Here is a 115,343-nt window from a genome sequence, read left to right on the forward strand (position 1 = left end):
CCCGGCTTCCACGGGATGCGCTGGTGGATGCGCTGCGCTTATCCACCCTACAACCGCGAGAGACGGCGAGCGTGGATCGAAGCCGAAGGCTGCTGTGCGCGTAGGGTAGATAAGCGAAGCGCATCTACCGGCGTTTGGGTTCTCGAAGGGCGTTTCGCTTCGGGCCGATGGCTGGGCTGGCTACGGTGAGCTCTCGCTCGGCGTCCCGCTTCCACGGGACGTACTACGGTCTGGTCATCCGCCCGCGCCCGCGTGTCGACATCGACGCCGTCCCCGCTGCTTCCGCCAGAAACAGCGCATCAGACGAGCGCCGCATCTTCGGGGGCTGATTCTTGAGCCCCTCTCCCCTCGTGGGAGAGGGGAGCAGGCACGCGCGCTGGCTGGGGTGCGGAGCCGTGACAGCGAGGGCGGTCGTCGAGCGAGTGATGCGCCTCAGCGCGCAGCCACCGCCGCATCTGACACGTACGGATTGCCCATGCGCTCGCGGCCCAGCGTCGACACCGGGCCGTGGCCGGGGACGAACTGCACGGAATCGCCCAGCGCGAACAGACGTTCGCGGATCGAACGGATCAGGTCGGCGTGGTTGCCGCGCGGGAAGTCGGTGCGGCCGATGCTGCCGGCGAAGATCACGTCGCCGACGAAGGCCAAGCCCACCTCGCGCAGGAAGAACACCACGTGACCGGGCGTGTGGCCGGGGCAGTGCAGCACTTCGAGTTCGAGCGCGCCGACGCTGACGCGTTCGCCGTGGGCGAGCCAGCGATCCGGGGTGAACACTTGCGCCGGCGGGAAGCCATATTCGGCCGCGCGGGTCGGCAGCTGCTGGATCCAGAAATCGTCGTCCGGGTGCGGGCCTTCGACCGGCACGCCGAGTCGCTGCTGCAGTTCGGCCACGCCCGAGCAGTGGTCGAGATGACCGTGCGTGACCAGAACTTTCTCCAGCGTCGCACCGTGACGCGCCACCGCGGCGAGCAGGCGCTCGACTTCGCCGCCGGGGTCGACCAGGGCGGCCTTCTTGGTGCGCTGGCAGACGATCAGCGAGCAATTCTGCTGGAACGGGGTGACCGGCAGCACTTCGACTGCGACCGGTGGGTTCGCGTGCGTGTTCATCTCAATCCTCCGGCGCCGAGGCGTCGTCTTCGCTGTCGGCAGGCAGCTGCAGCAGGTCGGGGGTGCCTTCCAGGGTTTCCACGCTGCGCAGCTTGCGTTCGATCGCGCGGGTGCGCACACCGGCCGCGCCGATGCTCTTGCTGACGGTGTCGATCTGCTTCTGGGTGCGCTCCAGCACTTCGCCGAACTTGCCGAACTCGTTCTTGACCGCGCCCAGGATCTGCCAGACCTCGCTGCTGCGCTGTTCGATCGCCAGCGTGCGGAAACCCATCTGCAGGCTGTTGAGCAGGGCCGCCAGCGTGGTCGGGCCGGCTAGGGTGATGCGGTAGTCGCGCTGCAGGGCCTCGAACAGGCCGGGCCGGCGGATCAGCTCGGCGTACAAGCCTTCAGTGGGCAGGAACAGCAGGGCGAAGTCGGTGGTGTGCGGCGGGCCGATGTACTTCTCGCGGATGCGCCTGGCCTCGTCGCGGATGCGCCGCTCGAGCGCGAGCGCGGCCACGCCTGCGGCCTCGGCATCGGCGCGGTCCTGCGCGTCGAGCAGGCGCTCGTAGTCCTCGCGCGGGAACTTGGCGTCGATCGGCAACCACACCGGTGCGCCCGGCGTGCTGCCCGGCAGGCGGATGGCGTACTCGACGCGCTCGCTGCTGCCCGGCAGGGTGGCGACATTGCTGGCGTACTGCTCGGCGCTCAGGATCTGCTCCAGCAGGGCGCCGAGCTGCACTTCGCCGAAGGTGCCGCGCGTTTTGACATTGCCGAGCACGCGCTTCAGATCGCCCACGCCCTGCGCCAGCGTCTGCATTTCGCCCAAGCCCCGATGCACCTGTTCGAGGCGCTCGGAGACCAGCTTGAAGCTCTCGCCGAGCCGCGTCTCCAGCGTGGTCTTGAGCTTCTCGTCGACGGTCTCGCGCATGCGTTCGAGCTGGGCGGCGTTGTCGGTCTGCAGCTCCTTGAGCTTGGCTTCAAGCGTGCCGCGCACTTCGTTCATGCGCTCAGCGTTGTGCTGGGTCAGCGTCAGCAGGCGCGCGTCCAGCGCTTCGCCAAAGCCCTTGAGCGCGGCCACCGATTCCTCGCGGCTCTTGCGGGCGTCATCCGACAGCGTCTGTCGCAGGGTCTCGATGCGCTGGTCCGAGCGCAGGGCGGCGGCGTCGAGGCCGCGGCCGAAGGCATCCAGCCGCTCGGCCTGGGCGCGGCTGCCCTCGCCCAGCGCCGCGCGCAGCTGGGCCTCGAAGCGCGCCTGCTGTTCGGCGGCCTCGCTGCGGGCCTCGCGCAGCTCCTCGCGCAGGGCGCGCTCGGTGCGTTCGGCGGTGGCGGCCAGTGCGGCCAAGCGTTCGAGCAGCGCGGGGTCGGTCCGCGTGCGCTTCGTTCTGTAGAGCAGGATGGCCAGCAGCATCAGCACGATCAGCAAGACGACGCAAAGCGCGATCAGCGGCCAGAACAGCACCGACAGGGCATCGGCAGTCCCCTGCGTGGCGGCGACGGGCGCGGCGAGGGTGGAAACAAGAGCGTGCAGCATGGCGAGCGGGCATCCAGGGCGAACGCGACAGTCTAGTGCGGACCGCCGATGCGCTGGTCATGAGCGTGCATCAAGCCTGCGGAGATCTCTGCGCGAGCTGCTAGAGTTCGGCGATGAGCACACTCCTGAACGAGATTCCCGTCGAGGACTTCGCCGCGCTGATTGGCGAGGCCCTGCCCACCGAGGCCGCCGGCCAGCAGTTCGCGCTGCGCGTCGAAGCCGTCGAGCCCAGCCCGCACCCCACCGGCCGCGGCCTGCCCGGCTTTTCGCTGCAGCTGCGCGGGCCTGCCGAGCTGAACCTCGGCCAGGGGGTGTATGCGATCACCCATCCGCGCCACGGCTGCCTGCAGCTGTTCATCACGCCGATCCGCCGCGATCCCGAGGGCCTGCTCTACGAGGCCGTCTTCAACTGATGTGCCGCGGCTGCAGCGCGTCGATCAGCGCTGCGCCTCACGGCGCATGAAGTGATAGACGCCGCGGACTTCGAGCGTGTCGAAGCCCAGCCGCCGATACCAGGCATGGGCAGGGTTGAAGGGTTCGACGTGCAGGGTGATGGGCAGGCTGCGCTCGGCGCTCCAGTCGATCATCTGCTGCATCAGCTGTCGGGCGACGCCGCGCCCGCGCCACTCGGGCAGCAGGGTGATTTCCATCAGGCGCAGCTCCTCGCGGCCCCAGTGCAGGTAGAGCCGGCCGATGCCCGCGCCGGCGTGTTCGATCACCAGAAAGGCGGCGCCCGGATAGTGCTGGCGGTAGTGGCTGCGCTGGGCGCTGAACTGCTGGTCGACGAAGGCCTGCTGCTGGGTGTCGTCCCAGCCGCTGCGCGCCAGCTCTTCGCTGCGCGTGCTGGCGTAGAGCCCACGCAGCAGGGGCAGGTCGGCTTCGCTTTCCGGGCGCAGGTGCAGGTCCGCCGGCCGCTGCGGCCAGTCGGACGCGAACAGCTCAAGCAGGGCGCTGGCGCGCTCGGCGGGCTGCAGCACGAGGCTCGACCTCAGGCCCGCATTCAGACGCTGGCCTGATCCTGCGCCAGGCAGGCGAGGTCGGCGCGCAGGCAGAGGTCGGCGGACTCGGTTTCCGCGCGCACCTGCAGCAGGAAGCCGTCGATGCCGGCCGGTGGCGCGCAGCGCTGGTCCGGCCCGCACGCCAGTGGCGCGGACGGGATCGCGTCGAGGCGGATCAGATAGTCGCCTTCCGGCCAGCCTGCCGCATCCAGCCGCAGGTAGCGGGACGAAGCCGCACCGTCGTCCAGCCGGAACTCGAAGGCGAGGCCCTGGGCGGGCAGGCTGAGGCTGCAGTCGCCGCTGTTGCCCGCGGTCTGGCTCTGATCGAAGCGCCAGGCCCGATGCCGGGCCCCGGCGGCGGCGTCGGTGTCGTACAGCAGGTCCAGCTGCAGCGAGCGCAGGGGCGAGCCCTCGGCCAGCCGTGGGCCGAGCAGCCGCAGACGCTGTGGCGCCGTGCCGCTGGCCGCCTGCGCCTGTTCGCTGTAGGGACGCCACAGCCCGGACTCGGCATCCAGCCGCAGCACGCGCGCGGATGGATCCGCCGAGAGGCCGCGCGCAGGCCCCGACAGCGCAGCCGCGCCGATGCCGCAGGCGCTGCCAACCAGAAAAGCTCGACGATCCATGATGGGTCCTGTTGTGTCTTCCGCGGCCTGCTGACGGGCCGCTGGTGGGGCTGGGATGAAGTGTGCCGGGTGTCGCGCCTGCGAACCGCGCCGCCGCGTTCTGGCAGCATGTCGAAATACGCCCCTCCTGGGAGCTTTCGACTCGGCGGTCCGGCGCAGGTCCGTACCGCCTGCCGACAACCCAATCGCTCACGCGCTTGCAGTGTCGACTCGGCCTTCCTTGGCCGAGCAAACAGGCCGATTTTCAACTGCCGGCTAGGAGCGCGGCGGAAACACGCCCTGCAGGGCGATACAGAAGTAGAACGTCAGATAGGGCTGCATGTTGTTGTGCGGCTGGTCGCCGCCGACCGCAGTCAGGCTCTGCGGCGCGAGCTGGGTCAGGCCGGTGGGCGCCGCGTACTGGCCGATGCCGATGCCGGTGGCTGGCAGTTCGGCCGCGGGCTGGCGGCTCAGGCCGTCGGACTGCGAGGCGCGCACCGTGTGCGCGTGGCTCGGGATCTCGGATTCCAGCAGGCTGACCGTCTCCGAGCCGCCCACCTCGCCGAGGTCGTGCAGGCTCAGGCCCGGGCCCTGGCCGGGATGCATCGGCGCGCGGCCCTGCAGGTCCGGCAGGGCGAAGTTGCTCTTGCCATTGCCGCCATAGGTGGTGCCCAGCAGCGAGAACAGGGCGGTGTTCTGCGACAGCGGCAGCAGCTGGCCATCGCACCAGGCCCAGCCGCGCGGCGCGAAGTTGAAGGGGAAGATGCGGATTTCGGCAACAAAGGGATCGGCCACGGGGTGCTCCTTCAGGACGGCTGCGGGAAGATGCCGAACAGCGAGATGATGAAGTCCACGCACAGGTAGGGCTGCATGTTGGTGTGCGGCTGGCTGCCGCCCACCGCCCCGATGCTGGCTGGCGCGAGGTTGGTCAGCGGTGCGTCCGAGCCATATGGCGAGACCGTGGCGCCGGTGCTGGCAGCCATGACCTGCTGGCTGGCGGTCTGGGTGGTGGCCGTGTTGTTGGTCGCCAGCAGGGCATGCGTATGCGCCGGGATCTGGTTGACCGTCAGCGTGATCTCCTCGGCGCCTCCGGTCTCGGCAAGGATGAAGCCATTGCCCTGGTGGATGGGGATGCGGCCGCGCAGGTCGGGCAGGGCGAAGGTGCTTTGCCCGTCGCCGCCGTAGGTGGTGCCGATCAGCTGGAACAGGGTCTCGTTCTCGGAGATCGGCAGCAGCTGGCCTTCGCAGAACATCCAGCCGGCGGGCGCGAAGTTGCCCGCGAACATGCGGATCTCGCCTACATAGGGTTGTGCCATGGGTGGTCTCCGTCTGGGCCTAGGTCGGCGAGGGGAAGATGCCCTGCAGTGCAATGCAGAAGCTGATGGTCAGGAAGGGCTGCATGTTCAGATGCGCCTGCGAGCCGCCGACATTGGTCACCGCGCTGGGGGCCATGGCCACCAGGTTCGCCGGCGGTGCCCACAGGTTGGAGGCGCTGGAGTTCGACAGGGCCAGCGCATTGGTCGGCGTGTTGGTGCTGGCGGTCTGATTGCTGGCCTGCATCACGTGGGTGTGCGTCGGCATCTCGGCGATCGACAGCGTATGCGCCTGCTCGCCACCGCGTTCACCCAGGGTATGGCCGCTGCCGACGTGGATCGGCGTGCGCCCGCGCAGGTCGGGCAGGGCGAAGTTGACCCGGCCATCGCCACCGAAGGTGGTGCCCAGCAGGGAGAACAGGGCCTGGTTCTGGTTGATCGGCAGCAGCTGGCCGTTGCACAGCGCCCAGCCCTTGGGGGCGAACACGAAGCTCATCATGCGGATTTCAGAGAGAAAAGGTTCTGCCATGGCGGTCTCCAGTGCTCGGGGCACGCCGCGAAGTGCGGCCTGCGGGATGAGAGGGCGGAAGCGCCAGTCAGCGCTGCGCTGTCGTCCTCCCGGGGTTCTGCGATGAACGCGGTCGGTGCCCCTTCGAGCACCGACCGCGAAGCGCTTACGGAATCGTGCAGTTGCTGAAACCGCTGGTGCCCGAGATCAGCAGCGTGCCGCCGCCTGCCGGGTTCAGTCCGTTGACATAGGTCTCCACGCCCGGCGATGCGGTGGCAGCCATGCCGACCACGCCGAAGGTGAACTGGCCGGCGACGTTGCCCTGCTTGCGCAGGCCGATGCCAAGCGCCGCTGGGAAGCCGGCGGTGGGCGCGCTGCTGTTGCCGGAGATGTCCAGACACACGGTGTCGTTCTCGCCGGTTCCACCGTTGCCGGAATCGATGCGGATGCCCTGACGGGCGCCGCTCAAGGGTGCCGCCACCGTGTTGTTCTGCACGCGCGCCCGGAGGGTGCCGTTGGTGTCGCGGGAGACCAGCAGGATGCCGTTGCCATCGGTCTGGCTGATGGTGTTGTTGCGCACCGTCACCGTCATCTGCGGTGCGTCGCTCACCCCGAAGGTGTTGCCGAGGCCGCCGCCGATGCCCTGCGAAGCCAGAGTGTTGTTGGCCACGATCACGTTGTTCTCGATCAGCGAGGTCACGTTGGCCTGGCCGAAGGCGGAGTTGCTGATGCCGGTGCCGGTGACGTTGGTGATCGGGTTGGCCACGGTGCCGTTGTTGGAGATGTTGAAGTTGCCCTGGCCGCGGCCGTTCACCAGGGCGACGATGCCCTCGGCGCCGATGCGGTTGGCGGCACTGGCGCCAGCGATGCGGTTGCCGGTGATGTTGATGATGTTGGTGGCATGGCCCGCCGTGCCCATCGTGCCCACCGGCCCGGCCGCATTGGCGTTGCCGCCCTGCACCTGGATGCCGCCACCGCCCGGGAAGTTGGTGATCACGTTGTTGGTGATGCTGGCGGCGGTGACGTTGGCGACCGTCGAACCCGAACCGAAGCCGATCAGGCCGATGCCCCAACCCTGCGAGGTGGCCGACGAGGTGCTGCTGGTCAGGGTATTGCCGCTGATGGTCACCGAGCTCAGGGTGCCGTTGAAGTTGAACAGCTCGATGCCGTGGTGGCGGGAGTTCGTGAGGCTGCTGTTGGTGATCGACACGGCACCGTAGATGTTGCGCTCGTTGCCATTGGTGGTCGTGTTGAAGGCGATGTTGGCCGAGTTGTTGGCAATCGACGCACCGGTGCCGTCGATGCTGCCGTTGGCGAAGGTGAAGCCGTTGACCTCGGTGCCATTGACGCCGTTGCCGCCGGTGTTCTGGATGCGCATGCGGGTGATCGAGGGCGCGACCGTGTTGGTCAGCTGGACGCCGTGGCTGCTGGTGTTGGCGATGAAGCCACCGGTGCAGCTCGCGCTGTCGCTGCAGGTGCCGCCGTTGCCGGTGACCGTCAGCGCGCCGCTGCTGCCGGTGTTGTTCAGCAGGATGCCGTGGGCGCCGCCCAGCGACTGCACCGACACCGCGTTGATGCCGGCCGCGCCGATGGTGGTGTTCTGTACTTCGACCGCGATGCCCCCGTTGTTCACCAGGGCTCCCGCCGCGACGTTGCCGAGGGTCAGGGTGCCGGCACTGCTGGCCCGCAGCGCGGCGGTGTTCGCGCTGGTGATCCGGGTGACGTTGCTGAAGGCGTAGGTGCCGGTGTTGTTGGCCAGGTTGATGCCGCCGCCGCTCTCGCCCGCGTCGTCATGATCGATGATCAGCTGCTGGCCGAAGCTGAGCCCGGCCGGGCTGGCGCTGTTCTGGATGTCGATGGCCGGAGTGCCCGCACCGAGCGCGCCCTCGGAGTTGATCGTGCCGGTCATGCTGCCGGACAGGGTCATGCCGCTGACCTGCAGGCTTCGCGCTGCAGCGGTGAAGATCGAGACTCCGCCATTGAGGATCAGAGTGCCGCCACCGCTGGCAGCGACTGCCGTTCCGGCCAGGCGATTCGCGTTCGTCCCGAGCTCGGCGTTCACGGTAATCGCAATGGTCGCGCCGGGGTTGTTCAGCAGCTGCACCGCCGGGTTGGTGCCAGTGCCGGTGAAGACCTTGCTGGCGCCGCTGAAGGTGATCGTGCCGCCGGTGCGGCCACTGACGCGCAGACCCTGGTTGCCGGCGCCGCTGCCGCACAGTGCGGAGCAGTTGAGGTTGCCGGACAGGGTCAGGTTGGCGCTGGCTGCGCCCTCGATGTCAATGAGGCGCCCTGCGCTGGCTTTCTCGATGGAACCCGCATAGTTCACCGTGGCCGTTCCCGTGCTGACCTGGAAGGCAGTGCCGGTGGCGCCGCTCAGCGCACCCGTGCCGAGGTTCAGGGTGCCGGCGATCGCCGACAGACGCACGTTCTGCGCGCCGCTGCTGGAGCTGACCTCGGTGAAGGCATTGCCGCCCACTTCGGTGACCGTGCCGTTGGCCAGATCCAACGCCTGGCCGCTGCCGACGATGCGGTTCTCGCCGAGGACCAGCGCACCGACGTTGGCCCCCAGCAGGGCGGCACCGGTGGTGTTGCCGATCTCGATGCCGCGCACCGTATTGCCGGAGCCCAGGGTGATGGCATGGGTGGCGGCGACGCTGGTGGTGAGCACCGGGCGCGCGCCGGCCAAGGCGGGACGCGCGACGGCAGTCGCCGGCGGACTGATGCCGAACACCGTGTCGAAGGCACCGGCAACGCCCTGGCCGATCAGCTGCTGGCCATTCTTCAGGGTGACGCCGCCGATGTAGGCGCCGCTGAACTTGAAGATCTTGGTGTTCGGGCTGGCCGCGGTCACCGCTGCTGCCAGCGTCTGGAACGGACGCGCGAGCGTGCCGTCGCCGCCGGCCGGGGCGTCGTCATCGACGAACCAGATCGCTTCGCCGCTGAGCGCCACCGTCGCGGTGGCGGTGGTGCAGGCCGGCGGCGCCGGCACGCCGGAGTCGCAGACCTGGAAGCTGAAGCTGTCGGCGGTGCTCGTCTCGCTGGCCGGCGGCGCATAGCTCCAGCTGCCGTCGGCGGCGGTGCTGACGCGGCCGCCCTGGGCGGTCGGGGCATTGGACTGCACGGTCACGCTGAAGGGCGCGCCGCCGGCGCCGTCGATGTCGCTGACATTGGCCAGCAGGCTGGCAGCGTTGGCGCTGCCGATGCTGATGCCGATATGGCGGTGCACGGCCACATTGGTGGGCGGCGTCACCGTCGGCGGGTCATTGACCGCATTCACCGTGATGCTGAAGTTGACCGTGGCCGAGGTGTCGACGCCGCCGTTGGCGGTGCCGCCGTTGTCCTGCAGCACGACGCTCAGGTTGGCCACGCCGTTGGCGTTCGCCGCCGGCAGGAAGCTCAGGTTGCCGGTGCTGGCATTGATGCCCGGCGAAGCCGCGAACAGGGTCGGGTTGTCATTGCTCAGCACGATGAAGTTCAGCACCTGGGTGATGCCCGGGTCGCCATCGTCGATCGCCGTCGCCCACGGGCTGTTGTAGGCGCCACTGTCCTCGTTGACGGTGACGTTGCCGCCGCTGACGAAGGTCGGCGCGTTGTTTACGAACAGCACTTCCAGGGTGAAGGTCTGAGCGGCGCTGGCGCTGACGCCGCCGTTGGCGGTGCCGCCGTTGTCGTTCAGCACCACGCTGATCGTGGCGACGCCGAAGCTGTCGGCGGCCGCCGCATAGGTCAGGGTTCCGGTGCTGGCATCGATCGCCGGCGGGGTGGTGAAGCTCAGGTTGCCGGTGCTGCCGGTGACGTTGACGCTGAAGTTCAGGGTCTGCGCGGCTTCATCGATCGGCCCCGCGCTGATCGCGGTGGCGAAACCCGGCACCGTCTGGGCGCCGGCGTTCTCGAACACGCTTGGTGCGGTGGCCGGGATGGTGAAGCTGGGCGCATCGTTGACCGCGGTGACTTCGATCACCAGAGGCACGGCAGCGCTGGCGTCGACGCCGCCATTGCCGGTGCCGCCGTTGTCGCGCAGGACCACGCTGAAGCTCGCGCTGCCGTTGGTGTTGGCGGCCGGCGTGAAGCTGAGCACGCCGGTCGGGCTGATGCTGGGCGCGGTGGTGAAGGCCAAAGTGCCGGTGGTGGCGCCGGCGGTGAGCTCGAAGTTCACGACCTGCGTGCCGCCGTCGTTGTCGTTGATGTCGGTGGCCCAGACCGCGCTGTAGGCGCCGCTGTCTTCGAGCACGGCCAGCGGGCTCGCGCCCGGGGTGAAGCTGGGCGCGTCATTGACATTGATCACTTCGAGGGTGAAGACCTGGGCGGCGCTGGTGTCGACGCCGCCGTTGGCGGTGCCGCCGTTGTCGCTCAGCACTACGCTGACGGTGGCCACGCCGGCGGTGCCGTTCTGGGCGGCGAAGCTCAGGTTGCCGGTGGCGGGGTCGATGGACGGGGCGGCCGCGAAGGCCAGGTTGCCGGTGCTGCCGGTGACGTTCACCGCGAAGGACAGGGTCTGGCCCGCCTCGTTGGCAGGGCCGGCGCTGATCGCCGTGGCGAAGCCGGCCTGCACGGTCGGACCATCGTCCTGGAAGACCGGGGCCGCCGCGGCCGGGATCACGAAGCTCGGCACATCGTTCACCGCGGTGACGTTCAGCACCAGCTCGACCGGCGCGCTCTGGTCGACGCCACCGTTGGCGGTGCCGCCGTCGTCGCGCAGGGCCACGCTGAGGGTGGCGCTGCCGTTGGCGTCCGGGGCCGGGGTGAAGCTCAGCACGCCGGTGGCGCTGAGCGCAGGCGCCGCCTGGAACAGGCCGGGGTTGGAGTTGGACAGGACGACGAAGCTCAGGGTCTGGATGCCGCCGTCGTTGTCGTTGAGGTTGGTGGCCCAGGCGGCGCTGTAGGCGCCGCTGTCCTCCAGCACGGCGATCGGGCTCGGGCCCGGCGTGAAGCTGGGGGCGTCGTTGACGTTGTTGACCTGGATGGTGAAGGTCTGGGCGGCGCTGGTGTCGACGCCGCCGTTGGCGGTGCCGCCGTTGTCGCTGAGCACCACGCTGACGGTGGCGGTGCCGCTGGTGCCGGCCTGGGGCGCGTAGGTCAGGGTGCCGTTCGGGGCGAGCGCCGGTGCTGCGGCGAAGGCCAGGTTGCCGGTGCTGCCGGTGACGTTGGCGGCGAAGCTCAGGGTCTGGCCGGCCTCATCGGCGGGGCCGGCGCTGATCGCGGTGGCGAAGGCGGCGACGGTCTGCGCACCGGCTCCCTCAAGCACCGGCGGCGCGGTGGCCGGGATCACGAAGCTCGGCACATCGTTCACCGCGGTGACGTTCAGCACCAGCTCGACCGGCGCGCTCTGGTCGACGCCACCGTTGGCGGTGCCGCCGTCGTCGCGCAGGGCCACGCTGAGGGTGGCGCTGCCGTTGGCGTCCGGGGCCGGGGTGAAGCTCAGCACGCCGGTGGCGCTGAGCGCAGGCGCCGCCTGGAACAGGCCGGGGTTGGAGTTGGACAGGACGACGAAGCTCAGGGTCTGGATGCCGCCGTCGTTGTCGTTGAGGTTGGTGGCCCAGGCGGCGCTGTAGGCGCCGCTGTCCTCCAGCACGGCGATCGGGCTCGGGCCCGGCGTGAAGCTGGGGGCGTCGTTGACGTTGTTGACCTGGATGGTGAAGGTCTGGGCGGCGCTGGTGTCGACGCCGCCGTTGGCGGTGCCGCCGTTGTCGCTGAGCACCACGCTGACGGTGGCGGTGCCGCTGGTGCCGGCCTGGGGCGCGTAGGTCAGGGTGCCGTTCGGGGCGAGCGCCGGTGCTGCGGCGAAGGCCAGGTTGCCGGTGCTGCCGGTGACGTTGGCGGCGAAGCTCAGGGTCTGGCCGGCCTCATCGGCGGGGCCGGCGCTGATCGCGGTGGCGAAGGCGGCGACGGTCTGCGCACCGGCTCCCTCAAGCACCGGCGGCGCGGTGGCCGGGATCACGAAGCTCGGCACATCGTTCACCGGCGTCACGGTGATCGTGAAGTTCGCCGGCGGCGATACGTCGACGCCACCGTTGGCGGTACCGCCGTTGTCGCGCAGGCGCACGCTCAGGTTGGCGCTGCCGTTGGCGTCGGCGGCGAGGGTGAAGCTGAGCACGCCGGTGGCGCTGATGGCCGGGGCCACCGCGAACAGACCGGGGTTGGAGTTGGCGGTGAACTCGAAGGTGAGTGTCTGCGTACCGCTGTCGCCGTCGCTGATCGCCGTGGCCCAGCTCTGCGAGTACGGCGCGCTGTCCTCCAGCACGGTGACCGGGCTGGGGCCGGGGGTGAAGCTCGGCGCATCGTTGACGTCATTGACCGTGATGGTCATGGTCGCCGTCGCATTCAGCGAGGGCGCGCCGCCGTCGCTGACCTGGACCTGCAGGGTGTAGGGCGAGGCGGCGATGCTCAGGGCGGCCGCGTTGGCGACGGTGATCTGGCCGCTGCCGGCATTGATCGCGAACACGGTCTGGCCGCTGCCGCCGACGATGCTGTAGCTCAGCTGGCCGTTGGCGCCGGCATCGGCGTCAGTTGCGACCACGCTGCCGACCACGTCGCCGTTGGCGGCGCTTTCGAACACCGAGAACGCCTGTGCCGCGATCTGCGGGGCCTCATTGAGGTCCTGCACCGTGACCGTGACCTGGCGGTTGAGGCTGAAGCCGGGCGCGCCCTGCAGGCTGACCGTGACGTCGAGGGTGAAGCTCGGCCGCGTTTCGAAATCCAGCTGGCTGCTGTCGGCGACGCGGATCTCGCCGGTGGCGTTGTCGACGCTGAAGCCGGCGCTCGGGGTCTGCGCGTTCAGGGTGAAGCGCAGCAGGGTGGAGAGCCCGCCCGGGGCGGCATTGATGCTGCCGACCAGGGTGTTGTTCGGGGCGTTTTCGTTGACGTTGAAGCTGGTGTTGAGGAAGGGCGGCACCAGCACCGGCAGGCGCATTTCGGTGACGTCGAAGCGGAAGAACACGCGGCCGGCCTCGCGCGCGGCGAACACGCCGCGCAGGTCGACCTGCGGTTCCGGCTGGGTGGTGTCACCGGCCGGATCGGTCAGCAGGGCTGCCACGTCCCAGTCGCCGATCTCGCCGTCGAGCAGATAGCCGGCGGCCCAGGCGATACCGGCGCTGGACAGGGTGCCGACCATCAGCGCGGCGAGCATCAGGCCGGGGTGGCGTCGAAGCGTCCAGGCGGCGGCGACGCCCAGCGCCAGGCAGAGCAGGATCAGCGACCACGCGCCGGCGGCCGGGATCACGGCCGGTCGCGGCAGTGCCGGCGGCAGCGGCGGCACGCCCACGCCCACTGCGAGCACCGGGCCGGCGGCATCCGCCGCGCCCAGCAGTGGGCTGCTGGCGAGGAAGGTCAGGTTCCAGTCGCTGGCGATGTCCTCGCCGAGCAGGGCGCGCTCGAAGCCTAGCTCGACCACATCGCTGGGGCCGGGGCCGCGGTCGGCGCCGACCGGGTGACCGGCGGGGAGGCTCTGCGCTGCCCCGAAGCTGCCGCCTGAGCACAGCCGCAGCGCCTGGGTCTGCACCAGCAGGGGCTCGAAGCTGACGTCGGCGTCGAGACGCGCGTCGATGCCCGCTGCGGTGCCGTTCGGCGTGACAACGCTGCAGCCGGTGGCGGCGTCGTTGTCGCTGTCGATCAGCACGGAGTAGGTATAGGCCTGCGCGGCCAGAGGTGCGGCGCCCAGCGCGATCAGCGTGGACAGCAGCACGCGGCGCGCGGCGCCGGCGAATCGGATCTTCATGTGGTTTCCCCGTGGTGTAGCGCGACCTGCCCGCTCGCGATGCGGACAAACAGTCGATGCGGTCACAGTGTCCGCTTATCCAGCAAGCGAGAAAAGCCCCGGAAGTCCTTCATTTGGCTGTGAATGCCTGCGCGCTGCAGGAAATCGGGCGGCGGGCCTGTCAGATCTGACAGGTCAGGTGCTCCGGCATACGGTCCTGAGACGCTGGCTTCAGTCGACCTGCGAGCGCAGGAAGCGCGCCATCGAGGGCGGCGGCTTGGGGCCTTCAAGCTCGCGCGCGATGTCGACGTAGCCGCGGGTTAGCGCGACTTCCGCGGCGCTGCGCGCCAGGCTGTCGCGCAGCGCGGGCTCGGCGCCGGCGCGCAGAAGGCGCTGCACCAGCGGCAGCAGGCCGTGCTGGGCGGCCCAGTGCAACGCCGAGAAGCCGCGCTGATCCTGGGCGTCGGGGGCGGCGCCGAGTTCCAGCAGGGCTTCGAGCTGGGGCAGCAGCGCCTCCGCCTGCAGCGGCGTGCCCGGCAGCTCGGCGGCGCCCAGCAGCAGCAGCAGCGGCGTCTCGCCCATGGCATTGGCCTGCGCGAGCTGCGGGCTGTTCGGCGACAGCGCATGCCACAGCGCCAGCGCGGGCTTGGCATCGGTGCTGCGGCAGCCGAAGCGCGCGGCATGGTGCAAGGCCGTGTTGCCCTCTGCGTCGACCGCCGCGCGCTCGGCGCCATGCGCCAGCAGCAGGTGCACGCACCGGCTCTGTCCCAGCGCCGCCGCCAGCATCAGCGGCCGCAGGGCGCCGGGCAGGGTCTGTTCGACGTGGGCGCCGCCGGCGAGCAGCAGTTCGACTGCTGCGGCATGCCCTTGGCTGATCGCGGCGGTCAGGGCGGTCATGCCGCTGTCGGCCGCGATCGCTGGGTCGAGGCCGGCCTTCAGCAGCACCGCGACGACCTCGGCGTGGCCGCTGCCGGCGGCGCGCAGCAGGGCGCTGCAGCCACGGGCATCGCGAACGCCGGCGTCGAAGCCCAGTTCGAGCAGGCAGCCGCAGGCGACGGCGTCGCCGGCGACCGCCGCGGCGATCAGGTCGACATCGCGCAGGGCGCGTCCCGGGTGTGGCCAGCGCGGCCAGTCCAGCCAGCGCAGCAGGGCGGCATTGCCTGCGTGCATGGCCTGGCCCAGCGGACACTGGCCGTCGGGTCCGCGCCGGTGCGGACTGGCGCCGGCACGCAGCAGGGCCTTGAGGCAGTCGAGGTCGGCGCGCTGCGCGGCCGTGGCCAGCGCGGACTGGCCGGTGCGGCTGCTGGCTTCGGGGTCGGCGCCCATGGCCAGCAGGCGCGCGAGCAGACGCGCCCAGCCCAGCTGCACGGCCAGCAGCAGGGGCGCATCGCCCTCGTCGGCGCCGAAAGGATCGGCGCCGGCTTCCAGCAGCCGCAGCGCGCGGGCTTCGTCCTCGCCGGGCTTCAGACGCGCACCGAGACAGGCGCGCAGGTACTGCGCAAGTCCGCCGCTGCCGGCCGGGCTGACCCCGAGCTCGAGCAGGGCGTCGAGCGCCTGCGGTGCAATCGCGGCGCGATCCAGCGCGATCGGCAGCAGGCGCTCGCGGCTGTGTGCACCGCTGGCGGGCAGGCCGGCGGCCAGTGCCGCCAGCGCGGCGCGCGGCTGCTGTGCGGCAAGGGTGTCGAACAGTTCGCAGAGCAGATCGGCAGGCGGGCGCAGCTCGCGAAGCAGGGCCGGCACCAGGTCGACGCGACCGCGGCGCAGCGCGCGCGCGAGGCGCTCGCCCATCTCGATGCGCTCGGCCTCGTCGACACCGTCGAGGACCGTCGGCGCGTCGTCGACGGCCGCCGGCAGCGGGTGGTCGGGGTCCATGCGGCCCACCAGGTCCCAGCGCTGCGCGCCGCGCGCCAGATCCAGGGCGCTCTGGCCGTTGGCGCAGACCTGTTCGCAGCGCGCGCCCATCTGCAGCAGCCGGGTGACGACCTCGGCGTCGGCACGCGCCGAGCCGCAGGCGATGTGCAGGGCGCTGCGCCCGCCGGCGTCGAGCGCGTCGACCGGCGGCGACTTGCGGCGCAGGGCTTCGATGACCGCGACCGAACCGGCGCGCGCCGCTTCCATCAGCGGCGTGACACCGTGCTCGTCGGCGCGCGCGGCATCGGCGCCGGCACGCAGCAGGACAGTGGCGATCGCCGCGTTGCCGGCGAGGCAGGCCTCCAGCAGCGCACTGCGCCCCAGCCGGCCGCGCGCGTCGACCTTGGCCTTGTGCCGCAGCAGCAGCTCGACCCCGGCCGGATCGTCATCGCCGGCAGCGGCGGCCAGCAGGGCCGGCTGACCGCCATCCGGTTCGCAGCGCGCATGCCGCTCCAGCAGGAAGCGCGCAAGCCGCCAGCTGCCGGCGGCACAGGCCTCGAAAAGGGGACTGCGACCACCGCGGTCGAGGGCGTTGATGTCGGCGCCGGCATCCAGCAGCTGCGCGGCCACTTCGGGATCGCTGCTGCGCGCGGCGAAGTGCAGCGGGCTGCGGCCGTCGGTGTCGACGATGCGCGGATCGGCGCCGTTGGCCAGCAGCATGGCGACCGCATCAGGTCGGCCGTGGTAGCTGTCGCGGGTGGCCGCCAGCAGCGGCGTCAGGCCGGCGCGCGCCGCATTCAGATCGACCCCGCGCAGGATCAGCGCGCGCAGCAGGCGCAGGTCCGACAGCAGGGTCGCGAGCACCGCCAGGTCGCGCTGGTCGCGGCCCTCCGGAGGCTCGGGCGCGGCGGTGGCGCGATCGCAGTCGGCGAGCAGTGCGAGCGCGCGCTCGACGTCGCCCCGTCGTGCGGCTGCGAACAGCTGTGCGCGCGGATCCTCCGTCGCTGACGGCTCGGAAAGTCCGGCTGCGGGCTCGACCGTAGCGCTCGCCGGCGGCGCTGGCGCAGCGCTGGCCTGCACCGGCGCCTCGCCCTCGGCAAGCACGCAGGACTGCACCCGGCGCGCCAGGACGAGTGCGCACAGTGGCGCCAGCAGCAGACCGTGTGCGGCGATCGCCAGCACCAGCAGCGGCGACCCACGGGCGCCGTCCGCGGCAAGGGCGACGAGTGCCGGGGCCAGCATCAGCAGCACGCACAGTGCGCCGAGCGTGGCGTCGAGGAACTCCACCTGGCCGCGCTCGAACAGACGCCGGCTGTGCAGACGCGCGCGCGCCAGGTGCTGGCCCAGGCTGCGGCGGGTGATCGGTTCGGGCAGGAACAGCAGCACCGGATCGGTGAACACCCGGCTGACCAGCAGACCGGCCGCGGCGACGCCCGCACACAGCAGCAGCACCGCGCGCAGCGCGCCGGATTCGAGCAGCCCGGCAAACGGCCAGGCGATCAGCGGCACGCCGACCAGCAGGGCGATCAACAGCAGCAGGCCGGCCCCCAGCAGGCCACGCGAAAGTGCCGGCGTCGCCCGCGGCACCGGCAGGCGGGCGCTGGCGAGCACCGCACCGGCCAACTGCAGCCCGAATGCGGCCGCCAGCAGCGGCAGGCCCCACAGGCGGTCGGGAGCGATACCAGCGAGCGCGTGTGCGGCGATCAGCAGCGGCGCCGACAGCGCGGTGGCCAGCGGCAGCGCCGCCGGGGATGCCCGCACCGGGGTCTCAGCCGCCATGCGCGGGCATCATGTCCGGCAGGCTGTGGCTTGGCGGCGGCAGCTGCACGTGGAAGCCGCGCTCGCGCAGGTTGGCGCGCACCACCGCGGCGTCCTCGCGGGCCAGCCGGCGATCTTCGGTGAGTTCGAAGCTGAGCGCCGCCACCAGCGGCAGCAGACCTTCGCGCAGGGTCTCGGGCAGCAGTTCGAAGGCGCCCTCTTCGCGCAGGTAGACGTAGGTGTCGGCGCGCTTCTCGCTGCGGTAGACGTAGCAACGCATGGGCGTGGGCATCAGTGGCTGTGCGGGGAATGCGCGAAGGATAGCGCTGCGGGGGGACGTGCGGCGGCCCTGCGCGGGATCGGCGTGCCGGCCCGGCCGCGGCTGCCGCCACAATGCGCCCCTTTGCGCGCCACGCGCGCCCGCCCCCGGCCCGGAGCCTTCACCATGTTCGACGTCCTGCTGTACGAGCCCGAGATCCCGCCGAACACCGGCAACGTGATCCGTCTGTGCGCGAACGCCGGCGCGCGCCTGCACCTGATCCGTCCGCTCGGGTTCGAGCTCGACGACGCGCGGCTGAAGCGCGCCGGCCTCGACTACCACGAGTACGCCGAGCTGCAGGTCCACGACTCCCTGCCCGCGGCCCTGGACGCCCTGCGGCCGCCGCGGCTGTTCGCGCTGTCGACGCGCGCGCAGCGGCGCTACGACGAAATCGCCTTCGCCCCAGGGGACGCCTTCCTGTTCGGACCGGAGAGCCGAGGGCTACCCGCCGACGTGTTGGCGGCGATTCCCGAGGACACCCGGCTGCGCCTGCCCATGCATCCGGGCAACCGCAGCCTGAACCTCTCCAACGCAGTGGCGGTGCTGGTCTTCGAGGCCTGGCGGCAGCAGGGCTTCGCTGGCGGAGCGTGATACAGCGCACGTTTGCAACTGAACCCCGTTAAAGGGGGGTTAAAGCGGCGCCCTGCGAATTTCCTTTGTGCAACAAAGGTTTGACGCAGGGAATTCAAGCTGGTTATGGTTCCGCGGTCCCAACGGCCGCGAGCCTTCGCCAGTGCATTCCAACGACTCGACGCCCGCTGCCGCGCAGCCCCGACCCCCCCAGGCCGTCCGCCGCAGCCCCAGCGCCGAAGCGCAGGTGCCCGAATCCACGCAGCGCCCCCGTATCGCCCTGTCGGCGCTCGCCCGCTTCCGCCGCGAGCACTGGTTCCTGGCCAGCATGCTGGCCACCGTATCCACGTTCGTGGTGCTGACCATCCCCGGCTTCGCGGGGGCGAGCCTGGAGCCGCGCAACCCGGCGCGCGAGTACCTGGAGCTCGAGCTGCCGCAGCTCGCCGAGATCAGCGGCAGCGACGCGGCCGCCGCGGTCGAGGCGCCCGTCTCCGCCAGCGATTGGACTGTGGTCACCGTCAAGCCCGGCCAGACGCTGGGCGCGATCTTCAGCCAGCAGGGGCTGTCGGCCACCTTGATGCACCGCCTGCTGGAGCATCCCGGCGCGCGCGAGCCGCTGACCCGCTTCCGCCCCGGCGCCGAGTTCGCCTTCGACATCGCCGCCGACGGCAGCCTGCGGGCCCTGCGTTTCGACCGCGACGAGGCCACCCGAGTGGTCCTGCACGTCGACGGCAGCGACATCCGCGAGGAGAAGATCGAGCGCGAGGTGCAGCGTCGCGTGCAGATGGCTTCGGGCACCATCACCGAGTCGCTGTCGGAAGCCACCGCCCGCGCCGGCATGTCCACCGCCAGCATGCTGGAGATGGCCAAGGTGTTCGGCTACGACATCGACTTCGCCCAGGACCTGCGCGTCGGCGACAGCTTCCATGTGGTCTACGAGGACATCTACCGCGACGGCGAGCGCCTGCGCGGCGGTGACATCCTGGCGGCGACCTTCATCAACCAGGGCAAGACCTACCAGGTCTTCCGCTACACCTTCGCCGACGGCAAGACCGAGTACTACGACGGCGACGGCCGGCCGATGAAGAAGTCCTTCCTGCGCATGCCGATCGACTTCGCCCGCCTGAGCTCGCGCTTCTCGAACGCACGCCGCCACCCGGTGCTGGGCACGGTGCGCGCGCACCGCGGCGTCGACTACGCCGCCGCCACCGGCACCCCCATCAAGGCCGCCGGCGATGGCCGCATCACCTTCGCCGGCTGGCGCAGCGGCTACGGCCGCACGGTCATCCTTGACCACGGCAACGGCGTCACCACGCTGTACGCCCACATGTCGCGCTTCTCCAGCTACAAGACCGGCGCGCGCGTCAGCCAGGGCGCGACGATCGGCTATGTCGGCGCCTCGGGCCTCGCCTCGGGCCCGCATCTGCACTACGAATTCCGCGTCCACGGCGTGCACCGCGATCCGTTGACCGTGACCATGCCCAAGCCCGAGCCGCTGCCGGCCGCCCAGCTGGCGCGCTTCCGCGAGCAGACCCAGCCCATGTTGGCGCGCCTGCAGCAGATGCAGGCCACCGCCAGCGCGCTGGCCTCGCGCTGATCGCTCGCGCATGGCCGCGGGCGAGGATGGCCTCTACCTCGGCCTGATCTCCGGCACCAGCGCCGATGGCATCGACGTCGCCGCCGTCGATCTGCGCGGCGCGCGGGTTGCGCTGGTGGCGGGTCGCACCTATCCCTGGGACGCGACCCTGCGCGCGCAGATCCTGCGCGTCTCGCAGCACGAGCCGCTGATCTCGCTCGACGAATTCGGCGAGCTCGAAACCGCAGTCGCCGATGCCTTCGCCGAATCGGCGCTGCGCCTCATCGACGACTTCGCGCTCGATCGCAGCGCCGTGCGCGCGATCGGCTCGCACGGCCAGACCCTGCGCCATCGGCCGAGCGGCCCGCGGCCCTTCACCCTGCAGATCGGCGACCCCTCGCGCATCGCCGAACGCGCGGGCTGCACCGTGGTCGCCGATTTCCGCCGCCGCGATGTCGCCGCCGGCGGCCAGGGTGCGCCGCTGGTGCCGGCCTTCCATCGCGCGGTGTTCTCCGATGCCAGCGAAGCGCGCGCCGTACTCAATATCGGTGGCATCGCGAACCTGAGCCTGCTTGGCGGCAGCGGCACCAGTGTGAGCGCAGACGTAGAGGCGCCGGTGCTGGGCTTCGACTGCGGCCCCGGCAACGGCCTGATGGACGCCTGGTGCCTGCGCCATCGCGGCCAGGCCTTCGATGCCGGCGGCGCCTTTGCCGGCGAGGGCGAAGTCCACGCCGAGCTGCTGCAGCGCCTGCTGGCCGATGCCTACCTCGAGGCGCCGCCGCCGAAGAGCAGCGGCCGCGATCGCTATCACCTGGCCTGGCTGGAGTCGCAGATGGCCGGTGTGTCGGCGTCGCCAGCCGACGTCCAGGCGACCCTGCTGGAGTTCACCGCCGCCAGCATCGCGCAGGCGCTTGCGCGCTGGCAGCCGCAGGGCCGGCGGGTACTGGTCTGCGGGGGTGGCGTGCACAACCCGCGGCTGCTGGCGCGGCTGGCCGCGCGCCTGCCCGGGCGCACGGTTGAATCGACGGCCGCCCACGGCGTCGACCCCGACTTCGTCGAGGCCATGACCTTCGCCTGGCTGGCGCGAGCAACCCTCGCCGGCCGCGCCGGCAATCTGAGCGAAGCCACCGGTGCGGCGGGTCCGCGCGTGCTGGGCGGGATCTTCCCGGCCTGAGTCCGCAGCGAGAGCGAGCGGCCGCTGCCATCGACGCGGCTGTCTCGCCAGTCTGCAATCGAGCCCGATCTCAATGGAGCCCGATCTCAACGGAGCCCTATCTCAACAGAGCCCGATCTCAATGGAGCCCGAGGTAGCGGCGGATCGCCTCGGCCTGCGCATGGCCGCGCAGCCAGCGCGCGAAGTCCTGCACGCGCGCGTGCTCGGCGTCGCCCAGCAGTTCGCGCAGGCGCCCCTCGCGGTGGGCCGCGGCCTCGCGCTGGCGGATGCCGAGCTGCCACATCTGGCTGAAGATGCTGGGCAGGTGCTGGCGCAGCTCCAGCGCGCCGAGGAGGTTCCACTCGCCGGCATCCAGCCAGAACTCGCCGCAGTGGCCGCACAGGTCGAGCCGGTTGTCGACGCCGGCGTCGATCCGGAACTTGCCCATGAAGTGCCGGCAGCGCGGGCAGGTCAGGGCGGCACCGCTGTCGCTGATCTCGACCGCTTCGACGTGCCCGGCCCAGGCGGTCTCACCGCCGGCTTCGGCCCACTGACGCGCGGCCGGTACGGCGAGCAGCACGCCGTTGCAGTGCGTGCAGCCAAGGCCACCCAGGCCTGCATCCAGTTCGATGGCAACGAGGGTCGGGGTCTGGCAGGCGGGGCAGTGCATATGGGGGCTCCTGAGCGCGTGGCCCGGGGCAGGACGCGCCCGCCTGCAGGGCGTGACCGCCGCGTGATGCGATGAGGGTAGCCGCGCGGGTTCAGTCGCCCTCGGCCGCCAGCAGCACGCGATCGCGGCCGGCACGCTTGGCCTGGTAGAGCGCCCGATCGGCGCGCTCCAGGGTGTCCGAGAGCGCGTCGCTGGCGAAACGCCCGAGGGCGATGCCGCCGGACAGCCGGATCGGGAAGGGCAGGCCCTCGCCGGCGGCGCAGCGCGTGCGCACCTGGTCGGCCACCCGCTCGGCGGCTGCCGCACCGGCACCGGGCAGGAATACGCCGAACTCCTCGCCGCCCATGCGGAAGGCGAGGTCGTCGTCGCGCACGCTGGCGTTGAGGATCCCGCCCAGCGCACGGATCACCTCGTCGCCCACGGCGTGGCCGTGCTCGTCGTTGATGCGCTTGAAGTGGTCGACGTCGAGCACCAGCACGGCGAAGCGCTCCGCGCGGTCGAACTCGCCGGCGACAATGCGCTGCTCCACCTCGTCGAGCGCGCGCCGGTTCATCAGCCCCGACAGCGCGTCCTGGCGGGCCTCGCGCAGCAGCTTGATGTTGGCGTGGACCAGCTCGCGCTGGGTCGCGGTCAGTTCATCCTGACGCTGGCGATGGGCGCCGAGGCTGGCGTGCAGCTCGCGGTTGCGGCGATGCAGCTCCAGCAGGCGCATGACCTGCCGCGACAGGGCTCGCAGCGCCTCGATCTGATCGGTGGAGAAGCGTCCCGGCTGGTCGTCGAACACGCACAGGGTGCCGAGCGCGATGCCGTCGGGGTCGACCAGCGGCGCGCCGGCATAGCGGCGGATGAAGGGCGGCCCGACCACGGTGGCGAAGTGCGCGAAGCGCGGGTCCTGGCGCGCATCCTCGACTTCCAATACCCGATCCGGCGTGCGGATCGCGGTGTCGCACATCGCGGTGGAGCGCGCGGTCTCGCGCAGGTCGATGCCGATGCCGGCCTTGATCCACTGGCGCTCGCGGTCCATCAGGGTCACCGCCGCATAGGCCGTGCCGGCCACCGCCTTGGCCACGATCGCGAGCTCGTCGTAGGCGCGCTCGGGCAGGGTGTCGAGGATGCGATAGCGCGCCAGCGACTGCTGCCGAGCGAGTTCCTGCGGGGAAGCTGCGTTCACCGGTGGCTCCCGTTCCGACGCGCCTGGGCGTGCTGTCACGCCAGCTCTGCAACGCACATGCCGCCAGGCGCGCCATGGCACTGGCGTCTGCGGACGCATCGGAGCGGTCGGCACCGCGTGCATGCGCGGCGGCCTGCATCGACGCGGCGGCGCGCGCCCGGGTCCGGCATTCCCATGGGGACGAGGTCACCCAAGCTTGTGCAGGGCCTCGATGGCTTCCTTCAGCGCGCGGCTTTCCTCGTCCTCCCAGGTGCCGGTCAGCCGCGCGATATCCCCCGGCAGGGGCATCTCGGGCTTCTCCATGCCGAGCGCCTGGCGCAGCAGGCTGAGCACCACATCGTTGATCGGCCAGCCGCGATCGCGAGCCATCCGCTTGATGCGCTCGGCGATGTCGGGGTCGATGTCCTTGACGAGAATGTCGGGCATGCAGGGGCGCGAGCGGGAACGCGGCGCGGGCCGCGAAGTGGCGGTACGGTCGCGGCATGGCCGCGGGCGGCAGCGACGACACCCCTGTATGCCGCCGCTGGCCGGTCACCGTAGCACAGCGGCCGGACGCAACGAAAACCCTACGGGCGCGCCGCGGCCTCAGCGGCGGCCGGCATCACCCAGCGAGCGGTCGATCAGGCCGGAGCGCAGCATCGCCACGTACAGGAAGACACCGGGCAGGGCCACCACCGTGGTGAGTACGTAGAAGTTCACGTAGCCCAGCATCTCGATCAGGCCGCCGGCGGTCGTGCCGGTGATCAAGCGTCCGACCACGCTGGCGGCCGCCGACAGCAGCGCGTACTGGGTGGCGGTGAAGGCGAGGTTGCACAGCGCCGACAGATAGGCCACCACCACCACGCCGCCGATGCCGCTGGCGGTGTTCTCGAAGGCGATGGTGAAGGCCAGCAGGGCGTTCGAGTGGCCGATGTAGGCCAACACGGCGAAGCTCAGGTTCGACACCGCCATCAGCATCAGCGCGATCAGCACCGAGCGCTGCATGCCCAGGCCCGAATACAGCAGGCCGCCGAGGAAGATGCCGATCAGGTAGGCGAAAAAACCGACGCCGACGTCCCAGGTGGCGATCTCCTCGTTGCTGAAGCCGAGATCGTTCAGCAGCAGGCGCAGGGTGAGGTTGGCGAGGGTGTCGCCGATCTTGTGCAGCAGCACGAACAGCAGCACCAGCAGGGCGCCGCGCCGGGCCATGAATTCGACCAGCGGCGCCACCACGCTGGCGACGAAGCCGCCGGCGCGCTCCAGCACGCGGTGGCGTTCCGGCTCGCCGAGCAGCAGGCCGGTCAGCATCGCCGGCAGGGCGAAGGCCGCGCAGAGCAGGTAGGCGAGGCTCCAGTCCGCGCGTGCGGCCACCCACAGCGCCAGCGATCCGGCCGCCACCGAGCCGATGCGCCAGCCGTACTGCGACATGCCGGAGCCAACGCCGAGCTGCTCGGGTTTGAGCGTCTCGATCCGGTAGGCGTCGATCACGATGTCGTAGGTCGCTCCGGCGACCGCCACCGCGATGGCCGCCGCGGCGAACAGCAGCAGGTCGTCCTTCGGATCCAGCAGCGCCAGCCAGGCCACCGCAGCCATCACCAGCGCGCCGGCGAAGATCAGCCAGGACACGCGCTGGCCGAGCCGGCCCAGCAGGGGCAGGCGCAGCGAGTCGACCAGCGGCGACCAGATCCACTTCAGGTTGTAGACCAGGAAGGCCAGCGAGAACGCAGTGACGCTGCGCTTGTCGATGCCGTCCTGGGCCAGGCGCGTGGTCAGGGTGGCGCCGATCATCGCGTAGGGAAAGCCCGAGGACAGACCCAGCATCAGCGCTGCCAGCGGTTCGCGCTCGACATAGGGGCGCAGGGCGGCCGGCACATGCCGGCGCCAGTCGATGGCGCTGGTCATGCGTAGTCGACCACGTAGGGCGCGTGGTCGGAGAACTTCGGTTCGGCGTGGATGGCGCAGTCGCGCAGCGACTCGCGCAGCACCGGCGAGACGACCTGGTAGTCGATTCGCCAGCCGACGTTCTTGGCGCGCGCGGCGCCGCGCTGGCTCCACCAGGTGTAGTCCTCGCCCTCGGGGCGCAGGTGGCGGTAGCTGTCGACCCAGCCCTGCTCGCCGAACAGATGATCCAGCCAGGCGCGCTCCTCGGGCAGGCAGCCGGAATTCTTCTGGTTCGAGGTCCAGTTCCTGATGTCGCGGCGGGTGTGGACGATGTTCCAGTCGCCGCAGATCACGTAGCGCCTGGATGAGCGCATCCACCCGGCGAGGATCGGCGCGAACCAGTCCATGCAGCGGAACTTGAACTGCTGGCGCTCGTCGCCCGAGGAGCCGGAGGGGAAGTACAGCGAGACCACGCTCAAGTCGCCGAAGCGCGCTTCGATATAGCGGCCCTCCTCGTCGAATTCGTCCCAGCCCAGCTCGGTCAGCACCGCATCCGGCGCCTGCCGCGCATAGATGCCGACGCCGCTGTAGCCCTTCTTGGTCGTCGCGTCGCGGAAGTGGGCGTGCCAGCCGGCGGGTCGCAGCGCCGGGTCAGCCAGCTGTTCGGCCTGGGCCTTGGTCTCCTGCACGCAGAGCACGTCGATGTCCTGGGCGCCGAACCAGTCGAAGAAGCCTTTGCTGGCGGCGGAGCGGAGGCCGTTGGCGTTGAAGCTGCAGATGCGCATTTAAGAGCCGGGATTGGGGGTGAGGCGGCGCGCTCGCGCGGCATGCCGCGCGCGTCGCCGAACGCCCGAGCGCTGTGCGCGAGGGCCGGGAGGGGATTCGTTCGAGCTGGCTTCGCATGGCCCGCTCGCGGCGAAGCTGGGATGATAGCGGGCTTTGGTCGGATGCCCGGAGTGAGCCCCATGCAGCAGGCGATGCAGGACTACCAGCAGCGGTTTCTGGAGCTCTCGATCGAGCGCTCGGTGCTGCGCTTCGGCGAGTTCACCCTGAAGTCGGGGCGGATCAGCCCGTACTTCTTCAACGCCGGGCTGTTCAATACCGGCGGCGCGCTGGCGCGGCTGGCCGAGTGCTATGTCGAGGCGCTGCTGGCTTCGGGGCTCAGGTTCGACATGCTGTTCGGGCCGGCCTACAAGGGCATTCCGCTGGCGACCGCGGTGGCGACCGCGCTGTACGCGCGCGGCATCGACGTGCCGGTCGCCTTCAATCGCAAGGAGGCCAAGAGCCATGGTGAGGGCGGGCGCCTGATCGGCGCGCCGCTGTCCGGCCGCGTGCTGATCGTCGACGACGTCATCACCGCCGGCACCGCGATCCGGGAGTCGCTGGGCTTCATCCGCGAGGCCGGCGCCGAACCCTGCGGCGTGCTGATCGCGCTCGACCGCCAGGAGCGCGGCGCCGGTGAGTTGTCCGCCGTGCAGGAACTTGAACGGCAGGCCCAACTGCCCGTGATCGCCATCGCGCGGCTGGCGGAACTGCTTGCCTATACTGCAGGTCGACCTGAGCTGGCCGAACATCGCAGCCGCCTGCTGGCCTATCGCGACACCTACGGCAGCGCCAACTGACCCGCCTGCCCCGCCACCCGAGGTTTCGATCCATGCGTGTGCCCGCCCTGCTCGCCCCCGCCCTCCTCCTGTCCCTGCTGTCCGCGCCGGTGCTTGCGCAGAAGCTCTACCGCTGGGTCGACGCCGAGGGCAAGGTGCACTACACCGACACCCTGCCGCCGGAAGCGGTCGATCAGGCGCGTGACGAGATCAACAGCAGCGGCGTCACCGTCAACCGGGTCGAGCGCGCCCTGACCGAAGAAGAGCGCGCCGCCAAGCGCATCGCCGACGCCGAAGCCGAGCGTCAGGCGAACCTCAAGGCCGAGCAGGACAAGATGGACGCGGCCCTGATGGGCTCCTATGCCACCGAAGCCGATCTGGCCCGCGCCTACCGCGAGCGCTTCGACCTGCTCGACCAGTCGCTGGAAGCGGCGCGCGTCGGCATCCGCAGCCAGGAAAAGAGCCTGGAAGACCAGCTCGCCCATGCCGGCTCGCTGGAGCGCGGCGGCAAGCCGGTCCCGGCCACCGTGCAGAGCAGCATCGCGGCCGCGCGCAAGCAGGTCGAGGACCAGCGCGAGTACCTGCGTCGCCGCGAGACGGAGCTGCAGAACCTGCAGGCGGAGTACGACCGCATCCTGCAGCGCTACCGCCTGCTCAAGGCCGGCGGCTGATGCGCGTGTGGCCAAGGGCGCGCGCGTGAATGGCTGGGCTGTGAGCACGCTCCGCCGGGCCCGATTCCACCGCCGCGCCGGCATGTGCGAGTCCACCGTCCCATCGACCGCGCATGCGCCTGCCCTTCGATAACGCCTTCCGTCGGGACTTGCCCGGTGATCCAGAGACCGGCAACTACACGCGGCCAGTCAGCGGCGCGCTGTGGTCGGCAGTGCAGCCCGCGCCGGTGCCTGCGCCACGCCTGCTCGCGCTGTCGCCCGAGGTCGCCGCTGCGATCGGCTTGAGCCGTGAGGACACGGCAAGTTCGCGCTTTGCCCAGGTGTTCGCTGGCAACGCGCTGATCGACGGCATGCAGCCGATCGCCACCAACTACGGCGGCCACCAGTTCGGCCACTGGGCCGGCCAGCTGGGCGACGGCCGCGCGATCAGCCTGGGCGAGGTGATCGGCGCTGACGGTCGCCGCCACGAGCTGCAGCTGAAGGGCGCCGGCCCCACGCCCTACTCGCGCCGAGCCGACGGCCGCGCGGTGTTGCGCAGCTCGCTGCGCGAGTTCCTCTGCAGCGAGGCCATGCACGCGCTGGGCGTGCCGACCACGCGAGCGCTCTCGCTGATCGCCACCGGCGACGCGGTGGTGCGCGACATCCTCTATGCGGGTGATCCGAAGCCCGAGCCCGGCGCCATCGTCTGCCGCGTTGCGCCGAGCTTCCTGCGCTTCGGCCACTTCGAGCTGCCGGCCTCGCGCGGCGAGCATGCGCTGCTGCGCCAGCTGTGGGACTTCATGTGCGCCCGCGACTTTCCCGAGTACGAAGCTGCGGCCGAGCGCGACGCCCAGGTGTTCCGCGCGATCTGCGAGCGCACTGCGCTGTTGATCGCGCACTGGATGCGGGTCGGCTTCGTGCATGGGGTCATGAACACCGACAACCTGTCGGTGCTGGGGCTGACGATCGACTACGGCCCCTATGGCTGGCTGGAGGATTTCGATCCGGCCTGGACGCCGAATACCACCGACGCCGAAGGTCGCCGCTACGCCTTCGGCCGGCAGCCGCAGATCGCGCACTGGAACCTGTCCTGCCTGGCCGGCGCGCTGTCCTCGTTGTTCGCCGATCAGGAACCGCTGCGCGAGGGCCTGCGCGCCTATGCCGAGACCTTCAACCGCGCCCACGCCGAATTCAATGCCGGCAAGCTCGGCCTGCTCGAACCGCGCACCGACGACACCGTGCTGGCGCAGCGCCTGTACGCGTTGATGCATGCGGCCCAGCTCGACTTCACGCTGGGCTTCCGCGCCCTGATGGATTTCGAGGCGCCCGCAGCCTCGGTCGATCGGCTGCGCCCGGCCAGCTACGACGAGGCGGCGTTCGAGGCCCAGCGGCCCGCGCTGCTCGCCTGGTGTGTCGACTATGCGCAGCGGTTGGCCGGCGAAGGTGCGTCAGAGGCGCGACGCGCGCGCATGGCCGCGGTGAACCCGCTCTACGTGCCGCGCAACTGGTTGGCCCAGCAGGCCATCGACGCCGCCGAAGGCGGCGACCTCGCGCCCCTGCACCAGCTGCAGGCCGTGCTGGAACGTCCCTACGAAGAGCAACCCGGCGCCGAGGCCTACGCGCACAAGCGCCCCGACTGGGCGCGCCACCGCGCCGGCTGCTCGATGCTGTCCTGCAGTTCATAGGGTGGGCCCTGGCCCACCGGAGCTCGACCCACGCCCGGTCTCGATCCGCCCCACCGGAGCTCGACCCTCGCTCCGCTTCGGATTTCGGCCTGTCGATGCGGCCGCTCGCTGCTGTTCATAGGGTGGGCCCTGGCCCACCGGAGCTTCATGCCTGCCGCGCACAATGGTGCCCAGGCGGCTCGCCGAAACGCACACGGCCATCCGCCTGCATGCCAGATGCCGATGACCAAGGGCCGGCGCCGATGTCCTCACCGAGGCAAGCGTCAGGCGCATGGTGGGCCAGGGCCCACCCTATGCGATACCTTTGGCGGGCGAGGGCTCACCCTCCTCGTGTGCCGCGATCCACGGCCCGCCTCACACCGGCCCGAAGCGCCCGGCCTGGTAGTCGAGCATGGCCTGCTGGATCTCGTGCGGGTGGTTCATCACGAAGGGCCCGTACTGCACGATCGGCTCGCGCAGCGGGCGGCCGGCGACCAGGATCAGGCGCGCGGGCGCAGCGCCAGCGGCGACACTCAGCTGGTCGCCATCCGACAGCAGGGCCATGACGTCGGTGCCGACCGTCTGGCCGGCGAGCTCGGCGCGTCCCTCGAACACGTAGGCGAAGGCGGTGTGGCCGGCCGGCATCGGCACCTCGAGTGAAGCGCCCGCCGGCAGGGCGATGTCGAGGTACAGCGGCGACGTCGCCTCGGCATCGACCGGACCGCGCACCCCGCCGTACTCGCCGGCCAGCACGCGCACCCTGGCCCCGGGCAGAGGCTCGACGTCGGGAATGCGCTCGGGCGCGATGTCCTGGTAGCGCGGCGCGCACATCTTCTGCGCCGCCGGCAGGTTGATCCACAGCTGGAAGCCGGACATCCGGCCCTCTTCCTGCTCGGGCATCTCCGAATGCACCAGGCCGCGGCCGGCGGTCATCCACTGCACCGAGCCCGACACCAGCAGGCCTTCGTTGCCCTGGTTGTCGCGATGGCGCATGCGCCCTTCGAGCATGTAGGTGACGGTCTCGAAGCCGCGGTGCGGATGATTTGGGAAACCGGCGATGTAGTCCGCGGCCTCTTCCGAGCCGAAGTGGTCGAGCATCAGGAAGGGGTCGAGGTTGCGCAGCTCGGGAATGCCGATCACCCGGGTCAGGCGCACGCCGGCGCCGTCCGAGGTGGGCATGCCGCGCACGAGGCGGGTGACGCGACGGGGCTGGGTCATGGGGCTCTCCGGAGCTGGGGGACAGCCGCCAAGATGGTCGCCGCGGCCGCGCCGCTCAAGCCTCGCCGCTGCAACGCTGCGTTGTGGTGAAGACGCGCTGGCGTGCGGCGGCGGATCCGGGCGCGCTCAGCGCGCGCCCATCGCCCGCGGCACCACCGCCATGGTCAGGCGCGAGATGCAGACCGGCTGGCCGGCCTCGTTCTCGATGCGGATGTCCCAGACCTGGGTGCTGCGGCCGACATGGATCGGCCGGGCGGTGCCGATCACCCAGCCAGTGGTCACGGCGCGCAGGTGGTTGGCATTGATCTCAAGCCCGACCGCCATCTGCGTGGCCGGGTCGACGCAGAGGCTGGCCGCCATGCTGCCCAGGGTTTCGGCCAGCGCCACCGAGGCGCCGCCATGCAGCAGGCCGAAGGGCTGGTGGGTGCGATGGTCGACCGGCATGCGGCCGCGGATGAAGTCCTCGCCGACCTCCAGCACCTCGATGCCGAGATGCTGGACGAGGGTGTCGGCGCTGCCGGCGTTCATCGCGGCAGCGTCGACTTCGCGCAGGAAAACCCGCGCCAAGCTCAGCGCACCGTCATCAGGCCGGGGCGCCAGCTGCGGGTGTAGCCGGCGCGACCATAGCCGCTGCTGCCGCCATAGCCCACGCCGTAGTCGCGCTCGCGGCGGCGGTGGATGCGGCTGATCAGCTCCTCGCGACGCGACTCCAGGAAGTCGGCGCGGCCGACGGAGGCCGGGTCGAGGCCACGGCGCTCGGCCTCGTGCTGGCGGAAATCGCAGAAGTCCTCGTAGGCCTCGATCTCGTTGTGCAACTGGCGCAGGCAGAGCTCGATCATGATCGCGTCGTCGAGGTAGCCCAGCACCGGCGTGTGGTCGGGGATGGCGTCCTGCGGGTTGACGAAGTAGACCAGGGCCGAGACCACGTGCTTGCGGTCTTCCTCGGGCAGGGCGAAACCCTCGTCGTTCAACATCGCGATCAGCGAGTCCAGGCCTTCCAGGCGCTGGCGGATGAAGTCCGGCAGGCTCTCGACCTGAGCGGCCTTCAGCAGGTCGACCGCGGCCTTGACGATCTCGTCCGGCGACTTGGCGCTGGCTTCGGACGCTGCCTGGGCGGCGCGGAAGCGCTCGATGTCCTTGTCGCTGAGTTCGATGTTGATGCTGAGAGGCATGGCGGTTCCTTGGCAGGGGAGGTCGACGGGGACAGCGGGGACGGACGCGCGCGCCCCGGAGCCTGCGCAGCCTAGCCAGCGCCCCGGAGACGGTCAATTGACGATCGTCACCGCTGGGCAATCGTTTTCGACGGCGCCCCCGCTTCGTGCTTCAATGCCCGCCGCAAGCGGGGGTGTCCGGCGGCAGCCGGGCTGAGAGAGTCCCTTTGAACCTGATCCGGGTCGTACCGGCGTAGGGAGCTTCGATTCGATGCGCGGTGACGGCCGGAGGTCGGCCCATCGCGCGCCGTGCCGGCGCCGCCGCTTGGACTCTTCCAGACCAAGGACCGCCGCATGAACGCCCTGCCCGAAGACTTCCAGCGCGCCACCGAAGCGCTGTCGGCCGATGTCACCCGCCCGATTCCGGGCTCGCGCAAGATCCATGTGACCGGCTCGCGCCCCGACCTGCGCGTGCCGATGCGCGAGATCCGCCAGTCCGACACCCCGGCCCTGTTCGGCGCCGAGCCAAATGCGCCGCTCAGCGTCTACGACACCTCCGGCCCCTACACCGACCCGCAGGCACGCATCGAGCTGACTGCGGGCCTTGCGCGTCTGCGCGAGGCCTGGATCGCCGAGCGCGGTGACACCGACGTGCTGGCCGGGATCAGCTCGCAGTACGGCCAGAAGCGCCTGCACGACGCGAAGCTCGACAGCGTGCGCTTCCCCAACCTGCGCCCGCCGCGCCGCGCCAAAGCCGGTGCCAACGTCAGCCAGATGCACTACGCGAAGCGCGGCATCGTCACCCCGGAGATGGAGTTCGTCGCCGTCCGCGAGAACCAGCGCCGCGAGGCCATGGTCGAGCAGGTGCGTGCGCAGGGCCTGGCGCGTGGGCGCATGCACCCGGGTCAGGATTTCGGTGCATCGCTGCCCGTTCTGATCACGCCCGAGTTCGTGCGCGACGAGATCGCCCGCGGCCGCGCCATCCTGCCCAACAACATCAACCACCCCGAAAGCGAGCCGATGATCATCGGCCGCAACTTTCTGGTGAAGATCAACGCCAACATCGGCAACTCGGCGGTGACCAGCTCCATCGCCGAGGAAGTCGAGAAGATGGTCTGGGCCATCCGCTGGGGCGCCGACACCGTGATGGACCTCTCCACCGGCAAGCACATCCACGAGACCCGCGAGTGGATCCTGCGCAACTCGCCGGTGCCGATCGGTACGGTGCCGATCTACCAGGCGCTGGAGAAGGTCGGTGGCCGCGCCGAAGAGCTGAGCTGGGAACTGTTCCGCGACACGCTGATCGAGCAGGCCGAGCAGGGCGTGGACTACTTCACCATCCATGCCGGCGTGCGCCTGGCCTACATCCCGTGGACCGCCAAGCGCGTCACCGGCATCGTCAGCCGCGGCGGCTCGATCATGGCCAAGTGGTGCCTGGCGCATCACAAGGAGAATTTCCTCTACACCCACTTCGAGGAGATCTGCGAAATCATGAAGGCCTACGACGTGGCCTTCTCGCTGGGCGACGGCCTGCGCCCGGGCAGCATTGCGGATGCCAACGACGCCGCCCAGTTCGGAGAGCTCGAGACGCTCGGCGAACTGACGAAGATCGCCTGGAAGCACGAAGTCCAGACCATGATCGAAGGCCCCGGCCACGTGCCGATGCAGCTGATCAAGGAAAACATGGACAAGCAGCTGCGCGAATGCGGCGAGGCGCCCTTCTACACCCTGGGCCCGCTGACCACCGACATCGCGCCCGGCTACGACCACATCACCAGCGCGATCGGCGCGGCCATGATCGGCTGGTACGGCACCGCCATGCTCTGCTACGTCACGCCCAAGGAGCACCTCGGCCTGCCCAACAAGCAGGACGTGCGCGACGGCATCATCACCTACAAGATCGCCGCACACGCGGCGGATCTGGCGAAAGGCCATCCCTCGGCGCAGATGCGTGACAACGCGCTGTCCAAAGCCCGCTTCGAGTTCCGCTGGGAAGACCAGTTCAACCTTGGCCTCGATCCGGAGAAGGCGCAGGAATTCCACGACGAGACCCTGCCCAAGGACGCCCACAAGCAGGCCCACTTCTGCTCGATGTGCGGGCCCAACTTCTGCTCGATGAAGATCACCCAGGACGTGCGCGACTTCGCCGCCGCCCAGGGCATCAGCGAACAGGAAGCGCTGGAGCAGGGCATGCAGCAGAAGGCCGAGGAATTCCGCGCGCAGGGGGCGGAGGTGTATCGCAAGGCCTGAGCATTTCCCGGCCCGACGTCGCCGTGCAGCCCTTCTGCGGAAGCCTTGAATCGTCATCTCCACGGAGCGCCAGTCCCTGAGAGGGCGGGGACGGGGCTCCAGACCTCTCGCGACGGAGGCTGGCATGCCTGGGCCCCCTTCCCCGCCTCCGCGAGGACAGGCTCTTCGCGGGGGCGACGGCAACAGATGTCGCAGCGAGCGTTGTGTTTCTCTGGAGCGTGTCAGCGCGGCGTCGCGGTCCAGGTGTTCTCGCAGCAGGGTCAGGATTCGTCATCCCCGCGAAGAGCCTGTCCTCGCGAATGCGGGGATGGGGTTCCAGTGGTCCTGCGACTGAGGCGGACCGGAACTGGGCCCCCGCTTTCGCGGGGGCGACGATTCGTGGGGTCGCAAGCGTTCTGTTTCTTGAGAGCGTTTCAGCGCGGCGTCGCGGTCCAGGAGTTCTCGCAGCAGGGTCAGGATTCGTCATCCCCGCGAAGAGCCTGTCCTCGCGGAGGCGGGGACGGGGATCCAGTGGTTTCGCGACTGGGGCCGGCGGGGCTCGGCCCCCGCTGGCGTGGCCATCCGTGTGGCCAGTCCGTAAGCTCGCAGCGCGTCGCTGCGAGCGCACGGAGTCGGGAGCACGACGCATGGCGGCCGATCCAGCCTGCACCCCCGCACGACCAGTCCGCCAAGGCCGCCGCTGCCGGCGCAAGGCGGCGAGCCTGCTAACCAGACCGCCGCGGCGCGCATCCAAGCCGGCATGAGCGCCGACCCCACCGCGATACTCGATGCCGCCCGCAGTGGCGATGCCAGCGCCTTCCGCCAGCTGGTCGAGCTGCACAGCCGGCCGGTGTTCCAGCTGTGCTGGCGGATCACCCGCGACGTCGCGCTGGCCGAAGACGCGGCGCAGTAGGCCTTCTACAAGGCCTGGCGAGCGCTCGCCCAGTTCGATGGCCGCGCCGCCTTCTCGACCTGGCTGCATCGGATCGCGGTCAATGCCGCGCTGGAGCAGCTGCGCCGCAGCGCGCGCCATCAGCCTCTTCCGAGTGCGGACGGCAGCGATGACGAGGACTCGCCATCGCTGAACCTGTTCGTCGATGCCGAGCTCGATGTGGACACCGACACCCTTCCCGCCATGCCGTGCCCACAGGCGCATGCGCGCGGGGCAGAACTGGCGATGCGGGTGCGCGCCGAGCTGGAGCGGATGAGCGTCATGGAGCGCACCGCTTTCGTTCTGCGCCATGTCGAAGGCGAATCGCTGGAGCAGATCGCCGCCCAGCTGTCGCTCAACATCGGCCAGAGCAAGCAGGCGATCTTCCGAGCCGTGCGCAAGCTGCGCACGGCGCTGCAGGACTGGAGCTAGAGCATGACCACGATGCCGCCGATCAACGACAGCGAGCTGATCCTCTATCACTACCGCGACGGTCTGCCCGCGGCACGACTGCGCGAGATCGCTGCAGCCCTGGCGACTGATGCCGCGCTCTCGGCGCGCTACTCCGCACTGTGCGCCACGCTCGATGCCAGCGCGCTGGATCTGCCGCCCGAGCCTGCCAGCGGCCTGTCCGAACGCATCTGGCAAGGCCTGTCGCTGCGCGCGGCGGCCGATGTCGCGCAGCCGCCATCCCTTGCACCGCGCCGTCGGCAGGGTTCAGCGCGACGCCGACTGCAGCGGGGCTGGGCGGCGGGCTTGGCCGCAGCGGTGCTGCTGTCGCTGGGCTTCTTCGCCGGTCGCGAGCACGGCCTGCAGGAACAGCCGCCGACCCTCGTCGTCGCCAGCGATCGCGTCTACGCGAATGTTCTGGCCCAGCATCTCGACAGCACGCGGCATGCGCTGATGACCGCGGTGAACGCCGACAGCGACGGCCTGAGGTTCGGCAATGCGGAGCTGGCACGTGCACTCATCGACAACAACCGTCTCTATCTCGCCGCCGCGCGCCACAGCGGCGATGCCCGCCTGGTGGAGCTGCTGCAGGCGCTGGAGCCGGTGTTGATCGAGCTGGCTAACCCCGCCGGCTCCGGGGACATCCAAGTGCGTACAGGCCTGGGCGAGTTCGTCGAGCGCTCCGATCTGATCTTCCAGGTGCGCGCGGCGGAAGCCGGCCTGCGCGCCCGCCACTCGATCACCCGTACCTGACACCGCCAGGCGGAGCTCGCGTATCCGCCGCCTGCGGCACCCCACCCTCAAGGACAGGAGTCCTGCCATGCACACTCGAATTGCCCGTCCACCCCGGCTGCCGCTGCGCGCGCTCGGCTTCGCCCTGGCGCTGGCAGTGGGCTCAGCCGCCGCAGCCCCCGATGATCGCGCCATGGCGCCCAGCGGCAGTGCCAGCCAGGCTCTGTACTGGCAGGGGCACGAACAGTTGAAGCAGGGTCGCTGGGAGCAGGCCCTGCAGCAGTTCGTGGCGCTGGAGCAGCAGCTGCGTCGTGACGAGCCTGCCGCCGCCGACAGCGCGCTGTACTGGCAGGCCTATGCGCAGCACCAGGGGCGCCGCCTTGGCGAGGCCCGCGCCACCGTCGAGCGCCTGCAGCGTGAGTTTCCGCAGAGCCGCTGGCTGACGGACGCGCAGCGCCTGCTGGGCACGCCCGCTGCGGACGCTGCTTCCGCCGCGGCCAAGGACGCAGGCGCCGACGCCGCCGAGCGGGAAGACCTGGTCGAATCGGCGCTGGCGGGCCTGCTGTCGGCGCCCCCCGAACGCGCGCTGCCGCTGCTGCAGCGGGTCATCACCGGCAACTACAGCGCGCGCAGCAAGGAGCGGGCGCTGTTCGTGCTGAGCCAGATCGATGATCCGCAGGCCAGCGCACAGATTCTGCAGATCGCCCGCAGCGGTGAGCCGGAGCTGCGCGACCGCGCCATCCGCATGCTCGGCATGTCCGGCAACGATGCCGCCCGGCAGGCGCTGCAGAGCCTGTATCGCGACAGTCCGGAGCAGAAGGTGCGGCGGTCGGTGCTGCAGGCCTGGATGATCAGCGCCGATGCAGCCGCGATGCTGCAGGCCGCGCAGACGGACGCGTCCAGCAGCCTGCGCGCCGAGGCCGTGCGTTTGCTGGGTGCGATGGGTGCCCTCGATGAACTGCGTGAGCTGCTGTCCGCCAGCAAGGACGCCGAAGTGCAGGCCTCGGCCCTCGAGGCCATGGGCATCGCCGGCGCCAGCGATGATCTGGCCGCGGTGGCCGCAGGCTCGGGCGCGCTTCCGCTGCGCCTGCAGGCCCTGCGCGGCCTGGGTATCGCCGGTGCCGGTGAGCGCCTGGTCGAGCTCTACCCGCGATTGCAGTCGGTGGAGCTGAAGGCGGCTGCACGCGAGGGTCTGCTCATCAGCGGTCACCAGAGCGGTCTGCGGCAGCTCTACAGTGCCGCGCAGGATCCGAACGAAAAGCGCGAGCTGCTCAAGCTGATCAGCCTGCTCGGCGGCGACGAGGCCCTGGACGCGATCGAACAGGCGATCGAGCAGGGAGAAGATCGATGAACGTCGTCGGCGCTGTCTGGGATCATCTGCGCCTGCAGCTGCACGACCTGCAGGGCTTCGTGCGCCTGCTGTGGAATCTGAGTCCGCTGCGCTGCCTCGGGCTGCTGATCGCCCTGCTCTGTCCGCAGCCCTCGCAGGGGCAGTCGCTGGAGGGCGCCCCGAGCGAGGGCTGGGCCCGCTGGCAGGTGCCCAAGCAGGCCGGAACCGGTCGGGTGTGCTGTTTCGAAGGCGCAGATCCGACGGGGCGCGGCTGCAGTCTGGACGCGCGCGCCAAGGGCTATCGCCTCAATGCTTCGACTCCAGACGCGCCGGCGTCCGACCGGCTGGATGTCTACGTTCGCTTCGCCGCGGGCGAGCCGGTCGACCTGCGTGCCTACGATGGCGCCTGCCCGGTGCACTCGGCCTCGCCGCCCATCGAGCTCGCCGCGGTCAGCCCGGAGAGCAGCGTTCGCTGGCTGGTCGCGCAGAGTGTTGCGGAGCAGCGCTCACGTGGGTCGAAGACTGCCCTGGCCGACAGCGCCCTCACCGCCGTGGCCCTGCACGCCACCCCTGCCGCCACCGCGGCGCTGATTGATCTGAGCGCGGCCGACAGGCCCGAGGCGTTGCGCCGCAGCGCGACCTTCTGGCTGGGGCAGGCGCGCGGTGAACCCGGCATCGAGCGGGTACTGGCGCTGTCGCGTGGCGCCGAAGCCGACGCCTTCCAGGAGCACCTTGCCTTCGTGCTCTCGCAGTCCGGGCTGCCGCAGGCGCGCGCAGGCTTGAGCGCCCTGGCCGACGCGGGGCGCAGCGACGAGGTGCGCGGCAGCGCCCTGTTCTGGATCGCGCAGGCCGGCTGGCAGGATGCCGAGCCGCGCATCCTCGCGGTCCTGGCAGACGATGCCTCGCCCGCGCTGCAGGAGAAGGCGGTGTTCGCGCTCAGCCAGCTGGAGAAGGGCGCCGACGAGGCGTTGATCCGGGTGCTGGAGGGACGCTATTCCCGCGCGGCCAAGAAGCAGGCGTTGTTCTGGTTGAGCCAGTCGGATTCCGAACTCGCCTTCGCATTCCTGGATCGCCATCTGAGCGAAGGCGCTCGCTGAGCCCCGGGCGTCGTCGGGCCTCCGGGACATCGCGCCGGACTTGGTCGCGTGTGCCGGGCTGCCCTCGGCACCCTCCGCCGAGTGGAGCTCCGGCGGCGTTGGTGCGGGCAGCCAGGCCAAGGTGCAACCAGACTGGATCGAGCGCACCTGGGCCCGGGCCGCAGCGCTGCTGCGGCTCAGGCTGCAATCAATCAATGGCGTCGAAGGCGCGTTGTCCTTGAGCCCTGGGTTCCGACGCGGCGCTGGCCCAAGGGCCAGCGCTGTTCAGAACGGAGGTGCTTCGCTGGCGGCGGTTCTTTTCGCGACCGCCTTCTTGGCAGGCGCCTTTTTCGCAGCGGCCTTCTTTGCCGGCGCCTTTTTCGCCGCCGCCTTCTTCGCGGGCGCCTTCTTTGCAGGAGCCTTCTTCACCGCCGCGGGCGCCTTCGCGGCGGCGACCTTCTCGGTGGTTTTCTTCGCTCCGAAGCGACCGCGCTTGGCCCCGCGTGCGGGAGCGGTCGCCATGATCGCTTCGCAATCCGCCAGGCTCAGTGAGGCCGGCTCGACGTCCTTCGGGATCTTGCCGTTCTTCTCGCCGTCGGTGATGTAGGGGCCGTAGCGGCCGTTGACGATCTCGATCGGGCTGCCCTCGAACTTCTTGATCAGGCGGTTGGCCGCGGCTTCGAGCTTCTCCGCCACCAGCGCCACCGCGCGCGGCAGTTCGATGGTGTAGGGGTCATCCTCGGTCTTCAGCGAGGCGTAGGTGCTGCCCAGCTTGACGAAGGGGCCGAAGCGGCCGACGCCCACCGTGACTTCCTCGCCCAGGTGGGTGCCGAGGTTGCGCGGCAGCTTGAACAGCTCCAGCGCGTCCTCCAGCGTGATCGTGTGCATGCTCTGGCCGGCGCGCAGCGAGGCGAACTTGGGCTTGTCGGCGTCCTCCTTGGTACCGATCTGGGCGAAAGGCCCGTAGCGGCCGAGGCGCACGCTCACCGGCAGGCCGGTCTTGGGATCGTTGCCGAGCACGCGCGAGCCGCTGGCGTCGCTGCGGTCGACGGTCTCGATCTTGTCCTCGACCAGCGCCTTGAAGGGCTTCCAGAAGCGCTCCATCAGCGGCAGCCAGTCTTCCTCGCCGCGCGAGACCGCGTCGAGCTCGTCCTCGAGCTTGGCGGTGAAGTCGTAGTCGACGTACTGGGTGAAGTGCCCGGCCAGGAACTTGGCCACCGCGCGGCCGACATCGGTCGGACGGAAGCGGCGGTTGTCGAGCATCACGTACTCGCGCGACAGCAGGGTCTGGATGATGCTGGCGTAGGTCGACGGACGGCCGATGCCGAACTCTTCCAGGGCCTTGACCAGGCTGGCTTCGGAAAAGCGCGGCGGCGGCTCGGTGAAGTGCTGGTCGATGACGATGGCCGACAGCGGCACGATGTCGCCGGGCTTCATCGCCGGCAGCTTGCGGCCCTCGTCTTCGGCGTCGGCGGATTTCTGGTCGGTGCCTTCCTCGTACACGGCGAGGAAGCCGGGATCGATGATGGTGGTGCCGGTGGCACGGAAGCCGTGGTCGCGGCCGGCGGCGAGTTCGACGCTGACCGTGTTCATCGTGGCCGGCACCATCTGGCAGGCCACCGCGCGTTTCCAGATCAGCTCGTAGAGCTTCTGTTCGTCCGGATTCAGGTACGCGGCCACCGACTTCGGCGTCAGCTTGGCCGAGGTCGGGCGGATCGCCTCGTGCGCTTCCTGCGCGTTCTTCGACTTGGTGCGGTACTCGTTGGCGGCCGCCGGCAGCGCATCGGCGCCAAACTCGCGGGCGATGACCTCGCGCAGCTCAGCCACGGCTTCCTGCGACAGATGGGTCGAGTCGGTACGCATGTAGCTGATCAGGCCGACCGTGCCCTGTTCGCCCAGGCTGACGCCCTCGTAAAGCTTCTGCGCGACGCGCATGGTGCGGCTGGTCGAGAAGCCGAGCTTGCGCGCGGCCTCCTGCTGCAGGGTCGAGGTGATGAAGGGCGGCGCCGGCCGGCGCTTGCGCTCGCGGCTCTGCACATCGCTGACGTGCAGGGCATCGCCGGCGGCCTTGACCAGGCGCGCGCGCGCGGCCTCGGCGTCGGCGGCATGGGTCAGGGTGAACTGCTCGACTTTCTTGCCGTCGAGCTTGACCAGCTTGGCGTTGAAGGGGGTGACCGCATGTGCGAGCTGGGCCTCGGCGGTCCAGTACTCGCGCGGCACGAAGGCTTCGATCTCTTCCTCGCGCTCGACGATCATGCGCAGCGCCGGGCTCTGCACGCGGCCGGCGGACAGGCCGCGCTGCACTTTGCGCCACAGCACCGGCGACAGGTTGAAGCCGACCAGATAGTCGAGCGCGCGGCGCGCCTGCTGGGCGTTGACCAGGTTGTCGGAGACCGCACGCGGCTTCGACATCGCTTCCTTGATGGCGCGCGGGGTGATCTCGGTGAACACCACCCGCTGCAGGGTCTTGTCCTTCAGCAGGCCACGCTCGCGCAGCACCTCGGCGATGTGCCAGCTGATCGCCTCGCCCTCGCGGTCCGGGTCGGTCGCGAGGAACAGGGCGTCGGCGGATTTCGCGGCCTTGGCGATGGCGTCGACATGGCGCTCGTTGCGGTCGATCAGCTCGTAGCGCATGGCGAAGTCGCGCTCGGGGTCGACCGCGCCCTCCTTCGGCACCAGATCGCGCACATGGCCGTAGGAGGCGAGGACCTGGAAGTCCTTGCCGAGGTATTTGTTGATCGTCTTCGCCTTGGCGGGGGATTCGACGATGAGGAGGTTCTTGGCCATTTCAGTCCATCAGGGGCGTGAGGAGGACGCGGGCGCCGCGTCCTGTCGATGCGCCGGTCATTCGAAGGTGTGCAGTTAATCCCAGCGGCTGGAAGAGGCCGTGAGCAGCCGGACGCCGTTTCGGCGCGGCGACGGGCCCATTCCTGTCCGGGAGGGCCTTCCTTTCCAGTGTCACCACAGGGGATGACGGCAAGTCAAGCCGGTTCGGCCAGCCAGACGCGGCCATTTCCCGGCAGGGGCCGGGTTGCGGCGGGCTCTGCCGGCAGATGCAGCGCCGGCGGTGCAAGCTGCGCGCCGCGGCTGCGGGCGCGCTCGGTGTAGTCCTGGTAGGCCGGAATCGCGATCGCGGCGAGGATGCCCAACAGGGCGAGGCCGCCGAGTCCGACCACCACCACCAGGAACACGATCACGCAGCCGCCGAGTCCGCGCTGCTGGCGCTCGGGGTGCGGCGTGAAGGCCCACTTGTCGACCACCAGGGTATTGGCGACGAAGTCGTGCAGGGCCCGCTTGCGGTCGGTGAAACCCGCCATCAGGAAGCCGATCCACAGGGTCAGGTGCGACAGCGCCGCGGCGAACCAGCGCCCCAGCGCGTGGCCGAAGCTCAGGCGCCGTCCCTCACGGTCGGTGACCTTGATGCCGAGCGCCATCTTGCCGACGGTCGCCTGGTTGGAGGAGCTCTCCATCAGCGCGTAATACAGTCCGGCCATCACGAAATAGATCAGATAGACCATCAGGTACAGGCCGATCATGGCCGGCGTCGGCGCGCCGTTGGAATCCTGCAGCGCGCTCATCATGCCCACGGCGAACACCGCGCCGAGCACCCCGGCAACGATCTGGGCGACGATGCCGATCAGGAAGCCATCGAGAAACACGGCTGCCCAGCGCCTCAGAAAGCCGGCGTAGACCACCTCGCCCGTGTTCGACCACTGGGGCTCGACGTCCAGCCGGGCCGCGCTGGGGGCGTAGGGCGATGCGGGGGCACCCGCGGGCGCGGCGGCGCTCGCAGGGTTCGCCACGGCCGCCGGCGCAGCGGCGGCGGCGGGCGCGGGTTGAGCCTTCGGCTGAGAAGCGGGGACTGTCGTCAGGCCGAGTTCGGCAGCGGCAGTGGACAGCGGCCGCCACTCCGGCCAGCCCTCGCGCCAGACCAGGCTGTCCGGCCGCACCCGGCCCTGGCGGGCGTGGCCAACCAGGATCGCCGGGCTGACCGGGCCCTGTTGCTGGCCCTGCGCGTCGACGTAGTACCAGGGCTGTGGGCTGGTGGGGGTGTTCATGGCGGCGGCTTCCGGGGCGTCAAACCGGGCGATGCTTTACCGGTGTGATGCAAAGGTCAAGAACATTCGCCACGCACAGGGCGCGCGACGCGGTCTTTGGACGCCTGGTTTCCGTCCGTCGCCCCGGGCAACGTGGGCCGTGCGGGCGTTGGGCATGCGTGCGCGGACGCCCGCGAACCGGCGCCGGCGCGCGTGCTTCGATCGAACGGATGCGCTCGACAGGCCCTCGGAGCGCACGAGAAATCCAGACGCCGTGGCGGGCTGCCGCCACGGGCGCCCGGGGGCGGCCCGCAGTCGGCGGAGGATTCCGACAGGCTCTCAGTGCAGGGCTTCGCCATCCAGCGCGAACAGGTGGCTTTCCATCCAGGCGAACGCGGCCTCCCGGCCGGGCTGGTTGAACAGCACCATCAGCACCACCCACTTGAGGTCGTCGAGGTCGAGTTCGGCTTGATCGAGCGCCATCGCGCGGTCGATGACCTGCTCGCGCAGCGCGCCGTCGAGGATGCCGATCTGCTCAAGGAACAGCAGGAAACCGCGGCAGTCGAGGTCCAGGCGCTCCTGCTCCTGCGCGGCATACAGCCGCAGAGGGCTGGCCATGGGCAGGGTGGTGTCAGGTGAGGCGCGGAGCTGCTCCAGGCCATCGAGCCAGTCGAAGGCCTTGCTCACCTCGGCCGGACTGAAGCCGGCCTGGATCAGGCTGGCCTGCAGGGAATCGCGATCGCGGACGGCATCGGGGTCGTCGTAGAAGTAGTTCTCGAACAGGTAGAGCAGTACGTCCAACAGGGTCTCTTTCATCCAGCCTCTGCCTGCGCCGGCGCGCATTGGGTTCAGGAAGACCGCCGTGTGTAGCGGCCATGCTGTGCGCTGACCACTCCCTCCAGTTCCAGCAGGACCAGCATGGAGGACAGCTCCCCGACGGTCAACCCGCTGCGCTCGGCGAGGATGTCGATGCCGACCGGGTCATGCCCGAGCGCCGCCAGCAGCCGGACGCGCTGCGGGTCAGGCTCGATCGGGTTCGCGGCGGGCGCAGTCGCGCTCGCCGCCGCCACCGCTTGAAGACGGCCGCGCAGGCTGGACGCCAGTCGCTGCGCCGCAGGCCCGAGTGCGTCGATGACGTCGGCCGAGGTCTCGACCAGCGCGGCACCGTCACGGATGAGGCGGTGGCAACCGCGCGCCAGCGGATTGTGGATCGAGCCGGGGATGGCGAAGACTTCGCGTCCCGCTTCGCTGGCATTGCGTGCGGTGATCAGGGCGCCGCTGCGCTGCGCCGCTTCCACCACCAGGGTGCCCAGAGCCAGGCCGGCGATGATCCGGTTGCGGCGCGGAAAATGGTCGGGGCGGGCCGCCGTCCCGGGCGCGAACTCGCTGACGATGCAGCCGTGTTCGCGGATCCGGGTGGCGAGCACGCGATTGCGCGCGGGGTAGACCCGATCGGGGCCGGTGCCGACCACCGCGATGGTCGGCTGGCCAGCATCCAGCGCGGCCGCATGCGCAGCCGCGTCGATGCCGTCGGCCAGACCGCTGGTCACGACCAGACCGCTGCGCGCGAAGCTCGCCGCGAAGTCCGCCGCCGTATCGATGCCGCCAGAGGTCGGATTGCGGCTGCCGACGATGGCGATCTGCGGAAACCACAGCAGGTCGCTGTTGCCGCTGATGAACAGCACGGGGGGAGGACCGGGCGACTCCGCCAGCAGCGCGGGGTAGTCGGCATCACCGAGTTCGATCAGGCGGTTGCCGGGCTGTGCCAGCCATTCGGCGTCCGCTGCCGCGCGCTCGGGCTCCCGAGCGAGGAAGGCCGCAACGGCAGCTCCGGAGACACCCAGCGCGCGCAGGGCAGCGCTGGAGCCTGATTCCAGCCGCTCTGCGACCTGCGCATCTTCCAGCGCCAGACGCAGCACGCGCCCCGGCAAGGGGGCGCGTACAGCGGCGAACCAGACCTCGGGTCGCAGCTTCAATGCAGGCGTATCGTCAGGGCAGACGGTCTGGCGCCTTGGCGATGTTGTCGACGCCGGCCGGTCGGATCGCGTCCATCACCAAGCCGTAGCTGACCTTGTCGAAGGTGCGGAAGATCATCACGTGGCCAACGAATTCGTCAGGCAGTTTGACCTGGCGCGAGGGCAGGTTGGCGGTGAAATCCGTACGGTTGGCGATGTGGTCGCTGACGCGGTCGCCTTCACCATACAGAGCGAACACCTGACCGTTCTCGATGCCATCGCGTGCGCCGGCCGACAGTGCCACCACGTCGCGCGGACCGGCGACGCGGTAGTAGTCGGTGACGGCCAGCACACGCATGTTGTCGGGCACGCGCTCCGGTGCGCGCGGGGTGAAGTACAGGTCGAAGGCAGGCTCCTGCACCGGCATCAGCAGGTCGCCGGCGCGCACTTCCTTGCCCTCGGGGGCCAGCAGCAGCGTGGCGGGGTCACCGGCAACCGTGACTTCGGCAGTGGTGATGTCGGCGACTTCCCAGCCGAGCACTTCGAAGCCGTTGTCGGACGCCGCGTAGTAGGCCCACTCGATCCCGAGCGTGCGCGGGGTCAGGCCGTCACGCGCATTCCATTCGTCCTGCTTGAAGCGGTGTTTGCCGTCGGTCGCGCGGGGATGCACCGCGTAGCGCACCGTCGGACGCACGATCGCCCAGCGCTGGCCCGGCTTGAAGTCGACGCCACGCGCGTACACGACCTGGCCGGAGGCACCGCGCAGGCGGTTCTCCTCGATCGCCAGCACATAGGGCAGGCCCTTCGGCTCCTCATCGAGCACACGCATGCGCTTCAGGAAGGACTCGACTTCCTGCAGCGGGATTGTGCGAATGGCGTCATCGGCTTCGCGGCGGATCTGCGGATCGCGGCGATTGACGCCGAGCACAGGGCGGCCGTCGAGGTAGGCGAGGCTGATGACATCGCCCGGATAGATGAGGTGCGGATTCTCGATCTGCGGGTTGGCCTGCCAGATCTCCGGCCACAGCCAAGGCTGCTTGAGGAAGCGGCCGGCGATGTCCCACAGGGTGTCGCCCTTCTGCACCACGTAGGTGTCGGGGTGGTCATCGCGCAGCTGCTGGGCCGCCACGCAGGTGGCAAAGGTCAGCACGGCGACGGCGAAAACTGAAAGCAGTTTTTTAAACATGGCGGCCATCTACCTGATTTACCAAGCAGGTTTGTCGGCACTATAGCGTAAAGATTTGTGGATTAGAAACGGTTCAGGTTCACACTATGGCGCTTGATGTCGGCCCCGCATGGCAGGTCTGCTGCGCCTGCGCCGACGCGGTGTTCAGGGCGCCGCTGCTATAGTCCGCGCTCCAAGTTCCCTTGATTCCGGGCGCGCTCGCGCCAAGGTAGCGGCCATGGCCACGCTTCCCATCCTCGAATTCCCCGATCCCCGCCTGCGCACCCGCGCCCGCGAAGTACTGCCCGCGGATTTCACGCCCGAGCTGCAGCAGCTGATCGACGACATGTTCGAGACCATGTACGCGGCGCCCGGCATCGGCCTCGCCGCGACCCAGGTCGATCGCCATCTGCGCTTCATGGTGATGGACGTCAGCGAGGACAAATCCGAGCCGCGCGTGTTCATCAATCCGCAGATCGTCGAAAGCGACGGCCACCAGGTCTACCAGGAGGGCTGTCTGTCGGTCCCCGGTATCTTCGCCGACGTGACCCGGGCCAACCAGATCACCGTGCGTGCGCTCGACCGCCGGGGGCAGACCTTCGACCTCAAGGCCGACGGCCTGTTGGCCGTCTGCATCCAGCATGAGATGGACCACCTCGACGGCAAGGTCTTCGTCGACTACCTGTCGCCGCTGAAGCGCGAGATGGTGCGCAAGAAGCTGGCCAAGCAGCGTCGCGGCGCGGCCTGATCGAACCTGCAGCGGGTGCCTCGCACCCGCGGAGACGCCCCCCCATGACGAAGCCCCTGCGCCTGGTGTTCGCGGGAACGCCGGAGTTTTCCGTGCCCCCGCTGGAACGCCTGCTGGCCGGTCCGGATGCACTGCTCGCGGTCTACACCCAGCCGGATCGTCCGGCCGGCCGCGGTCGCCAGCTGCAGCCGAGCCCGGTCAAGCAGCGCGCGCTGCAAGGCGGCATCGAGGTGCGGCAGCCGCTCAACTTCAAGGACGCCGAAGAGCGCGCGCGGCTCGCCGCGCTCCGGCCCGACCTGATGATCGTGGTGGCCTACGGTCTGATCCTGCCGCAGAACGTGCTGGACATCCCCCGCTTCGGCTGCTGGAACCTGCACGCCTCGCTGCTGCCGCGCTGGCGCGGTGCGGCGCCGATCCAGCGCGCCATCGAGGCCGGTGATGCCGAGACCGGTGTCGATCTCATGCAGATGGAGCGCGGCCTTGACACCGGGCCGGTGCTGCTGGAGCGACGCACGCCGATTCACGCAGACGACACCGGCGGCAGCCTGCACGATCGCCTGGCCGTGATCGGCGCCGAACTGCTGGTCGAAGGACTCGCAAGACTCCGCACAGGTGAGGCGCTGCCGCAGCAGCCGCAGCCCGAGCAGGGCGTCACCTACGCGCACAAGCTCGACAAGGCCGAGGCGCGGCTCGACTTCACCCAGCCTGCGCGCGTGCTCGAACGCCGCGTGCGCGCCTTCAACCCCTGGCCGATCTGCGACTGCGAGCTGGGCGGCGAGCGCCTGCGCGTGCATGCAGCGCAGGCCCTTGAGCAGCAGAGCACCGCTGCGCCCGGCCGCGTGGTGGCAGCCGGTGCGGCCGGTATCGACATCGCCTGCGCCGACGGCCTGCTGCGCCTGACCCGCGTGCAGCGCGAGGGCGGACGAGCGCAGGCGGTGGCCGACTATCTCAACGCGCGGCGCACGCCGCTGCTGCCGTGAAGCCCGAGCGCCCCGCTCAGCGCCCGCAGCCGGCGAACGCCGCGGGCCGCGACAGCGCCGTGCCCGGCGCATTGGTACGCGCCACTGCCGCCAAGGTGTTGACCGAGGTGACGGCGGGACGCTCGCTCAAGGCGGTGCTGGCGCAGCGCCTGCCTGCACTGCGCGACAGCCGCGACCGCGCGCTTTGCGAGGCGCTGTGCCACGCCGCCCTGCGCCGCCGCGCGCGCGACGCCGTCCTGCTGGAAGCCCTGCTCGACAAGCCGCTGCCGCCGTCCGCCCGCGCCATCGGCCTGCTGCTGGCGGTCGGCTTCGCCCAGCTCGAATCCCTTGGCCTGCCCGAGCATGCGGCCGTCGCCTCGACCGCCGAGGCCGCGCGCGTGCTCGGTTTCCCGCGCCATGTGGGCCTGGTCAATGCGGTGCTGCGCCGCTTCCTGCGCGAGCGCGCCCAGCTGCCCGCTGGCAGCGAGGCCCAGCAGGCGGCGCAGGCGCATCCGGGCTGGCTGCTGGATGCCCTGCAGCGCGACTGGCCGGGCGACTTCGATGCGGTGACCCGGGCCAACCTGCGGCAGGCGCCGCTGTGGCTGCGCGCGCGCGGTGGCGCGGCGGCAGCGATGCAGCTGGCCGAGGACTTCGCTGCCGCCGGCCACCCAGTCGAGCGCATCGAAGGCTCCGCTCTGTGCCTGCGCGATGCCGGCGATCCCACGCGCCTGCCCGGCTTCACCCGCGGCCGTTTCGTGGTGCAGGACATCGCCGCCCAGAACGCGGTCGCCGCACTTGCGCTTGCACCCGGTCAGCGTGTGCTCGACGCCTGTGCGGCACCCGGCGGCAAGGCCGCGCAGATCGCCGAGGCCGGCGCGCGCCTGTTGGCGCTGGACAGCGACCCAAGGCGCCTGGAGCGGGTGCGCCAGACCTTCGAGCGGCTCGGCCTTGAAGGTGAACTGCGCGCCGAGGACGCGGCCGAGCCAGCGCGCTGGTGGGACGGCGTGGCATTCGATGCAATTCTGCTGGACGTGCCCTGCAGCGGCACCGGCGTGGTTCGCCGCCAGCCCGACATCCTGCTGCATCGCCGCGCCGAGGACATTCCTGCTCTGGTCGCGCAGCAGGCGCGCCTGCTGCGCGCGCTCTGGTCTTTGCTGGCCCGTGGCGGGCGCTTAGTCTATGCGACCTGCTCCGTGCTAAAAGACGAGAACGAGCGCCAGATCGATGCCTTCCTCGCGGCCCATGCCGATGCCGAAGCTCTGCCGCTGGATGCGCGCTTCGGCCGGGCCAGCGGCGCCGGCGCCCAGCGACTTGCCGGCGACGACGACGGCGATGGCTTCTTCGTCGCCGCGCTGCGCAAGCGCTGAGTCGACCGCCGCCGGCGCTGCGCTGCTCCTGCTCGTATTGGCGGCCTGTTCACCGGTGCAGGGGCCGCGCGCGGTGATCGAGGACGCGCGCCTGCGCCAGCGCGGCGCGGCCCTGCAGCTGGATGTGCAGCAGCGCCTCGACTTCCAGCCGCGCATGCTGGAGGCGCTGTCGAACGGGATCGCCCTGCGCCTCGACTACCGGATCGACTACTGTGCCGGCCGCGGTCATGCGGTGCGCAGCCTGTGGCTGCGCTATTTCCCGCTGGCCAGCGAGTTCGAGCTGCGCTGGCAGGGTGCGGACAGCGCCCGCCGCTTCGCTCGCCGCGGCGCCCTGCTCGCCGCCCTCGACCGGGTGCGCATCGAGCTGCCGGCTGATGCGGTCGACTGTGATCTCGTGCTGCAGCTCAGGCTCGAGCGCTCGGCCCTGCCTGCGCCGCTGCGCTTCCCCGCGCTGGTGGGGCTGCAGGACTGGCGGCTGGAGTCAGCGCCCTTCCGTCTCGCTCCGGCCCAGGTCCGGTGAGCACCGGGCGCTCGAAGTGGCCACGCCGTGTCGGCCCCATGCTGCTGGCGCTGGGCGTGCTCGCCCTGGTGTTTTCGGCGCTGTACCTCGCGGCCAGCGCCGAAGGCCTCGGCACCCGCTTCGCCGCCCTGTATCCCTGGGTCTTCCTCGGCGCGGGTGGCGCCGTGCTGCTGCTCGCGCTCGCGATCGCCGCCCGCCTGCTCAAGCTGCGCCGCCAGCTGCGCGCTGGTGAGCCCGGCGCGCGCCTGAGTCGTCGTCTGCTGGTCCTGATGCTGGCGCTGTCGGTGCCGCCGGTCCTGCTGGTGTTCGCCTTCTCGGCGCGCTTCGTGGGCGCCAGCGTGGACAGCTGGCTGCGCGCCAACACGGTCGAGGCCATGGACAGTGCGCTGGAGCTTGCCCGCCTGCAGCTGCAGGACCGGCGCCAAGATGCGCTGGGCCGCGCCGAGCGCGTGCTGTTGCAGCTGCAGGCCGATCGCTTCGCCCTCGCCGAAGCCGTCGAGGGCTCACTGGATGCCGTGGGTGCCGCCCAGGTCGTATTGTTCGAGAACGATGGCCGCGTGCGCCACATCGCTGCCGCCGCGCCCGCGCTGCTGCTGCCGGCACCGCCGGACGAGGACGCCCTGGCGGCGCTGGCCGCGCGCGGGCGCACGGTCGAGCAGGTGCGCCTGGCCGAACTCGACTACCTGCGCGTGCTGCAGGCTACCGAGCTGGATGCGCGGCCGGTGCTGCAGATCCTGTTCGCGCTGCCGCCGCGTCTGGTGGAGTTGGGTGACAGGGTCGAGGCGGCCGCCTTCGCCACCCGCCAGGCGCTGTTCCTGCGCGATTCGCTGATCCAGGTGTTCGTCCTGATCCTGAGCCTGGTGGCCCTGCTGTCGGTGTTCCTGGCCGTGCTGATCGCCTTCGACCTGGCGCGCCGCCTGGTCTCGCCCATCGGCCGCCTGGCAGCGGCGACGCGCGCGGTCGCGGAAGGCCGATTGGAGCCGGTCGACGTGCCGCCCCGCGGCGACGAGCTGGGGTTCCTGGTCGAGAGCTTCAACCGCATGACCGTCGAGCTCGCCGCAAGCCGCGAACGCGCGGTCGCCAGCGCCGCCGAAACCGAACGCCAGCGGGCCTTCCTCGAAACCGTGTTGGCGCGACTGTCCTCGGCGGTGCTGGTCTTCGATGCCGAAGGCATCCTGCGCGGCGTGAACGCGGCGGCAGCCGAGCTCGCCGGGGCGCCACCCGCCGACCTGCAGGGCCAGTCGATCGACAGGCTCAAGCAGTACAGCCCGGCGCTGGCCGAGGTCTTCGAGCTGGCGCGGCAGCGGCTGCAGGAAGGCGCGCCGGAGTGGCGCGAGGAGCGGGTGCTGGAGGCGGACGATCAGCGCCGCCTGCTGCTGGTGCGCGGCGCGCGCCTGCCGGATGCGGGCCAGGTGCTGGTGATCGACGACACCAGCCATATCGACCGAGCCCGTCGCGATGCCGCCTGGTCGGAGGTCGCGCGTCGCCTGGCCCATGAGGTCAAGAACCCGCTGACCCCGATCCAGCTGTCGGCCGAACGCCTGCGTCGCCGCGTGCTGCCGCAGCTGGCGCCAGCCGAAGCCGACGTGCTCGATCGCGCCACCCACACCATCGTCGCCCAGGTCGATGCGCTGAAGACCCTGGTCAACGCGTTCGGCGAGTACGCGCGGCCGCCGCAGCTGAGCCTGGTCGAAACCGATGTCGTCGCGGTAGTGAACGAAGTGCTGGACCTGTACGAGCACGACCCGCGGCTCGCGCTGCGCCGTGAGTTCGCGAGCCCACTGCCGCGGCCGCGCGCCGACGCCGGGCGTTTGCGCCAGGTGCTGCACAACCTGCTCAAGAACGCGCTTGAGGCCAGCGCGGAACGGCCTGCGCTGACGATTGGCATGCGCATTGCGAGCCAGCGTCTGGGCGAACGCGAATGGCTGGACATCAGCGTCGAGGACGACGGCCCCGGCCTGCCCGACGGCTTTGCCGGCGACTGGTTCGAGCCCTACCGCAGCAGCAAGCCCAAGGGCTCGGGCCTCGGGCTTGCGATCTGCCGGCGCATCGCGGAGGAGCACGGTGGCCAGCTGCTGGCGGAAAACCGCGCGGGAGGCGGGGCGCGTTTCGTCCTGCGCTTGCCGTGTTGAGAGCTGGGACGGGGGATTCGGGAATCGGGATTCGCCTGGGCTGAGGGCGATCCGGAGTACCTGCGGTCGACTGCAATCCCGGCAGGACGACGAAGCGCGGCCAGCAGCGGCGCGCCCGCTGCCGCGCGCTGTCCGCCGGGTCAGTCCCCAAACCCGAATCCCCGCCTCTGCGGGCGTATAGTCCTCCGCACATGTCCACCACGGGGGAGGCCACGGCATGCACAGCATCCGACAGATCCTAGAGGGCAAGACCGCGCAGGTCGTCTGCGTGACCGAGCAGACGCCGGTGCTGGAAGTGATCCGGCTGATGGCCGAGCACGCCATCGGTTCGGTGCTGGTGATGCGCGGTGATGCGCTGGTCGGCATCGCCACCGAGCGCGACTACGCCCGCAAGGTGATCCTCAAGGGGCGCAGCTCACAGGACACCCCGGTCGCCGACATCATGTCGAGCCCGGTGATCACGGTCAGCCCGGGCGAGGACATCCGCCGCTGCATGCAGATCGTCACCGAGAAGCGGATTCGTCACCTGCCGGTCGTGGAGGGTGGCGACGTGGTCGGCCTGATCTCGATCGGCGACCTGCTGAAATGGGTGATCCGCGAGCAGGAGCAGGAGATCGAGCAACTGCAGCAGTACATCGCCGGCTGAGGGCGCGTCTGCGCTGCGCGCACCGGAACCAGCAAACGAAAGGGGCGCCCTGCGGCGCCCCATTCGACCACCGCAATGCCCTCTTGGATCAGTCCTCGCGGAACTCCGCCAGCGCGGCTTCGGCGTCGCGCACCAGCAGGCGGTTGACTGCGGCGATGTCCTGCACGTCGATCACGCCGGCGGCCTGCTTCAGCGCCAGGCCATTGACCAGGAAGTTGTGGCGGGCGTTCGAGTAGTCGCGCTGGGCGCTGGTCAGCACCTGCTGCGAGAGCAGCACGTCGACGATAGTGCGGGTGCCGACCTCGAAGCCGGCCTCCGTGGCCTCCAGTGCGCTGCGCGCGGACACCAGCGCCTGCGCGCGGGCCTCGATCTCGGAGATGCCGGCCAGCACCGCGCGGTAGGCGTTGCGGGTCTGGCGGGTGACCGCGCGGCGCTCCTGCTCCAGGCGGTCTTCGTTGGCATCACGCGTGTACACCGCCTGGCGGACCTGCGACTGCACGCGGCCGCCGGTGTACAGGGGGATGCTCAGGCTCAGGCTGATCGAGCTGCCGAGGGAATCCGCAGTGCCCGGGCGAACCAGCCCATTGGCCAGCTCGGTTTGTCCCCAGCTGGGCCGGCCGCTGCGGCTTGCGCTCAGACCCAGGCTCGGCAGGTGCGCCGCACGAGCGCTGGCGATGTCCTGCTGGGCTGCGTCGACGGCCAGCGCGCGCGAGCGCAGCACCGGGTTCTCGTTGAGCGCGGTCTGCACCCACTGGTCCAGATCGGCCGGCTCGGGCATCGAGGGACGGAAGTTCTCGTCCAGGCCCTGCAGGTTCTGCAGGTACTGACCGGTCAGCTCGGCAAGGGCTTCGCGGGCGTCGTCGAGTGCGTTGGCGGCATTGATCGCGGCGGCGCGCGAGGCGTCGTAGCGGGCACGGGCCTCATGCACGTCGGTGATCGCGGTCAGGCCGACCTCGAAGCGCTGCTCGGCCTGGTCCAGCTGGCGCTTGACCGCGCGCTCGTCGGCGCGGGCGAAGACAAGGCTGTCGACCGCAGTCAGGGTGGTGAAGTAGGCCTGGGCCACGCGCAGAGCCAGGCCATCAACTGCCGCATCGTAGTCGGCATCGGCGGCATCCGCGCGGGCCCGACTCGCACGCAGCCGAGTGTAGTTGCTGTGGTCGTACAAACTCTGATCGACGCGCACCGACCAGTCGCGGTTGCGCGATTCGCTGCGGGAGATCTCACCGCCAAAAAAGGGGTTGCCGTTCGCGTCTTCGGTCAGACCAAAGCGTGAAGACTTGCTTTGGCCGTCGGTGAAGCCCGCCGAGGCACCGACCTGCGGCAGCAGGGCCGAGCGGGACTGGTTCACGCCCTCGCCGGTAGCGAGGCGCTGGGCCTCGACCGCTGCCAGCTGCGGATCGCTCTGGCGTGCGAGCTCGTAAGCCTGCATCAGGTCGGCGGCACCCGCGCTGCCGGCGGCAGCAAGGGCGAGGGCGAAACTCAGGGGACGCAGGCAGGGCAGTCGCATGGCAGTTCCTTTGGCGAGCGGGGCGCGAGGGGCGGGCTACAGCGCGAAGCGCTGCACCGGCTCGGCGCCGTGGAGGTAGGGGACGTCGGTTTCGAACAGGCTTTCAATCGCCCAGCCGTGATCGGCGCGGGTGTAGAGCACGGCTTCCTGCACGGGGCTCTGGCCGCGGATCACGAACAGCTTGCCGCCCGGGCGCACCCAGTCGAGGAAGCGCTGGGGCAGCTCGGCGACCGCGCCGCCCACCGCCACCGCGTCGAACTGGCGGCCCGGTTGGTAGGCCAGCGCATCGGCCTGCTCGACGCTGGCATTGGTGCAGCCGGCGGCCAGCAGGCGGGCGCGGGCGCGCTCGATGAAGTCGCCGTGCCGGTCAATGCTGTGGACGGCGCGCGCAAGTCGCGACAGGCAGGCCGTCAGGTAGCCGCTGCCGGTGCCGATCTCCAGCACCTCGTGTTCGGGCGAGAGGTCCAGCGCCTGCAGCAGGCGGCCCTCGATCACCGGCTTCAGCATGAACTCGCCGTGCTCCAGCGGCAGCGCCAAGTCGCCATAGGCCAGCTTGCGGTGACGCGGCGGGGCGAAGTCCTCGCGCTTGACCGCGCCGATCACGTCCAGCACGCGGAAGTCCAGCACCTCCCAGGGGCGGACCTGCTGCTCGACCATCGCAAAGCGGGCCTGTTCGAAATCAACTGCCATGTCGGTGTCCTGCATGCGGGCGCCCGCGTGACGCGGGCGCGTAACCGCGAATTGTAGGCTCTGGCCTTGTGCGCCGCCAAATGAAGAGGCGGTGCGGGGCGGCCCGCACCCCGCATCCTTGCATGACGCACCGTGCCCGATCCGTCGTCGCCGACGCAGTGCGGAAAGTCACCGTGACCGTCGGCACGGTTCGGCTCAGGCCAGCGCGCTGGCGCGCGGGGTGCGGTGCCAGGCCGCATACAGGGCCGGCAGGAACAGCAGGGTCAGCGCCGTGGCCACCAGCAGGCCGCCCATGATCGCCACCGCCATCGGCCCGAAGAAGTCGCTGCGCGACAGCGGGATCATGGCGAGGATGGCGGTCAGCGCGGTCAGCACGATCGGCCGGAAGCGGCGCACCGTGGCCTCGACGATGGCCTCGACCGGCGAGGCGCCCTCGCCGAGGTCGTGCTCGATCTGGTCCACCAGGATCACCGAGTTGCGCATGATCATGCCGGCCAGGGCGATGGTACCGAGCATGGCGACGAAGCCGAACGGCCGGTCCAGCAGCAGCAGGAAGGCGGTGACGCCGATCAGACCCAGCGGTGCGGTCAGCAGCACGATCACCGAATTGCCGACGCTGCGCAGCTGCAGCATCAGCAGGGTGAAGACCACGCCGAAGAACAGCGGCATGCCGGCGGCGATCGAGCGCGAGCCGCGGCCCGCATCCTCGACCGAGCCGCCGGCCTCCAGCAGATAGCCCGAGGGCAGCTTGGCGCGAAGCTCGGCCATGTGCGGCGCGAGCTCGGCCACCGCGGTGGCGGGCTGCACGCCGTCGATGATATCGGCGCGCACGGTGACCGTCGGCAGGCGGTTGCGGTGCCAGACGATGCCTTCCTCGAAGTCGTACTCCAGCCGAGCGATCTGGCTGAGCGGCACGGTGCCGCCGCGGCTGGTCGGCACCGCCAGGCTGCCCAGCATCGACAGGCTGGCGCGCTCCTCGGCCGGGCCGCGCAGCAGGATCTGCACCTGCTCGTTGTCCTCGCGCAGGGTGCTGACCGGCGTGCCCGACAGCGAGCCCTGCAGGAACAGGGCGAGCTGGGCCGAGCTGACGCCCAGCGCGCGCGCGCGCTCCTGCTCGATCTGCAGCCGCACGATCTTGCTGGGCTCCTCCCAGTCGAGGTGCACGTTGAACAGGGCCGGGTGCGCGCGCATCCGTTCTTCCACGGTGTGGGCGTGCCTGCGCACCAGGTCGATATGCTCCCCGGACACGCGGAACTGCACGGGATAGCCGACCGGGGGGCCGTTCTCCAGCCGCGAGATGCGGGTGCGCACCTGCGGGAATTGCTGCGGCAGGTTCTCCAGCAGCCAGCTGCGCAGGGCCTCGCGCTCGCTGGTCGAACGGGTCAGCAGCACGAACTGGGCGAAGCCGGTCTGCGGCAGCTGCTGGTCCAGCGGCAGGTAGAAGCGCGGCGAGCCGGTGCCGATGTAGGCCACGTAGTTCTCGACGTCCTCGCGCTCGGCTACGAGCGCCTCGAAGCGCCGCGCTTCAGCTTCGGTCGCGGCCAGCGAACTGCCTTCGGCCAGCTTGAAGTCGACCATCAGCTCCAGCCGCGCCGAGGCCGGGAAGAACTGCTGCGGCACGTAGCGGAACAAGACCAGCGAACCGGCGAACACCAGCACGGTGACCGCGATCACCGTCCAGTGGCGCTCGACGCACCAGGCCACGACACCACGGAAGCGTCGGTAGAAGGGCTTCTGGTAGGGATCGGGTGCGTGGGTCTGTCCGTCCTTGTGGAAATCGGGCAGCAGGCGGTCCCCCAGATAGGGCACGAACACCACCGCGGCGATCCACGACACCACCAGCGCCAGGGTCACCACCTCGAAGATCGAGCGCGTGTATTCGCCGGTGCTGGAGGCCGCGGTGGCGATCGGCAGGAAGCCTGCAGCGGTGATCAGGGTGCCAGTTAGCATCGGAAACGCGGTCGAGGTCCAGGCGAAGGCTGCTGCGCGCAGCCGGTCCATGCCCTGCTCCATCTTGATGGCCATCATCTCGACCGCGATGATCGCGTCGTCGACCAGCAGGCCCAGCGCCAGCACCAGCGCGCCCAGCGAGATCTTGTGCAGGCCGATGCCGAAGTAGTGCATGCCGGCGAAGGTCATGGCCAGCACCAGCGGGATCGACAGCGCCACCACCAGGCCGGTGCGGAAGCCCAGCGAGAAGAAGCTCACCAGCAGGACGATGATCACCGCCTCGGCCAGCACCTGCACGAACTCGCGCACCGAGGCGCGCACCGCCGCCGGCTGGTCCGACACCTTGCGCAGGCTCATGCCCACGGGAAGGGTCTGCTGCAGGCGCTGGAACTCGGCTTCGAGGCGCTCGCCGAGACGGATGATGTCGCCACCGCGGCGCATCGACACCGCGATGCCGATCGCGTGCTCGCCCATGAAGCGCATGCGCGGCTCGGGCGGGTCGGAGAAGCCGCGGAACACCTCGGCCACGTCGCCGATGCGGAAATCGCGATCGCCGACGCGCAGTGGGAAACCGCGGATGTCCTCGACGTCGTCGAAGCGCCCGGACACGCGCAGACGGATGCGCTCGCCGGGGGTCTCGAAGAAGCTGGCGTCGGCAACGGCGTTCTGCTCGTCGAGCGCGCGCTGCACGTCCGACAGCGGCAGGCCGAGCGCGGCCAGCTTGGTGTTGCTGAGCTCGATCCAGATGCGCTCCTGCTGCAGGCCGATCAGCTCGATCTTGCCGACATCGGGCACCCGCACCAGCTCCAGCTCCAGCCGTTCGGCGTAGTCCTTCAGCGTGGCGTAGTCGAAGCCCTCGCCGGACAGCGCGTAGATGTTGCCGAAGGTGTCGCCGAACTCGTCGTTGAAGAACGGCCCCTGGATGCCGGCCGGCAGGCTGGGGCGCAGGTCGCCGACCTTCTTGCGCACCTGGTACCAGAGCTCGGGGAGGTCCTTCGAGCGCAGCGAATCCTTGGCCACGAACTGCACCAGCGATTCGCCGGGACGCGAGTAGGCGCGGATGAACTCGTAGTTGCCGGTCTCCATGAGCTTGCGCTCGACCCGGTCGGTGATCTGGCGGGCCACTTCTTCAGCGGAAGCGCCCGGCCACAGGGTGCGCACCACCATCACCTTGAAGGTGAAGGGCGGATCCTCGCTCTGGCCGAGCCGGCCGTAGGAGACGATGCCCATGAGCGCCAGCCCGAGCATGGCGTAGACGACCAGGCTGCGGTTGCGCAGGGCCCATTCGGAGAGGTTGAAACCGGTCATGGCGGCTTACTGCCCGGCGACAAGATCGAGCGGGCGGTTGTCGCGATCGACCGGGCGGATCGCCTGGCCGTCGCGCAGCAGGTGCACGCCGCCGGCGACGATCCAGTCCTGCGCTCCGACGCCAGCCAGCACGGGGACGCTGGTCTCACCGTAGGCGCCCACCTGCACGGCCCGTTTCTGCACCGTGCCGCTGGCGGGATCGAAGCGCAGCACGTAGGGCTTGCCTTCGCTGGCCGATACCGCACCGAGGGGCAGGCGCAGCTCGGCGGCCGCGACGCCGTTGAGGAAGACCCGCGCGCTCTGGCCGAGCTCGACGCCCTCGGTGGTGTCAGCGATCGCGACGCGGGCGGCGTAGGTGCGCGAGGCGGCGTCGGCGGCCGGCGCCAGCTCGCGGATGCGGCCGCCGAGTGCGCGCTCGCGCTGCGACCACAGGCGGATCTGCACCGGCTGGTCCAGTGCGACCTGCGCGATCGCGTGCTCTGGGATCGCGATCGCGACCTCACGCTCGCCGTCCTCGGCCAGCACGAACACCGCCTGACCGGCGGCGACGACCTGCCCGGCCTCGGCCAGGCGTTGCGCGATCACCCCGGCGGCGGGCGCACGCAGCACCGCATAGCCGGCCTGGTTGCGCGCGACTTCCAGCTGGGCGCGGGCGGCTTCCACCTGCGATTCGGCCGCGCGCAGCCGCGCCTGTGCGCCGTCGAAGGCCGAGGCGCTGGCCAGTCCCCGTTCGCGCAGGGACTGCTGGCGCGCGAACTCGGACTGGGCCAGCACCCGATCCGACTCGGCCGCAGCCAGCCGGGCGCGATTGGCGTCGACCTGCAGGCCCAGGTCCTCGGGTTCGAGCTCGGCCAGCGGCTGGTCGCGAGCCACGCGCTCACCGACCTCAACCAGGCGCCGACTGATCTTGCCTCCGACACGGAAGGCCAGTGCCGGCTCGTGGCGCGCGCGTATCTCGCCGGCATAGGCGCTGAAGCCGGCCTCGTCCGCCTGCGGCTGCACGACGATCGCGGGGCGCACCGGGTCCGGCGCGGTGGGCTCGCTGCCGCAGCCGGCGAGCAGTGCGCCGATGCCCAGGAGAAGTGCGGTGGAACCAGGCAAGTGCGCGCGGCGGCGCGGACGCGAAGGCGTGTCCATGGCGAGGACTCGATCGGAAGGCAAGGATGGTCGGGCAGAGCCTAGGATTAAAATACTGACCAGTCCAGTATTTTATTTGTGAGTGCGGCTAGACTAGACCAATGCAAGTCCAACGCTCCGCCAAAGGCCCCGGCCGCCCCAAGGATCCCGAGAAGCGCGCCGCCATCCTCGATGCCGCCAAGCGCCTGTTTCCGCTGCGCGGTTTCGACGGCGTCAGCATGGATGCAATCGCGACCGAGGCCGGTGTGTCCAAGCTCACCGTCTACAGCCACTTCAGCGACAAGGACACGCTGTTCGCCGAAACGGTCAAGGCCAAGTGCGAGGAGCAGCTGCCGGAATCGGTGTTCCGCGCCGAGCCCGGGCGCGGCACGATGCGCGAGCAGCTGCGGGCAATTGCCACTGGCTTCCACAGCCTGATCCTGTCGCCGGAATCGGTGAGCTTCTACCGGATGATGGCGGCCCAGGGCGAAGCCAACGGCAAGCTGGCCGAGCTGTTCTACGCCGCAGGGCCACGCCGCATCCTTGATGCCTGCGAAGCCTTCCTGACCGCCGCCAGCCGCGCGGGCAGCCTCGACGTGCCGGATCCGCGCCGTGCAGCCGGACACTTCTTCTGCCTGATCAAGGGCGAGGCGCATATGCGGCAGCTGATCGGCTGCCCGCTTTGCGGCAGCGACTGCGAAGGCCCGGAACACATCGAGAGCGTCCTCGATCTGTTCCTGCGGGCCTACGCGCCACGCGGCTGACGGCGGCAGGCCGGACGCGGCAGCGCTGCCCTGTACGACCGACTCGCAGACCCAGGCCCAGGCCCACCTGCGGATCCAGCGGAGCTCGCCGCCCTCAGGCGGCGCGCTCAAGCCGCGGTGCCAGCGGGCCGGGCCGCAGGCGATAGCGCGGCAGCGCGCTGATGCTGGCCCGCCGGGGTCTGAGATCGATGTCCGCCCATACGCCGCCGAGCTGCGCGCGCAGGTCGGGGTCGCCGGCCCGCAGTCTTGAGACCAGCACCACCGGCCCCTGCGCGCGCAGATGCAGAAACGCGTCCAGCAGGCGCAGTCCTCGCCGGAGCCGGATCAAGGCATGCAGGTCGCCGCCGTTGGCCGCGTCCAGCACGAGACCGAGCAGGCGCCCGCACAGCTCAAGGGCGCATTCGTCCGCACTCGCCAGCTGCTCCAGCAGGGCCAAGGACTCGCGGTGGGCGCCGAGCATCTCGCCGAGGGCGCCGCGGCGCGTCGCCGCTCTGGCGCAGGCCTCGCCCAGCCCGATGAACAGCGGCGGCGCGGTCTCCGCGGCGGGCGGGATGATGGCCGGGCCATCGGTGAGCGCAGGGCGATTCATGGGATTCCGATGACCGTCTCGGTGGGTGCAAGGCGCGCACCATGGCACCCGGAAGCTGAACGGCGCGCGCACGCGCTCACCCGGCCCGAAAGCCTGCTCAAGTGTTTGAGCGCACGACCAAATGCGGCCGAGCGTCGAGTGACCGGTGGCGCCGGCTTCTGCTAGTGAGTTAACTGTTTGTTGCAATTGTCGGGAGTAAATTTGCCGTTAATCAACGGCAGCGTAAGCTGTTGAAACGTGTTTCTCATCCGGATTCGCGATATCCAGCGCAAGGCATTGACGTGATTAGCTTTCCGGCCCTCCCTGTCCTGCTGAGTCTCGGCCTGCTCGCCTTCGTGCTGGCAGGGCTGCGGCGGGTGCCCGAGGGCTGTGCCTACACGGTCCGACGCTTTGGCCGCTATGCGCGCACCCTGCCGCCCGGGCTGCGCTTCGTGCTGCCGCTGGTGGAGCGGATCGGCCAGCGCGTCAGCTTGATCGGCCACACCGTCACCCTGCACGACGCCCCGCTGAAGGGCGCGCTCTACTACCAGATCATCGATCCCCGCCAGGCCGGCGAAGCGCTGGAAAGCATCGACCAGCTGGTCGAGCGCACCGCCAGCGAAACCCTGCGCGGCATGTCGGCGCCGGAAGCGTGTGAGCCGGGCTTCGACCAGCGCGTCCGCCAGCGGCTCAACCAGGCGCTGGCGGATCGCGGCCTGCGCGTTGTCCGCTGCGTGCTGCCGGCGGCTGGCTGAGCGCTGCACGGCCGCGGCGGCGGCCCACTGATTTGCGTCGCAGCAGGCCCCTGCCGATACTTGCGCCCCCTTTGGCGGCGCGCATTCTCTCTTGAGCTCTTTCCCCGACCTGCCCGGCCCGATCTCCGAGCTCGCTCCGCGACTGCGCGACGGCCTGCGGGCGTTCGGGCTGGACGAGGCGCTCGTGCCCAGCCTGCTCGCCTATCTCGCCCTTCTGCAGAAATGGAATGGCGCCTACAACCTCACCGCAGTACGCGATCCGCAGCAGATGCTGGGGCTGCACCTGTTGGATTCGCTGAGCATCCTGGCCGACGTCCCCGAGGGCGACTTGATCGACATCGGCAGCGGTGCCGGCCTGCCCGGGATTCCGCTGGCCATCGTGCGCCCGCAGCTTGCGGTGAGCCTGGTCGAGCCGGTCGGCAAGAAGGCGCGCTTCCTGCGCGAAGTCGTTCGCCAGCTGAAGCTTGCCAACGTCCGCGTGTTCGACTGTCGCGCCGAGCAGGTCGATGAACCCGGACGCTACGACTGTCTCTCGGCCCGCGCCTTGGGTAGTCTTGCCCAGCTCATCGCCTTCGGCGGGCACCTTCTGAAGCCGGATGGCCGCCTTCTGGCCATGAAGGGCCAGTGGCCTGCGGACGAGCTGGCGGTGCTGCCGACGGGCTGGGTGCTGGAGCGCTCGCGTCGGCTGGAGGTGCCCGAGGTCGAGGGCGAACGCCACCTGCTGGTGCTGAAGCGGGAGACGGCATGAGCGGCGACGGCACGCATCCTGCGACGATGGCGCAGGCGGACGGCACGGCAGCACAGCACGGAGTCGAGATGGCCCGGATCATCGCAATCGCCAACCAGAAGGGTGGCGTCGGCAAGACCACGACTGCGGTCAACCTTGCGGCGGCGCTGGCCGAGGCGCGCAAGCGCGTTCTCCTGGTCGACATGGACCCGCAGGGCAATGCCACCATGGCCAGCGGCGTCGAGAAGAACGAGGTCGCGCACACTGGCTGTGACGTGCTGCTTGAGGAAGTGCCGATCGCCGACGCCATCGTCGGCTCCTCCGGCGGCTTCGACGTGCTGCCCGGCAACACCGACCTGACCGCGGCCGAAGTGAAGCTGATGGACGCCATGGCGCGCGAGCAGCGCCTGAAGGAGTGCCTGGCCCAGGTCGCCGACCGCTACCAGTACATCCTGATCGACTGTCCGCCTTCGCTGAACCTCCTCACCTTGAACGCGCTGACCGCCGCCCACGGCGTGCTGGTGCCGATGCAGTGCGAATACTTCGCGCTGGAAGGTCTGTCGGCGCTGATGGACACGATCCGCGCGGTGAAGACGCGACTGAACCCGCAGCTGGAGGTCGAGGGCATCCTGCGGACCATGTACGACGTCCGCAACAACCTCGCCAATGATGTGTCCGCCCAGCTGACCCAGCACTTCGGCGACAAGGTGTTCCGCACCATGATCCCGCGCAACGTGCGCGTGGCCGAGGCGCCCAGCCACGGCCAAAGCATCATCAGCTACGACCGCAGCTCCCGCGGCAGCATCGCCTACCTCGGCCTTGCCGGCGAGATGATCCGCCGCGAGAAGCATCCCGCGGCACTTACCGAACACCATTGACCAAGGCCTGACATGAGTGCCAAGAAGCGCGGCCTCGGCCGCGGCCTGGACGCCCTGCTGGGCGGCGGCAACGACCGCGCAAGCAGCGAACCGGAGCGCCTGCGCGAGCTGCCGATCGAATCCCTGCAGCCCGGAAAGTACCAGCCGCGCAGCCACATGGACCGCGAGCGCCTGCAGGAGCTCGCGGACTCGATCCGCGCGCAGGGCCTGATCCAGCCGATCATCGTGCGGCCGATCGCCCGCGACCGCTACGAGATCATTGCCGGCGAGCGCCGCTGGCGCGCCGCCCAGCTCGCCGAGCTGCGCGAGGTGCCCTGCGTGGTGCGCGAGAGCGACGACCACGCCGCCCTGGCGATGGCGCTGATCGAGAACATCCAGCGCGAGGACCTGAATCCACTCGAAGAGGCGCTGGCCCTGCAGCGCCTGATCGACGAGTTCCAGCTGACCCACCAGCAGACCGCGGAAGCCGTGGGTCGCTCGCGCGCGGCGGTCAGCAATCTGCTGCGCCTGCTGGAGTTGCCCGAACCGATCCGCAAGCTGGTCGAAGCGCGGCGCATCGAGATGGGCCACGCGCGCGCGCTGCTGACCCTGCCGGCGGACAAGGCCGAGGCGCTGGCGCGCCAGGCCGCCGAGGAGCAGTGGTCGGTGCGCGAGATCGAGCGCCGCGTGCAGGCGATCCAGCGCGGCGAGAGCCAGCCGGCGCCGATGCCGAAGAAGCCCGACCCGGACATCCAGAACCTGGAGCGCGAACTCGGCGAGCTGCTGTCCGCCAAGGTCGCCGTACAGCACGGCCGCGGCGGCCGCGGCAAGCTGGTGGTGCAGTACTTCAGCCTCGACGAGCTCGAAGGCATCCTGGAGAAGATCCGCCGCTGAGGCGCGAGCGGACTTCGCGATGGCCGAGGCTTCTCAGCGCTGGGCCAGGTGTGCCGGCAGCGGCCAGCCGCGAGATTCAAGCCAATCCTCGATCAACCGGCGCGACACCGAGATCGGCGGCGGCAGGCGCAACTCGCGCTGTTCGATCGCCGCGATCAGGGCTTCGGGCTCGAACCAGCGCGCGTCCTCCAGCTCCTCGCCGATGGCGATCTGCGCGCTGGATGCCTGGGCGATGAAGCCGAGCATCAACGAGGCCGGGAAGGGCCAGGGCTGCGAGCTGTGGTACCGGCAGTGCGCCACCACCACGCCGGCCTCCTCCAGCACCTCGCGCCGCAGCGCGTCTTCCAGCGACTCGCCGGGCTCGACGAAGCCGGCCAGGGTCGAGTAGCGCTTGGCCGGCCAGCCGGCCTGGCGGCCGAGCAGGCAGCGGCCCTCGTGCTCGACCAGCACGATGATCGCGGCATCGAGGCGCGGGAACACTTCGAGGCCGCAGTCCGCGGACGTGCAGCGCGCGCTGTGGCCGGCGCGCCGCAGCAGGGTCGGCTGGCCGCAGGCGCCACAAAAGCGGGCGCGGGTCTGCCACAGCAGCAGCGCCTTGGCATAGGCGAACAGGCCGCTTTCAAAGACCGAGAGCTGGGCGGCGGCCTCGCGCAGGCCCTGCCACTGGCTGGCATCCGGCACGTCGATGTCGGCGCCGACCTGGGCCGGCAGCGCGAACCAGGGGGTCTGCCCTTCGAGGCCGAGGAAGCTTGCATCGACCGGCATCGCCTCGCCGAAGCGGGACGAAGGCCAGTGCAGCAGGCGCTCCTGCTCAAGCAGGGCGCGGCCCTCGAAGTCGACGCAGAACACGCGACTGCGCGACCAAGCGGCAGCCAGCCACGCGGGATCCTCGCGGCGTTCGCCGAGACGATCCAGCGCCAGCGCGGTGAACAGATTGCGCTGGCTGCGCTCGGGCGGCAGGTGCATGGGGCGGCGTGACCGACGCTCAGGCCGAGAACGAGGAGCCGCAGCCGCAGGTGGTCTTGGCGTTGGGGTTGCGGATGACGAACTGCGCGCCCGACAGGCTCTCGCTGTAGTCCACTTCGGCGCCCATCAGGTACTGCAGGCTCAAGGGGTCGACCAGCAGGGTGACGCCGCCGCGCTCCACCGCGAGGTCATCCTCGGCCTGGTTCTCGTCGAACTCGAAGCCATACTGGAAGCCCGAACAGCCGCCGCCGCTGATGTAGACGCGCAGCTTGAGCGCAGGATTGCCTTCGTCCTCGATCAGCGCGCGCACCTTGGTGGCGGCCGAGTCGGTGAACAGGATCGGGGCTTCGATGGACTGGTAGCTGGGGGCGCTGGACATGACGGCCTGTCGCATGGCTTGGATGAAAGAGATGGAGCCGGCGTAGCGGCAGCACAAGCCTAAGCGAGTCGCGGCCGCGGGATGTCGGCGCCGGCTGAACGTGTCACTGCGCTTCAGTCGCTGCCTTCGGGACCGCTGAGGCGCTTGGGCTCGGCGTTCTGGTGGATCAGCCGCCCGGTCAGCATCGAGCCGGCCTGCATCTCGACGGTGTGGTAATGCACATTGCCCTCGACCCGCGCCGCTGCCGCCAGCTCGATCCGCTGGCTGGAGTGGATGTCGCCGTGCAGCTGGCCGTTGACCACGACGTGCGGCGCGCGCACCTCGCCCTCAATACTGCCGCGCTCGGACAGGGTGACCAGCGCGTTCGGGTCGGACTCGTCGGCGATCACCGCGCCTTCGATCCTGCCTTCGATGTACAGCCCGCCGCTGAAGTGGACGTCACCGCGAATGACTACGCGCGGGCCGATCAGGGTTTCAACGCCGGTGCTGCTGGGGCGTGCGGACTTGTGTTTGTCGCTGCCGAACATCTGTGGGGGTCTCCTGAAAGTGGTGGCACGATGCGTTTCCGCGCAGCGTTCCGGGTTGACGTGCGGCCCGAGCGCCGCGCGCCCGGACGCTACTCGCTGGCTTCGGGCTGGGCCACGCCGGCGATGACGTCGGTCCAGGCGAAGCTGCGCTCGGCGCGTCCTGCCTCGCCGTCCACCGACACCTTGATCCGGTGCGGCGTAAAACCGGCAGGCAACATTACATTGCCCTCGACCTGCTGGAAGTACTTGAAGGCGAATTCGAGGCCGGGCGCGTCGTTCTGGGTCAGGTCGGCCCAGCCCAGTTCGCGCATCCGACCGTCCTGCACGCCCTCGATGGCGAGGCGCGCCTGGCCCCGCGAGAGCTGGGTTTTCTTGACGTTCTGGGTCAGCGTGAGGCGGAACAGCCAGGCACCACTCGGCTCGGCCTGCAGCCCCAGGCTGTGGATCGACAGGCCCTGGCGCTGCGCACTGCCGCCCACCAGGCGTTCGTAGAAGGCGACATCGGCCTCCAGCGAGGCGATGCGCTCGTCGCGGTCGGCGATGTCGCGCTGCAGCTGCTGGTTGGCTTCGCGGCTGATGTCGTCCGAGCGCTTCAGGATCACGTTGCGCTGGCGCAGGTTGTCGAGACGGCCCTGCAGGTCGCCGACCATCTGCCGAAGCTCTTCAGGCGACGCCTCGGCGCCGCTGGCGGCCCGCTGTCGCCAGTGATCCACGCCCCAGCCGACCGCGGCCAGCGAGAGCAGCCAGAGCAGGCCAAGCAGCGGCCAGCGCCGGCGCCGGGTCGAGGCCGCGCGCGGAACGATGACGAAAGGACTGTCGGAGCTCATGGGCGGACCCGTGGGGAAAGCCCGCGATTATTGACCCTGCGGGGGCCTGCTGCACACTGCGCCCTGGCGGAGGGCTGCAGGTGCCGATGGCCATCCGGTCCACCGCCGTCCGCTTTCCACGTCCACGAGGGCACCGCCATGGAGACCGCACACCTGTTCGCGCTGGCACTGGCGCTGGCCTGGCTCAGCGGGCTGCGGGTGCATCTGACCGTGTTCGCGATCGGTCTTGCCGGTCTGCTCGGCAGCGTCGAGCTGCCGCCGGGCCTGCAGGTCTGCAGCAGTCCCTGGGTGCTCGGTGTCAGCGGCGTGCTGACCGTGGTCGAGTTCAGCGCGGACAAGATTCCCGGCGTGGATTCGGTCTGGGACCTGCTGAGCACCGTGCTGCGCGTGCCGGTGGGCGCCTGGCTGGCCGGCGCGACCCTGGCTGCGCCCGATGAGTCCCTGAGCCTCGCCGGCCTGCTGGCCGGCGGTGGCGCGGCCCTGCTCAGCCATGGGCTCAAGAGCGGCGGTCGCGCCCTGATCAACACCTCGCCCGAGCCGCTGAGCAACTGGACCGCCTCGCTGGCCGAGGACTCGCTCGCGGTCGGCGCCTTGCTGTGGCTGGTCCACTATCCGTGGCTGACCCTGCTGGCCCTGGTCGTGCTCAGCCTGCTCGGCTTCCTGCTGCTGCTCTGGCTGCTGCGGGGGCTGGGGCGCGGGGTGGGCGCACTGCTGGGACGTGGATGAGCCCGCGGGCTGCGAATCCCGCGGCCGGGCACCGAGCCGGGCCTGGCAGGGCTGCAGGGCGGAACGACGTCTGGCTGCAGGCCGGTAGCATGGAACCTGCATCCCGCCGCAACTGCCCGCGCGCTGCCCGTGTGGGTATAGTTCGGGAGCATCCCGGGACAAAGGCGTCTCCGGCGCGCCCGTACCCCGACCGCAGCCTTGGAAAGCCATGTACGCGCAGGACGAAAGCCAGCAGCGGACTGAACTGAGACTCGCCTTCCTGCGCCATCTGCCCAAGCGGATCGAAGCGCTGTGCCGGCGCGCCCGTCGCTTCTGCGAAGAGGGCTGGGACATCAATGGTCTCACCCTGCTGCACGAGGATGTGCAGCGCCTGGCCGGCGCCAGCGGTCGCTACGGCGCCCTGGAGGCCAGCGAGCAGCTGCTGATGCTGGAGACCCTGCTGGGTGAGCTCGCCGACACCGGAGGCCTGCCGGATGAGGCCGGCAACGGCCACCTGCTTGCCCTGCTGGAGAGTCTGGCGCTGCACGGCGGGGCGGAGGCCAGCGAGGCCGACGAGCCGGCGCGCGTGCCCGAGCCGGAGGCGGAACCGGTGATCCCGGTGCAGCCGCGCGATCTGCATGCGGAAACGCCACCGCCAAACTATTGGCGGCGCTGGACGGGCGATGCGCCGCCCGCGGCCGAAGCGCTGGTTCCAGCCGTCACCACGGTCACCCCCAAGACCGCGGACACCGAGGCCGCTGCGCGGCCCTCGGCTCCGCTGTCGGCGGTGCGCGCTGCCGAGGCTGCGCCGGCACGCAGCGCCACTCCGACGCCGCGTCCGGGCGGTGGGCGTCGCATCTATCACCTCACCGACGGCGGCGAACTCGCCTGCGAGCTGGACCAGCGCCTCGAAGCGCAGGGCTACGAGCTCGAACTGCTGGAAGCCCCGTCGGAGCTCAAGGAAATCCTCAACGCGCTGGCGCCGGACCTGGTCATCGTCGATGCCGCGTACATGAACGACATCGAGGGCGTGGGTGCGGTGCTGCGCGCGACCCGCGAGCGCACCGGTACCCGCTTGCCGATGCTGGTGATCTCGAACGAGGACAGCATCCCGGCGCGCCTGGTCGCGCGTCGCGCCGGCGCCGACGCCCTGCTGGTGCGCCCCGATGGCGCCGAAACGGTGATGGCCAAGCTGGCCGAGCTGCTGGTTTCCGCGGGCGAGGCCACCTACCGCATCCTGGTGGTCGAGGACGACCGCTCGCAGGCGCTGTTCGCCGAGTCGATCCTGCGCAATGCCGGCATGGAGGTGCGCTCGGTGCACGAGGCCTTCGATGTGCTGCAGGCGATGGAGGAATTCCGCCCCGACCTCGTGCTGATGGACCTCTACATGCCGCACTGCGACGGCACCGAGCTGACCGCCCTGATCCGCGAGCGCGAGGAGTTCCTGCACACCCCGATCGTGTTCCTGTCGGGCGAGAGCGACCAGGACAAGCATTTCGAGGCGCTCTCGGCCGGTGGCGATGATTTCCTTTCCAAGCCGATCCGTCCCAAGCATCTGATCGCCGCGGTCAACAACCGCGTGCGCCGCGCCCGCGCCGTGCAGGAACGCGCCCAGCTGCGCGATCCGCGCGATCCGGCGACGGGTCTGCACCGGCGCGGCTACATGCTCGACCGGCTGGCGGAGACGCTGGCTTCGGACAACGTCCGCAGCCAGGCCGGCGGCCTGCTGTTCCTGGAGATCGAGGGTGTGGCGCAGCTGCGCGAGCGCTATGGGCTGACCACCCTCGAACAGCTGCTGACCGAAGTCGGCAGCCAGATCAGCCAGGGCATTGCCGAGGGTGAGCTGGCCTGCCGCTACAGCGACGGTTGCTATGTCGTGTACTCGCACGAGCGCGACGAGGCTGCGCTCGAGCGGCTCGCGCTGGACCTGCGCAATGGTCTGATCACCCATCCCTTCAAGGCCGAGGGCAAGCCCCTGCGTCTGCGTGCGGTGGTTGGCGTGGCCTCGTTCCGGCACAACTTCGCCGACGCCGGCGCCATGCTCAACGCCGCCGAGCGCGCCTCGCGCGAAGCGCGCAGCGGCGATCGCGGCGTGCATCGGTTCGCGCCCGCGCAGCGCCCGGCCGAGGCCCAGACCAGCGCCCTGCTCAGCCTGATCCGCAACGCCATCGACACCGATGGCTTCGAGCTGCTGTACCAGCCGATCGTGGCCCTGCAGGGCGGTGACGACGCCCAGTACCAGAGCCTGCTGCGGCTGCGCGACGATCACGGGCGCCTGCATCCCGCGGCCGCGATCGTGCCGCTCGCCGAAAGTGCGGACCTGATCCTCGAAGTCGATCGCTGGGTGCTGACCCAGGCGATCCGCATGATCGACCAGCGCCGCAGCAGCTCGCGACCGGTGCGCCTGTTCGTCAGCCAGTCGACCGGCAGCCTGCTGGCGCCGGGCCAGTCGGAATGGATCCGCGCCCAGCTGGCCGCGCGCCAGGTTCCGGGCGAGTCGCTGGTGCTCGAGCTGCCGCTGGAAGACGTCGAGGCCCGCGTCGACGCGGTCGATGCCTTCTGCCGCGAGCTGATGCCGCTGGGCGTGCAGTTCTGCCTGAGCCGTTTCGACGGCGAACAGTCGGCCGAGGCCCTGCTGAAGCGTCTGCCGCTGTCCTTCGTCAAGATCGCGCCGAAGTACCTGGCGGCGGCGCAGACCCCGGCCCTGCGCGATGAGCTGCGTGCCCTCGTCGATCGCGGCCATCGGCATGGCCTGCAGGTGATCGGCCAGCGCGTGGAAGACGCGCAGGCGGCCGCGACCCTGTGGATGAGCGGCATCGACTACATCCAGGGCAACCTCGTGCAGCAGGCTGCACGTGAGTTGGAGTTCGACTTCCAGGCGGCGGTGCTCTGAGCGTGTCGCCCTCCATCCTGCGTGGCCTGACCGTCGGCGGCGGCCTTGCGGCAGCCGCGGGCGGCGCACTGCTGCTGCTGCCGCTGGGGCTGTCACCGTTGATTGGAGCCGTGCTCGCCGCGGCGGGTGGCCTGGCCGCCGCGGCCGGCGGTCTGTTCGGTGCAGCTGTGCCGTCAGCGTCGACAGCCGGCAGCGTCCGTCGCGAGCCCTCGCTGCACGTCGATCCCGGTGAGCTGGCGCGGGTCAAGGACGAGCTCGCGCAGGCGCGCAAGCTGGAGCGCGAGCTCTCCGAGGCCAAGCATGCCGCCGAGGCGGCGACCATGGCCAAGGGCGAGTTCCTCGCCACCATGAGCCACGAGATCCGCACCCCGCTGAACGGCATCATCCCGCTGCTCGACATCCTGCTGTCGACGCGGCTCGGCGATGACCAGCGCGAGTACCTCAATACCGCCCTGCAGTCCGCGCAGCAGCTGCTGCGCATCGTCGACGACATCCTCGACTACTCCAAGCTCGAAGCGAACATGCTCGAGCTGGAAACCGTCGGCATCAACCTGCGCGAGGTGCTCGACGGGGTGATGCGGCTGATGGACACGCCGGCCGAGGCCAAGGGCCTGCGCTTGTCCATGCAGATCGACCCGGCGGTGCGGCTGGCGATGCGCGGCGATCCGGTGCGCATGCGGCAGATCCTCACCAACCTGCTCAGCAACGCCATCAAGTTCACCGATCGCGGCAGCGTGTCGGTGATGGTCAGCCGGCGCGGTGAAACGCGCACCCACCACGAGCTGCGCTTCGAGGTCACCGATACCGGCGTCGGCATCGCGCCGGAGGCGGCGGCGCGCCTGTTCAAACCGTTCTCGCAGGCGGACGCCAGCACCACCCGCACCTTCGGCGGCACCGGCCTCGGCCTCGTGATCTGCAAGCGCATCGTCGACCTGATGGGAGGGCAGATCGGGGTCGACAGCACCCCGGGCCGCGGCTCGACCTTCTGGTTCCAGCTGCCGATGCTGAAAGCCGTTGGCGACATGGAGATCGAGCGCCGAGAACTCGGCGGTTCGCGGGTCCTGCTGGTCACCGCCGATGCCGTCCTGCAGCGCAAGCTCGCCCTGGCCGCCTCGAACTGGGGGGTCACCCTGGTGCATGCCAGCGGTGCCCAGGACGCCCTGTTCAAGCTGCGCGCCGCCGCCCAGCGGGCCGGCAACTGGGCCTTCCACCTGCTGCTGGTGGACCTGGGCAGCGTGCGCACCACGGCGGTCGGCCTGCATCGCAGCATCCTGCGCGAGGACGCGCTGGCCAAGCTGCAGATCGTCTATCTCAAGGGCGATGAGCCGGCCCCTGCCGATCTCGCCGAAGGCGGTCGCTCGCTGCCCCTGGCGCGCGCCCTGCCCGAGCCCGAGATGCGCCGTCAGCTGGCCAAGATCATGGAAGGCGAAGTGGTTGCCAGCCTGCCCGTCAGCACCGCCGCCGACGTGCAGATCGACACCCAGCCGCCGGCACCGCGCGTCGCCATGGCGGCACCTGCCCCCGTGCCGGTCATGCGCGGCACCGCCGTATTTCCGCCGGAGTCGTTCGAAGCCCCGGTGGCGCCGGCGCGAATCACCGCGGCGGCCCCGACTGGCGCCGCGCCGGCCGCGAGCGGCGCCCTCAGTGGTCGCGCCCTGCTGGTCGAGGACAACCCGGTCAACCGCCAGGTCGCGAGCCGCATCCTGAGCCTCGCCGGCCTCGAGGTGGACACCGCCGAGAACGGGCAGGAAGCGCTCGATCGCCTCAAGCAGGGGCGCTATGCGCTGGTCCTGATGGACTGTCAGATGCCGGTGATGGACGGCTACACCGCCGCCCGGCGCCGCCGCCGGATCGAAGCCGAGGCCGGGCTGCCGCGGCTGCCGATCATCGCCATGACCGCGAACGCGATGATCGGTGATCGCGAGAAGTGCCTGGAAGCGGGCATGGATGACTACCTCACCAAGCCGCTGGATCGCAGCAAGCTCAACGCCATCCTGGCGAACTGGCTGGCGCGCTCGCCCTATCGCGATGCAGTGGCGCCGGTCGCTGCAGCCGCCCCGGTTGGGGCCGCGCAGGCGCGCAGCGCCGAGCCTTTCACCCGGCAGTCGGCGGCGACACGGCCCACGCCTGCAGCGACGGCGGCCCCGGCGCGCCCAGCGGCGGCGCCGATGACGGCCGCCCCCGCGGCCCAGAGCTTCAGCACCGCCAGCGGTCCAGCGCTGGCCAGCGATGTGGTCGAGGATCTGCGCGAGGTGATGGGCGGGGAGTTCCTGTCCCTGATCCGGGTGTTCCTGGAGGACACGCCGCGCACGCTGGAGCGCCTGCAGGCGGCCGCCGAGACCGGCGATACCCCGACCCTGGTGGCTTCGGCGCACTCCCTGAAGTCGACCAGCGCCAACCTGGGTGCCCTCGACATGTCCGAGCTTGCCCGTCAGATCGAGCACGGTGGCCGTGCCGGCACGCTGGCCCAGCCGCAGCTGCTGGTGGCGCGTCTGGTGGCCGAGTTCCTGCGCGTGGAGAGTGCTCTGCGCACCCTGCTGTCCTGAGAGCCTCCCAGCCCCGCGCGGCGGGCCAGGTGTTCCCGAAGAAACCACGCTTCGTCATCCCCGCGAAGAGCCTGCCCTCGCGATGGCGGGGGCGCTGATCGAGGACCCGTGCGACTGCGGCAAGCGACACTGGGCCCCCGCCGACGCGGGGGCGACGATCCATGGGGTCGCAAGCGTTCTGGGTCTTGAGAGCCTGCAGAACCATCCGCCTACTGCGGCCGCCTCTGGCCGCGCCTGCCCAGGGAAAACGGAAGGCCCGCACGCGGCGGGCCTTCCAGGATCAGCGCGGTGCGGCTCAGCTCAGCTGCTGCCGAGCTTGGTCTGCAGGTAGTTGGCCTCGCCGATCCGCTCGATCAGGGCGAGCTGGGTTTCCAGCCAGTCGACGTGTTCCTCTTCCGATTCGAGGATGTCGGTGAGCAGGTCGCGGGAAACGTAGTCACCGGCCTGCTCGCAGTGGCTGATGCCGGCCTTCAACACCGGCAGCGCCGCCTGCTCCAGCTTGAGGTCGCATTCCAGCGCTTCCTTCGGCGTCTCCCCGATCAGCAGCTTGCCCAGCTGCTGCAGGTTCGGCAGGCCCTCCAGGAACAGGATGCGCTCGATCAGCTTGTCGGCGTGCTTCATCTCGTCGATCGACTCGCGGTACTCGTGCTCGCCGAGCTCCTTCAGGCCCCAGTTCTGGAACATGCGGGCATGCAGGAAATACTGGTTGATCGCGGTCAGCTCGTTGTAGAGGGCGCGATTGAGATGCTCGATGACCTTGGCATCGCCTTTCATGGGGCGTCTCCTGCTGCAGTTCGATGGACGCACCACTGTAGCCGCGCGCGAGCGGCGGTGACGAAACTCCAATCGGAAGCATTCTCAGACCCGGCCATTGGCCGGGTGCCGGCGGTGAGAGAGCGAGGCCCTGCTAGGGCTCGCAGCTGCGTTGGAGACGGAGGACGTTCCCGCCGTCGACCCACCGTTTCGTTGCCGGAGGCTCAGGCGACCATGGGCAGGGCGAGCGCCCTGGTTTCCTCGAGGATCTGCACGGCCAGTTCCCTACAACACCCGCAGCTGCTGCCGCAGCCGGTGGCCGCAGCCAGCCCGTCCAGCCCTTCGACGCCGCGTTCGGCGGCTTCACGAATGGTCTTGTCGGTGATCCCGTGGCAGAGGCAGACGTACATGGCGGGCAGCCGATCAGAGTCGATGGGCTGCATTCAAGCGCGAATGCGAATGAGTGTCAACTAGACTCGCGCTCGCGACCAATGGCGGTGATCCCGGGTTCAGCCAGCGCCGCCCGCCGCCTCGCGCGCCGCTGCCCGCCGCTCGCGCCTGGGGACCGCCACGTCGGCTTCCAGCGTCGGCGGTGCGAGCTCAAGTATGCGACTGCCGCTGGCACGTTCCGCATAGGGCGCGAGGTGCTTGAGCGCTTGAGCGTAGACGCGCCGCTTGAAACTGACGACGTGCTCCAGCGGATACCAGAAATCGACCCAGCGCCAGCTGTCGAACTCGGGCCGCTCATGCGCGTCGAGGCGCACCGCCTCCTCGGCGCCGGTCAGGCGCAGCAGAAACCAGACCTGCTTCTGGCCGATGCACAGGGGGCGCTTGCCCGGGCGTACGCAGCGCCGCGGCAGGCGATAGCGCAGCCAGCCGGGCGTTGCACCGAGCAGCTCGACGTGATGCGGCTTCAGACCGACTTCCTCGTCCAGCTCGCGGTACATCGCCTCCTCTGGGGTCTCGTCACTGTTCATGCCGCCTTGCGGGAACTGCCAGCCATCCCGCGTCACCCGCCGCGCCCAGAGCACCTGGCCGGTGGAGTGCATCAGGATGATGCCGACGTTCGGGCGGTAACCGTCCGGATCGATCACGGGACGGAACTCCAAACTCAAGATGGCAGGGACTGTGCCACAGCGGCCGGAAGCGCCACAACACGCGCACTCACAGCGCAGACCACGAACACGGCCGGCGCCGCATCTGACCAGCGACACTGCGGTGCGATGCCTTGCGCTTGACCGGGTGCGAGTGCGCGCGCAAAATGCGCGGCCCCCGGGAGCGCTGTGAGCGCCCCGAGGCCTGTGGCTATGTAGCTCAGCCGGTTAGAGCACAGCACTCATAATGCTGGGGTCGGTGGTTCGAGTCCACCCATAGCCACCATATATGCATGCCAAGAAGTGCCAGAAAAAACCAAAACACCTTTAAAACCGCGCACTTGCGCGGTTTTTTGTTGCCCGAAAGGTGCCAGGTCGTCCCAAGAAGTTCCACTCTGGCGGGGGTAGCGATGGGGGTGTGGCAGGGGTACAAAAGGGACAGTACCCCCAAGAGACCCCGACATGCCTGCCAAGGTACCCCCACTCAGCGACCTGCGCTGCCGCTCCGCAAAGGGTGATCCGGCGGGAAAGCCCCACAAACTTTTCGATGGCGGGGGGCTGTTCCTGTTGATCAGCCCAACGGGAACCAAGCACTGGCGCTTCAAGTACCGCTTTGCAGGCAAGGAAAAGTTGCTCTCGTTGGGGCCCTATCCCTCGGTCACCTTGGCCGAAGCGCGTGAACTACGCGAACAAGCTCGGCAGCAGCTGCGCGCATCCATCGATCCAGCGGTTGCTCGACGCATCCGCCAGATCGAAGCCACGACTTCGGCGTCAAATACACTGGAGGCCATCGGCCGCGAGTGGCATCAGAAGCAAACGAGCGGATGGGCGAGTAGCCACGCGGAGAAGGTGCTGATCCGACTTGAGAAGAACGTGTTTCCGGTCTTGGGGGCGCTTCCCATCCAGAGCATCACTACGCCGGCACTCCTCTCCACGCTCCAAACCGTCGAGCGTCGGGGAGCGCTCGACACGGCCCGAAGAATTCGCCAGTACCTGGCACAGATCTTTCGGCATGCTATCCAAACCGGAAGAGCCGAACGCAACCCCGCGGCAGACTTGGTCGGCGCAACCGCGGTCCCGGTCTCACACAAGTACGCATCCATCCGTGACCCGCAGCTGCTAGGCAGACTAATCGCCGACCTTGAGGTCTACGAAGGCTCGAACATCACCCGTGCCGCGCTCCAGCTACTGCCCATGCTGTTTTGCCGACCGGGCGAACTGCGCGGCATGCGCTGGGCCGAACTGGACCTAGATGCACGCCTTTGGCGCATCCCGCCGGAGCGCCAGAAGCTGCGCAAACGCACCAAACAGTCCAACCGGGTTGCTGATTTCGTCGTGCCCCTTCCGAAGCAGGCGGTGGATGTGCTGCATGGTCTTGCGCCCTACACCAAGGGATACAGCGAGTTCGTCTTCCCGAGCGAACGCAGCCGCGATCGACCGATGTCCGACGGAACCTTCAGTGCCGCCCTGCGCCGTCTCGGATATGACTCCTCAATCATTACACCCCACGGCTTCAGGCACACGGCATCCACTATGTTGAACGAGAGCAGGCGCTGGTCAGCCGACGCAATCGAAGCGCAGTTGTCGCATGCGGACCCGAACTCGGTACGAGGCATCTATAACGGGGCCAAGTACCTTAAGGAACGCGAGCAGATGATGCAGGCGTGGGCTGATCACCTCGACCGCCTGAAGCGCCAGCCATCCCGCCAAAAAGCCAGCAGGGCCAGAGCAGACCGGCGCGCAGATCTCTGACGCAACTTGCACCTTCGCAAAACGGCTTGATCGTGGAGCTCCCCAGCCAGGAGCACAGCCATGAATCCACGCCGTCGGTTCCGCAAGCCCCTACTCGCTCAGTTCCGGGTTCTCCGCCTGCCGCTGCAGGTCCTGGGCTTTTGCCTTTCCTTCGCGAGCTACGCTCCCTCTGAGGCGTTTGAGGCTGGCCTTCGTCCGCTTGGCATCGAGCTCGGCTCAGCCATTCAGGACGTGCGATCGCATATTCGCGAGGTCGGTGCCACCTGCGACGAGGGCACCAGTGCAGTGGCACGGGGCCCATTGCTGAACTGCACCGGTGCCTTCGGACTGGAGGGGTTGCAACAGGTGAAGTTCCTTTTCTCGCGTGGAGGCCGCCTTGAGGGTGTCGTCCTAACCTTGCCTAAGGAGCGCTGGCGATCGGTGAACACCGCATTGGCTGAGCGTTACCGTCTTGAGCGCAGTCTTGAGCCGTTCGTAGGCGACCGATCATCTACTTACATTGGCGCAGGCGGCCGCGTGGTCGCCGAGTCGCCACATTTGAGCTTCGAGATGTCTCTGACTTATGCGACAGACTGGCTGCTTGAAGCCGCGGATGAGCACAGTGCCGTCAAAGAAAGCGAGGCCCGCCGCAAGGACGCGGCGAGCCTCTGAGAGACCCCAGCTCAATGGGCCAAATGATTACCGGTGTGCATCGATCCAGGCCTCGATCTCACTCGACAGCCAGGCCACGGAGCGAGGCGAGAGGCTCCTGCGGCGAGGGAACTTGCCGGCCATTTCAAGCCGGCGAATCGTATTCTTCGAAAGGCCTACACGTTCGATAACGTACTGTAGACGAACAAACTGCGCGGAAACGTCGGACATGGTTGCTCCTTGGTTGGGTTAGGTTGAGGCGACGCTGCCCGAACCTTGGTGGCGCCGCGGAACCCATACTGATGCCTCGATGTGCGCTCCATTTACCGAATACCCCCGGCTTTTGGGCAGATATCGGGAAGTCCGCCCGGGACAGGAAGGGGGGTATGCCTCCCAGCAGCCATGAACATGCACCATCCAAGGTTGGGACAGCGAACATGCCGAGGTCGCCTCAAACGCCCGAGCTTGCCCTCATCGAAGGTGGGCACCGGGGCCTGATCAGGCGACTGATCAGAGCTCTGGCAACGCATCAGGACGCAAGGTTGTCTGTAGAGCTGGATCGCCTTGAGCGCCGAGCGACGCTCAAGGTAATCGGTGCGCAGGCATCGTCCGATCTGGCAGATCGATCATCAGAAGAGGACTGAAGATCATATGCCTAGACGAGCGGGCCCGCGCACCCGACAAGGTGTCAGTAGTCCCACCTTCTGGGTATCGAAAGGGTCGAAGCGGATGGGTTGCACGGGACGCACTTTCTGGAGGCAATTGTCTGTCGAGGGTGGCGCTGCCAGCTTGCCTCACCCCAGTCTTAGATCGCACCACGGAGACCCGCCGTTCCGCGCAATGGTGCCCGAGGAAGCCGGCTCACGATCGATCCAGGACGCGCCAGAAGGGCCCAGAAAGGTCCATCGCGGATGGCGAGTTGCATCGGGGTTATTGGCAGCGCTAGCGTTGCTATCGTTGTACGCCCGGCTTCGGCGTTGATGGAGCACACATGAGAATGGCGCCGGCGTTGCTGGCGCTGAACACCACAAGGCCGGAGCGCGCGAATGCGAGCCCCGGCAAACATAAGGCAAGGCTAGCTCCCGCGGTCGCTTTGCCCCGGCGCGCCGGCAACCAAGCGCGACCAACGCCGTAGCCTCAACGATTAGAGGCCAAGGCCCGCTGTGCGGCCATCGACGCCGCCACAGCGACACGCCCATGGGGCCAAGCGCTGCGGTTGAGCCAACCCAGCTCCTGCGCTCGACTCTCTTCAGCCGGACCCGCCGCTGCGGCCGGCCTAGCCACGCCCGACTTGGGCCGTGCGAATCGCAAGAGTGACGCACACCAATAAGCCAGCGTAGAGCCACCAAGACCAAGGCCTCCGTGTCCCGGCGCAACAGTGATGCCCGCGTTTCCCAGCGGGACACCCTCTATACGCGGCGTGAGCCGAATCCATCTGAAGTCCAGCTCCCCCTCTCTGGGGCGCCCTCTTGGCCGCCTTGCGGCGCCGCTGCCTGTTTGCGACGGGCGGGACAGGCAGGGCCCGTTACTGAACCTGACGCGAGGTCGCGCCGGGGCTGGATGTGCCGCCGCCCACGGGAACGAGCGGCTTGAGTCGTCGGCGCGACCACTCTTACCCGAACTAACCAGCGACCAGGAGTAGAAAGTGAGTCGGAAGAACAGACTGAAGGCCGAGCTTGACCGCAAGCTGAACAAAGCAGGCGGTGCGCACCTGACCAAGGAGTCGGGTCGGCGATTCTCGCGGTGCTTCACCAGACTGATGCGGACGCTCGGTTTCACCCATTTGCTGGAGCCTGAGCAGATCATGGTCAAGCACATCGTCGCCTACGTAGAAGCACGCAAGGAAGAGGGCATCGCAACCCGAACCCTGCAGAACGAGGTCGCTCATTTGCGGAAGATCCTGCGCCTGAGCAACCGCTCCCAGCTGGCTGACAGCAGCGACATCAGCAATGCAGCGCTTGGGCTGTCAGGCGCCTCACGGAAGGGGACCAAGCAGCCCATGACCGGGGAGCGACTGCTTGAGCTTCAGATTCTCGCCAGGCAGCAGGACAGGCCCGGTATGGCCGCGCTGCTTGGGTTGGAGTACCACCTCGGCCTGCGCGGCGCAGAAGCTATCCATGCCTGCACTGACACGCTGATGCGCTGGCGGCAGGAGCTCTCAGCATCCTCAAGTATCCGAGTGCTCGCCGGCACTAAGGGTGGGCGGCCTCGCGATGTACTGATCTTGCGTCCACTGGCTGCTGCATGGGCGATCTTTGCAGCGCTTGAGGTCTGCCAATCGCAAGGCGGGTTTCTGGTAGTGAGGAAGGACGGCTCGCCAGCAGGCGGGCTCAAGCAGGCCCGCAGCATCTACCACGCTTGGGCGCATCGGGCAGGCATCGAGCCGCATGCGGCACGTTACGCCTTCGCCGCGAATCAGATGGAGGAGTACCTGCGCCGTGGCTACTCGGAGCGCGAGGCGTTGATCGCGATCAGCCATGCGCTCGGGCATGGCGACGGGCGTGGCCGTTGGGTGCGGTCTGTGTACCTGCAAACGCCTGGCACGCCGCGCTCAACCCCCGCTGACGAGGTGCGTGCATGAACCCCGAGGCCGAGACTGTTCCTAACGCGCTCGTTTCTGTACAGACGTCGCCGACTCAGCACGACGCCTTAGGCGTCCTCGTTGGGCTTGACCTCGGCATGAGCCTTACCAAGATCGCCCATCAAACCGGGAGCCGGGGTCGCCCTGTGCTGGAGCGATTCGTGTCCAAGGCGCGCCCTCTGAAGACGATGCCAAGCCGCGCAAACGGAAGCCACGACTTATTGGGCGGACGCGAAGTGTTGGTCGGTGATGAGGTTTGGGTGGCGGGCATCCAGTCACCTTTCCACAGTCGCCACACCCGTTCGCGCAGGCGCGCCCATACCGATACTCAGGATTGGACTGCGCTCGCGCACGCAGCACTGGCCAGCATCGGGCATAAGCGAGTCCAGCACTTGGTGGCTGGTGTACCGATCTCCGAGTTCTACAAGAAGGGCCGAGCCGACGCGCTCAAAGCATCGCTACAGGGGAAGCATCAGGTGAGCGTCGATCAGTCCGTAGAGGTACAGCGCGTAAGCATTATTCCGCGTCCTCTGGGAGCCTTCGCCGCATGGGTGAGCCAGTACGAGGCTGCTTGCAGTAAGCAGCTTGATCGCGACGCATCCGTTCTGGTGATTGATGCAGGCCACTCGGAGGTCGCCTGGATGCAGATGCAAGGCCCATTCATCCGGCGTCAGTCCAGCGGCTACAGCCTGCAGGGCGGCTTAGACCTTCTCCGGAGGGTCAGCGCAACGATGGACAGCCGCTTTCGGCACCGGGTCAGCATGGACCGCCTCGAGGCGCGATTTCAGCAGAATGAAATGCGGATGGACCTTGGGGAGGTCACGGTCGACCTCTACGAACAGGTGCTTGCGGTGGCGGATCTCGTCGTCTCTGAGGTGATCCTCAAGGCCAAGAAATCGCAAAGGCCACGGCGCGAAGGCTTGCTCGCTATCTTGCTGACAGGCGGGTGGCGCGGTGTCTATGAGCCAGCCGTCGCAGCGGCGTTTCCCGAGACAAACATCATTCGCTTGGCTGATCCGATCTCAGCCAACGCGATTGGCTGCCTTCAGTTCGCGCGCCACCTGCAGGGCTGCGGGACGTCCGCGCTCTGATCGCACCGCTTGCCGAAGGGGAAGCACGTCCTCCCTTGGTGGTCACCGGAGTCTTCCGGAGGCTGCGGGACGGTCGTGAGCTTCGCCCGACCCCTGCTGAATCCGCTCGCTGCCTGGCGAATACGTAGACATGCTCCCGGATGCTGCGCTTTCTGGCGGCGACTGCGCGCCTGAGAGACCGGGCTGTGCCGATCGCCTCGGCATATGCCCGGTGCTCTCTGACTCAGAGTGCGCCGGTGTTGACGCGTTTGGGCGTTTTGTGTCGAAGAGTTCTCAACTCGGGGGATAACGCGAGGCGATGATCCCCAGAAGCGATGCGTGGCCATCAGCGCATCCCCAGCCCTCGCACGCATGCAGGTCATTGGCGATTTCCAGAACTGCGGCACCAAGCTCGACCTCCTCGCGCCATCGGGTTGGAATCGCCTCCATGCCAAGGGCGGCGCCGAGCAGGTTGCCGGCGATGGACCCCGTGGAGTCGGAGTCGCCTCCATGGTTGACCGCGCGCAGTACCCCCTGCCCGAAATCCGCTGCTGTGAGTGCGGCGAAGACGCCCATGGCCAAAGCCTCCTCGGCGATCCAGCCCTCGCCAAGCAGCGAGATGTCAGCGTCGGCGTCGCGCTCTGCAAGTTCGATGGCGGCCTTCAATGCACTCAGTGTCTCGTCGCATTCCGGGCGATCGGCCAGAAAGTCCATCGAAACGGCAAGCGCGTCGCGCAGGCGGCTGCCGCCAACCAGCTGGAGGACCAGCGAGGCCAGCACCCCGGCCGTCAGCTGGCCAGTGGGGTGCCCATGGGTGAGTGCTGCGATCTGGCAGCCGAGCTCGAACGCTTCCTCAATCCAACGCTCGGGTTTGGAGGTGCTCGCGATGAAAAGGCCAGCGGGTGCTGCGCGCATGACGCCACCGCAGCCTTTGCTGTCGTTGCGGGCGGGCTTGCCCCAGGGCGTGGAGAGCAGCGCCGACAGACAGGTGTTGCCGTGCGCGCGTCGATGGTGGAGCTCGGGCAGCTCCAGCAGCCAGCCTTCCTTGTCGCGCGGGTTCTCGAAGGCATCGTGCCCCTGCGTATACAGCCAACGCAGATAGGCGCGCCCCACCACCGCGACTGGGCTGAACAGCCCGCGGTCGTGCATGCGTGCCCATGCGCGCAGCAGACCCTCGGCCGTAAACAGGGACATCTGGGTGTCGTCCGTGATTGCGCCGCGGCGACCATAGGCTGGTGCGAAGTCGCGGACGCCGGCCGGCCCGAACTGTGTCTGGATCTGGGCCAGCGAAAGAAACTCGATCGGTGCTCCGAGGGCGTCACCAATCGCACCGCCGATGAGGCAGCCTTGGTAGCGGGCGAGCGATGCGGTCATGGCTGGTGCTCTCTTGGGGATGTGGCTGGCAAGCAGTGTCAGCCGCAGCTGTCTCGGCGGCTGAGACGACACTGCGCTCCCATGAGCTTCGTCCAGTAATCAGCACCGAACGTGCGAGGTTCGCCATGCCCCAGCTTCCCAGCGGCCGCCATGTTGGCGTCAGCTACGATCGACTTTTGCAGTGGGCGGAGTCCGCCCCCCACGGAATGCTTAGCCAGGCCGTTCTTGCACTCCATTCGGTCGACGACCTGCTGATCCTGCTCGACCTGCTGGAGTATGCCGATCCTGAAAACCCGCCCAGCCCTCAGGATCCAGCGGCCGGCAAGCCCTTCCAGAGCCCGGTTCGCATCGCCGACTTGGACACCCTTGCCTGCCCGTGGCCAGCCGAAGACCAGGCCGCGCTGCTGGACTGGCTGCGCGGCCCACGCATGACGCAGATCTTCGAGCAGGCGCGTGCGCAACTGTATGCCATCCTGCAAACCAAGCCGACGCCCGAGGCGCTGCGAGGAATCTTCGATGACGATGATTAGGCGCTGCCGACAAACGCACCCCCGGTCCGGTGCAGGCCATCGCGATACCCTCCCGTCGCTGCGCGTGCAATGAATCCGGTCATGTTGCGGGCACGCATGGAGCTGCTTCGCCGCGTGCTTGGTATCCGCAGCGCGGAGACGCGTGCGCGGATGCTGGCAGAGGCCTTTGAAGAGCCGGGGCAGGTGGCTTGGATGGAGCGCAGCTACTTGCTTGTGGCCGAAAGCGCCGATGAGGCCGGGATGGCCGCGGCGAGCATCCGGCAGTTGACGGAGGAGGCCTGTTTCGATGAGGCGGGGCTGGCAGAGCTCTTCCTGGCCCGGGATCACGATGGCTTGCTTGCGTTCTTCCGGCTATAGGTGACCGTCCTACGCATTGCACTTCGGTCAGCGGGTAAAGTTCCAAGCCTGGACGCGTGGCACGCTCTGCAAGGCAGTGCCTGAAGGGAAGAATGCGCTTCGCAGCCACGGCTGCCAGCACTCGCGCGTCGCCACGTCCGCCCCGACCGTCGACAAGCAGGATCAATCCGTATGCCAAGCGCCAAGGAATCCAGCCGAGCGGACCGCGTTGAGGCGCTTCGCGCGCGCTTCCGGGAGGCATCGGAGGCGTTCCCCGAGCCCTACCGCGTGCGTCTGCATCGCGCCCTGAGTTGGCTGGCCCGCGCCGAAAAGGACGAAGAGGACGCCGATGCGCGCTTTATCTTTCTGTGGATCGCGTTCAACGCCGCCTATGCGCATGAGTTCGGTGAGGTGGACAATGAGCGTAAGCAGCTGGATGCGTTTTTCACCCGCCTCGTTGAAGCGGATGCCGAAGGACGCTTGCAGGCGCTGTTGTTCGAGCGATTCAGCGGGCCGATCCGCAGCCTGATCGACAACAAGTTCGTCTTTCAGCCCTTCTGGCGCGCGCTGCGCGACCACGACAGCTCGGGCCAGTGGGAGGAGAGCTTTGCGAAGGCGAAGCAGCTGGCCATGCTGAGTGTTCTGGGCAAGGACACCGTGCGCTTGCTCTGCATCGTCTTCGACCGCTTGTACGTGCTGCGCTGCTCGCTGGTGCACGGCGGCTCCACCTGGAACAGTCAACTCAACCGCGCTCAGGTGAGCGATGGCGTGCAGCTGCTACGCACTCTGCTGCCGACGATGCTGGAGCTGATGGTCGAGCACCCCGGGCTTGAACTGGGTGCTATCGCGTTCCCGGTGGTGAAGGTCTGAGCAAGCGCAGAGGGGGCATTCCCACCGCGCCTTTCTCGGTTGGCTGTCGACGCGTGTTCGCGTCGACAGCTCTCAGGAAAGCGACCTGACGTTGGCTACAGGTTCGGGCGCAGTCGCCACATGCCCTTCGCACCTTCCTCAATCCAGGTGCCTTCGAACACGTCGTGCTTCGGGTGCCTGTGCAGGGTGGCCCGCCCCTCCACGCCGGTGGCGCGAAGCTCGAAGTGGCCGTCTCCCGTGTTCTTGCCACGATAGATCACGACCAAGGGTTTGCCCTGGGTGTCCTCGTCTTCATAGCTGATCACCAGCTCCTTCTCGTCGAGTCGGAGCTCGACCTCGAACTCGGTCATCGGATCCTGGCCAGAGTAGTAGATCTCGCAGATCATGCGTCGGGTGGGCAGTGTGCTGGGCTGCATAGCGTTCTCCTTTGCTCAGTTCCGGGGGAGTTTCAGGCGGTTGCGCTTTAGGCGTTCCTGCAGCGTCGCGAAGGGAGCGGGTGACTCCGCGGCGCCACGTAGGGGCTGCGCATCAACGAGGTCGTCGCGATGCGGCGCTGTCAGGCCGGGGTGCAGGGCGGCGTGGGTGCCGTGGTTGCCGCCGAAGAACAGCAGCCAACGTGCGTTCGAGAGCACCTCATCCACCCAAAGCGCGAACGGCGCGAACAGCTCCCGTTCGATCAGGGTCTGTGGCGACTCGCAGGGTTCCAGGGGCAGCGCCTGTGGATCGAGATCGCCGCGGGCGAGATCCACCCAGCGGTCGTTGATCCGCACCGGATGCAGGCTGCTCCAGTAGGGAAGCCCCCACACTCGTCTAGCCCGACGAGCACGCACGAACAGCTCAATGTTCCAGTCGCTTTCCAGCGTCTCGCGCAGGCACAGCTCCAGGCCCGGGTTCAGGTCCTCGAACTCCCAGGTCCAGGCATCGAGCAGCTCCGAGACCTTGACCGGAAAGGGCGCAACCAGGAGCGGCGCTGGGCGACGCCCCATCCAGGTCTCGAACAGCGCGCCCGCGATCGGTCGGCTTGGCAGAGCGTGCGAACTCATTGGTGCACCTCCACCCAGATCTCTCCGCGATCGTTGAAGCTCAGGCGGTAGGTCATCGGAATCCGCTGTTCGGGAATGGCGCCCTGCCAGTTTGCACTGCGATCCTCCTCGCGAAGCCGCATCCAAAGGCTGCCAGCGCAGCGAACCTCCTCGCCGGAGGCAGCACGACTCAGCGTGCGGGCGTCGACGACATCAATGTCCAAGGTCTCGCGGATGAGGCGGGGAAGCTCCGGCATGCTGGCCGCCTCGCGGATCAGCGAGTCGATGCTGATCTGCCGGGCGGTTTGCACAATCTCTGGATCCGCGCAGTCGGGCAGGGCGGCCGGCATGCATCCGGTCAGGCTGAGCACGAACGCGCACGGGGCACAGGCCCGAAGGAAGAGGTGCAGGTTCATGCTGCCACCTTCGACTTCAATGCCAGCTCGGCCCGCAGGGCCTGCAGCACGGCGAACGGTGTGGCTTGACCTGGATCGCCGAGGTACTGGCGCGCCACCTGATGAAAGTCCCCCGGGGTGAGCCCATCCAGGGTATCAATCTGGGCCTCGAGATCCGCGCCTTGAGCCCAGCGAAAGTACTCGCGAAACCGTGCCCACAGGCTGCGACGCTGTTCTGCCGTCGGTGGGCGAAGCTCCAGCTTGTGCTCCAGCCGCCGCAGCACCGCGGGGTCGAGGCGCTGGAACAGGTTGGTGGTGAGCACCACATACCCGCTGTAGCCATCCAGCGCGGTGAGCAGGCTGTTCACCATCGACAGCTCCCAGCTCTGGCGCAGCCCCTGCCGGTTGGAGAGCAGGCCCTCCACCTCATCAATCAGCAGCACTGCACCCATCGACTCTGCGCGCGCGAAGGCGCCAGCAATGGCTTTCTCCGTCTCGCCGATGAAGCAGGACAGCAGATCTGCGCCCTGGCAGACGTGCAGCGGCCGCTCCAGGCGGCGGGCCAGCTCGGCCGCGAAGGCCGACTTGCCGGTGCCAGGCTGACCATACAGGCAGAAGCGACCTTCGCCGGCGCGGATCGTCCGCTCCAGCAGCGGCTCGATCGGGCGATCGGGATTCAGCCACTCGAGCCGGAAAGCCCCCAACGGCTGTGGCGTGTCGCGCGGCATCGGCGGCAGGTCCAGCAGGCTGCGCAGCTCGCGTGTCTGGCGCTCGATCAGGGGCTGCAGCGGCATCGAGGCTGGCAGCAAACGCCCCACCTGAGCCAGGGCCTCGATGTGGCCAGGTTGCAGCCCATTGAGTTTGGCAAGGCGTTGACGCAGCTCTTCACTGACCGCCTGCTCGCCGAACGCCTCATCGATCAGACGACGCTTCACGCCTGCCGGTGGCTCGTCCAACTGCAGCACCAGATGGAAGCGTCGCAGCAGCGCCGGATGGACGCCATCGAAATCATTCGCGACCCAGAGCGTCGGCATGGGGTTGGTTTCCAGAAGGTCCACCAACCAACTCTTGTGCGAACGACTGGGGTCACGTCGACGGGTTCCGAAGAAGGGATCCACGCCCTGGCTCACCGGCAACAGGCCATCGGCTTCGTCCACCAGCAGAAGGGTGTCGGTGCGCTGGCCGAGCGCCCTTTGGGTGAGGCGAATGGCGCTCAGCAGACGGTGCTCGCCCAGCGGATCGCCATCGGCGTCTTCAGGATTGAGTTCCAGAAGTTCGGCACCCAGCGCGTGGGCCAAGACGCGACACAACTCGGTCTTTCCAGTGCCCGGCTTGCCGTGGATCAACACGTTGAATCCAGCCGTTCGCGTGCGCAGTGCTTCGCCCAGCACCCCCAACCAACTCGGAAGGAGCATGTCGAGGTGCGGGTAGTCCGCAGGGCTCAGTTTGGACGGCGGTGCAGGTTTGACCAGGGCTGCAATGAAGCTCGAAGGATTGGCGTCACCGGTCTCCAGAACAGCCAACAAGCGGTCATCCACGTTGTGCGCGGTGGCGGATCGCTCGCGCAGACTTTCCGACACCAAGCCCAGGCCCACCAACGCCCGGCGGCTTGAGAGCATGCGTCGGACTTCGGGCTCAGGTAGCCCCGTCCAGCGCGCCACCAGCCGTGGCGTGGACAGCTCGTTCTCACGATCCAGGCCGTTCAGAAGATCAAAGAATTCCCGGTCCAGGTCGCGTGCAGCCAGCGCACACAGTACGCGCGACTCCGAAGTCGACAGACCCAGGTCCTCGCCCAGCCGGATCACGCCGGGCAGCGCGGCTTCCAGCGTGGGGATGGCCGCAAGATCGACCTCCCGCGCCATGGCCTTGAGTCGCGCATACAGCCGCTGCCGTCGCGGGCTGCGCTTGCTGCGGGCGTCCGGCAGGTGGCCGATGATCTTCCACAGCACATCGCTGGGGTCCTCGAAGGTCAATTCCTGCACCGCGTCTGCAAAGCCCAGCTGCAGCAGCAGGTCGATGGTCCAGGCGCGGGTAAGGGCACGGACTGGCGCGGGGCAGGGCAGGGTTTCCAGGATCGGGGCAGCGGGGAGTTTCAAGGCGCGAGTACGCATGGCGGGTTCCTCCGGGGTGGGAGGACAGCGTCAGGGAGCGTGGCGACGTTGAGTGTCGCGTCCACTTGCGCGATAGGTGCGACACTCGATGTCGCATTGACCCTTCAAGCTCGACACAGCCACCGGAGAGCCCAATGGCCGTAGACACCGCTTCAACCGCGATGCGACTGATCCATCTGCTGCAAGCCTTGCCCAGCACGGGGATGGAGACGGCCACCCAGCTCAGGGACACGCTGGAGCGGCAGGGCTACACGGTGGGCCAGCGCATGATCGAGCGCGACTTGCGCAAGCTCGAAGGCGAGGGGCTGGCCCATGCGCGCGAGGGCAAGCCGCTGGGCTGGGCGCGTGGCCAGGCGGCCTTGGGCCTACAGCTGCAGGACCTGAATCATGCGCTGGCGCTGGACATGATGGCGACCTTTGCCGGCGACCTCCTACCTCCCTCGGTGGCCGAGCAGTTGCGCGACGTGGTCGCCTCGGCGAGAGCGCGTCTAGGCCAGCACCCGAACTCCGACCACGCGCGCTGGCGGGAGCGCATTGCCGTCATCCCCCTGTCCCAGCCGCTGATTCCGCCTGTCGTGGATCCGAGCATCCAGCGCACGGTGCTGCAGGCCGTGCTGGAACGGAGGGTGCTGACGCTGAGCTACCGAGCCGGCTATTCCGGGCGGATGCGTGAGCATGAGGTGCATCCCGCGGGTCTGGTGGCGCGCGAAGGACAGTACATCCTGATCGGCTTCCTGGCCGGCAAGAAGGGGCCGACTCAACTCGTCCTGCACCGCATGCTCTCTGCGCAGCTATCGAGCGCACAGGCTCAGATCCCGCCCACCTTCAGCCTGCACGACTACGCGCGCAGCCCGGCGATGGGCATGGGCAACGGTGAATGGGTGCGGCTGACCCTTGTCTTCGACCAAGAGAAGGGACGCCTGTTCACCGAAAGCAAGCTTTCGCCCGACCAGGAGATCGAGGTGCGAGCGCTCAAGAGCGGTGAGCGGCGTTACCACGTCACCGCCACCCTGGAAGACTCGCCCCGCCTGCAGGCCTACCTCAACAGCTTCGGCAGCCACCTGATTTCGCGGCGGCAGCGCTCAATCCCGCCGCCGATGCCGCAGGACGCCGCGCCCTCCCAGCGACCCACTCGCAAAAGGACATCCGCTTGAACGACTCAGCCACGAATCTCCGCAGCCTGCTGCCGCTCGAACGGTGCGACAGCTCGGATGCCGTACCTACCTACGCCGACTACTGCCGCGAGGAGCGCAACTTTGCGGCGATCCTGTATGCGCAGCTGCTGCGGCCCGAGGGGCTGCAGGCTTTCCTGCGCCGCATCCACGGCATCGGCCCGATCGACCATCCCGAGCAGGCGGAGGTGTTCTTCGAGTACGCCCATGCCCGCGATCTCTGGCATCGCTTCGGCAGGCAGTTCGACGGCAAGGGTCAGGCGGGCAAGGCCCAGCGCGAGGAGGGCTTCCGGCGAGCAATCCTTGCCCTGATCGACGCGCCGCCAGGCCTGCAGGAGATCACCAAGACCATCGCGGAGTTCAACCACTTTTTCATGGGGCGCGGGTCCAAGCGCGAGATCCAGATGCCCAACCAGTGGGACCAGCGTCGCTTTGGAACCTGGGTCGGACTCGCTCTCGACCAGGGCTGGTACGCGCAGCGGGCCGAGGCCTTGCGCTTCGCCGAGCGCATCTGTTGCCTTAAGTGGGCCTTTAACGCCAAGGCCGACATCGTGATCCACCTGCCCGAGCAGCGTGCGGTCTGCGTGGAGATCAAGGTCGCCTCGGGTGAGTCCAAGTACAGCGCGAAGCATGGGGACGACGACGCTGCTGCAGCCTTCTCGATGGCCCAAACGGAGCTGCAGCGCTACGTGCTGGAATCGCTGCTCGGCTACCGGGCCCATTTCGTCTTTCTTACGCCCGGAGGCGGTTCTGGTGCGGTCGATGCTGACGTGGCGCCGGAGGCGCAGGCAGCAGCCGAAAGCGACGGCGCCAACCTGCAGACACTCGGCTGGGCAGAGGTCTTGCAAGACCTGCACGCAGACACCTCCAAACCCCCGGAGCTACCGTTCGTGCACCGAATGCTCGACTCAAGCGCTCTGCAGCCCAAGAAGCGTCGCGGCCGAGCATGACTCGCTATCAGCCCCACCTCTCCAAGACGCGCATCCAGAATGGCCGCCAGTGCCACAAGCGTCTCTGGCTGGACGTGCACCAGCGCGAGCTTGCGCAGTGGGGCGAGGCCTCCCAGCTTCGGCTGGCGCAGGGCACGGCCTTCGGCGAGTTGGCGCAGGCGCTGCTGGGCGGCGGGCATCTGGTCGAGGCGGACTACACCCAGTCCCGCGAGGCGCAGGCCGAGACCCAGCGCCTACTGGCGCGCCCGCGGGCGCGGGCGCCGCAGATCTTCGAGGCCGCGTTCGAGCACGAACTCGTGCGTGTACGGGTCGATGCGCTGCGCCGCGAGCCTCGCAGCGACACCCTGATCGAAGTGAAGTCGACCACGAGCGCCAAGGCCGAACACGTCTGGGATGCCGCCATCCAAACCTGGGTGCTACGCGGTGCCGGGCGACCGGTGAAGCGCGTGCAGATCGGTCACTTGAACAAGGATTTCGTGTACCAGCGGGAGGGCGACTACGAAGGCCTGCTGGCGCTGTCCGACATCACCGACGCGGTCGATGACCTACAGCCGGAAATCCCCGCGCTGGTGCGTCAGCTCAAGAAGGTCGTGCGGAGCCCGATACCGGAGATCACGACCGGCGCGCACTGCAGCAGCCCCTACGACTGCCCCTTCATCGGCCACTGCCAGTCGACTGAGCCGCCGCAGCCCGAGTACCCGGTCACCCTGCTGCCCCATGGCGGCAAGTCCGTCGAGGCACTGCTGGCCGAAGGCTATCGCGACCTCAGAGAGGTGCCGGAGCATCGCTTCGACAACCCGCGCCACCGGCGCATCGCCGAAGCCACTCGCACGGGCAAACCCTTCGTGGACCCGGCGCTGCGCAAGGCGATCAAAGCCTTGCCTTGGCCGCGCTACTTCCTCGACTTCGAGGCCATCAGCTTTCCGGTGCCACGCTGGCTGGGCACGCGACCTTTCCAGCAGATCGCCTTCCAGTTCTCCTGCCACGTGCGGACCAGCGCCCGCGCCAAGCCCCGGCACCACGGCTACCTCGACACCGAGGACAGCCACCCCGAAGCGCGCGTCGCGAAGCGCCTTGTGGACTGCATCGGCGATACCGGCCCCATCCTCGTCTGGAACCGCAGCTTCGAGGCGCAGATCCTGCGGCAGATGGCAGAAGCGCAGCCGAAGCTGCGCAAGCGACTGCTGGGGATGGTGGACCGGCTCGTGGACTTGCTGCCGCTCTACCGGGAGCACTACTACCATCCGGAGCAGCGGGGGTCTTGGTCGTTGAAGGCTGTGCTGCCGACTAGTGCCGCCGGACTGGCTTACGAGGGGTTGGAGGTCGCGAATGGGTTGGATGCACAGGTGGCCTACCTTCAACTGCTCGACGGGGCGCTCTCGTCGCAGGAAGGCGCCGCGCTACGGAGCTCGCTGGAGAAGTATTGCTTGATGGATACCGCTGGCCTGGTTGCGCTGCTCTCTTGAGGCCGGTGGTCGATGGCGCATGAATCTCGTTCTGGTTTGTTCGAGTCGGCTGCGAGGCATTAGCCGCGGTGTGTCTTGACGAGGACCCGTGCGACGAGATCTGGTCTCAGTCGTCATCGTTGGATGCGCTTTGCGCTTTATCAGACTCACACTGGAAGTCGCTTGCATGAACCAACCAACTGAAGTTTTTGGGCTCCTGGGCCCCGAGCAACTGCCGAGCACACGCCGTTTACGGACTCTTGGACTTGGCGCCACGGTGCGCTACTTCAACGACCGCGCAGTGCCCGGGATGGGTGGGGTGTGGTTCGCAAAACAACTCGTGCTGGCCCTGTTTGGCGTCCAGCTGGCCGAGCGAACGCGTCGGAGCAAAGTTGAGGTCGCCAACGCGATCGAGGCGCTTGGCTGCTGGTTGGCGATTCGTCGTCGGCAGGTCGTTCGCGATCCCCGTATTCGCGGCGTACGCAAGCTTGCGCATGTGGCAGAAGATGAGTTGTCCTTCGAACGGTTACGGAAGCGCGGCTTCTATGTCTCGCAGCCGATGCGGATGGCCACTGTCCAGCCTCTGGCCGCCCTCGGCCTTGTCGCGGCTGCATCCTCGCGATTCAACGCGTTTGAGTGCACCGAGGCTGGCAGTTCTCTGCTTGAGGACTACACCGCTGGGTATCGCCCCTCGAACCAGGACCTCGATATTGCCATCGAGCGCTGGATACGCGGCAAAGAGATCAAATCGAATAGCCCCCTGCTGCGACAGGCTCTCGATCCTGGCGCGCCGCTTCCGAAGTCCGTGCAAGACCAGATTCTGGAGCGTCTCAAGCAGGGGCGCCCCGGTGAGCCGGACGAAGACCGCCGACGTCGACGCGGCGCGCTTGCCCTGGTCGAGTGGCTCCGACTCCACCGGAAGGACGCCATCGACTGGGCACTACAACCTACCCAGATCGAATCGGATGCCCACTGGCACGACCTGGAGGCCGGACGCCGTTTCCTGATCGCGAGAGATGCCGCCCTCGTCCTACTTGTTGCGATTGAGCGTCATATGAGGTCGGAAAGATCCGTGCCTGTAGATCGCGCCTTGCTCGACAGCGTCGCCACCGAAATTGAACAACTGAGGCTGGACGCGCAGGCCTTCCTGGATTCCGGCCATGGAAACCTAGAGGCCAAACGCTTCTGCGCCGAGTGCGTTGCGCACGACCAGACGCGAGTGATCCGTTCACTGGTCGATCGCGACGGCGTGGTGCTGATCCGCATCGATAATCGCATCGCGCCTGGCCCACTTTTCCTCAGCACCCCGGCTGACGATCCCGCCAGCACTGTGGCTCAGCTGTCTTCCGAAGCTGCGGCCGCCGCCGAGGATGACGACGGTCCTCAAGCTGGCATCCAGTGGCCGCCCGGCATGTCGTTCCGGATGAACAATCTCTTCCTGTTGAACCTCGATCTGCACGGTGAACTCGGCAAGGAACTCAAGCTCGACGATCTCAGTCAGGGGGCCGCGAAATGAAGAAGTCTGTGATTCATACCCCTTCGCTTGCGCAGCATTTCGACGCGCCACTTGATCATGTCGCCGAATTCGGCTGGGTCTGCGGATACTCGGCTGACGCGGCATTTCTTGACAACGCGCTCGAAAGGTTCACTCGGCAGACGCGCGCGCAACGCGCCTGGATGGGCCGCCCTTGGCTGGGGCTGATGCTGGACCTAGGCAGCCCTGGAATCTTGCCAAGCGATGTACCCGGATTGGTGCAAATCCTGCAGCGACCAGACGCCAAGCCTCGCTTTCGTCTGTTGCACGCCAAAGTAGCCGTGCTGGGCTTCCGGAAGCAGGACGACGCGACGGACTGGACCCTTCGGCTCATCGTCTCCACCGGCAACTGGACGCGCCAGACCGTGGAGGAGAGCCTTGACCTGGCATGGCGCGTCGACATCCGCGCCGCGGATCTTGCTGAGACTGACACGTTGAATTTGCAGGCAGCGGCCGACGTCGCGATGGCTTGGCGCTTCTTCAAGCGGCTCTTGCCGCTGTTCGATGATCGCTTGCTACAGGCCGGGGGTATCGGCTCCATAGCGTTGGCGAAGCAGGCGAGGTCACGGGTCGAGGGTTGGCTCGAGTCCTGCGACCGCGTTCAGGGCAAGCCGCGACCACGCTTCTTCGACACGCACGAGCAGTCGCTACTGACGCAGTTGCCGAAACTCGTCCAGGAACATGCCGGTGGCCAACGAAGAAACTACCTGGCCATGGGCTCCGGCTATTTCGAAGCCCCCGCCAAAAACGGATCCTTCCCGGAGGTGCCGCCCAGGATTCGGGAGGAGCTGCAAAAGCAGGGCCTCCTGACCCAATCACCGGAGGTCGACGTCTTCGTGAACGAGACCGCCTGTCAGGCGATCGCTGAGGCCAGCGAGGAGGCGCTGAAGGCGACGGAAATGACCATCCGCGCCCCCCGTGTGCCCGCCGCGATTTTTGGCAACAGTCGGGCGCGGACCCTGCATGCCAAGTTCATCTTCAGCGCCAACAGCGGGCGCGGGGACCATACCTGTGCGAGCCCCTGGCTGTACCTCGGCTCCGGCAATCTGACCCAAGCTGGATTCCTGCTCTCTGGGCCCGATAGGGGGAACCTCGAGGCCGGCGTGGTGCTGGGGCTGTCTGGGCTCTGCTGGTATGCGAAGGATGCGCAGGGATCGCACCGACGCGCGGTCGAGCATCTGCTGCCGGTGGGCTGGGAGGACAACGAACTGTCGGTGCAGCAACTTGTGGCCGGCGACCCCTTTCCAGAGCGAACCGAAGAGACGCTCGCGCCCCCAATAGCGTGGCTCGAGTGGGAGCCGGAGGCCTCTGGCGGCCTGCTGCGGGTGCCAGCCAGTGCTGGCGCTGAAGAGGCGCTGCCTGCGTATGACGTCCTTCATTCGTCGGGCCGCACTTGCGAGCGGGTCGATTCAAGCGCTTTCCTCTGGCAAGACGACAAGCCGCTGGAGGTAGCGGTGCGCTGGACGCCCATCGGCAAGGCGCCGCGACTGGATCGGATTCCTGTCGTCGACGAGTGCGGTCGCGTTGCCGCATCACCTCTGCCAAGACTCGATCTCGACAGCGCGCGCTGGCAGCTGCTCGACTTTCCGAACGCGCCGGAACAAGACGACAGCGACGCTGAGGTCGATGAAGGGATGCAGTCGAGCTTGATGAACTCCGCTCAAGTCAACGGCGTGGTGCAGGCGGGCTATGCGATCCGCGACATGATGGGTCTGATCGAACTGGTGGCAGAACGGCAGACCAGCCTCGCAGAGGGCGACTGGACCGCATGGTGTGCGAGGCTCGAGCAGACCCTGATTCAGACGATTGACGATCCAGCTGTCGGCGCGTTCCGCGCCATGGGACTGAACCCATTGCAGCCCCTGCGCCTGCCCTCGTTTCGACCGACCTATGCGGAGGCTCCGGAAGCGAGCGAGGCTGGCAGGCTGTACGACGATCTTCTGGACAGGATCGAGAGCGCATGGGGTGTGGCCGGTCTCGCCCCGATGGGAGAGCACGCATGAGCAACCGCTGCGACTTCTGGCCCCAGGTCTCCCGAACGCTTCAAAGAATTGCCCGGGCGGATCACGAGACCAACCTTTCGTTCCCAGATCAATGGCAGCTCAGTGAGGGCCAGCGTGCGAGTCTGACTGCAATCGCCGAGCGCCTCCCGAGCAACGGGGTGGTCATTGCCGACGAGGTGGGCATGGGCAAGACGCGCCTTGCGGCAGCCGTGATTCGAGCAGTGGTCGAGAACGGGGGGCGGGTTGCCGTGGTCATTCCGCCAGGTCTTGGGTTCCAGTGGGCCGACGAGGTTCGGGATGCAGGGGTTGAATGCAGTGCCCTACTCAGAAGCCTCGGCCAGTACTTCTCCGCGCGGAACGCGTCCAATCGGAACTCCGGCATGGCTTGGGCGGACGGTAAGGTCACGCTGATCTCCCACGCCTTCGCGAATTGGCGTTTAGGCGAGTCATCGCAGGCCTGGCGCTGGTCGGTCTTTTCGCACGTCTACGCGCAGTGGCGCCGCCGCGGCTCTCGCCAGTTGCCCCATGGATTCCACAAAGACGCTCGACTCGACAACGACATGATCGCCGCGGCGGCCGATGCGATGATTTCGGAAGCGATCCGAATCGGCCGTTCGGCGGAGGTGTTCCTCGATGGTTTGCTGCATGGGGTGACGTGGCCTGAAACGCGCATTCCCGCCAACTATGGCAAGGGTGAGAAGTTGCGCCAGCCTTTCGAGCGGCTCATTGGGCTAGGGCTCGGCGAATTCGATCTGATCGTAATCGACGAGGCCCACAAGAGCCGCCATTTCGACAGCGGGCTCGCGAAGCTGATCGAGGGCGCGATGTGGACGACCCCCCATCATCGTCGCCTGGCCCTTACCGCGACGCCAGTGGAACTGCATCCGGCGCAGTGGAAAGACATTCTGGATCGCATCCAGGCCCCGACTGATGGCATCGATGCGGTGATTGAGACGTACGCTACTGCCGTCCGCACGGTTCGGCGCGTGCCCTCGAACGAACAGGCGAGCGAGATCTACGCGGGTGCGGCGCGTCGCTTTGAGAAGACACTGACGCCCTACCTGCTGCGCCGCGACAAGCGCGAGGACGAGGCGGTCCGTCGCTTCGTCCAAGGCAGTGGCCTCGGACACGACGCCTACCGACGCGAGTCCGAAATCCTCGTGGACCCCTGCGAAGAGGAGATGCCCATCCCGTGGCGCCGTGCTGTCTGCGCGGCCGAGGCTTTGTCCCACATCGCTGGCGATGTGAGCGACGGCTGCTCCAAGCGCGCGCGCCTGACGATGGGCAGCGGGCATGGGATCGCAACTTTGCTCGATGAGCCCTTGCGTGATGCAACGGAAGATCAGGAATCGAGCAAGGACGCCGAGGAATCAGGTGAGCGGGTTAGGGTTGCCCAGGCAACGGAACCCGCGGTGGTCAGGCAGAAGCGCGAAGAGCGGCACCGTTGGTGGGGCGGCGTGATCCGCGGCGTGGCGAACTCGAGCGATCAGGCACTCTATGGCCATCCAGCCATCCTGGCCGCGGTGCATTCGATCGAATCATCCACGGCGAATGGCGAGAAGGTCCTCGTGTTCGGACGCTTCACGCGCCCACTGCGCGCGCTCGTGCAGTTGCTCAACGCACGCGAGATGTGGCGTGCGCTTGGGCGTGGGGAGCACTGGCCACAGTCGACCCTCAATAATGCGGATTGGTTGGTCGCCGAGGTTGCGCAGCGCCAACTCAGGCTGCAGCAGCCGATGAGCCAGCATCAACTCTTTGATCGACTCTTGGACGGTTACCGCCGACTGGAGAGCGCACGTGAGCGTTTCCGCCGTCACTTGATCGAGGGGCTCGAGGAAGGCCTCGAGTCCCAGTCCCAGCTTGCCGACGGCACCGTCGTGCGTGCCCTTTTTGACGCTTTCAAAACTTCGAGCAACCACGTGCGCAGCTCCGACATCGCTAACGTGACTCGCGCCCTTCATGCGCTTGGGGTGGAAAGCCTCGACACGGACGAGGACCGCCAACGCGCAGCGAGCGCCTTCGTCGAACTGATCGGCGCATTGCGCGCTCGAAACGAGGAGGATGAGGACGGCGACAGCCAACTCGACGCCGACGAGGCTGCGGGTCTCTGGGGCCAGCTGTCGGAGCGCCTGCGATCAGAGTACGCGCGTAGCGATGGGGACCATGCGCGACTTTTGTATGGTCGCACCGAGCCGACAACTCGTCGGCTGCTACAGCTCGCCTTCAACCGTGAGCACGCCAACCCAAGGGTGCTGGTTGCGCAGTCCATGGTTGGGCGCGAGGGGCTCAACCTGCATTTGGCCTGCAGGACAGTAGTTCTGCTGCATCCGGAGTGGAATCCAGGCGTGGTGGAGCAGCAGATCGGCCGCGTCGATCGGATTGGCAGTCGCTGGCAACAGCTCTGTGAGCGCCACGCTGAAGGCGACAGTCGAAGTCCAGACTGGCCGCGTATCGAAGTTCGCCCTGTCATATTCAGGGGCACCTACGATGAGCAGAACTGGGCTGTACTTCGCGATCGCTGGCGCGATCTTCGCGCTCAACTCCATGGCATTGTCTTGGCAGAGTGGGAGGTCGCCCCTGAGCTGCGCGAGATCGTTCGGCGGATCAACTCAGCTGCCCCCCACTTTTCGCCGTCGCGAGTGGAGTCCTTGGATGGCGCGGGTGACCTGACCTGACCACCCGCTGCCCAGCCTTCCCACCCGAAGCTAGATGGATTCCGTCACCCTGAGAGCTTCTCAGGCCCGCGCGATGGGCCAGCTGTTCTCGAAGAAACTGTGGTCGTCATCGCCGCGAAGGCGGGGATCCAGCGTGCGGAGCGGAGCATCTGGGCCCACGCCTTTGCGGGGGCGAAGATTCTTAAGGTCGCAAGCGTTCCGTTTCCTGAAAGGACGGACATCCGCATGAGTCGATTCACCACCGAGCAGACCATCGGGTTCATCAAGCTGCGCGCTCCAGGCAGGTCACTCAAAGACGCCAAGAAGTCGTTCGATGGAACTCCAAATAACGGCAGTGCTCCGCCCGGAGACCTTGGATCTTCAGTGGAGCCACCACACCGAGCTGCTGGCGCCGTAGCGGGTCTAAGGCGGGTGAGACCGAGCCCTCGCCAGCGTCCGAGAATGTGATCCACCCGCCGTCGAACAGGGCGTCGAGGTGCGGTGCCAGAAGCAGGCCGTTGAACACGTCGAGGCGCTGTTCGTCGGTATCACACTTAGCCCAAGGGCGGATGTGCGAGGCCCGCAGAAGCTCAGGCACATCCAAACCCGTGACGCAGCACCTACCCTGCCAGTAGTCCAAGAGCGCACTCCGGAACAGATCCTGCCCAACGCGCTGGACGACCAGGCGCTCGGCCTCGGTCGCTCTTGGCAGGGTGGATGTCTTACTCCTGAACTCATCCGCCACCCGATTGGGCTTGGTACGGGCATAGGCTGCCGCTGAGCGCAGCAGGGCATAGAGCTGGCCATAGCCGTCAACCGTCAGGCAGGCACTGCCATCACCGAGATTGAGGATGCCTGGATCCGAGGCGCTGACCTCGAAGCTGTCCTCGTCGCTCACCCGCACCATCACAGCTTCCGGGAACCGCGCAGACCGAAGCTCCAGCCAATCGGATTGCTGCATCGGGCTCATCTCGAAACCGCAGTCCGCCGCGGCCTTTTCGAGGCGTAGTCGCTGCAACGCATTCATGCGGAGGCCTTCGCGTCTGCAACCCAGCGAGCGATGGATTCGACGCACTCCGCCAGGTCGTCTCGCACCTGGTAGACCCAGAACCGTTTGACCTCCCAGCCAAGCTCGATGAGGCGCTGGTTGCGAAGCTGGTCGCGCAGACACAGCTCACCTGTCCAGCTGCGGTGATAGCGTTCGCCATCCACCTCGATGTTGAGGCGGCGCCCACCAACGATGACAGCGAAATCCAGGTCGTACTGCTCGACGCTGAACTGCGGGATGGGCTTGATGCCCGCTGCGTAGAGGGCCCGGTAGAGGATCCGCTCCCAGTCCGACACTTGCTCAGGTTTGGATACGGGCGGGTAGTCAGGTCCCAACTGGACCTTCGTAGGCTCTGACTTCTCCCCGCTGGTTGTGCGCAATCCCTCGACGTAGGCGGCGAAGTTCGACAAATACTCGACGCCCGAGCTTGCGGCAGCCGCGCGGTCACCAACGACATGCAGAAGACCGCGGGCACGCGTGATGGCCACATTGAACAGGTTGCCGTTGCCTCGCAGGAAGCCCAGAGAGTTTGTCGCCATGCCCTCGGAGACGACGGGCGAAAAGAACATCACGTCCCGCTCGTCGCCTTGGAAGCGGTGCACGGTATCGACCAGCAACTCGGATCGGCTTCTTGCGCTGGCGAGTGTCTGGCTCTCCTCGACCAGTTGCTGAAGCAACTGGGCCTGAGCGCGGAACGGCGTCACCACGCCAACCGTACCGGGGTAGCCCCGCGTGACCAGCAGATCCTCCAAGGCAGCCAGCACCGCGGCCGCCTCGGGTTCGTTTCGGGCACCACCAGAGACCGGGCGGATCACCTTGCCGCGGATGTCCTGCCACCGGATGCCCGGCCCCGAGCTGTTGGGGCGTTTCAGCTGGTGGTATCGCGTGGCTACCCGCAACCGACCCTCGTAGAAGGCCTGGTTCGAGAACTCGATGATGTCCGCATGTGAGCGATGGTGGTCGCGCAGATTCACGATGCTCTGCTGCGACACCACACTGGCCGCCACGTCGAAGAGCGACGAGACCGAGTACATCCAGCCCAAGCGGGTATCCACCAATCCGTGCTTGTGTTGCAGCTCGCTGTCCCTTGGGCGGCTCAGCGCGCTGATGTGTCGCAGCTGCTGAGGGTCGCCGATGATCACGCTGCGCTTGGCCCGGTAAAGCAGAGGAAGGGCGGACGCGATGTCACACTGGCTGGCCTCGTCGATGACAACGAGGTCGAAATAGCCAGGCTCGAAGGGAACTCTTCCTCGCGCTGAGAGCGAGGTGACGGCCCAGCAGGCGAACAACTCGGTGACCTTGCCTTGGAGTGCCCGCGCCCGTTGACGAACGGAGGCATGGACTTGCCCTGCGTCTGATGCAGTCATCAACTGCAGCACGGCCGCGTAGTCGGCGACGTCCCGGCGCTGTGCGGCCGTCAGGCGTGTGGGCGCGAGCTGCACCCAGTCGCGCCACAACCGCTGCGAGTTCTGCGCCACCTGCTCAGCAAGTGTCGTGCGTTGCCCGGCGATGTCTTCGAAGGAGGGGCTTTGCTTCAGCACCTCCAGTGCCCGCCGATAGCTCAGGACCTTCTTGGCGGCGAGTAGACGAGCCTTCCACTGCTCAGCTGCCTGGCGGTACTTCGCCAGCTCGGGCTCGGCCGTCGCCCCCGGAAGCGTCAGTCCCAGCGAGGACGCTGAAGGGGTCACCTCATCCAGCACGCGCTTCAATTCACGCAAGCGGTCTGGCGAGGTCCATCGCCAAAGAGCCTTGGTGATGAATCCCTGACGTTGAGGATCCGCCGCATCCACGGCGCGCTCCAATATGGCCAGATGCGCTTTCGCTCGCCGCACCAGCGCTTCATCGATGCCATCCAGAAGATCGCCGAACAGCTTGCGGGCGTCGTCCGCCTCGGCGTCGAGGCGGTCAACCGTATTGCGCGCATCCAAGGTGTCTTGCTGCGTGCGATCCAGCTCGGCGAGCCTCTCAGCCAAGCTGCGGTGCCGCTCCAGCCCCTCTTCGTAGTTGGCCTTGTCCTCAGGCCCTGGATTTCCCGACAGCAGCTGCGTGAGGTAGCCCGAGAGCTTTGCCTGGTACTCCTTCGATCCGAGCCGCAGCAGGACTGGCCGGTTTCCCAAGCCATTCACGCGTGCCTCGACTACATCAACTGCCTTGTTGTTCTTGCTGGCGAAGAGCACCTTCATGCCGCGCCATGCGGCATTGACGAGCAGGTTCGTCACCACCTGAGACTTGCCTGTCCCAGGCGGACCGGTCACAACCGTGTGGGGTGAGGACAGAGCCGCACGCACCGCGGCGCGCTGCTCCGTGTTCATCGGTAGCACTTCGATCAGCGGCTCGCTGTCCACGCTGGGGCTGTCGGGCTCGACTGCGCCACTCATCCAGCGCCCCAGCGCGGTGCGATTCAAGTGAGCGTCCGAAACATTGCCCAATGCCTTGAGCTCCGTCTCCAGGCCTTGCGTATAGGGCGAACGCTCTCCCGGAAGGACGATCGCCCGGTTGTAGATGCCCTGCTCCGTCAACTCAGAGAGTGGCGGGCCGCCCGCACATGCTGTCGGGTCCAGTGCTTCCTTCCAGTCCCAGTCGGGCCGGATGCGCGCGAGGCGGTCGACCAACTCTTCTGCGTCGGGCAGCTCGCTCAGGGCGACATTCAGGCCAAGCTCCTCCGTGAGCCGTGCGGTCTCTTCCACGACCTGCATGCCGTCGCCCAAGGCGACCGATCGCAGGAACTTGGCATTCAGAACAGTGAGCTCATCGTCGATGCGAGGCGAGTCGCTACCGCGCTCACCCAGTTCGATGCGCCAAAGCAGGACGGGCTCGACGAAGAAGCCTTCCCACCTGGGCGTTCGATGCCGGCGCAGCCGCACCGGATAGCCCAGCCACGCAATCAGCTTCGAACGGTCCTGCCGAACCTTTCCGAGAACACGACCGACGCCGGGTTCGTTGAACCAATCCGCGCTGCGGCTGCCCATCGGAAGCGCCCGCAGCTCGGCATAATCGGGCTCGCCGTACTTGTTCTGTGCGAAGGCGCTGACACCTTCGTCCATGTCCTGCCCGATGCACTCGAGATAGTAGCGGCACAGACGGCCGATCTCGGTAGTCGCGGGCGCCTGCGCCTGCGTGGAAGCCGGTCGGGTAGATGCAACGAGCCGCCAACGGTAGTCCGACCCCTGCTGGACCTTGCCTACCAGCTCATAGGCCAGGCATTGATTCACCGCACGCCGCTCGACATCGAGCAGTTCCGCGAGTTCGGCAGCCTTCAGGCCCGGCTTGCGCTGCAGCTCTGCGAGGACGCGGTTCTTGAGTTCAGGCGCCTGCTGGGTCACAGCGAACACCTTCTTCCTACAGCCTCTTCCCCCATTCCCATGTTCACGCCCCTGTACCCATCAGCTTCGCGTAGCCCTGGCGAATGACGTCCGCAATCAGTGGCCGGCGAGCCAGCAGGAACTCGTCGTAGCTCAGCGACCACCAGTCCTGCGGCAAGGCGTGCCAGCGCATCATGGCTGCCAAAGTCTCGGGCTCGAAGCGCTTTGCGTACTTGGGCCAGTACTCGCTGGGCGGTGTGTCCGAGATCGCGATATTGTCTCCCCACTCGACAAGCGCGTAGTTGGCAATCTGGTTGGTCTCGCGGATTCCCGTGATGCCCAGCTTGCTGAGGTGCTTCTTGGGGAACAGATGGTGCCGCTCGAGAGGCTTCTTCTGTCCCTGAGCGGGTGGGTCCAGAAGATCGACGACCTTCATGGACGAGAACAACGCGCGGGCATCAAGCAGCGTCTGAGCCGCGTAGAAACCAAAGAGCGCCGGGCTGCGGCCTGCGGACGTGGCTAGGTCCATTGGCAGGGTTTGGCTCCAGTAGTCGTCCGTGAGAGTGGCTGACTCGACTGAGGCAAGCCGAGCCAGAAATTGATCTGCAGAGCTCAAATCCCTCAGTTCCGCCAAGTCCTGCTCCATGCGCGACTCAGGCGACGCGGTGAAGCGCCCTGTCAGCAGCGACATGAAGACCCAACGCGCAATCGCTTTCTTGAGCTTGAAACCCTCTACGCCGTACTCGGTGCGCCCCAGCAGGTACAGCTGATACGCGAACACCAGTGCGGTCACCGAGCTGATGTGCTTGCCGTTGCGGTAACCCGCCGCACGCACCACGTTGAGGAAATCCGCCCAGTGAGTGAGGTTCAGGGCCCGTGCCTGCGCGTCGCGCAGCTTGTCGAACTGGTGGGCCCGCTTTTCCGGGCTGGCCTCCCCGGTAGCCAGATCCTTACCTCGAAGCAGTGAATAGACGTTCTCCAGCCGCGCGCGCCGGAAAGCAACGCCGACGTCCACTCGCAGCAGGTGGTCGGGGTCGGGTTGGAAGATCGGGTTGAACGGGCTGGCCTGACCCACCGGCCCGGGCTGCCGTGCGGCGCGGCAGAACGTCTCCAGCTCGGTACGGCCCTCGTCCCAGAACACAGACATGAGGGTCAGGATGAAGTCCGACTGGTTGAGCTTCTTGCCCTCGCTGTTGATGCGCACGAAGACGTCGGCCACCTGCTCTTCGGTGCACTGCTGCGATAGTTCCAGCGCGATGAAGGGGAAGTTCGTCAGCCCCGCCAAACGACCGATGGCCTCGGCCACCCTCTCTTCTTCCGCATCCGACACGTTCCTCGCTGCAGACAGTCGTTTCAGGTACTCGGCAATCGTCTTGTGCGTTGGGCGGTTGAAGACCTCGGAAATGTCGAGGATGTACTCCGGGTCTCGCTCGGTGGTGGCATCCGGCACTGCGAACGTACCGTTCTGCGGCCGGAACGCGATGCGGATGCGCTCCCGCTCGAAGTTCTCGCGCAGCACGGCTTCGCGCCGGATGACCGCATAGAGCGAGGTGAGCCGCTGCTGCCCGTCGACGATGAGCAGGGAGGGCGTTTTCTGCTTGTTGGTGTCGCCGATGACCCTCGTCTCGACCCCGTCGGCACCTGTCTCCCAGAACAGGAAGAAGCCTACCGGGTAGCCTCGGTACATCGAGTCGAACAAGTCGCGGACTTTGGCGTTACTCCACACAAACGGACGTTGGATATCCGGTAGGCCGATCTGGCCCATGCTGATACCGTTGACTAGGCCGCCGAGGGTGTAGCGGACTTCTTTGAAGAGGGTTTCGGTCATTCGACGCTTTCACTCGTTGGTTTGTGCGAGGTTGCAGCGGCTTGCCTCTCGCGGACGAGGTGAGCGCTCAGCGCTACGTACCTCAGCAAGAGCCACCAAATGTTGAGGAAGTCGTCGCTGAAGAAGTCGCTATCTGACTTCAGCCCATGGGCGACTTCATTGCGGAGATTGCTGCCCAACGGATCAATGAGCAGGTCCTCCAGCTCGAAGACGCCCGCCTCTCCGAACGCGCGCTTCGCCTCTGCCGAGTCCAGCAAGGCGGAGAGCGTGCGCTCTACTTGAGTTCCATCTGGCTTCAGCATGGGATCGGGTGCGCCGCCAAGCTCGACCGCCTGCCGCACCACGGCCTCAAATTGGATGGGCACGAGGTGCCCCACCATCAGCATGTCTCCGTGGAAGCCAGCAACGATGGCGCGCGCAACGCTCTCATGGTGACCGTCAGGAATCCAAGGGCTGTGTCGGATGACATCCAGCACTTGGTCGCGGTCAGGCGCGTGCTCGTGGAGGATGATCTGCCGGGCCGGCTCGATGACGGCTTGGGCATTCAAGCTCCGCCGCCTCGCCGCGCAGCGGAACATTCGCCACCGTAGGCCTGGAAGGCTCGGGTCGGTAGCGCCACGCTCAAGGCCCGGCACTTTCGCGACCACTCTGCCTCTGGAGTTCAACACGTCTTGAGGGCTGTCAGCGTCCAAGACGCCGGTGCGGGCCTGTTCCCCCACTTCTTCTCGCAGCGAGTCAAGGGATGGGGTCCGGAGCATCTGGCAGAGTCGAAGCACTGCCTCTCTGAAGGGCCTTCTCCTGACTATCCCCTTGGCAGTTCGCACCAGGTCGCTGACGTCAATTGCGGTTGAGATGCTGTGGAGTTCCGACACTGCCTGCGCCTGTAGCTCAATGAGCCGACGACCGAGCTCCGCTGCACGCTCTTTCCCCCCGCCAGCCTGGCGCATGGCCTGCACCGCACTGGAGAGCACGGTCGCAGCGGCTATGGCGCCTCGGCCGGCCTGGCTGAGTGCTGCCTCCGCTTCCTTGGCGAGCGACTCTGCCGCTGCACGTCGATACGTAGCCTCATCATCGGGCTGATGGGCAGTTCGGTAACAATCGGCCGTCGAGTTGAAGTAGCCGTTGGCGCGCCAGAATTCCCCGGATTCTTCGGCCATCCGTGCGGCCTTGCTGGTGTACTCGGCAAGCTCTGCTCCATCTCCCCGACGAAACTCGAGCAAAAGCTGGGTCAGCCGTAGGGTTAGATAAAGCGGGTCTGAGCCGCCCAGTCTGCGCACGATGGTCAGCACTTCCTCCAATGCAGAGTCGACCAACTCTGCGCCCGGCTTCCCAAGCGAAGCAGCCAGCCTGATCGCACGTTCGAGCCTCTTCGCGCAAGCGGTCCAGTGTTGAGGGTCAAACAAGTTCTGAGCACTGGCGATGTACGCCGGAACAGCCTCCTTCGCGGCCGGGAAGAGCTTTGCCTGAACCCAGATGACATCCAGGAATCGAGCCCGCAGCTCTGGATCCTTCAATGACGCGGCCCATGGATATACAGCTTTCAGGATCTCTCGGGGGAAGTCCGCCGGAACTGCGCTACGGCCTTCGCCCATCTGGAACATCGGCCCATATGGCTCTGTGGGCTTGTTTGGGTGCAAGGTCATGGAGGTAACCTGAGTCGCGAATCTCAGGCAAGCCGCCTCCGCGAGTGACCAACGCTCCGGCTCATTGCGGAGACGAGCCAGGTGTCGGCTGAAGTTAAAACACTCTCGGGACTCGACCCCTTCCAGCAGAGTTTCGAAGTCCAAAGCTTGGAGAGCTTCGGGAGTGATGAGGGACCAATCGATTGACATCATGGGCTCTCAACAGGACTGCCGGTCCCACGCCTCCAACACCAGACGCCGCGTCCGATACTCGCCGTAGGCGCGCAGCTCGCCTTCCTTGAGCACGCGGAAGGTTTCGCTGGGGTAGTCCTCGCCCATCACGTCCTTGGGGTCGAGGATGTAGCGCAGTTCGTCGCGGGTGAGGCCGTAGAGGCGGGCGTAGTAGGCGTCGAGCTCGGCGCGTAGCTGGGCGCGGCGCTCGGGGTTCCAGGCGAAGGGGCGGCCTTGATCGGCGGCGGGGCGGGGGTCGTAGGCGGTGAGGTCCTGGCCCCAGGCTTCCAGATCATGGGCGGTATAGGTGAGTTCGAGCACGCGAGGGACGATGAAGGCGAGGTCGGCCTCGGTGTAGCGGTCGGGGGGTAGCACCGGGAACTGCTTCAAGTAGCCGTACGTCAAGTGCGTACCACCAACCTTTGTTCGGGCCACGTAGTCAAAGGTCAGGGAGCACCAGTTGCCCAGCAACGCTGCATTCAACGTGGCCGGCTGCTCGGTGAACAGCAAAGGCAGCGTGTGGCCCACCCCCAGCCGTGGAATCACCGAAGCAATCACGGTGCGCTCGTCTGTACTGCGGCATATGTCGCGCCAGCCCATCAGCCAGCGCGGGCTGCGCCGGTCCATCCACTCGTCTACGAAATTCAGGAGTGAGCCAATTCTTGTGCCGTCGTTCGACAGGCCGTGAAAGGTTCCCTGCCACGACCGAATAGCCGTCTCCTCCGCGTCACCGAATGGCGTCTCGGCATCCTGCCGCGCCCACTTGGCCCAGTTGCTGAGGTCTTCACCACCTCTGGTACGTCGCAGAGCTCCAAGCAACGGCGCGGCGTTGCTGTCCATTTCCGCTGTCGCACGCCATTGAGCTTCGGCCAGGACCTTCGCGCTGGCTCCCTTCAGCGCGCCACCACAGAGCCGGCTCATCCACTCTCCGGCAAGCCAAGAAGCCACAGCGAATTCGAGCGACTTCTCGTCCTCGATTTCCGAATACGGCCCCTCACAATGCGTCAAGAGCCAAGCGCGGGCCACGCGGCTGGGCACGCGGGCGGTGCGGGCCAGCACCTCGCGCTCGTCCACCCAGTAGCGCGGACGCACGGTGCAGGCGGGGTCGGCCTTCTGCGCGTTGCTCACGTCGGCCGTTTCCACCTCGCTCACCGTGCCGCTGGCGGCGTCCACGTAGGTGGCCCAGCGGTGGTCGAACTGGTGAATCATCTTGGCTTCGTACAGCGGCTGACGGCCGGGCGTGCTGGCAGCGGCGGGCGCATCCGCGAAGAGACCGCTATCTCCCGACATGTGGAACATCGTCTGAAAGCGGATGCCCCACGGATTTGCCTCGGGACGTAGTACCTTTCCATCGTTATCCGTCTCGCCTTCGGCAATGAGCACCGGGGCGGCACGGTAGAGCTTCTTGGTCAGCTCAGCATCACGCTCGCTGCGGAGCACCGGACAGGTGCGAGTGTTGGGGTTGATGAGGCTGAACTCGCTTGGCGTCAGCTGGAAGTGGCGGCGACGGTCTGCCAGTTCATCCACCTGCAGTGCGAAGAATGCGAAGTCTGCAGCTGGCGCGGAGCCCAGGGTCAAGAGGCAGAACTTGAAGCGCTGGTGGCCGATTTCAGAAAACAGACCCGGACCCGTTCGCAAGTCCCAGAGGCTGACCAAACGGCCCTCGGACACAGCATCGAAGAAGTGCTTCGTTGAATCGTCCGTAGCAATGCCAGTGGGCACGATGAATCCCGCACGACCGCTGGGCGAGGTCGCCTGCAAAAACGTCTCCGAGAAGAGCGCGTAGGTGTTGACGTCTCCCACGCCCGTGAGCGGGTAGCGCCGACTGTCGTGGGCATACAGACTGGCAGCCTCCGCCCCCCGTCGCGCGGCAATGAAGCTGGCATACAGCGCCATCTCGGCCCGGTTGGGCGGCGTGAGCCCCTCAGCACGCTCCAGGTCGGGGTTCACGCGGTGCAGCAGCACACCCTCGCGCAGCCATTCGATGCGCTGGGCACGTTCCGCCTTGTTCTTGGCCATGGCCACCAGCGGACTGCGGGTAGCGAAGAACTCTTCCTCCTGCAGCTTGATACGTTCCCAAGGCGGGTTGCCCAGCATCACGCTGAAGCCGCCCTTGGCCGCCACCTGTGGGAACGCCAGCCACCAGTGAAAGACGCTGTGCTGGCGGCACAGGGCCTGCGCAGCGTCTTCCACCGCGGCCTTCGGCGCCTGACCGCTGAGCACGCCCCACAAGTAGCCGGACAGCGGCACGGTGTCGCCCGCGTCGGCCAGCTTGGGCGCCAAGAAGGCGGCTACGTAGGTGTCGGCCAGGCGGGCGAAGGTGCTGCGCTGCGCCTCGGCCTCGGCCAGCGACCATGCCCGGCGCTTGGCAGCTAAGTGCTCGGGGGTGTCGTCGTCCAGCGTCTCCACGCTTAGGGCCTGCGTGATGAGGCCGGACTTTGAGAACAGATCGCCGCTGGCGATCTGGCGCCAGCTCTTCAGGTCGGTCTTGTTCTGCTTCTTCAGCGCTTTGGCGACCTCCTTGTCGTCGCCCGAGAGCGCTGTGTAGGCCTCGTCCGGGATGCCGTTCTCCAGCACCTTGGGGTCGAGCACGCCCAGCAGCGCGTCACCCACGCGCAGGTGGTGGTCAATGAAACTCAGCGGCCGGTCAGGTGAATAGGCCTCCAGCCACAGGGCCGTCTTGGCCAGCTGGATGGCCATGGGGTTCTTGTCGACGCCGTAGATGCAGCGGCTGACCACGTCGCGCAGCGCGTGACGGTAGTCGGCGGGCGTGGGGGCGCCGCCCTCACGCTCTGCGGCCGCACGGTGCAGTGCCACCTCGTCGGCCAGGCGTCGCGCAGCCGACAGCAGGAAATGGCCGCTGCCGCAGGCGGGGTCGCAGATGGTGAGCGACAGAAGCGCCTCGACGGGGCGCTCCTGGTTGGCCTTCACCGTCTGCGCGATCACCGGCTCCAGCGCGCTCTTGATGAGCTCCTGCACCAGGCTGTCGGGGGTGTAGTAGCTGCCCGTGAGCTTGCGGGTATTGCCCTTGGTGGAGGCGTTGGTCTCATCGTCGCCCACGAAGGCCAGGCGCGCCGTGACAGGCGAGGCCAGGCCCTGCGGTTCCGGCACCAGCTCCAGCAGGCTTTCATAAACGCTGCCCAGCTCCTCCGGGCCCATATCGCGGTAGTTGACGCGCGACAGGCTGCCATCGGCACGGAACCAGCCGAGCTGGAACACGGCGGCCAGCAGGTGGCGGTTGTCGAGCTGTGCGGCGTCGAGCCTTGGGCACTGGTTGGTGTCGAACAAGCCGCCCAGCGCTGGCAGGCCAAGGGCGGGCTCGCCCCGGGCCAGCGCGTTGAAGGTGATGGTGAGCGCCTGCCAGAGGTCAGCATGGCGGTCGTGCTGACTGCGGCGCACGGCGCGCTCGCGCAGCCAGGTCATCGAGTAGCCGGCCAGGTAGCGCGCCTTGGCCTCGTCGGCGGCGTCCGGCGTAAAGACCAGACGCTCTCCCGTGCCGCGGTCACGGCGGTCTTCCACGGTGGACAGGAAGATCAACCGGTATACCAGCCGCAGCAGCTCTTCGAAGAAGGCCTGTCGGTCGTAGCCGTCTTCAGCGGTCTGCAAGGCTGCGCGGAGCGCGCCGTTGGCCGGATGCGAAAGAAAGCCGGTGCCCAGTGCGCGGAGCGCGTTCGCTACCTGGTCACGAAGCTTGCCGCGAACGGTGACGCCCGCCTGTTGGCCGGCAGCCCGCCAGCGCTCCCAGGGACAGTCGTTCGGCGCTGAGTTGGCTGCGCCAAAGCGGGTGGCATGGGCCAGCAGCCAGAAGGCGCTGAAATCGGCCAGCAGCTCTTCGTTGAACAGTGCCTCCAGGTCCACCTCGATGTAGACGGGGCGGGTCAGGCTGGCGTTATCGCGCAGGATGCGCAGCGTCAGGCCGTTGCTGACGATGGCCCAGAGCGAGGCATCGCTGGCGTTCAGTGCCTCCTGCGCCAGCATGAAGGGGCTGCGGCGGCGGGTCTTGCCGGTGTCGGGGTTGGTTTCGCCAAAGCGCTCGGTGGCGGCGTCCAGGGCTTCGTCGAAGCCTGCGAGGACCAGTGGAACACGGCCGTTGCCGGCGGCGTGGCCGATGGCGTAATGGTGGCCCGTCTGCACGATCGGCGGGCAAGGGGCGGCGTCGTTGAAGTGCAACACGTCGCGCAGCAGTGGCAGCAGCCACTCGCGCACGGTGACCTCGTGGGCGCGCACGTCCAGCCGCTGCCGCAGTGTCTGGAAGTCTTGCCAGAGGTTGAGGGCGATTTTGAAGTCGCGCGCAATTTCGTCGCGCAGCTTCAGGCCCTTGGGCAGCTGATAGTGGCTCTCGGTCTGTTCGGTAGCCCTGGGGTCGCCCAGCACGGTCAGCCGGGTCAGCTCCTCGGCCGGGATGAGGCCGCCTTCGATGCGGATGGCGCGGTAGGCCAGCTGGTGGGTCGTTCTCTTGGCCATGGCCTCAAGCTCCCACGGCGTGTGTCGCTGCTGCGCCCGAGTCTGGCAGCAGCACGTACAGGCCCATCACATCCACCGGCAAGCTGGCGGTGACCTGATAGCTGCCTCGTCCTTCAGCCGCTTCGCGCACTCGACGGTGGTCTTGCAGCAAGGCCTGGGCACGCGCCTTGGCGATGGCTTCGAGTTGGGGCTGCCACCCTGGCAATGCCTCCAGCGCGGATTGAAGTTGGCGGTCGCGCAGCGGCACGGGCATGTTGCGGGTGGCCTCCGCGCCGAGCAGTTGACGGGTTTGCTCGGGGCCGAGTTCGGAAAGCGGTTCGGCACCCATCGCGGCCACCGCTACGGCCTCTTCGCACATCAGAAGGCGGGTGGCTGTGCCTTGGGTGACCGTGAGCTGATGGCGGATACGCAGCAGCAGCACCGTGGTCTTGAGGCTGATGGCGCCGACAAAGGCGGCGCCGGCGCGGGCGACCGCCGCAGCATCGTCCGCTGAGGAGGTGGCATCCAACGCCTGTTCCAGCAGCGTGTCGGCCAGTACGGCCACCAGTGGGTGCGTGCGATGGATGAAGCTGGCCCCCTGCGCTGCGGGTTGCTGGAAGTCGATGCGCAGCGTGCCGGACAGACCTTCGGCCGCGAGACGTTCCTGAACAGCAGGAGGCAGGTGATCGGTAAGCAGCTTGTAGTGCTGTTTCGCGGGCTGCAGAGGGGCACCCAGCTGACTAGCGGCGCGATGGACGAAGCGCTCGACGTCGGCCTCACCGCCGAGCACGGCCGAGGACTTTCGCCACTCCGGCAATACGTCTTCGGGCTTCAGGCGGCGCTGCGCGAAGATGCTGCGGTTCTGCTTGGCCTTCTCCTTGGCGCTTTGCCAAGCAAGCTCGATCTCCTTGGCCGGTGCGCCAAACAGCTCAAGCTGCGACTGTGCGTTGAGCGGCGCGCCTTTGCGCATCAGCACCGCATTCATCAGGGCCTGGGTGAGCTTGCCCTCGTCGTCGGGCATGGGCACCAGTACGCCCAGTTCCTTACGAATACTCTCGGCCTTGCGCAGGATGACCTGCAGCACCGCGCCATCGACAGGGTTGTCCTCGCCGAAGAGCATGGTGCTGCGGACTTCACGGGCCTTCTGGCCGAAGCGGTCCACTCGGCCTTCGCGCTGCTCGTGGCGCGTCGGATTCCAGCTCAGGTCGTAGTGCACGACCGCAGTGAACAGTCCCTGCAGATTGATGCCTTCGGAAAGGCAGTCGGTAGCGACCAGGATGCGTACTTCGCTATCGCCCAGCTGCTCCACTGCGGCTTCGCGTTCGTCCGGCGTCAGTTCGCCGGTGACTGCCTTCACGGTTGCCGACTTGAACTTGTTTTGCAGGGCGGCCGCCAGATAGTGCGCGGTGGCGATGTAGCGGCAGAACACCACCGGCTGGAAGCCGTCCTTGAGCAGGACGGCAAGGTGCTCCTGCAGCTTGGCGAGCTTGGGGTCGTTCTGTTGGCCGGCCAGGGCGCTTGCGCTGGCCATCAGCTCCTGCAGGCGGAGGCTGTCCTCGGTTTGCGCGCCGGGCTCGATATCGTCGGTCGATAGGGCATCTTCGCTGCCGTCCAGAACGCGTTCGCTCGCCTGAGCCTCGAACTCTTCCAGCGATGCCGCTTGCGGTACGTCGGCGTCGCCTTGGGCGCTGTGCAGACGCGTGCGTAGGGCGTTGACGGCTGCTGCGGGGGACGAGGAAATGCAGCGGAGCAGGGCCAGCGCCGCCCACCAGTTCATCCGCTGCTCGCGCAAGCCCTGGCCCTCGGAGCGCTCAACCAGCTCGCGCGCGTAGGCCAGCACATCATCGAAGAGCTTTCCCCATGCGCCGGTCAGTCGGTAGGTGATTTCGGCCGACTTGCGCTCCGGGAACATGGAGGTGTCTTGCCACTCTGCAATGTCGGGACGGCGGCGCTGCACGAAGTGGCGGGAAAGGGCCTCGCGCAGGTCGGTGCGTTGGCCCGGGGGCAGGTCCTTGAGTTGGGTGAACTCCGGGCGCAGAAGCCCCAGCAGGTTGAAGAAGGCCTCTTCGTCGCCGCTGTGCGGTGTTGCGGTCAGAAGAACCAGATGCCTTTCGGCATCCGCGGCCAACCCTTTGAGCAACTGGTAGCGCTGTTGACGGCCTTGACCGGCCTGCGTGCAGGTATGCGCCTCATCGACGATGACGAACTCCGGGCAGAAGCGCTGGAAGGCCTCCCGACGGCGCTCGGACTTGATGTAGTCCAGGCTGACCACCGTGTAGGGGTGGGCATCGAACAGGGACGCTCCTGGCGGCAGGTCACGCTCCAGTCGATCCGCGGTGTTGGAGCGAACGACCACAGCGGGGATATGGAAGCGGGTGACCAACTCGCGCTGCCATTGCTCGCAGAGGTGCGGGGGGCACAGAACGGCGAGGCGCTGGATCTCGCCGCGGTCGAGCATTTCCCGGGCAATCAGGGCGCCCTCGATGGTCTTGCCGATACCGACGTCATCGGCAATCAGCAGGCGGACTGTCGGGAGTTTCAGTGCCATCAGCAGGGGCACGAGCTGATAGGCGCGGGGCTCGACGGCGATGTTGCCGAAGCTGCGGAAGGGCCCCGCACCGCTGCGCAGCTTGAGCTGCAGAGCATCCAGCAGCAACTGACTGGCTGAGTGATTGCGCGCTTCTTCAACAGTGGGCCAAGGGAAGATGGCAGGCACAACAGGCTGGCGTTCAAGCGGCAGGTAGACGAGCGTCTCGTCGCGCTCACCACCGCCCAGCGGACGCAAGCGCAGGGTCTGCTGATCCGATTCGGGCAGGACAATCCACTCGCGTCCGCGGGCAGACACAAGGCTTCCTGGGAGGAACTCTGGCAAAGGTGCATTCATGAGGTTTTTGGTTTGCCGGGGCCGAAGAGGTCGGCGTTGTTATTGAAGATTGCTTGCCAACTTTCCGTGTCTTTCGGAAAGCGAACCACGAGGTAGCCGAGTTCATCGAGCTTGCGGTCAACGACCGAGTCGTGCGCCCGCTGGGTGTCGGTCTCGTGGTGCGGGCCGTCGATGAAGATGGCCAGATTCAGGTCATCGTAGAAGAAGTCTGCGCAGGCGCTGGCGCCGGGGATGTTGTGTTGGCCCCGATCAGGCTTGCGGTAACCCTGCTCGGCGACGTGGCCCAGCCAGGCGTGCTCCAAGGTGCTGCCCGCGGTTCGGGCGAGCTGTGCATCGTGCTCCTGCGGCGCGCGGCCTTGAGTGCCTTGGTTGGCGGAGGCCCGAGTCAGACGGCATAGCATGTCGAGCAGCACACCCCCTGCCGCCTTGTCCTTGCGGTCGATAAGCGTGTGATCAGGCTGGTTGTAGTACGACAGCAGGCAGCGGTAACAGCCTGCCTCGCAATAGGGAGCGCCGCTATGGTCCAGCTCCTCGACCAGGCTGTCCCGCTTCCATGCTTGCCCGGTGGGCGGCGCCTTGAAGTGCATGACCTCCAGAGCCTTGGCTGCCACGGCTGCCAAGGCATCGGGCTCGGTGGCGAGGCGTGTGAGCACGCCGGCACCGCCCTCGGCCGCTTCGAAGAGCAGGATGGACTGGCGGTGGTCGCGCGAGGGCAGCGGCTCGGCCATGAGCTCGCTTTCTTCGAGTTGGTAGACGGCTTCGATGCCGCGCTTGAGCGCGTACTGCAACGTGGTCAGCGTCTCTGAGTGGAGCTCGCCCAGTCCCGCATGGGGACGCACGATGAGGATGTTCCGACGGTCCTCCACGTACGGGACGATGCGTTGAGGCGGAGTCCTGTCGGGCGGAGCATCATTGTCTGGCTCGGGGTCACTACTACCGTCGTCCACGCCACCGACCCAGTGGCCAGTGACCGGGTTCATCATGAATCCTTGGATGGACTTCTCTTTGCGGCGCCGCCAGCCAAAGTTCATGCGCCAAACCGTGGCGGCGGGGCCGTACTGCAACTCAAGAAGAGGGCCGCTCGCGTCTTCCACTACGGTGGTGACCATCTGGAGCTTGCCCTCGGCTTCAGCGAACTGCAGGGTGGTCTGCATCTCGTAGCCTTGGCGCACGCGCTCTTCTTCGTTGGCAGTTATGCGCTCGGCTCGCTTGGTCGAGACGTTCTCGATGCGATAGAGGCTCTTGATCTCCTGCGCTTGTGCCAGCGAGGCGCCACACGAGACGCAGCGATCGGCATCGCGCTGCGACCGGAAGTGGCCGTAGCCGCATGCGGGGCAGAGCCGAGCCACCTCGGTGGGCAATCGAGAGCCGTCCGTGACCTGATCGTTTCCGGTGATGGTCAGCAGCGCCTTGGTTACCCGGTACTGGCTGCCTTCGTGATAGATCAGGCTGTAGGGACCGAACTCTCCCAGCGCCAGGAAGCGAGGGCGCGACAGGAAACTCTCACGGCCGATGGAGCCGCGGCGTGCTGGCAGGTAGGCCAGTAGGGGCAGGCGCGGGAAGTTGTATCCCGGCAGGAAACCCTGAGAGGCGAGGTAGCGATACGTGTAGAAGTCGGAGTTGAAGGCGCTGTCGCCTGCGAGCAGCAGATCGCGTTGCTTGCGTGCTTCGTTGTGGCGCTGCTGGGCTTCACGCCGCTCGCGTTCGCTGGCAGCCGGGTTGTTCTCAATCTTGAAGTTGAGCTCGATGGCTTGCGCCGTAGCTCGGTAAAGATCGCGCCAGCGCTGCAGTGCGCCGTCGAACTCTTTGTAGGCACGCTGGAACACCGACTCGGCCCATTGGTCGGTGTACCAAGGCGCATTTCGCGGGGTCAGCTCGCTGGCGAGCATTGAAAGGACGCGCAGTCCGCGCTCGTGGGCGCGTCGTTTCGCTTCGGGCTTGTCGAGGTCGCTGGCCATGTCCTCGGTGATCGGCAGGGCCTCTGGCTGGTTCATGTCCAACAGGTCGCGAACACTGTTGCCAAGTCGCTTTCCGGTCTCGGCAAGCCAGATGGCGTGCATGTGGCTTTTCACCAGCTCCAGATTGGCGAGGTCCAGCGTCGGTGCATTCACTTGCCCATGCACCATGCGAACAGGGTCGCGGAAGTAGTACTGATCGTGAGGCGACTGGCTGGCGCAATAGGTGATGACTAGCGCGGGCTGGCCCGCACGGCCCGCGCGACCGCTGCGCTGCGCGTAGTTCGCAGGGGTGGGCGGAACGTTACGCATGTAGACCGTGTTGAGCGAGGAAATATCGACGCCCAACTCCATGGTCGGCGAGCAGAACAGCACCGGCAGCCATTGGAGCTCCATGCCGTTCTTCTGGCGCCACTCGTCACGGTCCTTGTCGGTGAAGCGGAAGCGCGCCTCGCGCTCCAAGCGATCATCTTGCTCCACCTGGGCGGTGTGCTCGCGGGCCTCGAAGTCGAAAAGCTGGTGCACCGGGCTGCCCAGCAGGCCGGCGATGTTGCGGTAGAGAGCACGGAAGAAGGTGTTGTCCTCAGCTTGCCTCTGGCTCTTTCCGTCTCCCAGCTCCCATAGGAGTGCCGTGCCGTTGAGTTGCCATCCGGTCAGACCAACATCCGTCTCCTCCCTGCGGACAAGGCCATAGGATTCGGCTGCCCTCAGTAGGGCGCCCACTACGTTCGGCCAAGTCTGGTCGTTGATGTCCTTGTAGTACGGGTTACTGCCGCCCCAGGTGCTTGCCTTGCGCAACTCGCGTCCGAGACGGGAGCGGCTTGAACCGATGACGAGGAAGTCTTCCAGCTGGACGCGTCGATTGCGTCGATCGGTCTCGTCTTTGGGACGAGTGGTCACGAACCAGCGGGCTGGGACCGGGCGCTCGTCCTCCGTGAAGCCCCAAGGCTCCCGCAGGTTGGCGTAACTCTGGGTTCGCAACTGATCCAGCTCGGTGCGGTCGAGGTAGCGCGTGGCGATGCACAGCCCCTGACGCATGAAGTCGAAAAGATCCCGCAGCACCTTGGCGCGCTCTTCAGGGCGCGCTGCCTGGAGAACTTGAGGTGCTTCCGCCCATTCGGAGGCGTCGGCTGCGAGGTCATCGAGGTCCTGGTAGTTGATGCGAACCAGCCCGAGCTGTTCCAGGTTGGGGTTGTTGAAGCGCCAGCCGCGGCGCAGGTCAAAGTAGGTTCGATAGCCGAGGATGCCGCGCATGGCCTCCTGGACCTGGCGTCGCGTGTTGCCCTTGAGCTCAGGCTGCTGCATGTACTCAGCGCGCACGGCAGGGTCATCGCGATGGAAACCCAGGGCCTCGAAGATGGCGTTGGCGACTTCACGTTCGGCCAGTACGTTGCCTTCTGCTTTCTGCGCTGCGGACAGCAAAGCTGAGCGAGTGAGCAGCACTTGCAGGAAGTCGTTGAAGTGGCCGGCTTGCAGCGCCGCGTCTTGCCTGTTGTCAGAGAAGCCGAGCACCTTCTTGGCTTCCGCGGACAACTGCTGATCCTGTTCGTACAGGTAGCGCAGCGCCGACAGGGTAAGCATGGTGGTTGCCGAGCTGCGACCCTCGGCCGAGAGGGACGTGAGCCGCAACGAGTCCTTGCCCGCCGAGCTGTGCGACACACCACAGGCGAGGCAGAAGCGGAAAGACCCGGGGATGAACCAGGCCTGCAGACCCTGATCGTTAGTCACTACACCATCAGGTCGTACCTTGACGGGCTGTGGCACAAATTTGCGCTGCCCTGACTTGACCCGCCATTCGCCATCGGCTCGTTCTTCAAGCCAGGATTCCGGGTAGCGCTCAAGGTTGTCTGGCTCCCAGAGGCCTCGCCCATCGGGCATCAGGAAACCGAATTTGACTTGGTCGTCGTCGTGTTGGCGCTCTTCGATGTTGCGCACATCGAAGCTTCGCCCCTCGGGCCCATCGGTATCCCAGACGGGGATGTACTCCTGCCCGCAGTCGCGGCAGAAGTGCGCGTGGTAGTAGCGACGCTGCCGCTCATCGTCGCCAGGGACGAACTGTTGCCCATCAAGCGTGATGGCCCGTTGGCCGGGCGCTTCCAATGTCGTATAGACCTTGCCGCCGCCCGCGATGAACTGGTGCAGCTTGAAGGCAAACAGGCTCTTGCCGGCTGCGTCGGTCACAGCATAGGCCCGCAGCATGAACTGCTGCAGGTAGGCGAGGCATGTCTCGAATGACTCACCAGAGTCGGCGCTGAGCGCCGTGGCCGCATCCGCCAGCGTGCGCGGCTTGGCCCGGCGCGGCTTGTCGTCCTCGTAGGTCAGGCCCAGCGTGAGTTCTACCCAAACCGACATGGGATGCGCGGCCATCGCTTCGTAGCTCAGGCCCGCTGGCACGCCTGCGCGAATGGCGTCGCTCAGTCGCGGGCGAATGCTGTCCAGCGTTTCTTGCTCGGGAGTCGTACGCCTCAGGGTCTCGGTGATGACGTTGCGATCAGGGATGGATGTGCCGAACAGGCGGCGGGCGACTCTGGCCACGACCGCATTCCGCTCCA

General features: G+C 68.0%; 87 protein-coding genes, 1 tRNA gene, 1 pseudogene and 1 riboswitch (1 of these 90 running past the window's edge). Of the genes and pseudogenes, 41 read left to right on the top strand and 48 right to left on the bottom strand.

What is annotated here, in order from left to right:
• Positions 1 to 432 precede the first annotated feature (432 nt).
• Positions 433 to 1,107 carry an MBL fold metallo-hydrolase gene (locus Q0654_RS07510; RefSeq protein WP_298852290.1) on the bottom strand — a complete coding sequence of 225 codons (675 nt, stop codon included), beginning with the start codon at positions 1,105 to 1,107 and terminating at the stop codon, positions 433 to 435.
• A gap of 1 nt (position 1,108) precedes the next feature.
• Entirely contained in the window at positions 1,109 to 2,497 is a 1,389-nt protein-coding gene (gene rmuC / locus Q0654_RS07515) for a DNA recombination protein RmuC (protein WP_298852514.1), read from the bottom strand.
• Positions 2,498 to 2,733: 236 nt separating this feature from the next.
• Here rmuC and Q0654_RS07520 point away from each other — a divergent pair, with 236 nt between their 5' ends.
• Complete coding sequence (locus Q0654_RS07520) at positions 2,734 to 3,033, top strand: hypothetical protein (RefSeq protein WP_298852292.1); 300 nt, start codon at positions 2,734 to 2,736, stop codon at positions 3,031 to 3,033.
• 24 nt (positions 3,034 to 3,057) lie between these two features.
• Here Q0654_RS07520 and Q0654_RS07525 read toward each other — a convergent pair whose 3' ends face one another.
• The 8 genes from Q0654_RS07525 to Q0654_RS07560 all read right to left on the bottom strand — a co-directional run bounded on the left by Q0654_RS07525 (position 3,058) and on the right by Q0654_RS07560 (position 17,635).
• Positions 3,058 to 3,597 (bottom strand): GNAT family N-acetyltransferase, encoded by a 540-nt coding sequence (locus tag Q0654_RS07525; RefSeq protein WP_298852294.1) that lies wholly within the window; start codon positions 3,595 to 3,597, stop codon positions 3,058 to 3,060.
• A gap of 23 nt (positions 3,598 to 3,620) precedes the next feature.
• A complete protein-coding gene (locus Q0654_RS07530) occupies positions 3,621 to 4,241 on the bottom strand; it encodes a hypothetical protein (RefSeq protein WP_298852296.1) in 621 nt (206 codons plus the stop codon).
• Positions 4,242 to 4,496: 255 nt separating this feature from the next.
• Positions 4,497 to 5,015 carry a tail fiber protein gene (locus Q0654_RS07535; protein ID WP_298852299.1) on the bottom strand — a complete coding sequence of 173 codons (519 nt, stop codon included), beginning with the start codon at positions 5,013 to 5,015 and terminating at the stop codon, positions 4,497 to 4,499.
• An 11-nt stretch (positions 5,016 to 5,026) separates the two neighbouring features.
• Entirely contained in the window at positions 5,027 to 5,536 is a 510-nt protein-coding gene (locus Q0654_RS07540; RefSeq protein WP_298852301.1) for a tail fiber protein, read from the bottom strand.
• 19 nt (positions 5,537 to 5,555) lie between these two features.
• Positions 5,556 to 6,062 (bottom strand): tail fiber protein, encoded by a 507-nt coding sequence (locus Q0654_RS07545; RefSeq protein ID WP_298852303.1) that lies wholly within the window; start codon positions 6,060 to 6,062, stop codon positions 5,556 to 5,558.
• Positions 6,063 to 6,207: 145 nt separating this feature from the next.
• On the bottom strand, positions 6,208 to 13,755 hold the full coding sequence (locus Q0654_RS07550; RefSeq protein WP_298852306.1) for an Ig-like domain-containing protein: 7,548 nt from the start codon (positions 13,753 to 13,755) through the stop codon (positions 6,208 to 6,210).
• Between the two features lie 210 nt (positions 13,756 to 13,965).
• Positions 13,966 to 17,364 carry an ankyrin repeat domain-containing protein gene (locus Q0654_RS07555; protein ID WP_298852309.1) on the bottom strand — a complete coding sequence of 1,133 codons (3,399 nt, stop codon included), beginning with the start codon at positions 17,362 to 17,364 and terminating at the stop codon, positions 13,966 to 13,968.
• Positions 17,354 to 17,635, bottom strand: a complete 282-nt coding sequence (locus Q0654_RS07560; protein WP_298852312.1) for a YcgL domain-containing protein — start codon at positions 17,633 to 17,635, stop codon at positions 17,354 to 17,356. The genes Q0654_RS07555 and Q0654_RS07560 overlap by 11 nt, the downstream gene beginning before the upstream one ends.
• A 153-nt stretch (positions 17,636 to 17,788) precedes the next feature.
• On the opposite strand from Q0654_RS07560, the gene Q0654_RS07565 reads away from it, so the two are divergent.
• The 3 genes from Q0654_RS07565 (at position 17,789) to Q0654_RS07575 (ending at position 20,982) form a co-directional block, all read left to right on the top strand.
• Entirely contained in the window at positions 17,789 to 18,253 is a 465-nt protein-coding gene (locus Q0654_RS07565; RefSeq protein WP_298852314.1) for a tRNA (cytidine(34)-2'-O)-methyltransferase, read from the top strand.
• 226 nt (positions 18,254 to 18,479) lie between these two features.
• Positions 18,480 to 19,829 carry a peptidoglycan DD-metalloendopeptidase family protein gene (locus Q0654_RS07570; RefSeq protein WP_298852316.1) on the top strand — a complete coding sequence of 450 codons (1,350 nt, stop codon included), beginning with the start codon at positions 18,480 to 18,482 and terminating at the stop codon, positions 19,827 to 19,829.
• Positions 19,830 to 19,839: 10 nt separating this feature from the next.
• Complete coding sequence (locus Q0654_RS07575; RefSeq protein WP_298852319.1) at positions 19,840 to 20,982, top strand: anhydro-N-acetylmuramic acid kinase; 1,143 nt, start codon at positions 19,840 to 19,842, stop codon at positions 20,980 to 20,982.
• Positions 20,983 to 21,100: 118 nt separating this feature from the next.
• Here the strand turns inward: Q0654_RS07575 and Q0654_RS07580 are convergent, their stop codons facing one another.
• The 5 genes from Q0654_RS07580 to Q0654_RS07600 all read right to left on the bottom strand — a co-directional run bounded on the left by Q0654_RS07580 (position 21,101) and on the right by Q0654_RS07600 (position 25,447).
• The gene (locus Q0654_RS07580) at positions 21,101 to 21,631 is read right to left on the bottom strand and encodes a zf-TFIIB domain-containing protein (protein WP_298852321.1); all 531 of its coding nucleotides are present in this window, start codon (positions 21,629 to 21,631) and stop codon (positions 21,101 to 21,103) included.
• A gap of 91 nt (positions 21,632 to 21,722) precedes the next feature.
• Positions 21,723 to 22,802 (bottom strand): sensor domain-containing diguanylate cyclase, encoded by a 1,080-nt coding sequence (locus Q0654_RS07585; RefSeq protein WP_298852323.1) that lies wholly within the window; start codon positions 22,800 to 22,802, stop codon positions 21,723 to 21,725.
• 186 nt (positions 22,803 to 22,988) lie between these two features.
• Positions 22,989 to 23,228, bottom strand: coding sequence for a hypothetical protein (locus tag Q0654_RS07590; protein ID WP_298852325.1), 240 nt, complete (start codon positions 23,226 to 23,228; stop codon positions 22,989 to 22,991).
• Between the two features lie 159 nt (positions 23,229 to 23,387).
• Entirely contained in the window at positions 23,388 to 24,683 is a 1,296-nt protein-coding gene (locus Q0654_RS07595; protein ID WP_298852328.1) for an MFS transporter, read from the bottom strand.
• Complete coding sequence (locus tag Q0654_RS07600) at positions 24,680 to 25,447, bottom strand: exodeoxyribonuclease III (protein WP_298852331.1); 768 nt, start codon at positions 25,445 to 25,447, stop codon at positions 24,680 to 24,682. Before Q0654_RS07600 ends, Q0654_RS07595 begins: the two co-directional genes overlap by 4 nt.
• A 192-nt stretch (positions 25,448 to 25,639) precedes the next feature.
• Between Q0654_RS07600 and pyrE the strand changes: the two genes are divergently transcribed.
• The 3 genes from pyrE (at position 25,640) to Q0654_RS07615 (ending at position 28,598) form a co-directional block, all read left to right on the top strand.
• A complete protein-coding gene (gene pyrE / locus Q0654_RS07605; RefSeq protein ID WP_298852515.1) occupies positions 25,640 to 26,284 on the top strand; it encodes an orotate phosphoribosyltransferase in 645 nt (214 codons plus the stop codon).
• A gap of 32 nt (positions 26,285 to 26,316) precedes the next feature.
• Positions 26,317 to 26,934 (top strand): DUF4124 domain-containing protein, encoded by a 618-nt coding sequence (locus Q0654_RS07610; RefSeq protein WP_298852334.1) that lies wholly within the window; start codon positions 26,317 to 26,319, stop codon positions 26,932 to 26,934.
• 113 nt (positions 26,935 to 27,047) lie between these two features.
• Positions 27,048 to 28,598, top strand: coding sequence for a YdiU family protein (locus Q0654_RS07615; RefSeq protein WP_298852336.1), 1,551 nt, complete (start codon positions 27,048 to 27,050; stop codon positions 28,596 to 28,598).
• Positions 28,599 to 28,952: 354 nt separating this feature from the next.
• On the opposite strand, the gene Q0654_RS07620 is transcribed toward Q0654_RS07615, so the two are convergent.
• The 3 genes from Q0654_RS07620 to Q0654_RS07630 all read right to left on the bottom strand — a co-directional run bounded on the left by Q0654_RS07620 (position 28,953) and on the right by Q0654_RS07630 (position 30,967).
• Entirely contained in the window at positions 28,953 to 29,795 is an 843-nt protein-coding gene (locus tag Q0654_RS07620; RefSeq protein ID WP_298852338.1) for a pirin family protein, read from the bottom strand.
• 126 nt (positions 29,796 to 29,921) lie between these two features.
• Positions 29,922 to 30,323: a hotdog fold thioesterase gene (locus Q0654_RS07625; RefSeq protein WP_298852517.1), complete on the bottom strand. Its 402-nt coding sequence runs from the start codon at positions 30,321 to 30,323 to the stop codon at positions 29,922 to 29,924.
• Between the two features lie 41 nt (positions 30,324 to 30,364).
• The gene (locus Q0654_RS07630) at positions 30,365 to 30,967 is read right to left on the bottom strand and encodes a YkvA family protein (RefSeq protein WP_298852340.1); all 603 of its coding nucleotides are present in this window, start codon (positions 30,965 to 30,967) and stop codon (positions 30,365 to 30,367) included.
• A gap of 159 nt (positions 30,968 to 31,126) precedes the next feature.
• A riboswitch (TPP riboswitch) is annotated at positions 31,127 to 31,223 on the top strand.
• Between the two features lie 77 nt (positions 31,224 to 31,300).
• Here Q0654_RS07630 and thiC point away from each other — a divergent pair.
• From thiC to Q0654_RS07660, 6 genes and pseudogenes are all read left to right on the top strand, one after another.
• Positions 31,301 to 33,196 (top strand): phosphomethylpyrimidine synthase ThiC, encoded by a 1,896-nt coding sequence (thiC, locus tag Q0654_RS07635; protein WP_298852343.1) that lies wholly within the window; start codon positions 31,301 to 31,303, stop codon positions 33,194 to 33,196.
• A gap of 739 nt (positions 33,197 to 33,935) precedes the next feature.
• Positions 33,936 to 34,088 (top strand): hypothetical protein, encoded by a 153-nt coding sequence (locus Q0654_RS07640; protein WP_298852345.1) that lies wholly within the window; start codon positions 33,936 to 33,938, stop codon positions 34,086 to 34,088.
• A 12-nt stretch (positions 34,089 to 34,100) separates the two neighbouring features.
• Positions 34,101 to 34,538, top strand: a pseudogene (locus Q0654_RS07645) (sigma-70 family RNA polymerase sigma factor); the annotation flags it as partial.
• A 3-nt stretch (positions 34,539 to 34,541) separates the two neighbouring features.
• On the top strand, positions 34,542 to 35,309 hold the full coding sequence (locus Q0654_RS07650) for a hypothetical protein (RefSeq protein ID WP_298852347.1): 768 nt from the start codon (positions 34,542 to 34,544) through the stop codon (positions 35,307 to 35,309).
• A gap of 67 nt (positions 35,310 to 35,376) precedes the next feature.
• Positions 35,377 to 36,639, top strand: a complete 1,263-nt coding sequence (locus tag Q0654_RS07655) for a HEAT repeat domain-containing protein (RefSeq protein WP_298852349.1) — start codon at positions 35,377 to 35,379, stop codon at positions 36,637 to 36,639.
• The gene (locus Q0654_RS07660; protein ID WP_298852351.1) at positions 36,636 to 37,715 is read left to right on the top strand and encodes a hypothetical protein; all 1,080 of its coding nucleotides are present in this window, start codon (positions 36,636 to 36,638) and stop codon (positions 37,713 to 37,715) included. The genes Q0654_RS07655 and Q0654_RS07660 overlap by 4 nt, the downstream gene beginning before the upstream one ends.
• 264 nt (positions 37,716 to 37,979) lie before the next feature.
• Here the strand turns inward: Q0654_RS07660 and Q0654_RS07665 are convergent, their stop codons facing one another.
• The 5 genes from Q0654_RS07665 to Q0654_RS07685 form a co-directional block, all read right to left on the bottom strand.
• Positions 37,980 to 40,481: a DNA topoisomerase I gene (locus Q0654_RS07665; RefSeq protein WP_298852353.1), complete on the bottom strand. Its 2,502-nt coding sequence runs from the start codon at positions 40,479 to 40,481 to the stop codon at positions 37,980 to 37,982.
• Between the two features lie 194 nt (positions 40,482 to 40,675).
• On the bottom strand, positions 40,676 to 41,752 hold the full coding sequence (locus tag Q0654_RS07670) for an RDD family protein (RefSeq protein ID WP_298852356.1): 1,077 nt from the start codon (positions 41,750 to 41,752) through the stop codon (positions 40,676 to 40,678).
• A 318-nt stretch (positions 41,753 to 42,070) separates the two neighbouring features.
• On the bottom strand, positions 42,071 to 42,547 hold the full coding sequence (locus Q0654_RS07675; protein ID WP_298852358.1) for a DUF494 family protein: 477 nt from the start codon (positions 42,545 to 42,547) through the stop codon (positions 42,071 to 42,073).
• 32 nt (positions 42,548 to 42,579) lie between these two features.
• Positions 42,580 to 43,707 carry a DNA-processing protein DprA gene (dprA, locus tag Q0654_RS07680; protein WP_298852360.1) on the bottom strand — a complete coding sequence of 376 codons (1,128 nt, stop codon included), beginning with the start codon at positions 43,705 to 43,707 and terminating at the stop codon, positions 42,580 to 42,582.
• Positions 43,708 to 43,720: 13 nt separating this feature from the next.
• Positions 43,721 to 44,872 (bottom strand): LysM peptidoglycan-binding domain-containing protein, encoded by a 1,152-nt coding sequence (locus tag Q0654_RS07685; RefSeq protein ID WP_298852363.1) that lies wholly within the window; start codon positions 44,870 to 44,872, stop codon positions 43,721 to 43,723.
• A gap of 217 nt (positions 44,873 to 45,089) precedes the next feature.
• Between Q0654_RS07685 and def the strand changes: the two genes are divergently transcribed.
• From def to Q0654_RS07715, 6 genes are all read left to right on the top strand, one after another.
• The gene (def, locus tag Q0654_RS07690; protein WP_298852366.1) at positions 45,090 to 45,599 is read left to right on the top strand and encodes a peptide deformylase; all 510 of its coding nucleotides are present in this window, start codon (positions 45,090 to 45,092) and stop codon (positions 45,597 to 45,599) included.
• A gap of 56 nt (positions 45,600 to 45,655) precedes the next feature.
• The gene (fmt, locus tag Q0654_RS07695; RefSeq protein WP_298852520.1) at positions 45,656 to 46,579 is read left to right on the top strand and encodes a methionyl-tRNA formyltransferase; all 924 of its coding nucleotides are present in this window, start codon (positions 45,656 to 45,658) and stop codon (positions 46,577 to 46,579) included.
• A complete protein-coding gene (gene rsmB, locus Q0654_RS07700; RefSeq protein ID WP_298852369.1) occupies positions 46,576 to 47,925 on the top strand; it encodes a 16S rRNA (cytosine(967)-C(5))-methyltransferase RsmB in 1,350 nt (449 codons plus the stop codon). Before fmt ends, rsmB begins: the two co-directional genes overlap by 4 nt.
• Positions 47,891 to 48,445 carry a DUF4390 domain-containing protein gene (locus tag Q0654_RS07705; RefSeq protein WP_298852371.1) on the top strand — a complete coding sequence of 185 codons (555 nt, stop codon included), beginning with the start codon at positions 47,891 to 47,893 and terminating at the stop codon, positions 48,443 to 48,445. The genes rsmB and Q0654_RS07705 overlap by 35 nt, the downstream gene beginning before the upstream one ends.
• 38 nt (positions 48,446 to 48,483) lie before the next feature.
• Positions 48,484 to 50,577: an ATP-binding protein gene (locus tag Q0654_RS07710; RefSeq protein ID WP_298852373.1), complete on the top strand. Its 2,094-nt coding sequence runs from the start codon at positions 48,484 to 48,486 to the stop codon at positions 50,575 to 50,577.
• 217 nt (positions 50,578 to 50,794) lie between these two features.
• Entirely contained in the window at positions 50,795 to 51,223 is a 429-nt protein-coding gene (locus Q0654_RS07715; protein ID WP_298852375.1) for a CBS domain-containing protein, read from the top strand.
• Between the two features lie 88 nt (positions 51,224 to 51,311).
• Here the strand turns inward: Q0654_RS07715 and Q0654_RS07720 are convergent, their stop codons facing one another.
• The 4 genes from Q0654_RS07720 to Q0654_RS07735 all read right to left on the bottom strand — a co-directional run bounded on the left by Q0654_RS07720 (position 51,312) and on the right by Q0654_RS07735 (position 57,815).
• Positions 51,312 to 52,730, bottom strand: coding sequence for a TolC family outer membrane protein (locus tag Q0654_RS07720; protein ID WP_298852377.1), 1,419 nt, complete (start codon positions 52,728 to 52,730; stop codon positions 51,312 to 51,314).
• 36 nt (positions 52,731 to 52,766) lie between these two features.
• Positions 52,767 to 53,420 carry a protein-L-isoaspartate O-methyltransferase gene (locus Q0654_RS07725; RefSeq protein ID WP_298852379.1) on the bottom strand — a complete coding sequence of 218 codons (654 nt, stop codon included), beginning with the start codon at positions 53,418 to 53,420 and terminating at the stop codon, positions 52,767 to 52,769.
• Between the two features lie 195 nt (positions 53,421 to 53,615).
• Positions 53,616 to 56,678 (bottom strand): efflux RND transporter permease subunit, encoded by a 3,063-nt coding sequence (locus Q0654_RS07730; RefSeq protein WP_298852381.1) that lies wholly within the window; start codon positions 56,676 to 56,678, stop codon positions 53,616 to 53,618.
• A gap of 6 nt (positions 56,679 to 56,684) precedes the next feature.
• Positions 56,685 to 57,815, bottom strand: a complete 1,131-nt coding sequence (locus Q0654_RS07735) for an efflux RND transporter periplasmic adaptor subunit (protein ID WP_298852383.1) — start codon at positions 57,813 to 57,815, stop codon at positions 56,685 to 56,687.
• 101 nt (positions 57,816 to 57,916) lie between these two features.
• Between Q0654_RS07735 and Q0654_RS07740 the strand changes: the two genes are divergently transcribed.
• The gene (locus Q0654_RS07740; RefSeq protein WP_298852385.1) at positions 57,917 to 58,558 is read left to right on the top strand and encodes a TetR/AcrR family transcriptional regulator; all 642 of its coding nucleotides are present in this window, start codon (positions 57,917 to 57,919) and stop codon (positions 58,556 to 58,558) included.
• Between the two features lie 94 nt (positions 58,559 to 58,652).
• Here the strand turns inward: Q0654_RS07740 and Q0654_RS07745 are convergent, their stop codons facing one another.
• Complete coding sequence (locus tag Q0654_RS07745) at positions 58,653 to 59,147, bottom strand: hypothetical protein (RefSeq protein ID WP_298852388.1); 495 nt, start codon at positions 59,145 to 59,147, stop codon at positions 58,653 to 58,655.
• A gap of 281 nt (positions 59,148 to 59,428) precedes the next feature.
• Here Q0654_RS07745 and Q0654_RS07750 point away from each other — a divergent pair, with 281 nt between their 5' ends.
• The 4 genes from Q0654_RS07750 (at position 59,429) to Q0654_RS07765 (ending at position 62,359) form a co-directional block, all read left to right on the top strand.
• Entirely contained in the window at positions 59,429 to 59,881 is a 453-nt protein-coding gene (locus Q0654_RS07750) for an SPFH domain-containing protein (RefSeq protein ID WP_298852390.1), read from the top strand.
• 91 nt (positions 59,882 to 59,972) lie between these two features.
• A complete protein-coding gene (gene rsmG / locus Q0654_RS07755; protein WP_298852392.1) occupies positions 59,973 to 60,629 on the top strand; it encodes a 16S rRNA (guanine(527)-N(7))-methyltransferase RsmG in 657 nt (218 codons plus the stop codon).
• Between the two features lie 68 nt (positions 60,630 to 60,697).
• Complete coding sequence (locus Q0654_RS07760; protein ID WP_298852525.1) at positions 60,698 to 61,486, top strand: ParA family protein; 789 nt, start codon at positions 60,698 to 60,700, stop codon at positions 61,484 to 61,486.
• Between the two features lie 12 nt (positions 61,487 to 61,498).
• Positions 61,499 to 62,359, top strand: a complete 861-nt coding sequence (locus tag Q0654_RS07765) for a ParB/RepB/Spo0J family partition protein (RefSeq protein WP_298852394.1) — start codon at positions 61,499 to 61,501, stop codon at positions 62,357 to 62,359.
• A gap of 33 nt (positions 62,360 to 62,392) precedes the next feature.
• On the opposite strand, the gene nudC is transcribed toward Q0654_RS07765, so the two are convergent.
• The 4 genes from nudC to Q0654_RS07785 form a co-directional block, all read right to left on the bottom strand.
• Positions 62,393 to 63,325: an NAD(+) diphosphatase gene (gene nudC / locus Q0654_RS07770; protein WP_298852396.1), complete on the bottom strand. Its 933-nt coding sequence runs from the start codon at positions 63,323 to 63,325 to the stop codon at positions 62,393 to 62,395.
• Positions 63,326 to 63,344: 19 nt separating this feature from the next.
• Positions 63,345 to 63,737, bottom strand: a complete 393-nt coding sequence (gene erpA / locus Q0654_RS07775; RefSeq protein ID WP_298852527.1) for an iron-sulfur cluster insertion protein ErpA — start codon at positions 63,735 to 63,737, stop codon at positions 63,345 to 63,347.
• Between the two features lie 80 nt (positions 63,738 to 63,817).
• Positions 63,818 to 64,231, bottom strand: coding sequence for a polymer-forming cytoskeletal protein (locus Q0654_RS07780; protein WP_343230129.1), 414 nt, complete (start codon positions 64,229 to 64,231; stop codon positions 63,818 to 63,820).
• Positions 64,232 to 64,320: 89 nt separating this feature from the next.
• Positions 64,321 to 65,058 (bottom strand): DUF6776 family protein, encoded by a 738-nt coding sequence (locus tag Q0654_RS07785; protein WP_298852398.1) that lies wholly within the window; start codon positions 65,056 to 65,058, stop codon positions 64,321 to 64,323.
• A 138-nt stretch (positions 65,059 to 65,196) separates the two neighbouring features.
• On the opposite strand from Q0654_RS07785, the gene Q0654_RS07790 reads away from it, so the two are divergent.
• The 3 genes from Q0654_RS07790 (at position 65,197) to Q0654_RS07800 (ending at position 71,202) form a co-directional block, all read left to right on the top strand.
• Entirely contained in the window at positions 65,197 to 65,784 is a 588-nt protein-coding gene (locus Q0654_RS07790) for a DUF4126 domain-containing protein (protein WP_298852400.1), read from the top strand.
• A gap of 208 nt (positions 65,785 to 65,992) precedes the next feature.
• On the top strand, positions 65,993 to 68,656 hold the full coding sequence (locus Q0654_RS07795; protein WP_298852402.1) for an EAL domain-containing response regulator: 2,664 nt from the start codon (positions 65,993 to 65,995) through the stop codon (positions 68,654 to 68,656).
• A 2-nt stretch (positions 68,657 to 68,658) separates the two neighbouring features.
• Positions 68,659 to 71,202 (top strand): ATP-binding protein, encoded by a 2,544-nt coding sequence (locus Q0654_RS07800; RefSeq protein ID WP_298852404.1) that lies wholly within the window; start codon positions 68,659 to 68,661, stop codon positions 71,200 to 71,202.
• Positions 71,203 to 71,502: 300 nt separating this feature from the next.
• On the opposite strand, the gene bfr is transcribed toward Q0654_RS07800, so the two are convergent.
• The 3 genes from bfr to Q0654_RS07815 form a co-directional block, all read right to left on the bottom strand.
• The gene (bfr, locus tag Q0654_RS07805; protein WP_298852406.1) at positions 71,503 to 71,976 is read right to left on the bottom strand and encodes a bacterioferritin; all 474 of its coding nucleotides are present in this window, start codon (positions 71,974 to 71,976) and stop codon (positions 71,503 to 71,505) included.
• 203 nt (positions 71,977 to 72,179) lie between these two features.
• Positions 72,180 to 72,365: a (2Fe-2S)-binding protein gene (locus Q0654_RS07810; protein ID WP_343230131.1), complete on the bottom strand. Its 186-nt coding sequence runs from the start codon at positions 72,363 to 72,365 to the stop codon at positions 72,180 to 72,182.
• A 99-nt stretch (positions 72,366 to 72,464) separates the two neighbouring features.
• Positions 72,465 to 73,049, bottom strand: a complete 585-nt coding sequence (locus tag Q0654_RS07815) for an RNA pyrophosphohydrolase (protein WP_343230130.1) — start codon at positions 73,047 to 73,049, stop codon at positions 72,465 to 72,467.
• A 209-nt stretch (positions 73,050 to 73,258) separates the two neighbouring features.
• On the opposite strand from Q0654_RS07815, the gene Q0654_RS07820 reads away from it, so the two are divergent.
• From Q0654_RS07820 to Q0654_RS07830, 3 genes are all read left to right on the top strand, one after another.
• Positions 73,259 to 73,335 (top strand) — tRNA-Met (locus tag Q0654_RS07820).
• Between the two features lie 176 nt (positions 73,336 to 73,511).
• A complete protein-coding gene (locus Q0654_RS07825) occupies positions 73,512 to 74,801 on the top strand; it encodes an integrase arm-type DNA-binding domain-containing protein (protein ID WP_298852410.1) in 1,290 nt (429 codons plus the stop codon).
• Positions 74,802 to 74,861: 60 nt separating this feature from the next.
• Complete coding sequence (locus Q0654_RS07830; protein ID WP_298852412.1) at positions 74,862 to 75,452, top strand: hypothetical protein; 591 nt, start codon at positions 74,862 to 74,864, stop codon at positions 75,450 to 75,452.
• 27 nt (positions 75,453 to 75,479) lie between these two features.
• Here the strand turns inward: Q0654_RS07830 and Q0654_RS07835 are convergent, their stop codons facing one another.
• Positions 75,480 to 75,662, bottom strand: a complete 183-nt coding sequence (locus Q0654_RS07835; RefSeq protein ID WP_298852415.1) for an AlpA family phage regulatory protein — start codon at positions 75,660 to 75,662, stop codon at positions 75,480 to 75,482.
• Positions 75,663 to 77,076: 1,414 nt separating this feature from the next.
• Between Q0654_RS07835 and Q0654_RS07840 the strand changes: the two genes are divergently transcribed.
• Both Q0654_RS07840 and Q0654_RS07845 read left to right on the top strand, forming a co-directional pair.
• Positions 77,077 to 78,012 (top strand): integrase domain-containing protein, encoded by a 936-nt coding sequence (locus tag Q0654_RS07840; protein WP_298852416.1) that lies wholly within the window; start codon positions 77,077 to 77,079, stop codon positions 78,010 to 78,012.
• Positions 78,009 to 79,103 (top strand): ParM/StbA family protein, encoded by a 1,095-nt coding sequence (locus Q0654_RS07845; RefSeq protein WP_298852417.1) that lies wholly within the window; start codon positions 78,009 to 78,011, stop codon positions 79,101 to 79,103. Before Q0654_RS07840 ends, Q0654_RS07845 begins: the two co-directional genes overlap by 4 nt.
• A 273-nt stretch (positions 79,104 to 79,376) precedes the next feature.
• Here Q0654_RS07845 and Q0654_RS07850 read toward each other — a convergent pair whose 3' ends face one another.
• Positions 79,377 to 80,456, bottom strand: coding sequence for an ADP-ribosylglycohydrolase family protein (locus tag Q0654_RS07850; protein WP_298852419.1), 1,080 nt, complete (start codon positions 80,454 to 80,456; stop codon positions 79,377 to 79,379).
• A 125-nt stretch (positions 80,457 to 80,581) separates the two neighbouring features.
• Between Q0654_RS07850 and Q0654_RS07855 the strand changes: the two genes are divergently transcribed.
• From Q0654_RS07855 to Q0654_RS07865, 3 genes are all read left to right on the top strand, one after another.
• Positions 80,582 to 80,986 carry a hypothetical protein gene (locus tag Q0654_RS07855; RefSeq protein WP_298852421.1) on the top strand — a complete coding sequence of 135 codons (405 nt, stop codon included), beginning with the start codon at positions 80,582 to 80,584 and terminating at the stop codon, positions 80,984 to 80,986.
• 69 nt (positions 80,987 to 81,055) lie between these two features.
• Complete coding sequence (locus tag Q0654_RS07860) at positions 81,056 to 81,343, top strand: hypothetical protein (protein ID WP_298852423.1); 288 nt, start codon at positions 81,056 to 81,058, stop codon at positions 81,341 to 81,343.
• A 267-nt stretch (positions 81,344 to 81,610) separates the two neighbouring features.
• On the top strand, positions 81,611 to 82,192 hold the full coding sequence (locus Q0654_RS07865) for a HEPN domain-containing protein (RefSeq protein ID WP_298852425.1): 582 nt from the start codon (positions 81,611 to 81,613) through the stop codon (positions 82,190 to 82,192).
• A gap of 95 nt (positions 82,193 to 82,287) precedes the next feature.
• On the opposite strand, the gene Q0654_RS07870 is transcribed toward Q0654_RS07865, so the two are convergent.
• The 4 genes from Q0654_RS07870 to Q0654_RS07885 are packed head-to-tail and all read right to left on the bottom strand — an operon-like array spanning position 82,288 to position 85,720.
• On the bottom strand, positions 82,288 to 82,608 hold the full coding sequence (locus Q0654_RS07870) for a hypothetical protein (RefSeq protein ID WP_298852427.1): 321 nt from the start codon (positions 82,606 to 82,608) through the stop codon (positions 82,288 to 82,290).
• A 15-nt stretch (positions 82,609 to 82,623) separates the two neighbouring features.
• The gene (locus Q0654_RS07875) at positions 82,624 to 83,235 is read right to left on the bottom strand and encodes a hypothetical protein (protein WP_298852429.1); all 612 of its coding nucleotides are present in this window, start codon (positions 83,233 to 83,235) and stop codon (positions 82,624 to 82,626) included.
• Positions 83,232 to 83,630 carry a hypothetical protein gene (locus Q0654_RS07880; protein WP_298852431.1) on the bottom strand — a complete coding sequence of 133 codons (399 nt, stop codon included), beginning with the start codon at positions 83,628 to 83,630 and terminating at the stop codon, positions 83,232 to 83,234. Before Q0654_RS07880 ends, Q0654_RS07875 begins: the two co-directional genes overlap by 4 nt.
• Positions 83,627 to 85,720 (bottom strand): ATP-binding protein, encoded by a 2,094-nt coding sequence (locus Q0654_RS07885; protein WP_298852433.1) that lies wholly within the window; start codon positions 85,718 to 85,720, stop codon positions 83,627 to 83,629. Before Q0654_RS07885 ends, Q0654_RS07880 begins: the two co-directional genes overlap by 4 nt.
• Positions 85,721 to 85,854: 134 nt before the next feature.
• Here Q0654_RS07885 and Q0654_RS07890 point away from each other — a divergent pair, with 134 nt between their 5' ends.
• From Q0654_RS07890 to Q0654_RS07915, 6 genes are all read left to right on the top strand, one after another.
• Positions 85,855 to 86,874 carry a WYL domain-containing protein gene (locus Q0654_RS07890; protein WP_298852435.1) on the top strand — a complete coding sequence of 340 codons (1,020 nt, stop codon included), beginning with the start codon at positions 85,855 to 85,857 and terminating at the stop codon, positions 86,872 to 86,874.
• A complete protein-coding gene (locus Q0654_RS07895) occupies positions 86,871 to 87,842 on the top strand; it encodes a hypothetical protein (RefSeq protein ID WP_298852437.1) in 972 nt (323 codons plus the stop codon). Before Q0654_RS07890 ends, Q0654_RS07895 begins: the two co-directional genes overlap by 4 nt.
• Positions 87,839 to 89,308, top strand: coding sequence for a DUF2779 domain-containing protein (locus Q0654_RS07900; RefSeq protein WP_298852439.1), 1,470 nt, complete (start codon positions 87,839 to 87,841; stop codon positions 89,306 to 89,308). The genes Q0654_RS07895 and Q0654_RS07900 overlap by 4 nt, the downstream gene beginning before the upstream one ends.
• A 166-nt stretch (positions 89,309 to 89,474) precedes the next feature.
• The gene (locus Q0654_RS07905) at positions 89,475 to 90,803 is read left to right on the top strand and encodes a hypothetical protein (protein ID WP_298852441.1); all 1,329 of its coding nucleotides are present in this window, start codon (positions 89,475 to 89,477) and stop codon (positions 90,801 to 90,803) included.
• Positions 90,800 to 92,824 carry a hypothetical protein gene (locus tag Q0654_RS07910; RefSeq protein WP_298852443.1) on the top strand — a complete coding sequence of 675 codons (2,025 nt, stop codon included), beginning with the start codon at positions 90,800 to 90,802 and terminating at the stop codon, positions 92,822 to 92,824. Before Q0654_RS07905 ends, Q0654_RS07910 begins: the two co-directional genes overlap by 4 nt.
• Complete coding sequence (locus Q0654_RS07915; protein ID WP_298852446.1) at positions 92,821 to 95,499, top strand: helicase-related protein; 2,679 nt, start codon at positions 92,821 to 92,823, stop codon at positions 95,497 to 95,499. The genes Q0654_RS07910 and Q0654_RS07915 overlap by 4 nt, the downstream gene beginning before the upstream one ends.
• A 289-nt stretch (positions 95,500 to 95,788) precedes the next feature.
• Here the strand turns inward: Q0654_RS07915 and Q0654_RS07920 are convergent, their stop codons facing one another.
• From Q0654_RS07920 to Q0654_RS07950, 7 genes are all read right to left on the bottom strand, one after another.
• Positions 95,789 to 96,505 (bottom strand): HNH endonuclease signature motif containing protein, encoded by a 717-nt coding sequence (locus Q0654_RS07920; RefSeq protein WP_298852448.1) that lies wholly within the window; start codon positions 96,503 to 96,505, stop codon positions 95,789 to 95,791.
• Complete coding sequence (locus Q0654_RS07925) at positions 96,502 to 99,849, bottom strand: AAA domain-containing protein (RefSeq protein WP_298852450.1); 3,348 nt, start codon at positions 99,847 to 99,849, stop codon at positions 96,502 to 96,504. Before Q0654_RS07925 ends, Q0654_RS07920 begins: the two co-directional genes overlap by 4 nt.
• 43 nt (positions 99,850 to 99,892) lie before the next feature.
• The gene (locus tag Q0654_RS07930) at positions 99,893 to 101,656 is read right to left on the bottom strand and encodes a DUF262 domain-containing protein (RefSeq protein WP_298852453.1); all 1,764 of its coding nucleotides are present in this window, start codon (positions 101,654 to 101,656) and stop codon (positions 99,893 to 99,895) included.
• Positions 101,653 to 103,299 carry a DUF4209 domain-containing protein gene (locus tag Q0654_RS07935; RefSeq protein WP_298852454.1) on the bottom strand — a complete coding sequence of 549 codons (1,647 nt, stop codon included), beginning with the start codon at positions 103,297 to 103,299 and terminating at the stop codon, positions 101,653 to 101,655. Before Q0654_RS07935 ends, Q0654_RS07930 begins: the two co-directional genes overlap by 4 nt.
• A gap of 198 nt (positions 103,300 to 103,497) precedes the next feature.
• Positions 103,498 to 107,973 carry an N-6 DNA methylase gene (locus Q0654_RS07940; protein ID WP_298852456.1) on the bottom strand — a complete coding sequence of 1,492 codons (4,476 nt, stop codon included), beginning with the start codon at positions 107,971 to 107,973 and terminating at the stop codon, positions 103,498 to 103,500.
• A gap of 4 nt (positions 107,974 to 107,977) precedes the next feature.
• Positions 107,978 to 110,797, bottom strand: a complete 2,820-nt coding sequence (locus tag Q0654_RS07945) for a helicase-related protein (protein WP_298852458.1) — start codon at positions 110,795 to 110,797, stop codon at positions 107,978 to 107,980.
• 35 nt (positions 110,798 to 110,832) lie between these two features.
• Positions 110,833 to 115,343 carry the 3' portion of a DEAD/DEAH box helicase gene (locus tag Q0654_RS07950; protein WP_298852460.1) on the bottom strand. The gene runs 832 nt beyond the window's last position, so only the last 4,511 of its 5,343 coding nucleotides appear in the window; its start codon lies beyond the right edge, outside the window; it ends in the stop codon at positions 110,833 to 110,835.

The sequence above is a fragment of the uncultured Aquimonas sp. genome, assembly GCF_937888285.1.
GTDB lineage: Bacteria > Pseudomonadota > Gammaproteobacteria > Xanthomonadales > Xanthomonadaceae > Aquimonas.

Bases quoted from the DNA above. Each gene is read 5' to 3' on its own strand.
- Q0654_RS07510 (WP_298852290.1), bottom strand. From the start codon at position 1,107: ATGAACACGCACGCGAACCCACCGGTCGCAGTCGAAGTGCTGCCGGTC.
- rmuC (WP_298852514.1), bottom strand. From the start codon at position 2,497: ATGCTGCTGGCCATCCTGCTCTACAGAACGAAGCGCACGCGGACCGAC.
- Q0654_RS07520 (WP_298852292.1), top strand. From the start codon at position 2,734: ATGAGCACACTCCTGAACGAGATTCCCGTCGAGGACTTCGCCGCGCTG.
- Q0654_RS07530 (WP_298852296.1), bottom strand. From the start codon at position 4,241: ATGGATCGTCGAGCTTTTCTGGTTGGCAGCGCCTGCGGCATCGGCGCG.
- Q0654_RS07540 (WP_298852301.1), bottom strand. From the start codon at position 5,536: ATGGCACAACCCTATGTAGGCGAGATCCGCATGTTCGCGGGCAACTTC.
- Q0654_RS07545 (WP_298852303.1), bottom strand. From the start codon at position 6,062: ATGGCAGAACCTTTTCTCTCTGAAATCCGCATGATGAGCTTCGTGTTC.
- Q0654_RS07550 (WP_298852306.1), bottom strand. From the start codon at position 13,755: ATGAAGATCCGATTCGCCGGCGCCGCGCGCCGCGTGCTGCTGTCCACG.
- Q0654_RS07555 (WP_298852309.1), bottom strand. From the start codon at position 17,364: ATGGCGGCTGAGACCCCGGTGCGGGCATCCCCGGCGGCGCTGCCGCTG.
- Q0654_RS07560 (WP_298852312.1), bottom strand. From the start codon at position 17,635: ATGCCCACGCCCATGCGTTGCTACGTCTACCGCAGCGAGAAGCGCGCC.
- Q0654_RS07565 (WP_298852314.1), top strand. From the start codon at position 17,789: ATGTTCGACGTCCTGCTGTACGAGCCCGAGATCCCGCCGAACACCGGC.
- Q0654_RS07575 (WP_298852319.1), top strand. From the start codon at position 19,840: ATGGCCGCGGGCGAGGATGGCCTCTACCTCGGCCTGATCTCCGGCACC.
- Q0654_RS07580 (WP_298852321.1), bottom strand. From the start codon at position 21,631: ATGCACTGCCCCGCCTGCCAGACCCCGACCCTCGTTGCCATCGAACTG.
- Q0654_RS07590 (WP_298852325.1), bottom strand. From the start codon at position 23,228: ATGCCCGACATTCTCGTCAAGGACATCGACCCCGACATCGCCGAGCGC.
- Q0654_RS07595 (WP_298852328.1), bottom strand. From the start codon at position 24,683: ATGACCAGCGCCATCGACTGGCGCCGGCATGTGCCGGCCGCCCTGCGC.
- Q0654_RS07600 (WP_298852331.1), bottom strand. From the start codon at position 25,447: ATGCGCATCTGCAGCTTCAACGCCAACGGCCTCCGCTCCGCCGCCAGC.
- pyrE (WP_298852515.1), top strand. From the start codon at position 25,640: ATGCAGGACTACCAGCAGCGGTTTCTGGAGCTCTCGATCGAGCGCTCG.
- Q0654_RS07610 (WP_298852334.1), top strand. From the start codon at position 26,317: ATGCGTGTGCCCGCCCTGCTCGCCCCCGCCCTCCTCCTGTCCCTGCTG.
- Q0654_RS07615 (WP_298852336.1), top strand. From the start codon at position 27,048: ATGCGCCTGCCCTTCGATAACGCCTTCCGTCGGGACTTGCCCGGTGAT.
- Q0654_RS07620 (WP_298852338.1), bottom strand. From the start codon at position 29,795: ATGACCCAGCCCCGTCGCGTCACCCGCCTCGTGCGCGGCATGCCCACC.
- Q0654_RS07625 (WP_298852517.1), bottom strand. From the start codon at position 30,323: ATGAACGCCGGCAGCGCCGACACCCTCGTCCAGCATCTCGGCATCGAG.
- Q0654_RS07630 (WP_298852340.1), bottom strand. From the start codon at position 30,967: ATGCCTCTCAGCATCAACATCGAACTCAGCGACAAGGACATCGAGCGC.
- thiC (WP_298852343.1), top strand. From the start codon at position 31,301: ATGAACGCCCTGCCCGAAGACTTCCAGCGCGCCACCGAAGCGCTGTCG.
- Q0654_RS07640 (WP_298852345.1), top strand. From the start codon at position 33,936: ATGAGCGCCGACCCCACCGCGATACTCGATGCCGCCCGCAGTGGCGAT.
- Q0654_RS07650 (WP_298852347.1), top strand. From the start codon at position 34,542: ATGACCACGATGCCGCCGATCAACGACAGCGAGCTGATCCTCTATCAC.
- Q0654_RS07655 (WP_298852349.1), top strand. From the start codon at position 35,377: ATGCACACTCGAATTGCCCGTCCACCCCGGCTGCCGCTGCGCGCGCTC.
- Q0654_RS07660 (WP_298852351.1), top strand. From the start codon at position 36,636: ATGAACGTCGTCGGCGCTGTCTGGGATCATCTGCGCCTGCAGCTGCAC.
- Q0654_RS07665 (WP_298852353.1), bottom strand. From the start codon at position 40,481: ATGGCCAAGAACCTCCTCATCGTCGAATCCCCCGCCAAGGCGAAGACG.
- Q0654_RS07670 (WP_298852356.1), bottom strand. From the start codon at position 41,752: ATGAACACCCCCACCAGCCCACAGCCCTGGTACTACGTCGACGCGCAG.
- Q0654_RS07675 (WP_298852358.1), bottom strand. From the start codon at position 42,547: ATGAAAGAGACCCTGTTGGACGTACTGCTCTACCTGTTCGAGAACTAC.
- Q0654_RS07685 (WP_298852363.1), bottom strand. From the start codon at position 44,872: ATGTTTAAAAAACTGCTTTCAGTTTTCGCCGTCGCCGTGCTGACCTTT.
- def (WP_298852366.1), top strand. From the start codon at position 45,090: ATGGCCACGCTTCCCATCCTCGAATTCCCCGATCCCCGCCTGCGCACC.
- Q0654_RS07705 (WP_298852371.1), top strand. From the start codon at position 47,891: ATGGCTTCTTCGTCGCCGCGCTGCGCAAGCGCTGAGTCGACCGCCGCC.
- Q0654_RS07710 (WP_298852373.1), top strand. From the start codon at position 48,484: ATGCTGCTGGCGCTGGGCGTGCTCGCCCTGGTGTTTTCGGCGCTGTAC.
- Q0654_RS07715 (WP_298852375.1), top strand. From the start codon at position 50,795: ATGCACAGCATCCGACAGATCCTAGAGGGCAAGACCGCGCAGGTCGTC.
- Q0654_RS07720 (WP_298852377.1), bottom strand. From the start codon at position 52,730: ATGCGACTGCCCTGCCTGCGTCCCCTGAGTTTCGCCCTCGCCCTTGCT.
- Q0654_RS07725 (WP_298852379.1), bottom strand. From the start codon at position 53,420: ATGGCAGTTGATTTCGAACAGGCCCGCTTTGCGATGGTCGAGCAGCAG.
- Q0654_RS07730 (WP_298852381.1), bottom strand. From the start codon at position 56,678: ATGACCGGTTTCAACCTCTCCGAATGGGCCCTGCGCAACCGCAGCCTG.
- Q0654_RS07735 (WP_298852383.1), bottom strand. From the start codon at position 57,815: ATGGACACGCCTTCGCGTCCGCGCCGCCGCGCGCACTTGCCTGGTTCC.
- Q0654_RS07740 (WP_298852385.1), top strand. From the start codon at position 57,917: ATGCAAGTCCAACGCTCCGCCAAAGGCCCCGGCCGCCCCAAGGATCCC.
- Q0654_RS07745 (WP_298852388.1), bottom strand. From the start codon at position 59,147: ATGAATCGCCCTGCGCTCACCGATGGCCCGGCCATCATCCCGCCCGCC.
- Q0654_RS07760 (WP_298852525.1), top strand. From the start codon at position 60,698: ATGGCCCGGATCATCGCAATCGCCAACCAGAAGGGTGGCGTCGGCAAG.
- Q0654_RS07765 (WP_298852394.1), top strand. From the start codon at position 61,499: ATGAGTGCCAAGAAGCGCGGCCTCGGCCGCGGCCTGGACGCCCTGCTG.
- nudC (WP_298852396.1), bottom strand. From the start codon at position 63,325: ATGCACCTGCCGCCCGAGCGCAGCCAGCGCAATCTGTTCACCGCGCTG.
- Q0654_RS07780 (WP_343230129.1), bottom strand. From the start codon at position 64,231: ATGTTCGGCAGCGACAAACACAAGTCCGCACGCCCCAGCAGCACCGGC.
- Q0654_RS07785 (WP_298852398.1), bottom strand. From the start codon at position 65,058: ATGAGCTCCGACAGTCCTTTCGTCATCGTTCCGCGCGCGGCCTCGACC.
- Q0654_RS07790 (WP_298852400.1), top strand. From the start codon at position 65,197: ATGGAGACCGCACACCTGTTCGCGCTGGCACTGGCGCTGGCCTGGCTC.
- Q0654_RS07795 (WP_298852402.1), top strand. From the start codon at position 65,993: ATGTACGCGCAGGACGAAAGCCAGCAGCGGACTGAACTGAGACTCGCC.
- bfr (WP_298852406.1), bottom strand. From the start codon at position 71,976: ATGAAAGGCGATGCCAAGGTCATCGAGCATCTCAATCGCGCCCTCTAC.
- Q0654_RS07810 (WP_343230131.1), bottom strand. From the start codon at position 72,365: ATGTACGTCTGCCTCTGCCACGGGATCACCGACAAGACCATTCGTGAA.
- Q0654_RS07825 (WP_298852410.1), top strand. From the start codon at position 73,512: ATGCCTGCCAAGGTACCCCCACTCAGCGACCTGCGCTGCCGCTCCGCA.
- Q0654_RS07830 (WP_298852412.1), top strand. From the start codon at position 74,862: ATGAATCCACGCCGTCGGTTCCGCAAGCCCCTACTCGCTCAGTTCCGG.
- Q0654_RS07835 (WP_298852415.1), bottom strand. From the start codon at position 75,662: ATGTCCGACGTTTCCGCGCAGTTTGTTCGTCTACAGTACGTTATCGAA.
- Q0654_RS07845 (WP_298852417.1), top strand. From the start codon at position 78,009: ATGAACCCCGAGGCCGAGACTGTTCCTAACGCGCTCGTTTCTGTACAG.
- Q0654_RS07850 (WP_298852419.1), bottom strand. From the start codon at position 80,456: ATGACCGCATCGCTCGCCCGCTACCAAGGCTGCCTCATCGGCGGTGCG.
- Q0654_RS07855 (WP_298852421.1), top strand. From the start codon at position 80,582: ATGCCCCAGCTTCCCAGCGGCCGCCATGTTGGCGTCAGCTACGATCGA.
- Q0654_RS07860 (WP_298852423.1), top strand. From the start codon at position 81,056: ATGAATCCGGTCATGTTGCGGGCACGCATGGAGCTGCTTCGCCGCGTG.
- Q0654_RS07870 (WP_298852427.1), bottom strand. From the start codon at position 82,608: ATGCAGCCCAGCACACTGCCCACCCGACGCATGATCTGCGAGATCTAC.
- Q0654_RS07875 (WP_298852429.1), bottom strand. From the start codon at position 83,235: ATGAGTTCGCACGCTCTGCCAAGCCGACCGATCGCGGGCGCGCTGTTC.
- Q0654_RS07880 (WP_298852431.1), bottom strand. From the start codon at position 83,630: ATGAACCTGCACCTCTTCCTTCGGGCCTGTGCCCCGTGCGCGTTCGTG.
- Q0654_RS07885 (WP_298852433.1), bottom strand. From the start codon at position 85,720: ATGCGTACTCGCGCCTTGAAACTCCCCGCTGCCCCGATCCTGGAAACC.
- Q0654_RS07890 (WP_298852435.1), top strand. From the start codon at position 85,855: ATGGCCGTAGACACCGCTTCAACCGCGATGCGACTGATCCATCTGCTG.
- Q0654_RS07900 (WP_298852439.1), top strand. From the start codon at position 87,839: ATGACTCGCTATCAGCCCCACCTCTCCAAGACGCGCATCCAGAATGGC.
- Q0654_RS07905 (WP_298852441.1), top strand. From the start codon at position 89,475: ATGAACCAACCAACTGAAGTTTTTGGGCTCCTGGGCCCCGAGCAACTG.
- Q0654_RS07910 (WP_298852443.1), top strand. From the start codon at position 90,800: ATGAAGAAGTCTGTGATTCATACCCCTTCGCTTGCGCAGCATTTCGAC.
- Q0654_RS07915 (WP_298852446.1), top strand. From the start codon at position 92,821: ATGAGCAACCGCTGCGACTTCTGGCCCCAGGTCTCCCGAACGCTTCAA.
- Q0654_RS07920 (WP_298852448.1), bottom strand. From the start codon at position 96,505: ATGAATGCGTTGCAGCGACTACGCCTCGAAAAGGCCGCGGCGGACTGC.
- Q0654_RS07930 (WP_298852453.1), bottom strand. From the start codon at position 101,656: ATGACCGAAACCCTCTTCAAAGAAGTCCGCTACACCCTCGGCGGCCTA.
- Q0654_RS07935 (WP_298852454.1), bottom strand. From the start codon at position 103,299: ATGACCTTGCACCCAAACAAGCCCACAGAGCCATATGGGCCGATGTTC.
- Q0654_RS07940 (WP_298852456.1), bottom strand. From the start codon at position 107,973: ATGGCCAAGAGAACGACCCACCAGCTGGCCTACCGCGCCATCCGCATC.